This window comes from Promicromonospora sp. MEB111, assembly GCF_030209445.1.
In the GTDB taxonomy this organism is placed as follows: domain Bacteria; phylum Actinomycetota; class Actinomycetes; order Actinomycetales; family Cellulomonadaceae; genus Promicromonospora.
In genome coordinates, this window is the sequence record NZ_JARVSD010000002.1 from 1 (window position 1) to 115,343 (window position 115,343).

General features: G+C 70.3%; 94 protein-coding genes, 2 tRNA genes and 2 pseudogenes (1 of these 98 running past the window's edge). 52 read left to right on the plus strand and 46 right to left on the minus strand.

Going from position 1 to position 115,343, the window contains the following annotated elements; genetic code table 11:
* Positions 1 to 947, plus strand: a pseudogene (locus tag QRN56_RS01270) (hypothetical protein); the annotation flags it as partial.
* A 20-nt stretch (positions 948 to 967) separates the two neighbouring features.
* On the opposite strand, the gene QRN56_RS01275 reads toward QRN56_RS01270, so the two are convergent.
* Positions 968 to 2,182 (minus strand): ROK family transcriptional regulator, encoded by a 1,215-nt coding sequence (locus QRN56_RS01275; RefSeq protein WP_285100654.1) that lies wholly within the window; start codon positions 2,180 to 2,182, stop codon positions 968 to 970.
* Positions 2,183 to 2,287: 105 nt separating this feature from the next.
* On the opposite strand from QRN56_RS01275, the gene QRN56_RS01280 reads away from it, so the two are divergent.
* Complete coding sequence (locus QRN56_RS01280; protein ID WP_285100655.1) at positions 2,288 to 3,946, plus strand: glycoside hydrolase family 13 protein; 1,659 nt, start codon at positions 2,288 to 2,290, stop codon at positions 3,944 to 3,946.
* 103 nt (positions 3,947 to 4,049) lie between these two features.
* Here the strand turns inward: QRN56_RS01280 and QRN56_RS01285 are convergent, their stop codons facing one another.
* The 6 genes from QRN56_RS01285 to QRN56_RS01310 all read right to left on the minus strand — a co-directional run bounded on the left by QRN56_RS01285 (position 4,050) and on the right by QRN56_RS01310 (position 12,204).
* The gene (locus tag QRN56_RS01285; RefSeq protein ID WP_285100656.1) at positions 4,050 to 5,036 is read right to left on the minus strand and encodes a glycoside hydrolase family 130 protein; all 987 of its coding nucleotides are present in this window, start codon (positions 5,034 to 5,036) and stop codon (positions 4,050 to 4,052) included.
* 9 nt (positions 5,037 to 5,045) lie between these two features.
* On the minus strand, positions 5,046 to 5,879 hold the full coding sequence (locus tag QRN56_RS01290; protein WP_285100657.1) for a carbohydrate ABC transporter permease: 834 nt from the start codon (positions 5,877 to 5,879) through the stop codon (positions 5,046 to 5,048).
* Position 5,880: 1 nt separating this feature from the next.
* Complete coding sequence (locus tag QRN56_RS01295; protein ID WP_285100658.1) at positions 5,881 to 6,789, minus strand: carbohydrate ABC transporter permease; 909 nt, start codon at positions 6,787 to 6,789, stop codon at positions 5,881 to 5,883.
* Positions 6,790 to 6,794: 5 nt separating this feature from the next.
* Positions 6,795 to 8,078, minus strand: coding sequence for an extracellular solute-binding protein (locus QRN56_RS01300; protein WP_285100659.1), 1,284 nt, complete (start codon positions 8,076 to 8,078; stop codon positions 6,795 to 6,797).
* Complete coding sequence (locus QRN56_RS01305) at positions 8,075 to 9,112, minus strand: LacI family DNA-binding transcriptional regulator (RefSeq protein WP_285100660.1); 1,038 nt, start codon at positions 9,110 to 9,112, stop codon at positions 8,075 to 8,077. Before QRN56_RS01305 ends, QRN56_RS01300 begins: the two co-directional genes overlap by 4 nt.
* Before the next feature lie 239 nt (positions 9,113 to 9,351).
* Positions 9,352 to 12,204: an ATP-binding protein gene (locus tag QRN56_RS01310; RefSeq protein WP_285100661.1), complete on the minus strand. Its 2,853-nt coding sequence runs from the start codon at positions 12,202 to 12,204 to the stop codon at positions 9,352 to 9,354.
* A gap of 206 nt (positions 12,205 to 12,410) precedes the next feature.
* Here QRN56_RS01310 and QRN56_RS01315 point away from each other — a divergent pair, with 206 nt between their 5' ends.
* Positions 12,411 to 16,271, plus strand: a complete 3,861-nt coding sequence (locus QRN56_RS01315; RefSeq protein WP_285100662.1) for a S8 family serine peptidase — start codon at positions 12,411 to 12,413, stop codon at positions 16,269 to 16,271.
* Positions 16,272 to 16,355: 84 nt separating this feature from the next.
* On the opposite strand, the gene QRN56_RS01320 is transcribed toward QRN56_RS01315, so the two are convergent.
* The 3 genes from QRN56_RS01320 to QRN56_RS01330 form a co-directional block, all read right to left on the minus strand.
* Positions 16,356 to 19,775, minus strand: coding sequence for a S8 family peptidase (locus QRN56_RS01320; RefSeq protein ID WP_285100663.1), 3,420 nt, complete (start codon positions 19,773 to 19,775; stop codon positions 16,356 to 16,358).
* A 275-nt stretch (positions 19,776 to 20,050) separates the two neighbouring features.
* Positions 20,051 to 22,285 carry a YhgE/Pip family protein gene (locus QRN56_RS01325; RefSeq protein ID WP_285100664.1) on the minus strand — a complete coding sequence of 745 codons (2,235 nt, stop codon included), beginning with the start codon at positions 22,283 to 22,285 and terminating at the stop codon, positions 20,051 to 20,053.
* Positions 22,285 to 25,020 carry an MMPL family transporter gene (locus tag QRN56_RS01330; RefSeq protein WP_285100665.1) on the minus strand — a complete coding sequence of 912 codons (2,736 nt, stop codon included), beginning with the start codon at positions 25,018 to 25,020 and terminating at the stop codon, positions 22,285 to 22,287. The genes QRN56_RS01325 and QRN56_RS01330 overlap by 1 nt, the downstream gene beginning before the upstream one ends.
* Positions 25,021 to 25,125: 105 nt before the next feature.
* Between QRN56_RS01330 and QRN56_RS01335 the strand changes: the two genes are divergently transcribed.
* Positions 25,126 to 25,728 (plus strand): response regulator transcription factor, encoded by a 603-nt coding sequence (locus QRN56_RS01335; RefSeq protein ID WP_285100666.1) that lies wholly within the window; start codon positions 25,126 to 25,128, stop codon positions 25,726 to 25,728.
* 28 nt (positions 25,729 to 25,756) lie between these two features.
* Here the strand turns inward: QRN56_RS01335 and QRN56_RS01340 are convergent, their stop codons facing one another.
* Positions 25,757 to 26,629 (minus strand): hypothetical protein, encoded by an 873-nt coding sequence (locus QRN56_RS01340; RefSeq protein WP_285100667.1) that lies wholly within the window; start codon positions 26,627 to 26,629, stop codon positions 25,757 to 25,759.
* A 190-nt stretch (positions 26,630 to 26,819) separates the two neighbouring features.
* Between QRN56_RS01340 and QRN56_RS01345 the strand changes: the two genes are divergently transcribed.
* The 3 genes from QRN56_RS01345 (at position 26,820) to QRN56_RS01355 (ending at position 28,969) form a co-directional block, all read left to right on the plus strand.
* On the plus strand, positions 26,820 to 27,329 hold the full coding sequence (locus QRN56_RS01345) for a MarR family winged helix-turn-helix transcriptional regulator (RefSeq protein WP_285100668.1): 510 nt from the start codon (positions 26,820 to 26,822) through the stop codon (positions 27,327 to 27,329).
* A gap of 36 nt (positions 27,330 to 27,365) precedes the next feature.
* Entirely contained in the window at positions 27,366 to 28,388 is a 1,023-nt protein-coding gene (locus QRN56_RS01350) for an NAD(P)H-dependent flavin oxidoreductase (RefSeq protein WP_285100669.1), read from the plus strand.
* Positions 28,389 to 28,810: 422 nt separating this feature from the next.
* Positions 28,811 to 28,969, plus strand: a complete 159-nt coding sequence (locus tag QRN56_RS01355; RefSeq protein ID WP_285100670.1) for a hypothetical protein — start codon at positions 28,811 to 28,813, stop codon at positions 28,967 to 28,969.
* Between the two features lie 318 nt (positions 28,970 to 29,287).
* Here the strand turns inward: QRN56_RS01355 and QRN56_RS01360 are convergent, their stop codons facing one another.
* Both QRN56_RS01360 and QRN56_RS01365 read right to left on the minus strand, forming a co-directional pair.
* The gene (locus tag QRN56_RS01360) at positions 29,288 to 29,575 is read right to left on the minus strand and encodes a hypothetical protein (protein WP_285100671.1); all 288 of its coding nucleotides are present in this window, start codon (positions 29,573 to 29,575) and stop codon (positions 29,288 to 29,290) included.
* A gap of 120 nt (positions 29,576 to 29,695) precedes the next feature.
* Positions 29,696 to 29,772: transfer RNA gene (locus QRN56_RS01365), tRNA-Pro, on the minus strand.
* A 192-nt stretch (positions 29,773 to 29,964) separates the two neighbouring features.
* On the opposite strand from QRN56_RS01365, the gene QRN56_RS01370 reads away from it, so the two are divergent.
* On the plus strand, positions 29,965 to 30,444 hold the full coding sequence (locus QRN56_RS01370) for a hypothetical protein (protein WP_285100672.1): 480 nt from the start codon (positions 29,965 to 29,967) through the stop codon (positions 30,442 to 30,444).
* Between the two features lie 24 nt (positions 30,445 to 30,468).
* Here QRN56_RS01370 and QRN56_RS01375 read toward each other — a convergent pair whose 3' ends face one another.
* Positions 30,469 to 30,675: a hypothetical protein gene (locus QRN56_RS01375; protein WP_285100673.1), complete on the minus strand. Its 207-nt coding sequence runs from the start codon at positions 30,673 to 30,675 to the stop codon at positions 30,469 to 30,471.
* Between the two features lie 185 nt (positions 30,676 to 30,860).
* Complete coding sequence (locus QRN56_RS01380) at positions 30,861 to 31,877, minus strand: LacI family DNA-binding transcriptional regulator (RefSeq protein ID WP_285100674.1); 1,017 nt, start codon at positions 31,875 to 31,877, stop codon at positions 30,861 to 30,863.
* A 205-nt stretch (positions 31,878 to 32,082) separates the two neighbouring features.
* On the opposite strand from QRN56_RS01380, the gene QRN56_RS01385 reads away from it, so the two are divergent.
* The 4 genes from QRN56_RS01385 to QRN56_RS01400 all read left to right on the plus strand — a co-directional run bounded on the left by QRN56_RS01385 (position 32,083) and on the right by QRN56_RS01400 (position 37,240).
* Positions 32,083 to 34,014 (plus strand): glycoside hydrolase family 127 protein, encoded by a 1,932-nt coding sequence (locus QRN56_RS01385; RefSeq protein WP_285100675.1) that lies wholly within the window; start codon positions 32,083 to 32,085, stop codon positions 34,012 to 34,014.
* A gap of 97 nt (positions 34,015 to 34,111) precedes the next feature.
* The gene (locus QRN56_RS01390; RefSeq protein ID WP_285100676.1) at positions 34,112 to 35,425 is read left to right on the plus strand and encodes an ABC transporter substrate-binding protein; all 1,314 of its coding nucleotides are present in this window, start codon (positions 34,112 to 34,114) and stop codon (positions 35,423 to 35,425) included.
* Entirely contained in the window at positions 35,422 to 36,309 is an 888-nt protein-coding gene (locus tag QRN56_RS01395; RefSeq protein WP_285100677.1) for a carbohydrate ABC transporter permease, read from the plus strand. The genes QRN56_RS01390 and QRN56_RS01395 overlap by 4 nt, the downstream gene beginning before the upstream one ends.
* Position 36,310: 1 nt before the next feature.
* On the plus strand, positions 36,311 to 37,240 hold the full coding sequence (locus QRN56_RS01400; RefSeq protein WP_285100678.1) for a carbohydrate ABC transporter permease: 930 nt from the start codon (positions 36,311 to 36,313) through the stop codon (positions 37,238 to 37,240).
* On the opposite strand, the gene QRN56_RS01405 is transcribed toward QRN56_RS01400, so the two are convergent.
* A complete protein-coding gene (locus QRN56_RS01405) occupies positions 37,173 to 38,138 on the minus strand; it encodes an EamA family transporter (protein ID WP_285100679.1) in 966 nt (321 codons plus the stop codon). The genes QRN56_RS01400 and QRN56_RS01405 overlap by 68 nt on opposite strands.
* Before the next feature lie 70 nt (positions 38,139 to 38,208).
* On the opposite strand from QRN56_RS01405, the gene QRN56_RS01410 reads away from it, so the two are divergent.
* From QRN56_RS01410 to QRN56_RS01430, 6 genes are all read left to right on the plus strand, one after another.
* Positions 38,209 to 39,126 (plus strand): LysR family transcriptional regulator, encoded by a 918-nt coding sequence (locus QRN56_RS01410; protein ID WP_285100680.1) that lies wholly within the window; start codon positions 38,209 to 38,211, stop codon positions 39,124 to 39,126.
* Between the two features lie 20 nt (positions 39,127 to 39,146).
* On the plus strand, positions 39,147 to 39,515 hold the full coding sequence (locus QRN56_RS01415; protein ID WP_285100681.1) for a nuclear transport factor 2 family protein: 369 nt from the start codon (positions 39,147 to 39,149) through the stop codon (positions 39,513 to 39,515).
* A 120-nt stretch (positions 39,516 to 39,635) separates the two neighbouring features.
* Positions 39,636 to 39,706, plus strand: a tRNA-Gly gene (locus tag QRN56_RS01420).
* Between the two features lie 191 nt (positions 39,707 to 39,897).
* Positions 39,898 to 41,283, plus strand: coding sequence for a site-specific integrase (locus QRN56_RS01425; RefSeq protein ID WP_285100682.1), 1,386 nt, complete (start codon positions 39,898 to 39,900; stop codon positions 41,281 to 41,283).
* A gap of 104 nt (positions 41,284 to 41,387) precedes the next feature.
* Positions 41,388 to 41,762, plus strand: coding sequence for a helix-turn-helix domain-containing protein (locus QRN56_RS27610; RefSeq protein WP_350224548.1), 375 nt, complete (start codon positions 41,388 to 41,390; stop codon positions 41,760 to 41,762).
* A 2,281-nt stretch (positions 41,763 to 44,043) separates the two neighbouring features.
* Positions 44,044 to 45,315 carry a hypothetical protein gene (locus QRN56_RS01430; protein ID WP_285100683.1) on the plus strand — a complete coding sequence of 424 codons (1,272 nt, stop codon included), beginning with the start codon at positions 44,044 to 44,046 and terminating at the stop codon, positions 45,313 to 45,315.
* 467 nt (positions 45,316 to 45,782) lie between these two features.
* Here QRN56_RS01430 and QRN56_RS01435 read toward each other — a convergent pair whose 3' ends face one another.
* Together QRN56_RS01435 and QRN56_RS01440 are read right to left on the minus strand one after the other, a co-directional pair.
* Complete coding sequence (locus tag QRN56_RS01435) at positions 45,783 to 46,451, minus strand: hypothetical protein (protein ID WP_285100684.1); 669 nt, start codon at positions 46,449 to 46,451, stop codon at positions 45,783 to 45,785.
* Between the two features lie 334 nt (positions 46,452 to 46,785).
* The gene (locus QRN56_RS01440) at positions 46,786 to 47,889 is read right to left on the minus strand and encodes a hypothetical protein (RefSeq protein WP_285100685.1); all 1,104 of its coding nucleotides are present in this window, start codon (positions 47,887 to 47,889) and stop codon (positions 46,786 to 46,788) included.
* 538 nt (positions 47,890 to 48,427) lie between these two features.
* On the opposite strand from QRN56_RS01440, the gene QRN56_RS01445 reads away from it, so the two are divergent.
* A complete protein-coding gene (locus tag QRN56_RS01445) occupies positions 48,428 to 48,919 on the plus strand; it encodes a hypothetical protein (RefSeq protein WP_285100686.1) in 492 nt (163 codons plus the stop codon).
* A 6-nt stretch (positions 48,920 to 48,925) separates the two neighbouring features.
* Here QRN56_RS01445 and QRN56_RS01450 read toward each other — a convergent pair whose 3' ends face one another.
* Both QRN56_RS01450 and QRN56_RS01455 read right to left on the minus strand, forming a co-directional pair.
* Positions 48,926 to 49,423, minus strand: a complete 498-nt coding sequence (locus QRN56_RS01450; protein WP_285100687.1) for an SAM-dependent methyltransferase — start codon at positions 49,421 to 49,423, stop codon at positions 48,926 to 48,928.
* A 14-nt stretch (positions 49,424 to 49,437) separates the two neighbouring features.
* Complete coding sequence (locus QRN56_RS01455) at positions 49,438 to 50,841, minus strand: NsdA family TPR-like regulatory protein (protein WP_285100688.1); 1,404 nt, start codon at positions 50,839 to 50,841, stop codon at positions 49,438 to 49,440.
* Between the two features lie 239 nt (positions 50,842 to 51,080).
* On the opposite strand from QRN56_RS01455, the gene QRN56_RS01460 reads away from it, so the two are divergent.
* The 8 genes from QRN56_RS01460 to QRN56_RS01495 all read left to right on the plus strand — a co-directional run bounded on the left by QRN56_RS01460 (position 51,081) and on the right by QRN56_RS01495 (position 58,472).
* Complete coding sequence (locus QRN56_RS01460; protein ID WP_285100689.1) at positions 51,081 to 51,347, plus strand: hypothetical protein; 267 nt, start codon at positions 51,081 to 51,083, stop codon at positions 51,345 to 51,347.
* The gene (locus QRN56_RS01465; protein ID WP_285100690.1) at positions 51,344 to 52,462 is read left to right on the plus strand and encodes an HAD family hydrolase; all 1,119 of its coding nucleotides are present in this window, start codon (positions 51,344 to 51,346) and stop codon (positions 52,460 to 52,462) included. Before QRN56_RS01460 ends, QRN56_RS01465 begins: the two co-directional genes overlap by 4 nt.
* Positions 52,463 to 52,660: 198 nt before the next feature.
* Positions 52,661 to 54,001 carry a carboxyvinyltransferase gene (locus QRN56_RS01470; protein ID WP_285100691.1) on the plus strand — a complete coding sequence of 447 codons (1,341 nt, stop codon included), beginning with the start codon at positions 52,661 to 52,663 and terminating at the stop codon, positions 53,999 to 54,001.
* Complete coding sequence (locus QRN56_RS01475) at positions 53,998 to 55,203, plus strand: metallophosphoesterase family protein (RefSeq protein WP_285100692.1); 1,206 nt, start codon at positions 53,998 to 54,000, stop codon at positions 55,201 to 55,203. The genes QRN56_RS01470 and QRN56_RS01475 overlap by 4 nt, the downstream gene beginning before the upstream one ends.
* Entirely contained in the window at positions 55,200 to 55,736 is a 537-nt protein-coding gene (gene dcd, locus QRN56_RS01480) for a dCTP deaminase (RefSeq protein ID WP_285100693.1), read from the plus strand. The genes QRN56_RS01475 and dcd overlap by 4 nt, the downstream gene beginning before the upstream one ends.
* Entirely contained in the window at positions 55,733 to 56,269 is a 537-nt protein-coding gene (locus tag QRN56_RS01485; RefSeq protein ID WP_285100694.1) for a dCTP deaminase, read from the plus strand. Before dcd ends, QRN56_RS01485 begins: the two co-directional genes overlap by 4 nt.
* Positions 56,266 to 57,351, plus strand: a complete 1,086-nt coding sequence (locus QRN56_RS01490; protein ID WP_285100695.1) for a glycosyltransferase family 4 protein — start codon at positions 56,266 to 56,268, stop codon at positions 57,349 to 57,351. The genes QRN56_RS01485 and QRN56_RS01490 overlap by 4 nt, the downstream gene beginning before the upstream one ends.
* A gap of 77 nt (positions 57,352 to 57,428) precedes the next feature.
* Positions 57,429 to 58,472: a serine hydrolase domain-containing protein gene (locus QRN56_RS01495; protein ID WP_285100696.1), complete on the plus strand. Its 1,044-nt coding sequence runs from the start codon at positions 57,429 to 57,431 to the stop codon at positions 58,470 to 58,472.
* 534 nt (positions 58,473 to 59,006) lie between these two features.
* On the opposite strand, the gene QRN56_RS01500 is transcribed toward QRN56_RS01495, so the two are convergent.
* Positions 59,007 to 62,702, minus strand: coding sequence for a YobI family P-loop NTPase (locus QRN56_RS01500; protein ID WP_285100697.1), 3,696 nt, complete (start codon positions 62,700 to 62,702; stop codon positions 59,007 to 59,009).
* A gap of 559 nt (positions 62,703 to 63,261) precedes the next feature.
* Between QRN56_RS01500 and QRN56_RS01505 the strand changes: the two genes are divergently transcribed.
* Together QRN56_RS01505 and QRN56_RS01510 are read left to right on the plus strand one after the other, a co-directional pair.
* Positions 63,262 to 64,131: a hypothetical protein gene (locus tag QRN56_RS01505; protein WP_285100698.1), complete on the plus strand. Its 870-nt coding sequence runs from the start codon at positions 63,262 to 63,264 to the stop codon at positions 64,129 to 64,131.
* 242 nt (positions 64,132 to 64,373) lie between these two features.
* Positions 64,374 to 65,873: a toll/interleukin-1 receptor domain-containing protein gene (locus QRN56_RS01510; RefSeq protein ID WP_285100699.1), complete on the plus strand. Its 1,500-nt coding sequence runs from the start codon at positions 64,374 to 64,376 to the stop codon at positions 65,871 to 65,873.
* 45 nt (positions 65,874 to 65,918) lie between these two features.
* Here the strand turns inward: QRN56_RS01510 and QRN56_RS01515 are convergent, their stop codons facing one another.
* Together QRN56_RS01515 and QRN56_RS01520 are read right to left on the minus strand one after the other, a co-directional pair.
* Positions 65,919 to 66,923 carry a DUF6615 family protein gene (locus QRN56_RS01515; RefSeq protein ID WP_285100700.1) on the minus strand — a complete coding sequence of 335 codons (1,005 nt, stop codon included), beginning with the start codon at positions 66,921 to 66,923 and terminating at the stop codon, positions 65,919 to 65,921.
* Positions 66,924 to 67,192: 269 nt separating this feature from the next.
* Positions 67,193 to 68,602, minus strand: a complete 1,410-nt coding sequence (locus QRN56_RS01520; RefSeq protein ID WP_285100701.1) for an AlbA family DNA-binding domain-containing protein — start codon at positions 68,600 to 68,602, stop codon at positions 67,193 to 67,195.
* Positions 68,603 to 68,863: 261 nt separating this feature from the next.
* Here QRN56_RS01520 and QRN56_RS01525 point away from each other — a divergent pair, with 261 nt between their 5' ends.
* Entirely contained in the window at positions 68,864 to 69,679 is an 816-nt protein-coding gene (locus QRN56_RS01525) for a bZIP transcription factor (protein WP_285100702.1), read from the plus strand.
* A gap of 165 nt (positions 69,680 to 69,844) precedes the next feature.
* Here the strand turns inward: QRN56_RS01525 and mobF are convergent, their stop codons facing one another.
* Positions 69,845 to 75,175: a MobF family relaxase gene (gene mobF, locus QRN56_RS01530; RefSeq protein ID WP_285100703.1), complete on the minus strand. Its 5,331-nt coding sequence runs from the start codon at positions 75,173 to 75,175 to the stop codon at positions 69,845 to 69,847.
* Positions 75,176 to 75,550: 375 nt separating this feature from the next.
* On the opposite strand from mobF, the gene QRN56_RS01535 reads away from it, so the two are divergent.
* A complete protein-coding gene (locus tag QRN56_RS01535) occupies positions 75,551 to 76,198 on the plus strand; it encodes a hypothetical protein (RefSeq protein WP_285100704.1) in 648 nt (215 codons plus the stop codon).
* Between the two features lie 90 nt (positions 76,199 to 76,288).
* A complete protein-coding gene (locus QRN56_RS01540; protein WP_285100705.1) occupies positions 76,289 to 76,969 on the plus strand; it encodes a hypothetical protein in 681 nt (226 codons plus the stop codon).
* A gap of 339 nt (positions 76,970 to 77,308) precedes the next feature.
* On the opposite strand, the gene QRN56_RS01545 is transcribed toward QRN56_RS01540, so the two are convergent.
* From QRN56_RS01545 to QRN56_RS01555, 3 genes are all read right to left on the minus strand, one after another.
* Positions 77,309 to 77,692, minus strand: a complete 384-nt coding sequence (locus tag QRN56_RS01545; RefSeq protein ID WP_285100706.1) for a hypothetical protein — start codon at positions 77,690 to 77,692, stop codon at positions 77,309 to 77,311.
* A 123-nt stretch (positions 77,693 to 77,815) separates the two neighbouring features.
* The gene (locus QRN56_RS01550; protein ID WP_285100707.1) at positions 77,816 to 78,067 is read right to left on the minus strand and encodes a hypothetical protein; all 252 of its coding nucleotides are present in this window, start codon (positions 78,065 to 78,067) and stop codon (positions 77,816 to 77,818) included.
* Positions 78,068 to 78,104: 37 nt separating this feature from the next.
* The gene (locus QRN56_RS01555; protein WP_285100708.1) at positions 78,105 to 78,608 is read right to left on the minus strand and encodes a hypothetical protein; all 504 of its coding nucleotides are present in this window, start codon (positions 78,606 to 78,608) and stop codon (positions 78,105 to 78,107) included.
* A gap of 87 nt (positions 78,609 to 78,695) precedes the next feature.
* Between QRN56_RS01555 and QRN56_RS01560 the strand changes: the two genes are divergently transcribed.
* The 3 genes from QRN56_RS01560 to bglS all read left to right on the plus strand — a co-directional run bounded on the left by QRN56_RS01560 (position 78,696) and on the right by bglS (position 81,427).
* Positions 78,696 to 79,067 carry a hypothetical protein gene (locus tag QRN56_RS01560; protein ID WP_285100709.1) on the plus strand — a complete coding sequence of 124 codons (372 nt, stop codon included), beginning with the start codon at positions 78,696 to 78,698 and terminating at the stop codon, positions 79,065 to 79,067.
* A gap of 193 nt (positions 79,068 to 79,260) precedes the next feature.
* The gene (locus tag QRN56_RS01565; protein ID WP_285100710.1) at positions 79,261 to 80,559 is read left to right on the plus strand and encodes a glycoside hydrolase family 6 protein; all 1,299 of its coding nucleotides are present in this window, start codon (positions 79,261 to 79,263) and stop codon (positions 80,557 to 80,559) included.
* Positions 80,560 to 80,629: 70 nt separating this feature from the next.
* Entirely contained in the window at positions 80,630 to 81,427 is a 798-nt protein-coding gene (gene bglS, locus QRN56_RS01570) for a beta-glucanase (RefSeq protein WP_285100711.1), read from the plus strand.
* 1 nt (position 81,428) lies between these two features.
* Here the strand turns inward: bglS and QRN56_RS01575 are convergent, their stop codons facing one another.
* Positions 81,429 to 82,445 (minus strand): LacI family DNA-binding transcriptional regulator, encoded by a 1,017-nt coding sequence (locus QRN56_RS01575; RefSeq protein ID WP_285100712.1) that lies wholly within the window; start codon positions 82,443 to 82,445, stop codon positions 81,429 to 81,431.
* A gap of 149 nt (positions 82,446 to 82,594) precedes the next feature.
* On the opposite strand from QRN56_RS01575, the gene QRN56_RS01580 reads away from it, so the two are divergent.
* Positions 82,595 to 82,846, plus strand: coding sequence for a hypothetical protein (locus tag QRN56_RS01580; protein WP_285100713.1), 252 nt, complete (start codon positions 82,595 to 82,597; stop codon positions 82,844 to 82,846).
* A 70-nt stretch (positions 82,847 to 82,916) separates the two neighbouring features.
* On the opposite strand, the gene QRN56_RS01585 is transcribed toward QRN56_RS01580, so the two are convergent.
* The 3 genes from QRN56_RS01585 to QRN56_RS01595 form a co-directional block, all read right to left on the minus strand.
* On the minus strand, positions 82,917 to 83,459 hold the full coding sequence (locus QRN56_RS01585) for a hypothetical protein (protein ID WP_285100714.1): 543 nt from the start codon (positions 83,457 to 83,459) through the stop codon (positions 82,917 to 82,919).
* Positions 83,456 to 84,574 (minus strand): hypothetical protein, encoded by a 1,119-nt coding sequence (locus QRN56_RS01590; RefSeq protein WP_285100715.1) that lies wholly within the window; start codon positions 84,572 to 84,574, stop codon positions 83,456 to 83,458. Before QRN56_RS01590 ends, QRN56_RS01585 begins: the two co-directional genes overlap by 4 nt.
* A gap of 97 nt (positions 84,575 to 84,671) precedes the next feature.
* Complete coding sequence (locus tag QRN56_RS01595) at positions 84,672 to 85,985, minus strand: ATP-binding protein (RefSeq protein ID WP_285100716.1); 1,314 nt, start codon at positions 85,983 to 85,985, stop codon at positions 84,672 to 84,674.
* Positions 85,986 to 86,095: 110 nt separating this feature from the next.
* Here QRN56_RS01595 and QRN56_RS01600 point away from each other — a divergent pair, with 110 nt between their 5' ends.
* A complete protein-coding gene (locus QRN56_RS01600; protein WP_285100717.1) occupies positions 86,096 to 87,322 on the plus strand; it encodes a tetratricopeptide repeat protein in 1,227 nt (408 codons plus the stop codon).
* A gap of 135 nt (positions 87,323 to 87,457) precedes the next feature.
* Here QRN56_RS01600 and QRN56_RS01605 read toward each other — a convergent pair whose 3' ends face one another.
* From QRN56_RS01605 to QRN56_RS01615, 3 genes are all read right to left on the minus strand, one after another.
* The gene (locus QRN56_RS01605) at positions 87,458 to 87,973 is read right to left on the minus strand and encodes a hypothetical protein (RefSeq protein ID WP_285100718.1); all 516 of its coding nucleotides are present in this window, start codon (positions 87,971 to 87,973) and stop codon (positions 87,458 to 87,460) included.
* Between the two features lie 228 nt (positions 87,974 to 88,201).
* On the minus strand, positions 88,202 to 90,319 hold the full coding sequence (locus QRN56_RS01610) for a SigE family RNA polymerase sigma factor (protein WP_285100719.1): 2,118 nt from the start codon (positions 90,317 to 90,319) through the stop codon (positions 88,202 to 88,204).
* A 67-nt stretch (positions 90,320 to 90,386) separates the two neighbouring features.
* Positions 90,387 to 91,331 (minus strand): phosphotransferase family protein, encoded by a 945-nt coding sequence (locus QRN56_RS01615; RefSeq protein ID WP_285100720.1) that lies wholly within the window; start codon positions 91,329 to 91,331, stop codon positions 90,387 to 90,389.
* Between the two features lie 179 nt (positions 91,332 to 91,510).
* On the opposite strand from QRN56_RS01615, the gene QRN56_RS01620 reads away from it, so the two are divergent.
* Positions 91,511 to 92,248 (plus strand): phosphatase PAP2 family protein, encoded by a 738-nt coding sequence (locus tag QRN56_RS01620; RefSeq protein ID WP_285100721.1) that lies wholly within the window; start codon positions 91,511 to 91,513, stop codon positions 92,246 to 92,248.
* Positions 92,248 to 92,955, plus strand: a complete 708-nt coding sequence (locus QRN56_RS01625) for a phosphatase PAP2 family protein (RefSeq protein WP_285100722.1) — start codon at positions 92,248 to 92,250, stop codon at positions 92,953 to 92,955. Before QRN56_RS01620 ends, QRN56_RS01625 begins: the two co-directional genes overlap by 1 nt.
* A 7-nt stretch (positions 92,956 to 92,962) precedes the next feature.
* Here QRN56_RS01625 and QRN56_RS01630 read toward each other — a convergent pair whose 3' ends face one another.
* The 3 genes from QRN56_RS01630 to QRN56_RS01640 all read right to left on the minus strand — a co-directional run bounded on the left by QRN56_RS01630 (position 92,963) and on the right by QRN56_RS01640 (position 96,665).
* Positions 92,963 to 93,601, minus strand: a complete 639-nt coding sequence (locus tag QRN56_RS01630; RefSeq protein WP_285100723.1) for an Atu4866 domain-containing protein — start codon at positions 93,599 to 93,601, stop codon at positions 92,963 to 92,965.
* A 67-nt stretch (positions 93,602 to 93,668) separates the two neighbouring features.
* Positions 93,669 to 95,210 (minus strand): Na+/H+ antiporter, encoded by a 1,542-nt coding sequence (locus QRN56_RS01635; RefSeq protein ID WP_285100724.1) that lies wholly within the window; start codon positions 95,208 to 95,210, stop codon positions 93,669 to 93,671.
* Between the two features lie 21 nt (positions 95,211 to 95,231).
* The gene (locus tag QRN56_RS01640) at positions 95,232 to 96,665 is read right to left on the minus strand and encodes an amidohydrolase family protein (RefSeq protein ID WP_285100725.1); all 1,434 of its coding nucleotides are present in this window, start codon (positions 96,663 to 96,665) and stop codon (positions 95,232 to 95,234) included.
* 273 nt (positions 96,666 to 96,938) lie between these two features.
* Here QRN56_RS01640 and QRN56_RS01645 point away from each other — a divergent pair, with 273 nt between their 5' ends.
* The 6 genes and pseudogenes from QRN56_RS01645 to QRN56_RS01670 all read left to right on the plus strand — a co-directional run bounded on the left by QRN56_RS01645 (position 96,939) and on the right by QRN56_RS01670 (position 100,884).
* Positions 96,939 to 97,775, plus strand: a complete 837-nt coding sequence (locus QRN56_RS01645; protein WP_285100726.1) for a helix-turn-helix domain-containing protein — start codon at positions 96,939 to 96,941, stop codon at positions 97,773 to 97,775.
* A gap of 100 nt (positions 97,776 to 97,875) precedes the next feature.
* On the plus strand, positions 97,876 to 98,370 hold the full coding sequence (locus QRN56_RS01650) for an MmyB family transcriptional regulator (protein ID WP_285100727.1): 495 nt from the start codon (positions 97,876 to 97,878) through the stop codon (positions 98,368 to 98,370).
* 154 nt (positions 98,371 to 98,524) lie between these two features.
* Complete coding sequence (locus QRN56_RS01655) at positions 98,525 to 99,301, plus strand: SDR family oxidoreductase (RefSeq protein WP_285100728.1); 777 nt, start codon at positions 98,525 to 98,527, stop codon at positions 99,299 to 99,301.
* A 9-nt stretch (positions 99,302 to 99,310) separates the two neighbouring features.
* A complete protein-coding gene (locus tag QRN56_RS01660) occupies positions 99,311 to 99,874 on the plus strand; it encodes a flavin reductase family protein (protein ID WP_285100729.1) in 564 nt (187 codons plus the stop codon).
* An 82-nt stretch (positions 99,875 to 99,956) separates the two neighbouring features.
* Positions 99,957 to 100,046 (plus strand): annotated as a pseudogene (locus QRN56_RS01665) (short-chain dehydrogenase); the annotation flags it as partial.
* Between the two features lie 310 nt (positions 100,047 to 100,356).
* Positions 100,357 to 100,884, plus strand: a complete 528-nt coding sequence (locus tag QRN56_RS01670) for a hypothetical protein (protein ID WP_285100730.1) — start codon at positions 100,357 to 100,359, stop codon at positions 100,882 to 100,884.
* Positions 100,885 to 100,990: 106 nt separating this feature from the next.
* On the opposite strand, the gene QRN56_RS01675 is transcribed toward QRN56_RS01670, so the two are convergent.
* From QRN56_RS01675 to QRN56_RS01685, 3 genes are all read right to left on the minus strand, one after another.
* Positions 100,991 to 101,527, minus strand: a complete 537-nt coding sequence (locus QRN56_RS01675) for a flavoprotein (RefSeq protein ID WP_285100731.1) — start codon at positions 101,525 to 101,527, stop codon at positions 100,991 to 100,993.
* Positions 101,528 to 101,580: 53 nt separating this feature from the next.
* Entirely contained in the window at positions 101,581 to 101,985 is a 405-nt protein-coding gene (locus QRN56_RS01680; protein ID WP_285100732.1) for a hypothetical protein, read from the minus strand.
* A gap of 91 nt (positions 101,986 to 102,076) precedes the next feature.
* Entirely contained in the window at positions 102,077 to 102,802 is a 726-nt protein-coding gene (locus QRN56_RS01685) for a DUF2625 family protein (RefSeq protein WP_285100733.1), read from the minus strand.
* 102 nt (positions 102,803 to 102,904) lie between these two features.
* On the opposite strand from QRN56_RS01685, the gene QRN56_RS01690 reads away from it, so the two are divergent.
* The 4 genes from QRN56_RS01690 to QRN56_RS01705 all read left to right on the plus strand — a co-directional run bounded on the left by QRN56_RS01690 (position 102,905) and on the right by QRN56_RS01705 (position 106,291).
* Entirely contained in the window at positions 102,905 to 104,095 is a 1,191-nt protein-coding gene (locus QRN56_RS01690) for an MFS transporter (RefSeq protein WP_285100734.1), read from the plus strand.
* A 27-nt stretch (positions 104,096 to 104,122) separates the two neighbouring features.
* Positions 104,123 to 105,163: a DNA polymerase III subunit beta family protein gene (locus QRN56_RS01695; RefSeq protein ID WP_285100735.1), complete on the plus strand. Its 1,041-nt coding sequence runs from the start codon at positions 104,123 to 104,125 to the stop codon at positions 105,161 to 105,163.
* A gap of 47 nt (positions 105,164 to 105,210) precedes the next feature.
* Positions 105,211 to 105,756: a GNAT family N-acetyltransferase gene (locus tag QRN56_RS01700; protein WP_285100736.1), complete on the plus strand. Its 546-nt coding sequence runs from the start codon at positions 105,211 to 105,213 to the stop codon at positions 105,754 to 105,756.
* A gap of 88 nt (positions 105,757 to 105,844) precedes the next feature.
* Positions 105,845 to 106,291 carry a DUF7144 family membrane protein gene (locus QRN56_RS01705; RefSeq protein WP_285100737.1) on the plus strand — a complete coding sequence of 149 codons (447 nt, stop codon included), beginning with the start codon at positions 105,845 to 105,847 and terminating at the stop codon, positions 106,289 to 106,291.
* Here QRN56_RS01705 and QRN56_RS01710 read toward each other — a convergent pair.
* The 3 genes from QRN56_RS01710 to QRN56_RS01720 all read right to left on the minus strand — a co-directional run bounded on the left by QRN56_RS01710 (position 106,251) and on the right by QRN56_RS01720 (position 109,136).
* A complete protein-coding gene (locus QRN56_RS01710) occupies positions 106,251 to 107,531 on the minus strand; it encodes an MFS transporter (protein WP_285100738.1) in 1,281 nt (426 codons plus the stop codon). The two genes, QRN56_RS01705 and QRN56_RS01710, sit on opposite strands and share 41 nt — an antisense overlap.
* Positions 107,528 to 108,190: an ArsR/SmtB family transcription factor gene (locus tag QRN56_RS01715; protein WP_285100739.1), complete on the minus strand. Its 663-nt coding sequence runs from the start codon at positions 108,188 to 108,190 to the stop codon at positions 107,528 to 107,530. The genes QRN56_RS01710 and QRN56_RS01715 overlap by 4 nt, the downstream gene beginning before the upstream one ends.
* Before the next feature lie 70 nt (positions 108,191 to 108,260).
* Positions 108,261 to 109,136, minus strand: coding sequence for an alpha/beta fold hydrolase (locus tag QRN56_RS01720; protein ID WP_285100740.1), 876 nt, complete (start codon positions 109,134 to 109,136; stop codon positions 108,261 to 108,263).
* Positions 109,137 to 109,239: 103 nt separating this feature from the next.
* Between QRN56_RS01720 and QRN56_RS01725 the strand changes: the two genes are divergently transcribed.
* The gene (locus QRN56_RS01725) at positions 109,240 to 109,872 is read left to right on the plus strand and encodes a dihydrofolate reductase family protein (RefSeq protein WP_285100741.1); all 633 of its coding nucleotides are present in this window, start codon (positions 109,240 to 109,242) and stop codon (positions 109,870 to 109,872) included.
* Positions 109,873 to 110,027: 155 nt separating this feature from the next.
* Positions 110,028 to 113,273 (plus strand): discoidin domain-containing protein, encoded by a 3,246-nt coding sequence (locus QRN56_RS01730; protein ID WP_285100742.1) that lies wholly within the window; start codon positions 110,028 to 110,030, stop codon positions 113,271 to 113,273.
* Between the two features lie 95 nt (positions 113,274 to 113,368).
* Here QRN56_RS01730 and QRN56_RS01735 read toward each other — a convergent pair whose 3' ends face one another.
* The 3 genes from QRN56_RS01735 to QRN56_RS01745 form a co-directional block, all read right to left on the minus strand.
* Positions 113,369 to 113,560: a hypothetical protein gene (locus tag QRN56_RS01735; RefSeq protein ID WP_285100743.1), complete on the minus strand. Its 192-nt coding sequence runs from the start codon at positions 113,558 to 113,560 to the stop codon at positions 113,369 to 113,371.
* 42 nt (positions 113,561 to 113,602) lie between these two features.
* Complete coding sequence (locus QRN56_RS01740) at positions 113,603 to 113,893, minus strand: UBP-type zinc finger domain-containing protein (RefSeq protein WP_285100744.1); 291 nt, start codon at positions 113,891 to 113,893, stop codon at positions 113,603 to 113,605.
* Positions 113,894 to 113,965: 72 nt separating this feature from the next.
* Complete coding sequence (locus QRN56_RS01745; RefSeq protein ID WP_285100745.1) at positions 113,966 to 114,991, minus strand: LacI family DNA-binding transcriptional regulator; 1,026 nt, start codon at positions 114,989 to 114,991, stop codon at positions 113,966 to 113,968.
* Between the two features lie 203 nt (positions 114,992 to 115,194).
* Here QRN56_RS01745 and QRN56_RS01750 point away from each other — a divergent pair, with 203 nt between their 5' ends.
* On the plus strand, positions 115,195 to 115,343 hold the 5' end (the start) of the coding sequence (locus tag QRN56_RS01750) for a GNAT family N-acetyltransferase (protein WP_285100746.1). Its footprint extends 358 nt past the window's final position; 149 of the gene's 507 nt are visible here — the first part of the coding sequence; the start codon lies at positions 115,195 to 115,197; its stop codon lies beyond the right edge, outside the window.

Here is a 115,343-nt window from a genome sequence, read left to right on the forward strand (position 1 = left end):
GCGACCTCGGCCAGCACCTCATCGCCGGCGGACTCCTCACCACCACCGCCGCCGCAGGCGCGGCGGGAGCCGCCGGATCCACGCGCGCGACCCGGCTCCACTCGTTCGGCACCAAGCACGCCGCGGTGGCCGCGGGTGTGGCCGCGGCGCTCGCCATCGGAGCCGGCGCCATGGCCCTGATCGCCGTCCAGCCCGACAGCCCCTCGATCCAGGCCGACGGCGAGCCGTTCGACGGCGGAGGTCCCGAGGCGCTCCTCGAACCGGACCCGCCGCGGGACCCGTCGCCGCCCGCCGACCCGCCGCGGCGTCCGGCCGCGCCCGCCGAGGAGGACTCCGCCGCCGAGCCGATCGCGGCACCGGAACAGGTCGCGGCCGCCGTGCCAGCCTCCGCGGTGACCGCTGAGACCCCTCCCGAGCCCGCGGCGACCCCCGCACCGCCCCGGAAGGCCCCCGCGCCGGCGAAGGACAAGCCCGCGCCCGCGCCGAAGGACCCCGCCCCGGCCAAGCCGGAGACGCCGCCCACCGCGCCGGCCCCCGAGCCGAAGCCGGAGCCGGAGACTCCCCCGGCGCCCGGCCCGCCCGACAAGAGCCCCGCCGGCCCACCCGGCAACCCCTCCAACGACCACGGCAAGGGCCCGGCGAAGGACAACGACCAGGGCCCGGGCAAGGGCAACGGTCACGACAGGGGCAACGGCCACGACAAGGGTCGCGGAAACGACCACGGCCCGGGCAACGGCCAGGGCAGCGGAAACGGCCGGGGCCCCGGTCCCGGCCCCGGCAACGACAAGAGCCACGACCACGGCAAGGGTCACGGCAAGGACAAGGGCGGCGACCAGGGCAAGGGCTCCGGCAACGACCGGGGCCACGGGCACGGGCACGGCCACGGCCACGGCCACGGGCACGGGCACGGGCACGGGCACGGCCACCACAACGGCCGAGGCCGCTAGCGCCACCCGAACCCAAGCCCCTAGTCCACGACCCCCAGCGCCAGGTCGAGCGCGTCCGTCCGCACGCGCTCCAGCGCGAGCGTGGACGCGCCGACGATCACGGCGTCCGCCCCGAAGGACGAGGCGACGAGCTCCGGGGCGGGCGGGTGCACCATCCCGTCCAGGATGGTCGCGGTGCGCCGCAGCAGGTCGCCGACCACGGGCGCCACGCCACCCGCCACGACGATCCGGTCCACGTCGAGCATGCCGTCGATGACGGCGCACACCCGGGCGAGGCGGTCGGCCAGGCGGTCGACGAGGGCGATGGCGCCGACGTCGCCGGCCGCGGCCGCCGCGAACACCGCCGGGGCGTCGATCGCGCTCGTGGGCAGGGCCCCCAGGGCGCTGTCGGCGGGCAGGGCGCCCGACTCGTGCGCCTCCCGGCCCCAGATACGGGCCAGGGAGCCGAGGCCGTGCGGGCTGCCCACGCCGACCACGTAGTCGAGGAGGCGCATCTCGCCGGCGCCGCCGTAGCTGCCGCGCACAAGGGCGCCGTCCACCACGATGCCGGCGCCGAACCGCTCGCCGGACAGCAGCGCGGCGAACGACCCGACGTCACGCCCCGCCCCGAGGGCGCGCTCCGCGTGCGCGGCGAGGTTCGCGTCGTTCTCGACGGTCACGTGCCAGCCGCGGTCGCGGAAGTGCTCGGCGAAGCCCGGGTTCATGCGCGCCCAGAAGGTGTTCGGGCCCGGCGGGGTCGCGCCCTGCGCGTCCGTCAGGGCCGGCACGCCGACGGCGATCCCCAGCACCCGCGCGGGGTCGACGCCGGCCGCGGCGAGCGCCTCGTCGATCGTGGTGTCGGTGACGGCCAGCCGGTCGGACGCGTTGTCGTGCGCCCGGTCGACGGGGTGCTCCTGCCGCCCCACCTCGGCGCCCCGGAGGTCGCTGACGGTGGCGAGCACGCGGTGCTGCCCGGCGTCGACGCCCACCACGTACCCGGCGTCGGCCCGGAGCTGGTAGAGCCGGGCGGGCCGGCCCTTCCCCGCGGGCTCGGGCGCGCGCTCGACCTCGCGCATCCAGCCGAGCTCGATCAGCTCGGCGCACCGGCTGATCACGGTCGAGCGGGTCAGCCCGGTCGCGTCCATGGCCTCGGTCGCGGTGAAGACGTCGTTGGCCCAGGCGAAGTCGAGCACGCTCACGGCGTTGATGCGTCTCAGCAGTCCGGACGACGACGCGTTCTGGGGTGCTCGGCTCACGCTTGACCTTTCGTCCCCGACGCTGGAGGCTCTCTCCAGGGCATTAAATCTAACGCTTGCATAAAATTGCGACCGCTCGACCACGACAGCAAAGGATCCCGCACCGTGACCAGCACCCTCAGCGAGCAGCAGCTCCTCGTCGACGACCCCACCTGGTGGCGGCAGGCCACCGTCTACCAGATCTACCCGCGCAGCTTCGCCGACGCGAACGGCGACGGTATCGGCGACCTGCGGGGCATCATCTCGCGCGTGCCGTACCTGAAGCGCCTCGGGATCGACGCCGTCTGGCTGAGCCCCTTCTACCCGTCGGCCCTGGCCGACGGCGGGTACGACGTGGCCGACTACCGCGACGTGGACCCGCGGATCGGCACGCTGGACGAGTTCGACCAGATGGTGCAGGCCCTGCACGGCGCGGGCATCCGCGTGATCGTCGACATCGTGCCGAACCACTCCTCGGACGACCACGTCTGGTTCCAGGAGGCCCTGGCCTCGGCGCCGGGCAGCCCGGAGCGGGCCCGCTACATCTTCCGCGACGGCCTGGGCGAGGACGGCTCGCAGCCGCCCGCCGACTGGACCAGCATCTTCGGCGGCCCGTCGTGGACCCGAGTGCCCGACGGCCAGTGGTACCTGCACCTGTTCGCCAAGGAGCAGCCCGACTTCAACTGGGACAACCCCGAGGTCCGCGAGGACTTCCACCGGACCCTGCGGTTCTGGTCGGACCGCGGCGTCGACGGCTTCCGCATCGACGTGGCGCACGGCCTGACCAAGGAGCTCGCCGAGACCCTGCCGAGCCAGGCGGAGCTCGACGCCATCACCGAGCCCGGCGCGCACCCCCTGTGGGACCGCGACGAGGTGCACGAGATCTACGCGGGCTGGCGCCAGGTGTTCGACGAGTACACCCCGCCGCGCATCGCGGTGGCCGAGGCCTGGGTCGACACGCCCCGGCGGCCCCGGTACGCGAGCGCCGACGGCCTGGGCCAGGCGTTCAACTTCGACCTGCTGGAGGCCGACTTCGACGCGGCCCAGTTCCGAAAGATCATCACCGACAACCTGGCGCTCTCCGCGGCGTCGGGCTCGTCGACCACGTGGGTGTTCTCCAACCACGACGTCGTCCGCCACGCCACGCGCTACGCCCTGCCGCCGCGCGACGGCCGGCCGGGCAAGCAGGGCCAGGCCTGGCTGCTGTCGGGCGGCACCGAGCCCGTGGCCGACGTCGAGCTGGGTCTGCGCCGCGCCCGCGCGGCGACGCTGCTCATGCTGGGCCTGCCGGGCAGCGCCTACCTGTACCAGGGCGAGGAGCTCGGCCTGCCCGAGGTCGCCGACATCCCGGCCGACCAGCACCAGGACCCGGCGTTCTTCCGCAACCCCGGCGTCGACCCGGGCCGGGACGGCTGCCGCGTGCCGCTGCCGTGGACGCGCGAGGGTACGTCGTTCGGCTTCGGCACGGCGGGCGCGCACCTGCCGCAGCCCGCGGGCTACGGCGAGCTGTCGGTCGAGGCGCAGGACGGCGTCGCGGGCTCGACGCTGGAACTCTACCGGGCGGCGCTCGCGCTGCGCGACGAGCTGCAGACCGACGAGACGCTGGAGTGGCTGGACGCGTCGGACGACGTCGTGCACTTCACGCGGCCTGGCGGCTGGCACGTGGTGACGAACTTCGGCACGGAGCCGACGGCGCTGCCGGACGGCGAGGTGCTGCTCACCAGCGAGCCGCTGGCCGACGGCCTGCTGCCCGGCGCGACGACGGCGTGGGTCCGCACGGCGTGACGCCGCGCGGCGTCCGGTGACCATGCGGTTGCTGCCAGAACGAGGCTCGTCCTGGCAGCAACCGCATGGTCACCCGGGGCCGGCCGGGGCCCGGCCGACCGGCTCAGGCGCCCAGCGTCGCGCCCCAGGTCTGCTTCGGGTCGTGCACGGCCACGGCCAGCGTGGTGTCGGACTGGCCGTAGTACGCGAGCCACCGGCCCTGGAAGTGCACCAGGCCCTCGACGAACGTCACGTTGGACACCAGCCCGTTGCGGTCCTCGAACGTCTGCGGCCGCAGCCACGGCTCCTGCAGCCGGGCCAGCACCCGCGTCGGGTTGTCGGGGTCGATCGCGACCTGCCCGCACCGGTAGTCGACGTCGACGCTCCCGTCGGGGTTGATGGTGCGCGTGGCCCCGTTGGTCAGCATGACGAGCAGGCCGTTCTCCGTCAGCACGGGCGACGTGCCGATCTCCACGAGGTCGGCGTCGAAGGACCCCGGCGTCGGCGAGTACATGGGCTCGGTGTCCGGGGTGCCGGGCGTCCAGTGGATCAGGTCGTCGCTGGTGGCCCAGTAGATCGCGCCCTCGCCGAAGTACATCCACCACTTGCCCTGCATCCGCACCGGGACGATCACGCCGGCCTTGGACCAGTTGAAGCCGCGCGGGTCCACGGTGGCGAACGTGTCGAACGACTCGAACATCGGCCCGTGCCGGGTCCAGTCGTGCAGGTCGGTGGACGTGGCGAGGCAGAGCTGGGCGCTGTGCCGGTCCCAGCCCGTGTAGGTCAGGTAGAAGGTGCCGTCGATGTACGCGATGCGGGGGTCCTCGCACCCGTAGCGCTCGTAGTCCTCCACCGGCGAGAGGATCGGCTCGGGCTCCCGCTCGAAGTGGAAGCCGTCGCTGCTCCGGGCCAGCCCGATGTGGGACACGATGTCCTCAGCGTGGGCCCGGTACAGGAGCACCACCTCGTCGTCGACCACCAGGGCCGCCGGGTTGTAGAGGTTCGCCGACTCCCAGCTGCCCCCGCGGGGGCGCAGGATCGGGTTGTTCTCGTACGGGACGAACGGCCCGAGCGGGAACGTGGCGTGGGTGAACATGCTGGTGACGTCCATGGGTGTGGGTCAGCCCTTCACGGCGGAGCCGATGTTGGATGCGGTGAAGTACCGCTGGAACAGGCAGAACAGGATGACGACGGGGAACGCGAGCGTGGTGGCGCCCGCGAGGATCGCCCCGTTCGGGTTGGCGGTGGACTGGGCCACGTTGGAGATGTAGTTCGCCAGGGAGACCGCGAGCGGCTGCAGCGTGGCGTCCTTGGTGATGAGGAACGGCCAGAGGAACTCGTTCCACGGCCCGATGAAGGTGACCAGCACGACCGTGGTCAGGGCCGGCTTGACCAGCGGCACGGCGATCGAGCGCAGGATGCGCAGCTCGCTCGCGCCGTCGATCCGCGCCGCCTCGAACATCTCCTGCGGGAGCGCCCGGAAGAACTGCGTGAAGATGAAGACGGCGGTCGTGTTGATCGCGAACGGCAGGATCATCCCGAGGTACGTGTCGCCGAGGCCGAAGCCCCGGGTGATCTGCACGTACAGCGGGATCATCAGCAGCTGGAACGGCACCATCTGGACCAGCAGCATCAGCACCCAGGTGGCGCCCCGGCCGCGGAAGTCCAGCCGGGCCATCGCGTAGCCGGCCAGCAGCCCGAACGTCGCCGTGCCCAGCAGCACGCCCGCGGTGAAGATCAGCGAGTTGCCCAGCGAGCCGATCAAGTTGATGCGCGAGTCGATCGCCGCGAAGTTGTCGAGCGTCCAGCCCGAGGTCGGCAGGAGCTGGTCGGGGGTGTTGGTAGGGCTCTCCTGGAACGCCCCGACCACCATGTAGTAGAAGGGAAAGGCGAACACGGCCGCCGCGAGGGTGAGCAGCAGGTAGCGCACCCAGGTCCCGCGTTGTCGTCGCATGTCAGCGCTCCCGGTTGATGCGGTTGGCGGCGAGCGAGAGAACGCCGACGACGATGACCAGCAGCATGCCGATCGCCGCCGCGGTGTCCGGGTTCTGCTGCTGGATGCCGCGCTGGTAGATCAGCAGCACCGGGGTCACGGACGCGCCGTCGGGGCCGCCGCCGTTCGTCAGCAGGTAGGGCTCGGTGAACAGGTTGGCGCCGGTGATGATCGCGAGCACGAGCACCAGCACGGTGGTGGCCCGGACGCCGGGCACCGTCACGTTGCGGAACCGCTGCCAGGCGTTCGCGCCGTCCGTCTCGGCCGACTCGTGCAGCTCGCGCGGCACGCTCTGCAGCGCCGCGAGGTACAGCAGGATGTAGAAGCCGAGCTGCTTCCAGGTGACGAAGAGCGCGATCGTCGGCATGGCCAGGGTGGAGCTGACCAGCCAGGACGGGTCCGGAGCCAACGGCCCGAGGACGGCGTTGACCAGCCCGCCCGACGAGAACAGCAGCATCCACACCCCGACCAGCGACACGCTCGCCGTCAGGTAGGGCACGTAGAACGCGATGCGGTACGCCGCCGCCCACCGGATCCCCGCGTTCAGGGCCGTCGCCAGCACCAACGACAGCACCACCGTGAGCGGCACGTTGATCACCAGGAAGACCCCGATGTTCCGGAACGCCTCCAGCACCTGCGGGTCCGTGAGCACGGCGGCGAAGTTGTCGAAGCCCACGAACGGCTTGGGCACGTCGACACCGGGCGCGGTGAAGTAGTAGTCGTGGAAGGCGATGTAGACGGCGAACCCGAGCGGGTAGGCGAAGATCGCGAGGACGAAGACGAGGTAGGGCAGCGCGAAGAGCGTCCCGATCGGCTGCCGTCCCCACCATCTCTGCCGCGTGGTGCGCAGCTCACCTGATGCCGTGCTCACCCGGATCAGCCCTGGACGAGCCCGTTGATGGTCTCCGCGGCGCCGCTCAGGAACTCCTCGACGGTGCTGCTGCCGAAGATGACGGCCGACGAGTAGTCGTCGCGGAAGGCCTGCCACACCTCGACCGAGTTCGGGATGCTCGGCACGTCGCCCGTACGCTCGGCCTGGGCGGCGAACACCTCGTAGGCGGGGTTCGCCTCGAAGTAGTCCGCGTAGGTGGTGGCCAGGTCGGTGCGCAGCGGCATCTGGCCGGTCGCCTCCAGGAGCTGGCCGTCGCTCTCCTCGCTGGTGGAGAACTTGAGGAACTCCCAGGCCGTGGCCTGGTTCTCGCACGAGGTGAACATCGAGACGTTCTTGGAGTCGGCGAACGTGATCGGCTCCGCCTCGCCGGTCGAAGTCGGCACCGGCATGAAGCCGACGTCGACGCTCTCCGCGTAGGAGGCGATGGCCCACGGGCCCGCGAGCTGCATGGCGGTGGTGCCGGCCGACATGGCGTCGTCCGTCGACGCCTCCTTGGGCGCGAGGCCCTCGGAGTAGATCGTCGCCCAGAAGTCGGCGACGGCCTTGCCGTTCTCGTCGTCGAACGTCGCCTGCTGGTCCTCGACCAGGGACGTGCCGCCCGACTCGGCCAGGTACAGCGGGTAGAAGTCGAACCACGGCTGGAAGAACTCGTTGGTCGGCGAGGGCCAGATGGCGCTGTCCGCGGCGCCCGACTCCACGATCTTCCGGCTGCCCGCGAGGAAGTCGTCGTACGTGGCCATGTCCGGGTTCTCCGGGTCGATGCCGGCCTCCTCGAAGACCGTCTTGTTGTACATGACCATGACCGGGTTCGACTTCCAGGGGAGCTGGTAGTAGCCGTCGTCGGTGAGGTACGTCTGCGCGCCCTCGCCCACGCGGTCCTCGATGTAGCTCGCGCCGTCCTCGAACTGGGACAGGTTCACGAGCCCGCCCTGGCGGACCCAACCCGGCACCGCGGCGCTGGAGATGTTGTAGACCAGGCAGGGCGCGGTCCCGGCGGTGATCGCGGCGGTGATCGCCTCCTCGGACGACGACCCGGCCGGGATCTCCTGGGCGGTGACCTGCTCGTCGGGGTGCTCGGCGTTCCAGGCGTCGACGACGTCCTGCCCCCAGCCGACCTCCTGCTCGTTGTTGGACAGCCAGACGGTGATCGGGCCGGTGCCGGACGGGCTCTCGCCGCCGTCACCTCCGCCGCCGCCGGACGAGCAGGCGGCGGTCAGGGCCACCGCGGTGAGCAGGGCGGCCGTTCCGGCCATACGGGGGTGCTTCATGAGAACTCCTCCTCGAGTTCGGTGTGGGGTGCCTCGGGTGCGGGGCCGTCGGTGCTGGCCCGCAGGCGAAGCGCGTTGCAGTCGACCGTCACGGACTCGGGCGGCTCGCCGGCGAGGTCGGCCAGCAGCCGCTCGGCGGCCACCCGCCCCCGCCGGAACGGGTCGGTCGAGACACTGGTCAGGGCAGGGCTCAGGTGAGCCGAGAGGTGGTCGTCGTCGAAGCCGGCGACGGCGAGGTCGTCGGGGACCAGCAGGCCCCGGCTCCGTGCGTAGGAATAGCCGGCGATGGCCATCGTGTCGTTGGCGTAGAGGATCGCCGTCGGCCGGTCGGGCAGGTCGAGCAGCTCGGCGGTGAGGGCCCGGCCGCTCCCGGCGGTGAAGTCCCCCTCACGCAGCAGCTCCCGGCTGCCGAGGCTCTGGACGTACGCCCCCGCGCGGGCGTGCGAGTGCACGTAGTCGAGCGGACCCGACACGTGGGCGATCCGGGTGTGGCCCAGCTCGCGCAGGTGGGCGACCAGGTCGCGGACCGGCGTGGCGTCGTCAGTGCGGACGCTGGAGAACGGGCTCGCGGCGTCGTACGCCCCGAGCAGCACCGCCGGCAGGCGGATCTGCTGGAGGTACGCCACCCGCCAGTCGACGCGGTGGAGGTCCAGCACGATCACGCCGTCCGCCCGGCCGCTCGCCATGGCCCGGTAGGCGCGCTCCTCCGCCGTGCGGCTGCTCGCGACCTGCAGCACGAGAGCGATCTCGTGCTCCGCGAGCACCGCCTCGACGCCCGAGATGAACGCGGGGAAGAAGGCGTCGGACGCCAGGATCGAAGGGTCGCGCGACAGCACGACCCCCACTGCGTCGGTACGCCGCGCAGCCAGCGCGCGGGCCCGTGAGCTGGGGACCCAGTCCAGCCGCTTGGCAGCGGCGAACACCCGGGCCTTCGTGGTCGCGGAGATCGGCCGTTTGCCGCTGTAGGCGTGGGACACGGTGGCCTTGGTGACACCCGCGGCGCGGGCCACGTCGTCGATCGTCGGCCTGTCCATAACGCTCCTCCGTCATCGGGGCCGTCAACGTAAAACCGGTTTGACGATCCGGTCAACCGGTTTGACGATCATGCCGCGAACGACCGAATCGACCTGGCCGGTTGACTCGCCGGCCTCGTGACGCCGAGTCAGCGAGATGGTCGGACCACCTTGCTGACTCGGCGTCCTGGGATCGCCGAGTCAGCCGGTTGGGCCGGTGGGCGGGTGGGGCGGTGAGCGGGTGGAGCGGGGCGGGTGGCTCAGCCCGCGACGGCCGCGCGGTCCTCGCCGGCGTCGTCGAGCAGGTGGACGGCGAGGTCTGCGCGGGAGCTGCAGCCCAGCTTGCGCAGGGCGTTGCGGACGTGGCTCTCCACGGTGCGCGGCGAGAGGAACAGGTCGGCCGCGATCTGCCGGTTGGTGCGGCCCTGCGCGGCGAGCAGTGCGACCTCGCGCTCGCGGCCGGACAGCCCGAGCCCGTTGGAGCGCCGGCCGCCGCGCCACGGGTAGGGCACGGGCAGGCCCAGGCGGCGCAGGGTCCGCGTGACCCGGGCGACGTCGTTGCTCGCGGCGCGGCCGCCGTAGCCCCGCAGCGCCTCCTCCAGGAGCGCGGCGCCCTCGGCGTCGCCGTCCTCGGCCAGCCAGACCCCCAGCCGCTCGACCACGCGCGACTCCTCGTGGCGCAGCCCGGCGTCGGCCACGATCGTGCGCGCCTCGCGCAGGAGCCCGACGGCGGCCGCGTGGTTGCCGTCGGCGTGCGCCACCACCGCCCGGCACGAGTGCAGGGCCGCCAGCGCCAGCGGGGCGTCGACCACGCCGAGCCCGGCGGCCAGCTCCTCGACGTGGGCACGCGCCTGCGCCGTCCGGCCCTGGGCGACGAGCGCGTCCACCAGGCACAGCATGGGCTCCGCCGCCCACACCCAGTTGCCCTTCTGCCGTGCCGTGGACACGGCGAGACCGGCCTGGTGGGCGCTGCCCTCGACGTCGTCGAGCGTGAGCAGCAGGCGGGCGAGCGCGCTGCGGCCGGCGAGCAGCGGCCAGACGGCGCCCACGCGGGCGGCGTCCTCCACGAGCGCGGTGAAGTGGGCGACCGCCTCCTGGGTGCCGCCGGAGGCGGCCAGCATGATGCCGTGCAGCAGGTGGTCGTCCAGGGTGGCGGCGTCGTAGCCCGGACGGCGGACCACCAGCTCGTGCGCGCGGCCGGCCAGGTCGGCCCAGCGTCCGGCGGAGCAGTCGACGGCGGCCGCGACCAGCTCGATCACGTCGGTGACCCGCAGGTATTCGGCGGCCGCCACGACGCGCCGCCCCTCGGCCAGCAGCCGCTCGGCGCGCCGCACGTGCCCCACGTGCAGCGCCGCCTGCGCCCAGTTCACGCAGGCGCGGGCGTGCTCGCGCGGGAAGTCCGCCAGGGCCTCGTCGGCCAGCAGCTCCTCCACGACCGACCAGCCCTCGGGCCGGCCCTGCTCGATCAGCAGGGACGCGTCGGCGATGCGCACCGCGAGCTCCACGTCGGCGGCGCCGCTGCGCCGGGCGGCGTCGCGGGCCTGCTCGCCGCGCGCGGCGTGCACGGTCATGGGGCGGTCGGCCACCGTCTCGGGCGCGGCGAGCACCGCGAGCGCCCGCGCGAGCAGCGCGGGGTTCGCACCGAGGTCCGGCAGGGCCTGCTCGATCTCGCGGTAGCCGGCGTCGGCCAGGCCCTGCTGCCGGAGCAGCCGGCCCAGGGCGAACCGGAGCTCGCCGCGCACGTCGCTCGGCAGCAGCTCGGTGGCCAGGAGCTGCTGGAGGAGCGGTACGGCCTCGATGTGTGCCAGCCCGTCGACCGCCGCCCGGCCGAGCTTGACCGCCAGCCGCAGCCGGTGGTCCGTGGGCAGGTCGGTCTCCATGGCCTGCACCAGGAGCCGCGCGGCGTGGGCGTCGTCGCCGTGCGAGACGGCCAGGTCCGCGGCGTCCTCCGCGTAGCGGACGAACCGGATGGTGTCCCCCGCGCGCTGGTAGTGGTGCGCCAGGCGCGCCACGGGCCGCGGGCCCTCCCGGTCCTCGATGGCGCGGGCGACCGTGCGGTGCAGCAGCCGGCGGGTGGGCGTGGGCAGCGCGTCGTAGACGATCTGCTCGGCCAGCACGTGCCGGAACCGCACCTGCCCGTCCTGCTCGTGCAGCAGGCCCGCCGTGATCGCGTCGACCAGGGCGGCGACGACGTCGGCGGGCGGGAGGCCGGTGACCTCCGCGATCAGGTCGACGTCGACGGGGTGGTCGAGCACGGAGGCGACGCCGAGCACCTCGCGGGTGCCCTCGGCGACGCCGTCCAGCCGCCCCAGCACCACGTCGCGCAGCGCCGTGGGCACCGCGAGGTCGGTGAGCACGTCGTCCTGGTGCGCGCCGTCGTCGGGCAGCGGGGTCTCGTGCAGGGTGCCCAGCACCTCCTCGGCCACGAACGGGATGCCGCCGGTGCGCTCGTGGAGCGAGGCGGCGAACGCGTCGGAGACCTGGGTGCCGAGGATCCGCCCGGCCAGCTCGCCGACGCCGGCGGGGTCGAGCGGGCGCAGGGTGAGGGCCAGGGGCGGGCCGGACGCCGCCCGGGCGAACGACTCGCGCACCGGGAGCGGCGCCCCGCCGCTGCGCAGGGTCAGCACGATGCACAGGCCCGCGGGCTGGTGCGCGGCGAGGAAGGTCAGGAAGTCGAACGTGCTGCTCTCGGCCCAGTGCACGTCCTCCAGGACCAGCACGGCGGGTCCTATCCGGTCCAGCAGCTCGGCGGCGGCCCGGAACACCCGGTGCCGGGAGGCGCCCTGGTCGGCCAGCTCGGGGGGCGGCGGCGGGAGCCGGTCGCCGAGCTCCGGCACCAGCGGGGCGAGCGCACCGACGATCGGGTTGTGGTCGCCGGCCGGCACCAGGTCCGCGTGGTGCGAGAGCACGTCGAGCACCGGTGCGAGCGGCAGGGGCTCCTGGAGGTGCTCGCAGTGCCCGATCAGCACGGGCCGGCCCGCGAGCGCCGGGTCGGTGGCGAGCTCCCGGACCAGCCGGCTCTTCCCGACGCCCGCCTCGCCGTCGATCACGACCAGCGAGGGGGTCTGCAGGACCTTGCGGACCAGGGACTCGAGCTCGGCGGTGCGGCCCACCAGGACGGGTGAAACTCGCGGTCGGGCCGGTGCGGCAGTCGTCTGGTCAAGACTCAACGGCCGCTCCCTCCGTGTCGTACCCGGGGGCCGGGGTGTGCCCGTCGTGAGGCAAAAGTCAGTGTATGGCACTGATGTTTCCGACAATCGACGCTATTACCTTCACTGATCAGCCGCGGATGCACCGCGGCTGATCCAGAGGAGGGCACATGGACCGACGGTCCGACGAACGCCGGCTGTCACGCGGGCATGTGCGCCGCGCGGCGGCGGTGACGATCGCGCTCGCGCTCACGGCGACGGCGACGACTCCCGCGGCCGGGGCACAGCCCGACGCCACGGCGAAGAAGAACTACATAGTCCAGATGGCGCTGGAGCCCGTCGCGACCTACACGGGCGGCGTGGCCGGCCTGGCCGCCACGAAGCCGGCGGAGGGCGAGAAGATCGACCCGGCCGCCCCCGAGGTGGTCGAGTACGCCAAGCACCTCAAGGGCCGGCACCGCGCCGCCCTGTCGAGCGTGGGCGCCAAGGACACGCTCTACCAGTACGTGTACTCGTTCGACGGGTTCGCGACGTCGCTGACGTCCGCCCAGGCGGCCGAGCTGCGCACCGAGCCGGGCGTCGTGTCGGTCACCGAGGACGTGCTGGTGCACACGACGACGGCGGCCACGGCCGACGACAAGAGCGTGGCACCCGCCGACGACAAGGGCGACGACGACGGCGACGAGGGCATCACCGTCTGGAGCGACCAGAAGGACGGCTCCGACGCCCCGGCGCAGCTCAAGAGCCCGCAGGGCCTGACCAAGCACTCCGCCGCGGGCGAGGACGTCGTCATCGGCGTCATCGACTCCGGCATCTGGCCGGACAGCGCCAGCTTCTCCGACAAGGACAAGCGCGGCCGTCCCGCCTACCAGCGCCTGCGCGGGTTCGACGGCGAGTGCGACGACGCGGAGACCGTCGGCGACGACTCGTGGGACGACGACGCGTGCAACAACAAGCTGGTCTCGGCCCGGCACTTCAACGACGGGTGGGGCGGCGACGCCGGTATCGCCGAGCAGATGCCGTGGGAGTTCCAGTCGGCGCGTGACTACAACGGGCACGGCACCCACACGGCGTCGACCGCGGGCGGCAACAAGGACGTCGCCGTCACCGGTCCGCTCAACAAGTTCAGCACCACGGTGAGCGGCATCGCGCCGCGCGCCCGGATCGCCGCCTACAAGGCGCTGTGGTCCGCCGAGGACGGTTCGACGGCGAGCGGGTACCCCTCCGACATCGTCGCCGCCGTGGACCAGGCCGTCGCGGACGGCGTGGACGTCATCAACTTCTCCGTCTCGGGCACGCTGACCGACTTCCTGGACCCGACGGAGCTCGCGTTCCTCGCGGCGGCGCAGGCCGGCGTGTTCGTCTCCGCGTCGGCGGGCAACAGCGGCCCGGCGTCCGGCACGGTGGCGCACCCGAGCCCGTGGATCACCACGGTGGCCGCGGCCACGCACTCCACCTCGGCGCGGTCCACCGCGACGCTCGGCAACGGCACCACGGTCTCCGGCACGTCGCTGGCCGCGAAGGTCGTGGACCCGGCGCCGTTCGTCTACGGGCGCGACGTCGTCGCGGCGGGAGCCACGGTCTCGAACGCGGGCCTGTGCTTCACCACCGCGGACAACAACGGCAAGCCCGCGCTCGACCCGGCGAAGGTGGCCGGCAAGATCGTGCTCTGCGACCGCGGCGAGAACGCCCGCGTCAACAAGGGCGCGGCGGTGGCCGAGGCCGGCGGCGTCGGCATGATCCTCGTGAACACCGTCGAGGGCGACACGCTCAACACCGACGTCCAGGCCGTGCCGTCCGTGCACGTGGCCGACACCGAGCGGGACGCGCTGATCGCCTACGCCAAGACCTCCGGCGCCACGGCCACGATCGCCGCGGCCTCGGTCGACACCTCGACGCCCGCCCCGTACACGGCGGCGTTCTCCTCGCGCGGCCCGTCGCTGGCGGGCAACGGCGACATCCTCAAGCCCGACGTCACCGCACCCGGCCAGGACATCCTCGCCTCCGTGGCACCCCCGGGACAGCAGGGCCTGGACTTCAACCTGATGAGCGGCACCAGCATGTCCGCGCCGTACGTGGCGGGCCTGGCGGCGGCGCTGGTCGAGGAGCACCCGAAGTGGTCGCCGATGGCGGTCAAGTCGGCCCTGATGACCACCGGCACGGACGTGCTGGACGCCGACCCCGAGACCCCGGCCACCCTGTTCCAGCAGGGCGGCGGGCACGTGGCGGCGGACGACTCCACCGACCCGGGCCTGGTCTACGACAGCACGGTGGAGGACTGGTTCGCCTTCCTCTGCGGCGCCACCGACGGGGTGCAGCAGGACACCTGCGACGCCCTGGAGAAGGACGGGCACTCCCTCGCGCCGTCCGACCTGAACACCCCCTCGATCGCGATCGGGCGGGCCGCCGACGGCCAGACCGTCACCCGCACGGTGACCAACGTGGGCAAGAAGCGCGCCACGTACACGGCCGACGTGACGGGCCTGGAGGGCCTCGGGGTGCAGGTCAGCCCCCGCAAGCTGACGCTGTCGCCGGGCAGGTCGGCGTCGTTCACCGTCACGTTCACGCGCGGCGAGGCCGCCCTGAACGTGCGGCTCGCCGGCCACCTCACCTGGTCCGACGGGCGCGGCGGCCACAGCGTCCGCTCCCCCATCGTGCTGCGCATGGGCGCCGAGGCCTGGACCGCCCGCTACAACGGCGGCGAGAACGCCCTGGGTGCCAACGACGACAACGGCAACGAGACGCTCACCTCGCCGGACGGCACGGTCGTCTACACCGCCGGTCAGACCTCGCCCGCGAGCTGGGGCGGTTTCCAGAACTCCCCGGTGACCGCCGCCTACGACGCGGCGACGGGCCGGCCCTTGTGGTCGGACGTGTACGAGGGCCCCACCGGCGTGGGCGGTGACCAGACCGGGTTCGGCATCAGCCCGGACGGCAGCACGCTGTTCGTGCTGGCCGCGGGCGGGGGCTACGGGAACGAGGCCGACTACGTCACCATCGCGTACGACGCCGCCACCGGCGAGCGCCTGTGGGTCTCGGTGTACGACGCCGCCGGCCTGTCCGACTACGGCGAGGCCCTGGCCGTGAGCCCCGACGGCTCGGCCGTCTACGTGACCGGCATGTCGCTCCTGGACGACCAGGGTGCCGCGGACTACGGCACCGTCGCGTACGACGCCGCCACGGGCGAGGAGCTGTGGCGCGCCCTGTACGACGGCCCGGTGGGCGAGACGGACGCCGCCCGCGCGATCGCCGCGTCGCCGGACGGTTCGGCCGTGGTGGTCACCGGGCAGAGCCGCGGCGAGGGCAAGAGCCTCGTCGACTGGGGCACGGTGGCGTTCGACGCCGCCACCGGCGAGCAGCTCTGGGACGCCACCTACGACGGCCCGGACGACAAGGGCGGCTCGGGCGGCGCGGTGGCGATCACGCCGGACGGCACCGTCGTGGTGACCGGCGACAACAACAGCGCCCAGAACTCGACCGACTGGGTCACCATCGGCTACTCCCTGGAGACCGGCGAGGCGCTGTGGACCGAGCGGCTCGACGGGGGCACCGGCGACACCGACGTGCCTCGCACGGTCGTCGTGAGCCCCGAGGGCGACTCCGTCGTCATCACCGGCAACTCGTGGGGCGAGGGCACCGGCAGCGACTACCTGACGGCCGTCTACGACACCGCGACGGGCGAGAAGCGCTGGTCGGCGCGGTACGACGGGTCGGCGCACGGCCTCGACGTCGCGTACACCGCGGCGTTCACGCCCAGCGGTGACCACGTGGTGGTCACGGGCCAGAGCGCGGAGGCGGAGACCGAGGAGGACTTCGCGACCGTCGCCTACTCGGTCGCCACGGGCGAGCAGGTCTGGTCGGCGCTGTACGACGCCGGTGGTTCCGGCGACGTGGCCAACGCCGTGGCCGTGGCCGCGGGTCCGGGGTCGCAGACACGTGTGGTGGTCACGGGCCAGAGCAACTACCAGCTCGACGAGATGACCAGTGACGCCGACATGGCCACGGTGTCCTACCTGGTCCCGTGGAGCTGACGGTTCGCCACGGGTAGGTGAGCGCGGGCCTGGTGGCACTCCGACCGGAGTGCCACCAGGCCCGCCTTCGTCGTTCGGGCTGCGTCAGTCGACGGCGTAGGCCCGGATCACCGTCTTCTTCACCGAGGCGTCCGCCGCGTCCCGCGCCTCGACCTTCAGCGAGACGTGCTCGGTGCCGGCCGGCGCCCTGACCGCCGCGTCGTACACGCCCTCACCGGCCCGGACCGCCTTGGCCTGGTGCCAGGTGGCGCCGTCGTCCGCCGACCACCACAGGCGCACGTCCTCGACCGCCGACGTGTCGTACGCGCCGTCCTGGTGGGCGGCGGTCACCCGCACCCGCGTGGTCCCGGGCGCCGAGCCGGACGGGTCGAGCCCGCGCACGTCCCACGCCGTGTCCAGCAGCGGCGGGTGGGCGTTGGCCTCGACGTCGGACCGCGCGTGGAACGTCCACTCGCCGCTCACGCTGGTGGCGAGCCGGTAGGCCGGGTCGTCCGGGGTGCTCTCCAGCAGCATCCGGTAGTCCGCCCCGCCCTCCGGGACGGTGGGGAACGAGTAGGGGTCCGGGACGTCGTCGACCAGCTCGCCGTCCTGCCACACGCGCAGGCGCAGCGCGACGTCGGAGCCCCACAGCACGCCGCCGTCGTCGTCGGCACGGTCGGTGGGCGCCAGCGAGAGGCGGTCGTCCCAGTGCTCCACAGGCGTGATCCGCGAGACCGCGGGCGCGAGCGCACCCGCCGCGAGTCCCTGCCGGACGCGGCCCGGCTCGCTCCAGACGTGCGTCTCGGCCTCGGCGAGCACCACGCCCACGCCGTCCTCCTGGATCTCCGACCGGAGGTACCACCTGCCCGGCAGCGCCGTCAGGTACTCCGTGCGCCGCGTGCCCACGGGGACCGGCTCCACGAGGCCGCCGGCGATGATGGTGCCCGGCTCCCAGTACATGCGCTCGGCCAGGTGCGTGTCGCCGACCGAGGCGCCGTAGGTGGTGTCCACGGCGACCGTCGTGCGGCGGTCGCCCCGCAGCGCCGGCACCTCGACGCCCTCGCTGTGGTGCGCGAGGTCGTAGCGGTAGGGCGCCGCCCCGTCCCCCGTGGTCGGCGGCAGCAGCGTGGCCTGGACGATGGTGTCGTAGTCGCCGTGGGTCGCAGCCGGCACGGGGGTGAGCGCGAGGTCCGTCTCCGGCCCGTACTTCACGTTGATGCTGGCGGAGACCCACTCCAGCGAGTCCTCGGTCTCCAGCGACAGGCCCAGGCTCGCCAGGTCGGCCGGGCGCTGCGTCGAGGTGGTGACCTCCCGCGCCGTGGTCCCGTCCAGCAGCACCTCGGCGTCGGCGGTGGCGTCGACCTCGCCGCTGCCCAGGAAGAGCGCGTCGGTGACCGCGCCGTCGTCGTCGAGGGTCTCGATGAACGCCACCGGGCTGTAGATGCCCGGGATGACGCGGGCCTTGGCGACGCCGTCCCTGAAGAAGAGGTTGGTGGCGTACGGCTCGCCGTTGTCCGCGTCCAGGCGGATCGCGGCACCCCAGGTGTCGGCGCTGACGGGCTCGCCGTCGCGGTCGACGGCGCGCACGGTCAGGTCCACGTACTCGCGCTCCTTGGCCCAGCCGACGGGTGTGCGCACCTCCGTGCCGTCCGGCCCGGTGGCCACGACGTTGCCGCCGATCGCGCCGATCACGCCGGGGCCGTCGGTCGTGGTCACGTCGACCTCGGCGGTCCCGCCGGCGGGCACGACGACCGAGTCGGCCGACAGCGTGACCGCGTCCGGCACCGCGCCGCCGGACGCGTCGGTGACGTCGGACGTCAGGGTGAGCGTGACGTCGTCGGGGCCCGCGTTCGCGTAGGTCAGTGTGCCGGCGGCCGATTCGCCGTCGTGCGGCCAGGTGAAGGTGCCCAGAGAGAGCGACGCCGGGGAGGCGGTCACCTCCTGCGCGATGGCGCCCGGGACGGTGATCCGCCCCGCGCCCTCGGACCAGACGTCCGCGCCGGTGGGCTCGGCCGAGCCCGTCAGCGCCGACTTGAGGGCCTGGCCGTCCAGCTCGGGCCGGGCCTGCTTGAGCACCGCGGCCGCGCCGGCGACGTGCGGGGTGGCCATGGAGGTGCCGCTCAGCGCGACGTGCAGGTCGTCGACCACGTCGCCCGCGGTCGTGCCCGTGGCCCGCGCGGCGACGATCCCGTCACCCGGCGCCACCACTTCGGGCTTGAGCAGCCCCGGGTCGACGCCGCCGCGGCTGGAGTACCAGGTGACGGCGTCGTCGTCGTCCACGGCGCCCACCGTGAGGGCCGACGCCGCGATCCCCGGCGAGCCGACGGTCCCGTAGCCGAAGTCGCCGTCGTTGCCCGCGGCCACGACGAACAGCGTGCCGAACCGTGCGGACAGCTCGTCCACCGCCACGGCGTCCGGCGACGGGACGTCGAAGAACAGGCTGCCGAGCGACAGGTTGACCACGTCGGCGCCCTCCGCGGCCGCCCACTCCATGCCCGCGATGACGCCGGAGAGCTCGCCGTTGCCGTCGTCGTCCAGCACCTTGCCGACCAGCAGGTCGGCGTCCGGTGCCACGCCCTGGTTCACGCCGCCGGACCCCTCGCCCGACCCGGCCAGGATCGAGGCGACGTGCGTGCCGTGGCCGTCGCCGTCGGTCACGTCGCCCTTGCCGGTGAAGTCCCGCGAGCCGACCACCACCTCGTCGAGGTCGGGGTGCGTCGCGTCGATGCCCGAGTCGAGCACGGCGACGGTGACCCCCTCGCCCGTGAACCCGGCGTCCCACGCCTCGGGCGCGCCGATCTGCGGCATCGAGTCGGCGTCCGACGCGCGGACCGGCTGGTCCAGCCAGACGTACCCGACGGCGTCGGGGTCGGCGGCCTGCCTGGTCCGCCTCTCGGCACCCGGTTCCGCCACCGGCGCGAGGGCGTCGAGCAGCTTCGCCGCGCGAGCCCTGGGCAGCTCGTCGGCCACCGCGCCCACCGACTCCAGGTCCCGGTCGGGCGTGATGCCCGACGTCGCCCAGTCCTGCTCGGCCGGTGCCGCGGCCCGCGCGGCGGCGTCCGAGCCGGGGGCGTCGGCGGCCGCTGCGGCGTCGGTCGCCGCGGCGGTCTGGACGATCACGGGCAGCGAGTCGCGCGAGGCGTCGTCGTACCCGGCCTCGACCAGGCCGGTCACGTCGAACAGCGCCCGGTCCAGGCGGCCGGGCACCAGCCGCGCCACGTCGCGCGGGATCACGTAGAGGTGGTCCCCCTCGCGCTGCTGGAAGAACGCCATGTGCTCCCGGCCGGGGCCGGGCCGCACCGTCACGGTCTCCACGTCCGGCGAGCCGTCGGCCGTGGTCTCCACGGAGACGACGTCGCCCGTCAGCAGCGTCACCGTCGCGGTGCGCCCCGGCTCCGCGGCCGTGGGCCGCTCCTGGGTGTCGTGCGGTGCCGGTGTGTCCCGCGGTACGGCCGCGGTCGCCCACGTCCCCCCGCCCAGCGCGATCGCCAGAGCGACCGCCGCTGCACTTGCTCTCTTGCGCATCGGGTTCTCCCGTCCGAGTCGAGCACGCCGCCTGTGCGGCGCCACGTATCCCAGACGCACGTGAACCGTGCGGAGGTTGTGTGACCAGCGAAAATACCCAGAACGGACTTCTCCGACGGGCGAGTCCGCGGCTGGTCCCGCGGTTCGCGGGCGGGCCGTTACGGGCCGCACCGAGTCTCCTTCGAGGCCCGGGTTTCTTCGCTTTGAGGCGCCTCAAAGCGAAGAAACCCGGGCCTCGAAGGAGATGGCGAGACGGGCGACGGCGCCCACGCCCGTTACCCGGCCGCCGTCGCCGGCCGCGCCTCCGGGGCGTCCAGCCGCAGCCGGCGCGGCGACACGTACCGGCGACGGTCGGTCACCACGATCGTGGCCAGCAGCCCCACGACCAACCACGCGACCAGCTCCGCGACACCGCCGGCGAGGCCCGCGCTGTCGGTCGTCACGGCTCGCAGCGCGATGATCGCGCCGTGCGTCGGCAGCACGTCCGCGAGCGCGTACAACGGGCCGGGCAGCGTGGTCACCACGCCCGTCGCCACGGTCAGGACGGCGACCGCGAGCGACGCCAGCCGCCCCGCCGGCCCGAAGATCGCGGCCAGCGCCTGGTTGAGCACCACGAACGTGGCCGCCGAGAGCAGCGCGACCAGCACGAAGCCCACCGCCGCCGACAGGTGCAGCCGCAGCACCGGGATCGCGACGGCCGAGATGACCAGCGCGGCGCTCGCCGCCGCGATCGACCCCGGCACCGCGGCCCGCAGCGTGAGCCTCCACGTCGGCTCCCGCGACGTCAGGATCCCGGCCGGCAGCGGGCGCGTCGCCAGGTACGTCACCAGCGCGAGAGCCCACAGCGCCAGCGCGGAGAACAGCGCGATCGACAGCACGCCGAACGGCGCGGAGGTGGTGGTCGACGTCGTCGGGTCGGACGCCACGGCCGACAGGTGGTCCTGCTCGTCATCCGTGTACGTGGGCACCTGCCCGACGGCGTCCGACAGCCCCGAGGCGAGCTGGCGCGCGCCGTCGTCCGCGTCGTGGGCACCGCTCGCGACCTGGTCCGCGCCCGGCACCAGGTCGTCCGCGCCCGTGGCCAGCCCGCTCGCGCCGACGGCGACCTGCTGCGCCGCCGCGTTCGTCTGCGCCACACCGGCGTCGAGGTCCGCCGCCCCCACGGCGAGCTGCCCCGCGGCGGAGTCGACCTGCCCGGCGCCCGACGCGACGCCCTGCGCCCCCGCGTTCAGGTCGTCCGCGGCGCTCGCCGCCGAGGCGATCCCAGCCGCCAGCTCGGCGGACCGCGTGGCCAGCTCCGCGTTGCCCCGGGCCACCTGCCGCGAGCCGGTGCGCAGCGCCTGCACCGCGTCGCGCGCGGACACGACGTCGGCGCGCACCCGGGCCCTGCCGTCCTCGATCCGCTGTGCGGCGGAGTCGGCCCGGCCGGCCGCGCGCTCCAGGGCCTGGCAGAAGTCGCGGTCGGCCACCACGCTCGTGCCGCACCGCTCCGCGAGCCGGTCCAGCTCGGCGACGACGTCCCGCGTGTCGGGGAGCCGGTCCAGGCCGTCGATCGCCCGGTCGGCCACCGGGACCACCCGGTCCGCGAGCCGCTTGTTGCCGTCGGCGACCCGGTCGGCGCCGTCGGCCAGCTCCTGGGCGGCCGCGGGGAGCCGTGCCGCACGCTGCGCGGCGTCGTCCAGGCCGGAGGACAGCGCGGCCGTGCCGTCGGCGACCTGCCCGGCCCCCGCGGCGAGGTCGCCGGTGGCGCCGGCCAGCACGGACGCACCCGAGGCGAGCCCCGCCGCCCCGGCCGCGAGCGGGCCGGTACCGGCGGCGAGCGCCCCGGCGCCCCCGGACAGCTCGTCGGCGCCGTCGGCGACCTGGTCCACGCCGCCGGACAGGTCGTCGGCGCCGTCGCTGAGCTGGGCGGTGCCGTCGGCGAGCTGCCCGGCACTGTCCGAGGCGTCGCCGAGCTGCTGGTGCAGCGTCGTGAAGCTGCCGTAGATGGTGCCGAGGTACGACTCCACGATCGTCTGGTTCAGGGCGTCCTGGGTGTCGTCGGCCACGCCGCCGGCCAGGTACGGGTCCGCCACCCCGGCGGCCGTGGTGGTCTGCACGTCCAGGCCGGCCTGGACGGCGTCCATCGGGTCGTCCGCGGTCGCGGCCGACATGCCCTGGGCGGAGAAGTCCTTCGGGATGGTGACGACGGCGGCGTAGGTGCCGCTGTCGAGCCCGTCGCGCGCGTCGGAGGCGTCGGTGAGCACCCAGGCGTACGCGGAGTCGTCGTCGTGGGTCAGGTTCCCGGCGAGCGTGCGGCCGAGCGGGATCTGCTGCCCGTTCACCTCGACGGGCTCGTCGTTGTTCACGACGGCGGCCCGGGCGGTCTGGTGGTCGGTGCCCGGGGACCAGAAGGCCCAGGTGAGCAGGCCCATGACGAGCAGCGGCACGGCCACGAGGGCGGTCCAGGTGCGCCAGGTCAGGGGCCGGGTCGTCAGGGAGCGGGCGGAGGCGGCGAACGACATGGTCATCACAGGACCTCTGCGGGTCGGCGGGTCATCGCGTAGAGCTGGGTGGCCTCCAGCGGGAGCAGGTCGACCACCCGGTCGGGGTCCTGGCAGGCCAGGACGAACGTGGCGGGCGATCCGCCGGAGGTCACGCGGAAGCCGAGCTGGTCACGCAGGCGGGCGCGGGCCTCGGAGCGGAGCACCAGGTCGGCGTCGTCGACCAGGATCAGCTCGATGTCGCGCGCCAGCGCCTCCGTGACCCGGCCCGCGGGGTCCCGGTCGCCGCGGCCGTCGACGACGGCGACCTTCGGCCGCAGGGCGTGCACGTGCTGCGGCAGCACCTGTCCCAGCACCTTCAGGTCGCCGCGATGCCTGGTCACCCGCCCCGCGAGCGAGAGCAGCAGCGCCGACTTGCCCACCGCGCCGGACCCGTGCAGCACCAGCACCTCGCCCCGGGGCACGTGCAGCTCGACGTCGCGGTAGACCGGGCGGCCGCGGTCGTCGTCCAGGCTGAGGGCCCGCGCGCTGATCACCTCGTCGCTGTCCGGCGCGGGCCAGTCCGCCAGCCGCAGCTCGTGCAGCAGCCCGTCACCCTCGGCGTCGAACACCGGCAGCCGGCGGTCGAGCGCGGGCGGCAGGCCCCAGGCCCGGTCGCCGAGCAGCGCGAGCACGGCGGGCACGAACGTCATCCGGACCACGAACGCGTCGATGAAGACGCCCACGGCCAGGGCGAACGCGATCGGCTTGATGGTCGCGCTGCCGTCCGGCACGAACGCCGCGAAGACGCCGAACATGATGAGCGCCGCCGCGACGACCACCCGGGAGGCCGAGACGAAGCCCTCCTCGATCGCCTCCTGCGCGCCGCCGTGGTGGGCGTAGTGCTCACGGATCCGCGAGACCAGGAAGACCTCGTAGTCCATCGCAAGGCCGAACAGCACGCCCATCAGGATGATCGGCAGAAAGCTGATGACGCTCCCGACGTGCGCGACGTCGAGCAGGGCGGCGCCGTGCCCCTCCTGGAACACGAGCGACGTGAGGCCGAACGCCGCCCCGATCGAGAGCAGGTAGCCCACGGTCGCCTTGACCGGCACCCAGACCGAGCGGAACACCATGGCCAGCAGCACGAGCGAGAGCCCGGCCACGAGCAGGCCGAACGGGACCAGCGCGGCGCCCAGCCGGGCGGACACGTCGATGCCGACGGCGGTCAGGCCCGTGACGGCCGTCTGGGTGTCGTGCTCGGCGAGCCAGTGCGGCTCCTGGTCCCGGATCCGCTCCACCAGCGCGTCGGTGCGGGCGTCGTCCGGCGCCGTGGTGGGGACCACCGAGATAATGCCCGTGTCGCCCTTCTCGTTGGGCGTGGCCAGGGGCACCGCAGCGACGCCGGGGAGGTCGCGGATCTCGTCCGCGAGGTCGTCGACCAGTCCCGACGGGTCGGTGGACTGGATGACGTCCGCCGTCACCAGGAGCGGCCCGTTGTAGCCGGCGCCGAAGTGCTCCGCCACCACGTCATAGGTCTCGCGCGCCGGCGACCCGGGCTCCTGGCTGCCGTTGTCCGGCAGCGCGAGGCGCAGGTTCGCCGCGGGCACGGCCAGGGCGCCGAGCCCGAGCACCACGACGGCGATGGTGACGATCGGCCTGCGCGTGACGAAGCGGACCCACGGCCGGGCGACCCGAGGCTTGCGGAGCCGGGGGCGGCGACGGCGTCCGGAGCGCTCTCCTCCTGCCTGGGCCCGGGCCTTGGGCACCAGCCGGCGTCCGGCGAACGCCAGCAGCGCCGGCACGAGCGTCACCGCCACGCAGACCGCGACGGCCACGCCCAGCGCCGCCGCGACGCCCATGGTCGTCAGGAACGGGATGCGCGCCACGGACAGGCCGAGCAGCGCGATCAGCACCGTCAGCCCGGCGAAGAGCACCGCGGAGCCCGCCGTCGCGGTGGCCCGGGCGATCGACTCCTCGACCGACAGGCCCTCGGCGAGCTGGTCGCGGTGCCGGGACAGCAGGAAGAGCGCGTAGTCGATGCCCACCGCCAGGCCGATCATCACCGCGAGCATGGGCGCGGTCGAGGAGACCGGAACGAAGAGGGTTCCCAGGTAGACCAGGGCCACGGACACACCCACGCCCACCACCGCCGTCACGAGCGGCATCACCGCCGCGACGATCGTCCGGAACATCAGCAGCAGCACCACGAGCGCGATGAGCAGCCCCACGGCCTCCGTGGAGCTCAGCCCCGGCACCCGGTCCGCGAACGCGTCCCCGCCCGTGTAGACCCGGGCGCCGCTCCCGACCTCACCCGCGAGATCATCCGCGATCCCGCTCAGGTCCGTCAGCGTGCTGTCGTGGACATCGGTCGAGACCACGCTGAGCTGCACCCCGATGTTCGCCGCCAGGCCGTCGTCGGACACCGCGTCGTTGACGTCCGGGTCGAACGGGTCGGAGGCCAGCTCCACCTGCGCCACGTCCCCGATCCGGTCCACGGCGTCCGACACCGCCTGCCGCGTCGCGGCGGTATCGACCTGCTGCCCCTCCGGAACCAGCAGCACGAGCTGCGCAGAGGTGCCGCTGACCTGCGGAAAGACATTGTCGAGGTGGTCCATCGCGTCCTGCGACTCCGACCCCGGGATCGCGAAGGTGTCGTCCGTACCCTTGTTCAGGAGGGCGCTCGCGGTGCCGCACACGATGAGCACCAGGAGCCACGCGAGGACGACCAGGCCGCGGTACCGGGCCACCGCACGCCCGAGCCGATAGAGGAATGACGACACGACGCACCTCCCGTGCGCCGAGACGGCGCCCTTCCATACTGGCTGCGCCGGGCACGGTCGACATGTCGAACGCCCGGGCGACGACCTGCCCCGTACCCTGACCCGATGATCCGAGTGCTGCTCGCCGACGACGAGGGGATGATCCGGTCCGCCCTGGCCGCGCTGCTCCGGCTGGAAGCGGACATCGAGGTCGTGGCCGAGTGCGCCGACGGCGCGGAGGCGGTCGCCGAGGCGGAGCGGCTGCGGCCCGACGTCTGCCTGCTGGACCTCGAGATGCCGCACCTGGACGGCGTGGAGGTGGCCCAGCGGCTGAACCGCACGCTGCCCACGCGCTGCGTGATCGTCACCCGGCACGCCCGGCCCGGCGTCCTGCGGCGCGCGCTGGCCTCGGGCGCCGTCGGCTTCCTGCCCAAGTCGCGCCCCGCCGACGAGGTCGCGGCCGTCATCCGCCGCGTCGCGGCGGGCGGCCGGTACGTGGACCCGGAGGTCGCGGCCGACGCGCTGCGCGACGAGCGGTCGCCGCTGACCGACCGTGAGCTGGACGTGCTGCGCGCCGGCCGGCACGGCGAGACGACGCGGCAGATCGCGCGCACCCTGTCGCTCGCCCCGGGCACGGTCCGCAACCACGTCTCCGCCGTGCTGGGCAAGCTCGCCGTCGACACCCGTCAGCAGGCGGTGCTGGTGGCGGAGGAGCGCGGCTGGATCTGACCGGCCTTCGCGCCCCGGCGAGGCGGGCTCACTCGTACGGCTCGCCGAGCGGCACGGTGCCCGCAGCCTCCGCGACCTCGGCCGGCACCGTCCCGACCTCGACGAGCTCCTCGCGGCCGCCCCCTCCCGAGACCCCGAGCACGAGGACCGGCCCGACGCCGGGGGCGTAGAGCTTGTACTCGAGCACGTCGGGCTCGATGGTGATCGTGTCCTTGGTCAGCAGCGCGCGGTCGTAGTGCCCCGCCGGGACCTCGGCCTGCTCGTCCAGGCTGAGCACCTCGCCGTTGTCCTCGGCCTCGCCCCGGTAGAACTCCTGCCGGTACGCCATCCCGACGGCGGGATCGGCCGGCACGATCACGCCGGGAAGGGCGCCGTCGAGCCCCGCCTCGAACGAGCCCTCCGTGGTGGCGACCCGGCCGTCCTCGAACTCGGCCGTGTCCTCGCCGAGGTACCAGATCGTGCCGTCGGGGTCCTGCGCGTACCAGTCGAAGGTGTCCTCGACCACCTCGCCGCGCCGCGTCACGGTGTCCCGCACGACGCGCGCCGTGGCGCCGTCGGCGATCTCCTTGGTCTCGCTGGTGACCGTCACCACCACGCGCAGCTCCTGGCCCTCCTCGTCGGTCTCGCGGTAGACCCACTGCGTGCCGGGCTCCATGGGCCAGTACTCGTTGTCGATCTCGGTGGTGAGGTCGGCCGGGTCCAGGTCGGCCGGCTCGTCCGACTGCGGCAGCCCTGCGCCCGCCGGGGCGGACCGGGATCCCATCCCGCCGTGCGGCGGGCCGCCGTCGTGCCCGCGGTCGAACATGCCGCAGCCCGCCACCAGGACGACGACGCCGGTCGCCACCGACACCGTCAGGAGCCGGCGCGCGACGCCCGCCCCTCGGTCTTCTTCCCTACGCACCCGTACCCGCATGGCACTCCCGCCCCCTCGCGACGTACCTGCCCGCTTCCCCCTCGACCATAGGCACACCGAGGCGCCAGCCGTGGTACTTTTTCGCTAGCCAGGCTACCTTCAAGAGTGGCGAGTGATAGCAGGAAGGGGATCCTCCGTGGTTCCTGAACCCGAGCCGACCCAGCCACCCGCTCCGTCCATGCTGGATCCCCGGGTGCTCGACCCGCAGGAGGAGATCGTGCAGCGTGCGGGCCTCGACGACCGCGACGTCGACCAGGTGGTCCGCGTGCTGGAGGGACTGCGTGACTGGCGGGAGACGGAGCGCCGGATGAGCGAGGCGTCGCGCCGCTACATGAAGCTCGGCGAGACCGACATGCGCACCCTGCGGTTCGTCATCGCGGCCCAGCACCGCGGCGAGACCGCGACCCCGGGTGCGATCGCCGCGCACCTGGGCATCACGTCGGCGTCGACCACCAAGATGCTCGACCGGCTGGCCGACGCCGGCCACGTGCGCCGGCTCCCCCACCCGACGGACCGCCGCAGCCTCGCGGTCGAGGTCACCGAGGAGACCCGGCGGATCGCCCTGCGCAGCGTCGGCCGCAGCCACGCCCACCGGTTCGAGGCGGTCGCCCGCCTCAAGCCGGAGGAGCGGGAGGTGGTCCTGCGGTTCCTCGACGACCTCGCGGGCACCGGGGAGCCCGCCGAGTAGGGTGCCTCTCGCGGAACCGCCGAACGGAGCACGACTGTGACGACCCCGAACCTGCTGGGCAGCGACCTGCCGATCGTGGCGGCCCCGATGGCCGGCGGCGCGACGACGACCGCGCTGGCCGCGGCGGCCACGCGGGCCGGTGCGTTCGCCTTCCTGCCGGGCGGGTACCTCACGCCCGAACGGCTCGCGGCCGACATCGCTGCCGCACGCGCGTGGGACAGCCCGTTCGGGGTCAACCTCTTCGTCCCCGGGACGGGGAGCCTGGACCGGGCGGCGTTCGCGGCCTACGCCCGGCGGCTGGCCCCGGAGGCGGACGCCCTGGGCGTCGAGCTCTCCGCCGATCCCGTGGACGACGACGACCGGTGGCCGGACAAGCTCGCCCTGCTGCTCGACGACCCGGTGCCGGTCGTGTCGTTCACGTTCGGCCTGCCCGGCCCGGCGGACATCCATGCCCTGCGCCGGGCGGGCACCGTGGTGCTCGCCTCGGTGACCACCGCCGACGAGGCCGCGGCTGCGAGCGATGGCGGCGTGGACGGGCTCGTGGCCCAGGGCCCGGCCGCAGGCGGGCACAGCGCCACGTGGGACCCGGCCCGGCGGGTGGCCGACGCGCCGACGGCGTCGGTGGTCCGCGCCGTCGCGGCCGCCGTCGACCTGCCGCTGGTGGCGGCGGGCGGCGTGGGCGGGCCCGAGGCCGTGCGGGAGCTGCTGACGGCCGGGGCGCAGGCCGTCGCCGTCGGCACGCTGCTGCTGCGCACCGACGAGTCCGGCGCGTCGGCGACCTACCGGGACGCGCTGGCGGCGTCCGACCGCGGAACCGTGGTGACCAGGTCGTTCACCGGCCGGCCGGCGCGCGCGGTGCGCAACCGGTTCGTCGACCGGCACGACGCCGTCGCGCCGGTGGGCTACCCCGCGATCCACCACCTCACGCGCGACCTGCGCCGCCGGGCGGCGGCCGCCGGGGACGCCGAACGGCTCCACCTGTGGGCGGGCACGGGCTACCGGCACGCGACGACGGGCGCGGCCGCCGAGGTCGTCCGGGGGCTGGCCGCGGCGCTGTGATCGCCGGGTCCTCCAGATAGCAGCCGAGCCAGGCGCGGGATGACAGACTTCGGCCATGCCAATCTTCCGGCGACGCACGCCGCGCGGTCCCGTGAGCGCAGCCACAGCCCGGCCTTCAGAACCGGTGTTCCGGCTGGGCTCCCTCCGGCTCTACCAGGCTGACGACGAGCTGCAGATGCGGCTCCCGGACGGTGTCGGCGAGGTTGCCGCCTATGCCCAGACCTTGGCCTGGACGTGCAACGAGTTCCTGGGCCGGCTCGGACAGGACCCCGGTTCCATGGGGATCCTCATCGCCGTCGGCATCAAGCCTTCGCGCCAGGTCCGGCTCTGGTGCGAGCAGGTCGGTGGCGTGTTGGCCCCCGGACGCCTGGCCGGTTCTCACCGAACTGCTCGACGGCGCTGGGGCGGCAGTACGTCCGCAAGTGACCGCGCCCGTCGCGTTCGCGCTGGAGGGCCTGGTCGGCGCCGGCCCGTCCACCGGGTTCCCCGAGCTCCCACCTGCCTGGGTCGACGCCGTGTCGCTGGCCGACGAGCACGTCACCATTCCCGACGGGCTCTTCGACCTGGTCTTCGCTGACTGAGCTGATCCGTCAGGGTTCCGCAAGACGCCCAACCGCTTGCGCCAACTCGTCGACGACCTCGACGGGGATGGTGACAGCGACGTCCCAGACTTCATCGTCCTCGCCCACGAGGAGGGAAACTTGACCGTCGGCGAACGACCAGGACACGGGAACCCCCGCGACCAGCCCGGCTCACGGTGTTTCAGCACGTCGTGGGCGAGACGGCGACCATGCCGAGTCTGGGCAAGCGCCAGATAGGCACCCCGAGGTGTCGGAAATGACGATGCCCACCAGCACCAATGTTCATCAGTAGCAGTGGCGCTGCGGCCATCGAAACCGTCAGCCCGCCCGGTCCGTGGGCTCCTGACCGGAATGGCGCGCGGCCTTGAGGTCTCTCACGCCTAGTGCAATGCCGAGACCACCACCTGCTAACACCATCACCGTCCAGACGACGAGCATTCCCTCGTTCAGAACTCGCTCGAAAGCAAGGGCCATCATGGTTCCGTTGAAGACGATCCCGAGCCACCTGCCCGCAGGCTTGCCCCAACCCCAGAAGTGCCCGTTGAAGGCGCTCCCGATGAGGCCAAAGGAGCCGAAGAACGCGATCATGCAGAGCACGATCTGCACTGCCACTCCGTGCCACCGCCTCACCAGTAGTAATTGACGCAGGCTGACCAAGAGCGGGCGCGAATCGGACCTGGTGGGGAACACGGTGGGGAGCGAACTACTCCCCCACCGTGTTCTCGCTGGTCGGGGTGACAGGATTTGAACCTGCGACCCTCTGCTCCCAAAGCAGATGCGCTACCAAGCTGCGCTACACCCCGTGGGTCCGCGACGGCCCGAAGTCTCCCGGGCCGGACCGGGAGACTCCCGGTAGGACGTGCCCGAGTGTATCCGATCGGCGCCTCCGACGGCCGGGTGTTTCGGGGCCGCAAGCAGCGAAGTAATCCTTTGAAGTTCCCCCGGCGCGCCTGCCATCGTCGATACGACACCACACGTATCGGGAGGGACCGAGCATGCTCCGGCAGCGGACGACGTCGCTCACCCTCCCACGGGTGCTCGGGCTCGCGCTCCTGGTCGCCGCCGCACTCCCGGTCGGCCTCGCGGCCTGCGCCGGGAACGGCGCCGTCCCGCCGCCGGAGGTCACGCCGCGCTCGCTCGTCGTCGAGAGTTTTCCCGCCGAAGCGGCCGAGGAGTCGCCACCAGGGCCGCCGATCGAGGGCATGACCAACGCGATCGTCGACGCGGCGGTCCGGCCCGCGCGCCTCACGGTGACGATGTGGGGCACCCCCGGCTGCATGCCGTATCCGGTGTCGGTCACCTGGTACGACCCCTGGACGGTGCACGTCACGACCGCGCCCAGCGACGAGACCAGGTGCGCACCGGACCACCTGGCGGTGAGCCAGGTCGTGGTGCTGCCGGTCGACCACCCCGCCGACGAGGTGCGGACCGTCCGGGTCGACGACGCGTCGGTCGCCTTCGCCTTCCGACAGTAGCCGCTCCCACCGACTGCGCGAGACCTACCCCTCACGCAGCGCGGGGCGCCCCTCCGTCCAGACGATCTCGGCGCCCGCCAGCAGGTTGGTGCGGCCGTCGTCGTCGGCCAGTACCCCGGGGTGCCCGCTCTCGGATGCGTTCCAGGTGCCCGGCGCGCCGTTCGGAAGGAACGGCTCGGTGACGCCACGCGTCCACGTGACGCCGTCCTCGCCGGTGGCCCAGCCGGGCACCTCCTCTTTGAGACCCGACTTTCTCCGCTTTGCGGGCCTCGAAAAGTGAGAAACCCCGGGCCTCGAAGAAGAGGAGACGGCCGCAGCGACGCCGGCGGGCCCACAAACTGGGGTGCGTCAGGCCTCGCGACGCCGGCAGCGACGCCGGCAGCGGCGGCGACAGCGACGACCGTCGAGACGCCGCCCTACCCGTCACCCAGCGTCGACGCCCGCGCCACCAGCCGCGGCGTCAGCCGCTCCACGCCGCGTGCCGGCTCGCCCTCGATCGCCGCGATCAGCAGCTCCGCCGCGCGCTGGCCCAGGCGTTCGAGCTGCATGTCCACGGTGGTCAGTGGCGGGCGGCTGGCCAGCGACATGACCTCCCAGTCGTCGTACCCGGTCACCGCGACGTCGACGGGCACCCGCACGCCGAGCTCCCGCAGCCGGTCGCACCCACCCCGGGCGAGCTGGTCGGAGGCGAACACGATCCCGTCCACGGGCAGCCCGGAACCCACGGCACCACCCAGGACCAGGTCGACGGCGCGCCGTCCCCACTGCTCCGACCAGTCGCCGTACAGCGGCGTGCCCACCAGCTCCAGGCCGCGCGCCGCCAGCTCCGTCGCGAGCGTCTCGTACCGCACCAGGGACGCCGCCTGCTCGGCGCGCCCGCCCACGTAGGCGATCCGACGGCGCCCGAGCCCGGCCAGGTGCTCGACGAGGAGCCGCATCCCGGCGGCGTCGTCGGGCACCACCGAGGCGTCGTCGGGGTCGGACGACGGCGCGAACGCGTAGACCACCGGCATCGGCACCCGGATGGGCTCGCGGGGCTCGGTGGTGCGGCCGGTCACGATGATCCCGTCGACCCGCCGGGCCACGAGCGCGCGCACGTGGTGCTGCTCGCGTACCGGGTCGTGGCGGGCCGTCGCCAGCAGGGCCGACAGCTCCCCGCCCACCAGCGCGTTCTCCGCGCCGAGCACCACCGGCAGCGAGAACCGGCCCGCGGAGTCGGTGCTCAGCAGTCCCACGGTGAAGCTGCGCCGGGCGGAGAGCGAGCGCGCGGTCGCGTCGGGCACGAAGCCGAGCCGCTCGGCCGCCTCCCGCACGCGCGCGCGGGTGCTCTCCCGCAGCGAGCCGGTGTCGTTCAGCGCCTTCGACACCGTGCTCGGCGAGACGCCCGCGAGCGCGGCCACGTCCGTGATCCGTACGACCGCTCCCCGGTCCATCCGCACCGCCCCTTCTCCGACAGGTTTCCTTCCGGGTTTTCCGCCACATCGGCGGGGCAAACGCGGAACGCAGCGCCATCGTACCTCCCACCCCAGTTCAGAGCCGAGTTTGCAGCAAGTTTCGCCCAGACCTTTGACGCTGGTGGTGCGGGTCCCTACGATCAGGAAATCGGATTCCTAGTTTCCGTCCCGGAGGAGAGCATCGATGACGACACCGACGCCCAGCGGTACGACGAGCGGCCCGGCCGCCCCCACGAGCGACGCCCGGGTGCTGCTCCGCCCCCTCGCACCCGGACACGTCACCGTGGACGGCGGGCTGTGGCGCCGCACCGCCGACGTCAACCGTGCCGCCGCCATCCCGGGCGGGCTCGAACAGCTCGCCAAGGCTGGCAACCTGCGCAACCTGGAGATCGCCGCTGGCGTGGCGGACGGTGAGGCGATCGGCCCGATCTTCGCCGACTCCGACGTGCACAAGTGGCTCGAGGCCGCCGCCTGGGAGTACGCCCGCGAACCCGACGAGCAGCTCCTGGCCGACCAGCTCCACGTCACGAGCCTGCTCGCGGCGGCCCAGGCCGACGACGGCTACCTCGACTCCGTGCCGGCCCTGCGGAACGTGCCGCGCTACAGCGACCTGCCGTGGAGCCACGAGCTGTACTGCGCGGGGCACCTGTTCCAGGCCGCCGTCGCCCAGGTGCGCGGCACCGGCCACCGGGAGCTGCTCGACGTCGCCATCAGGCTCGCCGACCACCTCGTGGCCACGTTCGGCGACGGCCCGGGCCAGCTCCGGGAGGTCGACGGCCACCCCGTGATCGAGATGGCCCTGGTCGAGCTCTACCGCGAGACCGGCACGCGCGCCTACCTGGACCTGGCGAGCTGGTTCGTCGAGGCCCGCGGCACCGGCATCATCGAGGCGCACGGCAAGCGGCCCACCTACTTCTCCGACCGGGTGAAGGTCCGCGAGGCCACCACGGTGGAGGGCCACGCCGTACGGGCCGTCTACCTGGGGGCCGGCGCGGCCGACGTCGCGATCGAGACCGGCGACGCCGAGCTGCTCGCCGCCCTCGACACCCAGTACCGCGCCATGGAGCGCGGCAAGCAGTACCTGACTGGCGGCCTCGGGGCGCGCTGGGAGGGCGAGTCGTTCGGCGACCCGTACGAGCTGCCGACCGACCGCGGGTACGCCGAGACGTGCGCGGCGATCGGCGGCGTGCAGTGGGCGTGGCGCATGCTGCTCGCCACCGGCGAGGCCCGCTACGCCGACCAGATCGAGCGCATGCTGCTCAACGGGTTCCTCGCCGGGGTCTCCCTGAGCGGCACCGAGTACTTCTACGTGAACCCGTTGCAGCTGCGCAGCGACGCGCACGCCGAGGACGACCGAGGCCCCGCGCACGGCCGCCGCGGCTGGTTCGACTGCGCGTGCTGCCCGCCCAACATCATGCGCACCGTCTCCAGCCTCACCGGCTACCTCGCGACGGCGGACGGGCCGGGCCTCCAGCTCCACCAGTACGCGCCGGGCACCGTCACCGCCCCGCTCGACGGCGGCACGCTGCGCCTGCGCGTCGAGACCCGCTACCCGGACGAGGGCAGCATCGCGCTGCACGTCGAGGAGGCGCCCGACGGCGAGGTGTCCCTCGCCCTGCGCGTCCCCGCCTGGGCCGACGGCGCCACCCTCGACGGCGCACCCGTGACCGCGGGCACCTACGCCCGCGTGACCCGCCGGTTCGCCCCCGGCGACACGGTGCTGCTCGATCTGCCGATGGCGCCCCAGCTCACCACGGCCGACCCGCGGGTCGACGCCGTGCGCGGCAGCGTCGCCATCGAGCGCGGACCTCTGGTCTACGCCCTGGAGCAGCCCGACCAGGAGATCGGCGCCGTGGTCGACGACCTGCGCATCGACGTCTCCGGCGCGCTGTCCGACGAGTTCCGCCCGGAGCTCCTGGGCGGCGTCACCGTGGTCCGCGCGCGCGGCGCCGTCGTCCCCGGGCCCGACGCCGACGCGTCGTCGCCGTACGGACCGGCCACCGCGCCGTCGGCGGCGTCGGAACCCGTGCGCGACGTGACCCTGACCGCCATCCCCTACTACGCGTGGGCCAACCGCGGCCCGCAGCCCATGCGGGTCTGGGTCCCGACCCGCTGACCTCACGTCCCAGGGGGCCGGGCCGGTCCCGGCTCCCTGGGCAAGCACGATCCCAGCACGTCTCACCCTGCGTAACGACGCGTAAGGAAGGAGAGCGATGGAGCTCACCAGACGCCAGCTGCTCACCCTCGCGGGCTCGGCCACGGTCGCCGCCGCGCTGGCCGGCTGCGGCGGCACCCTGCGGCCGCCGAACGTCGAGGCCGCCGGCTTCGGCGAGAACGCGACAGGCACGCTCAACCTGTGGTGCCGGTCCGACACGGTCAACGGCACCCAGGCCGTCGTCGACGCGTTCCACCAGGCCCAGGACCGGATCCGCGTGCAGGTCACGCCCATCCAGAACGGGCAGTACGTGACCAAGCTCGCCACGGCGATCCGTGGCGGGCGGGTGCCCGACGTCATCGACATCGACGACATCTACTCGACCCTGTTCGCCTACCGCGGCGCGTTCACCGACCTCACCCCGCTCATCGAGGACCTGGGCATCGGCGACGCGCTGAGCCCGGGTCACCTCGCTCTGAGCACCAAGGACGGCAGGCACTACGGCCTGCCGTTCATCGGGGACTTCTCAGTGCTGTTCTGCAACACCGAGCTGTTCGAGCGCGCGGGCCTGTCCGTCGAGGAGCACACGCGGGACTTCGCGGGCGTCCTGGAGGCGGCCCGCGCCATCACCGCCCTGGACGACGACGTCTACGGCTGGTCGTTCCCCGGCAACGCGTCCGGCGCGCTCGGCTTCACCGTGCAGCCGCACGTCTGGGCGACCGACCGCGACCTCATCGCCGGCGACGTCGGCGACCAGCGCGGCGACGTCGTCGGCAACGACGCGCTGCGCCGCACGCTGGAGCTCGAACGCACGCTGTGGGCGGAGCAGCTCGTGCCGCCGGGCAGCTTCTCCGACGACGCCTCGCGCTGGTCGGCCGACTACGTCGCCGGCCGCCTGGGGATGTTCCCCGCGGGGTTCGGCGTGGTGGTGCCCAACGCCGACCAGGCGCTCCTGGACCGCACCGAGGTGGTGCTGCTGCCCGGACCCGACGGCGGCCGCGCCTTCTTCGACGGCGGGGACAACCTCTGCATGCTCAACGGCGCGCGGAACCCCTCCGCCGCCTGGGAGTTCATGAGGTTCGCCGTGGCCGTGGAGCAGCAGACCCGGATGCCGGAGGGCTTCTACTCCCCCGTGCGGTCCGACGTCGTCACGCCTCAGTTCGCGCGGGAGAACCCGTTCGTGCTGCCGCCGCTGGAGTCGCTCGACCGGGGCTACGCGCCCACCACGCTCGCCTACAACCTGATCTACAACCAGCAGGACGGACCGTGGTTGCGCATGTTCCGCTCTGCCGTCTTCGACGGGGAGGTCGATGCCGCCATGCAGGAGGCCCAGACCACGTACGACCGCATCCTGCGGCAGGCGCAGGCATGAGCGCCCGCAGGTACGGGACCCTCACGCACCCGCACCGCACGGGGCTCGCGCTCGTCACGCCGGCGGTCGCGCTGGTGGTGGTGTTCGTGTTCGTGCCGCTGGTCGTGGCGGTCTACATCTCGCTGACCAACTTCCCGCTCATCGGGCCCTACCGGTTCATCGGGCTCGACAACTACGCCTCGGTGCTCACGGATCCGACGTTCTGGAGCGCACTGGGCTACACGCTGCTCTACACGGCGATCGTCACGCTGCCGATCCTGCTGCTCGGGTACGGGCTGGCCGTGCTGGTGCGGTCCAACCGGCGGGGCGCCACGCTCCTGCGCACCATCTTCTTCGTGCCGTTCGTCATCGGCCTCACCACGCTCAGCTTCCTCATGCTGCTGGAGGCGCAGCCCAACAGCGGCCTGGTCAACATGGTGCTCAAGGGGCTCGGGATCACCGACGGGACCACGGCGTGGCTCGTCGACGGGCCGCTGGCCACCGGGCTGCTGTGCGTCATGGTCGTCTGGGGCGTGTCCGGGCTGACCATGGTGCTGCTCATGTCCGGGATGCAGGGCATCCCGCGCGAGGTCTACGAGTCGGCGGAGATCGACGGCGCCTCGTGGTGGCAGCGGGAGCTGCGGATCACGGTGCCGATGCTGCGCCGGACCATCGCGATGACCGTGATCCTGTCGGTCATCGGCTCGTTCCTGGCGTTCACGCAGTTCTACATCCTGACCCAGGGCGGGCCGGGATCCGAGACCACGACCATCGTCATGGCCATCTACCGGCGCGCGTTCGTCCAGCTCCAGCTCGGCGCGGCCACCGCCATGTCGCTCGTGCTCGTGGTCATCACCGGTCTGGTCACCGCGGCCCAGTTCTGGCTGCTGCGGGAGAGGAGCTGACATGGCTACCGTCACCGAGTCCCCGGCGCCGCGGCGCGCTGCCGCCGCCGTCCGCCGTCCTTCTGGTTCCGTGCCTGCCGCGCGCCCGTCCGGGCCCGAGCGGGACACCCGGGTCAAGCGGACGCTCTACGTCGTGGGCGGCACGCTGGCCGCACTGGTCTTCCTGGTGCCGCTCGTGGTCGCGTTCGTGCGGGCCGGTCAGCCGGGCGACGTGATCGTCGCCGCCCCCGACGACCGGTTCTTCGACCTGTCCTGGGTCAACTTCCAGGCCGTGATCGACCAGCCGGAGGTCTGGCGCGGCATCCTCAACTCGGCGATCGTGTCCGTCTCGACGGCGGTGCTCACGGCGGTGCTCGCCACCCTCGCCGGGTACGGGTTCGCGCGGTTCCCCTTCCGGGGCCGCACGGTGCTGTTCGGGTTGGTGCTGGTCACGCTGATGATCCCGTTCCAGGCGATCCTCACCCCGCTCTACCTGCAGATGAACGTCATGGGGCTCACGGACAGCCTGCTCGGGCTCGTGCTGTTCTACACGACGGTGAACCTGCCGTTCGGCATCTTCGTCATGCGCAACACGTTCGCCGCCGTCCCGGCGGAGCTCGAGGACTCCGCCCACGTGGACGGCGCGGGGACCCTCCGGATCCTCGTGTCGGTGCTGCGGCCGCTGGTCGTGCCCGGGACGGCGACGGCGGCGCTGTACGCGTTCCTCGCGTCGTGGACGGAGTTCCTCGGGGCGCTGACGTTCCTGACCGACTCCAGCCTCCACACGCTGCCCGTCTCGCTGGTGAACCTGCAGCAGGGGGCGTACGGGCAGGTCAACTTCGGTCTGCTGGCGGCCGGGTCGGTCATCGCGATGATCCCGTGCGTCATCTTGTACGTGGCGCTCCAGCGGTACTACGTGGCCGGGCTGGCGTCGGGGTCGGTGAAGGGCTGACCAGCTCTGGGGTGCGGGGCTCTGGGATGCGCGGCGGCGCGGTCCGGCGTCGCGCACCCCACAGCACGCCGGCGATCACGAGCGCCGCGCCCACCGCCGTCCACATCCCGATCGCCTCGCCGAGCAGCGCCGCCGACGCGCTCAGGCCCACCACGGGCACCAGCATCGAGAACGGCGCGACCACGCCGGCGGGATGCCGGGCCATGAGCCAGGTCCAGATGCCGGAGCCGGCCAGCGTGCCGATCAGCACGGTGTACGCGAGCCCCAGCAGCGCGGGCACCAGGTGGGGACTCGGGACGAACGCCTCACCGATGGCATCGGGGCCCTCGATGACCAGGGACAGCGCCAGCATCGGGATCGGCGGCACCACGGACATCCACAGGGTCAGGTGCAGGGGGTTGGGCGCCTTGGCGCGGGCGCTGGACACGTTGCCGATCGCCCATCCGAAGCCGCCGGCCAGCACCAGCAGGAACGGCCCGAACGCCGCGGCCTGCGCCTGGGACCAGCCCACGACGGCGAGCCCGAGGGTCGCGACGGAGAGGCCCACGACCTGCCGCGCGGACACCCGGTCCCGGAACGCCACCGCGCCCAGCAGCACCGTGAACGGCGCCGACGACTGCAGCACCAGCGACGCGAGGCCCGTCGGCATGCCCACGGCCATGCCCCAGTAGAGGAACAGGAACTGGAGGGTGCCGAACCCGATCCCGTAGCCCAGCAGCCACCGCACCGGCACCTTCGGGCGCGGCACCAGCAGGATCGTGGGGACGGCGATGACCGCGAACCGCAGCGCCGCGAGCAGGAACGGCGGGAACTGTTCCAGCGACGCGTGGATCGCGATGAAGTTGAGTCCCCACATCACCGCGACGGACACGGCGAGCAGGCGGTGGGAGATCGGCATGCCCTGAGCCTCGCGCTCGTGGTCCTGAAGGACAAGCGAAATGTTCTACGCATCCTTGTAGGCTGGCTACATGAATGACCTGTCGCGCGTGGATCCGCGTCACCTCGATCTGCTGCGCGAGCTCGCCGACCGCGGAACGGTCACGGCCGTGGCCCAGGCGACCCACCGGACGCCGTCGGCCGTGTCGCAGCAGCTCCGCACCGCACAACGCGAGCTGGGCGGGGTCCCCCTGGTGGAACCGCACGGCCGGGGTCTCCGCCTCACGGAGGCGGGCCGCCTCCTGGCCGACGGCGGTCGTGAGCTCTCCCGGACCGTCGCCCAGGTGCAGGCGCGGTGGGACGAGTTCATGGGATCGGCGTCGGGCACGGTGCGCGTGGCGACGCTGCCCAGCGCGGCGACGGTGCTGCTGCCGGGTGTGCTGGAGCGGCTCGCCTCGACGGGGGTGAAGCTGGAGTGCACCGACCTGGACATCGCCGAGTCGGAGTACTCCGGGATGGTCGCGGACCACGACATCGTCATCGGGCATAGCTTCACCGGGCCGGTGCCCGCCGGAGCCGAGCACCTGGTGACGGCGGCGCTGCTGCGCGAGCCGCTGGACATCGCGCTGCGGGCGGGCCATCCGCTTGCCGCGAAGCCGCAGGTCACCGCGCGGGATCTGGTCGCGTACGAGTGGTACGGCGTTCCGCTCGGTTACCCCTTCGACGGGCTGCGCATCGCCGTCGAGACGGCGGCGGGCCGGCCCGTTCGGGTGGCGCAGCGGCTGCGGGACAACCGGCTCATCGAGGCGCTCGTGGCGGCGAGCGACCGGGTGGCGGTGCTGCCTCGGTACTCGACGGCGCCTGGTGCTGGGCTGATGCTGCGACCGGTGCACGGGATGGACGCGGCCCGGTGGATCGTGGCGATCCTGCGGCCCGATCATGCGGAGCGGCTGGCGGTGCGGACGGCACTGGAGGCGTTCCAGGCGGTGGGGCGGGAGGTGGTGGGGTGACGGTGTGGGATGCTGCGTCGATGTCAGCGCGAGAGGCCATGGAGCGACTCGCGGAGGTCATCGACGGGCACCGGTGGGACGACCTGCCGAGCCTGCTGGATCCGGCCTTCACCTGCACTTATGTGCACACCGGCGAGAGGTACGGGGCTGAGGCTTGGGTGCGGCTGAACGCTGAGTACCCGGGGTTTCAGAACCTCCGGCTCGAGGACTGCGTGGCGGAGGGCGAGCGTGCGGTCGGCCGTGCGCACGTGACGGGTGTGGCCGACGGCGTGGTGCAGCACTTCGAGGTGGCGACGTTCATCACCGTGCGGGACGGCCTCATCGTGGAGATGACGGAGGTATGGACCGACGTCGGCCAGGAGGCGCCGGAGGGGACGCGGCCTTCCTGAGGCGGCTCGCGAGCCGGCCGCGACGTGCGCCACACCGGGGTGCCGCCACGTGGGCGGAGCCGCTGGCAGGGCGCGAGGTTTGCTAAGGTAACGCCCGCACCGTGCTTCGAGCGCGGGCTTGCGGGCGTAGCTCAATGGTAGAGCCTTAGTCTTCCAAACTAATTACGCGGGTTCGATTCCCGTCGCCCGCTCAGAGTGCGGAAGCCCAGGTCAGAGAGTGTTTCTGACCTGGGCTTCCTGCGTTCCGAGAGGTGGAAGCAGCGCTGCGTGGGCCCTTATGGGCCCTAAGTCGCTCGCGACTGGGCCCGGAACCGGAGCCGCAATGTCCGCTTCACCCGACCCGCAGCTGCCCGCCCATGGTGATCCGCCCACACCTCGAAGCATGTCCGCCCGCAAGAGCCGCAACAACCGTCGTACGTACGGGAACGTCCGCAAGCGCGCCTCGAACCGCTGGCAGGCCCGGTACACCGGGCCTGACGGGGAGCGGCGCCCGATCGGCACGTTCGAGACCGAGAAGGCGGCGAACGTCGCCCTGGCTCGCGTGCTCAGCGACGTCTACCAGGGCACTTACCGCGAGCCCGAGACGGGCGACGTGCCGCTGCGTGAGTATGCGCGCCGCTGGCTCGCCACCCGCGATCTGAAGCCCAGCACACGCTCCGGCTATGAGCGGCTGCTGGAGCACTGGATCCTGGCGCCGCTGGACAGCCCCGGTGCCCCGCGCAAGCTCGACCTCGGCTCGCTCCCGCTTCGTACCCTGTCGCACACCATGGTGAGCGAGTGGTATGCGGCCCTGCGGGAAGCGACAGCAGCCTCGGCCGCCGCGTGGCTGGCCCGTGGTACCGCACCGAGCGACGCGGCCCACGTTCGCGCCTGGGCCCGGCAGGCCGGCCGGTCCGTGAAGAAGTCCGGCCGCATGCCGGCGGCGCTGTGGGAGGCTTGGCGATCCGCCGGAGCACCAGCCGCAGCGACCGAAGAGACACGCCATCACGAGGCGGTGACCGGACGGACCCAGGCGGCGCGCGCCTACTCGCTGCTGCGGACCATCTGCGGTGACGCCGTGCGTGACCAACTGATCGATGCCAACCCGTGCCGCATCCGGGGCGCGGGTCAGACCCGACCCGCTGAGCGTGTCGTCCCGGGCGACACGGTGGTGGACGCGATCACAGCATCGTTCGCTGGACGCTCGGAGCGGTACCGCGCGGCGGTGATCGTCGCGGCGCACTCCGGCCTTCGAGCCGGCGAGTTGTTCGCACTCGAGCGCCAGCACGTCGAACGGACCGCGGCGGGAGGTGTGCGGCTGAACGTACGGCAGTCGCTCGTGGAGGTGACCGGCGAGCCGGTCACGTTCGGGCCACCGAAGTCGGACGCCGGCCGCCGCAAGGTGCACCTGCCGCCGGACGCGGCACGGGAGCTCCTGGCGCACATGGACCGTTTCACCGCACCCGGCCCGCGATCCCTGGTATTCGCCACGAAGACTGGGCTGCCTGTGCGGGGCGGGCAGCGCACCAGCATGTTCACACGGGCGAAGAAGCGCGCGGGAGCACCCAGCGAGATCCGTTGGCACGATCTGCGGCACCTGGCAGCGACCCGTGCCGCAGAGGCTGGGGCGACGCTCGCAGAACTGCAACGGCGTATCGGACACTCGACGGTCGCTGCCGCCATGCACTACCAGCACGCCACCGACGACGGCGACGCACGCCTCGCCGCACGCATGGCTGAGATCCAGGCAGCACGACGCGCACCGAACGTCGTGCAGTTCCCCGCGTAAGCTTGTGATGCCTTCTGCCGCTCGGCCAGTTCCGGGCGGCAGAAGGCGCTTGGTGTCGCGTGCACACCTGTCAGACCACGGATCGCGGTCGACAGGAGCGGCAGATGTGCACCGATGGGAACCTTGCCAGCGCAGTGGACGACCCATTGCTCACGTCGGCCGAGGCCGCCGAGGCGCTAGGGGTGTCCCGCTGGTGGTTCGGCGAACTTGTACGCCGAGGCAGAGTCGGACCGTGTGCACGGATCAGCGGTCGGCTGCGGGTGCGGCAATCGGTGCTGGACCGGTACCAGACCGAGCGGGCCGGCGATCCAGAGGATCCCTACCTGACGTACGAAGACATCGCAGCGCGTCTCCGTGTCTCGTCGTGGACGGCCGGGCAGCTGGTGCGGCGTGGGCTGCTCACGGGCGTGCGGCTCGGGCGCAGGGTCGTGGTGCGGCGGTCAGTGGTGGAGGCCTACATCGAGGCCCAGACGCAGTAAATTCCGCTCTGGGCGCCGGACGTTCGCCCAGGTCGCACGGTCCCGCCAAATCGGCGGGACCGTACTTCTCCGGTTTGTCTCGGAACTCGGCTCGGGCGGCGGTCGTCCGTGTGCGGTGGCCGGTGATCGGCGCCTACACGACACCTGGACTCCGGCGCTGGGACCCAGAGCGTCTGCCCAGGTCATATGGTTCTGCCAATTCGGCAGAACCATTGTTGTCCGGTTTGTTCTCCGTGCAGGAACGGACCAGTGGTGCGTCGGTGGTTCGGTAGAACTCCAGGTCATGCGGTGGTGCCAATTTGGCACCACCGTAGGTGTCCGGATTAGCCCTGAGACCAGCGAGGGCGCAGTCCTGACCGCGCGGCATGACACGGCGAACCCGCAGGTCGCACGGTCGTGGCAAATTGCCACCACCGTGCATGTCCGAGTTAGCCCGCATGCACCTGCACCTGCCTTCCCCATGCTCACGATTGTGCACGCCACCTGTCCCCGTCGAGGTACCAGTTGACGTCCCCCACGCAGCTTTTCCAGGCACGTTCCCGGTGGGGGACATGGCGTGAACAGGGTGGACGCATGTCCCCCAACTCGTAGGCATTGCTCACAGACTGAACGTGGAATCGGCGCACGCTCGCGCATGGGCATGGCTCCGCGGTTGGCTCAGCCCCTCCAGCCCTCGCCGGGCGACCTGCGCACACGTACACGTCCATGCGTCGAGGATGACCGGCGAGCGCACGCTCTGCGCACACCAAGTTGCCCGCACACCAGGGTGTGCAGACATATCCGTGCAGGTCAGGTGCGCGCACCACTTCGACGCTCCGCCAACGAGGTCGAGGCTCACGCGGAGACGAGGACGGTTGTCACCGCATGAGCGTCCTCACCGCAGCCCCCAGTGGCGGCCGGTGCGCTCTGGTGCGGCGACGCTCCTACCGCAGGCCACACACCGGTACTTCTCGCCGAGATCGCTGGCCCGTAGGCCGCATCGACGCGCAGATCTGCTCGTCAGATGGGCGACGCCGAGGCCGTCCCTCACTGCATGCTTCTTGCAGAGCAGGGCGCACGCCTCGTCACTTCCGGCGACTGAAACGGCATTGTCTGGGCCGCCGGCCGTCAGCGACTCCTCGATGCGATCACCACGCTTCGGCGCACGAACCAGAGCAACTGAACCTGCTGGAAGGTCACTACCGCCCACGCCGTAGAGAGTTGGATGCGGCCGGTCGCTGCAACGAGATCGAGGCCTGTTCTGAAATTCGACTCGACATTGCTGCACTCTGACCGCCGGGGACACGAAGACCCTCCAGCGTCGTTACCGGAGGGTCTTCGTAAGTGGTGCCAGCACGGCGCCCGCTACCTCAACGCCGACTGCTCCGGTCGCCCAGAGCATGTAGTGCACGATCTCTCGTGCGGCGCGGAAAATGCGTTGCTTACGGCTGTACGCAGGGTTATCCCCCATGTCGTTCTCCTTCTTGCCAGTCGTGGGCGAGGTCATGTTGGTTGACTTCTGGACGATGGCGATGAAGGCGAGCCCGCTAAGCACCACTGGAACGAGGGAGATGAACCCCCGCGTGCTGACCAGCTCAGAAGTATTCAGTTGTCGCGCGGACAGCCGGGTGGCGCAGGCTTCCGTTGATGCGACTCGTTCAACGCCTACGCGTCGTCAGATAATCCCGTGCCCTGCTGGTTCGGTCTTGAAGTGTTCTGAGAGATGGCTTTCCCGAGGACCTGTTCGCTGGTCTTGGTCTCCCGACGCGGTCGGCACCGACATGCGGCGGCGGTCGGAGCCTCCCGGTCACCTTCGCCGGTTCACGCAGGGCGGGGCACGCCTTCACAGGCGCCTGGGTGCGAACAGTGCGCGAAGAAACTGGACATGTCGAATCGTGGCACACATCAGGTTCGCCTCCCACCCCACGGACCAGACCAGCCTGCGCACGACACGCCGGCGGCCATGGGTGACCCGTGCGGCGACCGGCTACGGCGCCCTCGTGAGGCGTTCGACCGGCCCGCGTCCGAACACGGCCCCACCGCCAAGCGACTCGTGAAGCAGCGACCTGCCCGCCCGTACATGCGCAACCTCGACCGCAAATGCGCGTCCGAGCCGGTGAGCCCAGGGGACTGCTTTGCGGATTGAGGTAATGCGAGGCACGAGGGCCCAGCCGTTCGGGTGATGTTTACGCGCGCCGCAGCAGAGTGCAAGCGCGCACACGGCAGACTGGTGGCGACCGCCACGCCGAACTGGCGGACAAGGTCGAGATCAGGCGCGGACCGAGTGGACGGTTGGGAGTGCATGGCTGCGAAGGATGAACTTTCCCCCGCTGCACGCGACCTGCTGAAGAAGGTCAAGCAGCGCTACATGAAGTCAGGGGACTTCAACGGGCTGCACGTCAGGACCGAGTGGAACCCGAGCCGCGAGATCGAGGCAGCGGCCGAGCTGGCCGAGGCCGGCCTTGTCGAGGTCGTAGGCCCGGGCGACTACATGAACATCCACATACGACCGTGGCCGTCGCGCCGGACCGTTGCCGAGCAGGTCGAGGAGTTGCGCGAGCTTTCCGACGATGACTACGGAGTTTGCCTCTACCCCACGACGAAAGCGCTGAAGAGGACGAAACTTCCGAGAGAGTTCGAGGACGCCCCGTTCTCGCGGGCCATGGCGCGTGGTCGCTCGACACTCGAGCTCGCGTTCTTCAGCGCGGACGTCCTGGAGGGCTACCGTAACGACGCCCGTTACCGGTTCAGCATGAGCGATTTTGGGATCAACTTCTGGATGTCTGACGCCGCGCACGACGATGCGGACCAGCCCGACAAGGACAAGGTCGGGCTCATACACCTCGGCTTCGCATACGACATGCGTCAGTACGATCCGAGTGTCGACGACTCCGTGATCATGCGGCGGGTTGTCGCCTTCTACGGTGACCTGAAGGAGTTGACGCCTGAGCACCAGCAGCGCTGGGCGAGCTTCCAGGTCAAGGAGGACGGAGTAGAACCGCACCCCGTCTGGTACGGCACCCAGATGGGCCGCTGGCCAGACGGTATCGGTCCGTTCGAGAGACTGACCCAGGAGCTCAAGAACATCAGCGACCTGTTCGAGCGCGTCTGGAGTGAGCGGCTGTTCAAGTCCCACGAGCTGCCCGACGATTTCGGATGGATCCTGCGGGCCGACCAACGGGAATGGGACCACTTCGTCCACTCGCTCGACAAGCTCCTGTCAGACAACATCGACGGTTCAGCACTCGACGCGGCCGAAGTTCCACGGAAGAACGAGAAAGAGCAGGTCCTTGGCACCCTTGGCCGGCTGGAACTGTTCATGACGATGAACCGCGTGCAGCCCGACCGTGCAAAGTGGGCATTGAAGCCTCTGCGCGCGGTGCGCGCCGCCCGACAGCGACCAGCACACGCCTTGCGCAGCAACGTGTCCGATCGGACCTTCGTCCACAAGCAGATGCGTCTGATGCACGATGTCGACGAGGTCTTGATCAACATCCGCCAGTGGCTAGCGAGCCATCCGCGCAACCTCGGCTGGAAGGAACCATGGCCAGAGGCCAAGGACTATCCGATCTAGGCCGATCACCAGGAGCAGCCGCACGGGCCGCGCGTCCGGTCGCTCGCGCCTGACGATCGGACGAGCGCACATGCACTACCGTGCCGAGCCCGCGAGCCGTTCGACGCTGCGCACCAGGAATGCACTCACCACGCGAGCCAAGAGCGGCCCGTGCTCACCCAAACCTCAGGTGTGACTGCAATCTCTCGCAACTCAGCACCCAATGGAAAGCGCACCCTGTTGCGGGTTGTCACCGATCGTACCGTCACCTCTGCAAGCGCGCTGGTCCCAGCATCGATGCGCTCCGTAAGGACTGCACCGCCACAGCGGCAGCCACAACTCTGACCATCCTTCCGCCAGCGCAACACGGCACCACAAGTTTGTTGCCACAGGGTCTGCCCCAAGTTTGGTTGACACCTGAACTCTGAGGATTTGTCCTCGCTGGAAGTATGTCCCCGTGGCAAAGCCCTACCCCAACGAGTTTCATCCTATCCGTGCAGTTCCTTCCGCATCGCGGCGAGGAGTGCGGTACTGAGCCGCTGGACCCTCTCGAACTCCCTGTGGAGGTCGTCGAATGATGGACGCAAGTGCAGCGCTTCTTCGCTAAATGTTATGTCTTCATTGACGGCCATGCTGATGAACCGTAGCTTCGCGGCAGAACTATACAGCTCCTCAGCGATGTCACCAACCTCGTTACTTCCAATAAGCTTGATGCTATCCAGCGGGCCCGAAAATCTCGTGAGTGCATCATCGAAGGCCTTACGCTCCGAACCTGCGAATTTCACCCAAGCATCGAACTTGGGGTATGTGTTGGAGAGGCGTTCGGCTGTGCGCGTGAGCTCACGTCGCGCGCCTTCGAGATTTACGTAGGCTTCGCGGACTACGTCGATTAAATGCTCACGAAGTGCCCGGTTGAGGTCGTTCTCATGCCGCAGGGCTTCTGCGTCAGCAGCTGCATGCCGGCGCTTCTCCTCGGCCTTGTTCATGTTCCGGGCTGAGTACCAGTTGCTGAACACCACACCCAGGAGAGCAACGATCGAGACAATCAGCGGCACAAGCGTCGTGGGGTCCAGCCAGTCCGTTGAGTTTCCTTGGACAACGACCGTGATCGGCTCGGGCGGGACGACGGAACCTGGTTGGGGCAGCAGCACCGGCATGGCGAGAGCCTACAAACCCACGGCGGCGAACTGCCTGTAACAGAGCGCAGACCTGCGAGCCTTCTGCGTCCCTCGGCGCGACTTGCCGAGGTCGCCCGCCGCGCGAACGACGCCGCCCAGGATTGTTCAACGGCGTCGACGACACGCGGCTTCACACATCCGGCCACCTGTCCCTGCAGCAATCCCTTACCGCCGTCAGTGGCGCCGCCCGCGGATGTACCCGTCTTATGACGGCACCGTCGGACGTTCGGCTGTGTGACCAATCTGCTCACCTGGGACCGCGACGAGGGTCCGCTGCGGCCAGTTCGGGCCGTCCGCTGGCCTCAGTTGTGGATCACTCCGCCTGGTCGCTGACCGGGTCCGAGGCGGCGGAGCGTTCGTAAGGGGCGAAGGCGTCGTTGCTGAGCCAGATCGTGGGGTTCCGTGCCCGAGGAGCCAGGCCCAGACCGGCGACACTCGCCGCAGCCCTTTCCGTGACTCGCCGTTCTACGTCGTGCGGCATGCGGTCGCGGAGCGCGGCGGTCGGGTCGTCGGGCAACTGCCTGTCCATGAAGGTCAGGACCTCGGTACCAGTCGTTCCAAGCCGGATGAGGATGCTGCGGTACCGCAGGTAGTGGTGCCCGTTGTGGACCACCGGGACTCCAACACCTTGTACTCGGCTGACATGATCGAGAACCAGGTCATTGAGGTGGTCGGTGTCGCGGATCTGTCCGCGGAACTGCTCGTCGATCATCTTGCCGGTGACGAAGATGCGGTCGACGATCAGGAGCAACTGGAGCGGCATGACGCGGTAGACCTCGTGCTCGTGCGGCGCGATCGGATCCTTAGCCGCCTCAGTTACGGCGATGACGAGGTGGACTTCGCGAAACGGGCTCTCGCGAAGCAGGTCGCGAGTGTCCTGGTCGAAGAACCTGCTGGTGAAGTAGTCGGCCGGGTCGAACTTCGCTCCGTACCAGTCGAGGACTACTAGGTCTATGTGCGAAAGACCCGTCTGGTCGTACTCTTTGGCCGCCTTCGCCGCCAGGGTGCGGTTCAGGCCGGCGACGAAACCATCGTCGGTGTTCTCGATGATGACGGCGGGGATGTCGGTCGCCTTGATGTTGCCCTCTGAGTCCTCAACTTGGACCGTCACCGAGCGCAGGACGTCCTTATCGTCGCGGTGAAGATGTGGTAGCCCGGACCACAGGCGGTGGTGGTAACCGTGGACCAGGTTCAGGCGCGCCAGAGACTCATTCGGGAAAAGCTGAGTAACCTCGACGCCGAACGGCAGGCTGGCGGGCGTTCGACGCAGCGTGAAGTCGGGGCGTTCACCAGCTTCGACCTCGTCAAAGTCGTCTGGGTTGAACACCATCTCGACGATGGCTATCTCTTGTGCGCGCTTGCGTTCCCCGGGGGTCATCCCCGCGAACGGATCCGGTGGTGGTTCTTGAAGGTCCATAAGCCCAGTCTTCAATGGCGAAAGTTCACGATGGCGCAGACAGCGCCTCGGAGTGATCTCTGATTGCGCGCGCCACAGCACGTCACTCTGGGCGGTTCGACGGTCGTGCCCACGCCTACTGAACATTTGGCACTGTGGGGAGCGGTTGTCATCTTGCCAGCCTCAGCACCCATTGGAAAGCACGCCCTGCAAGATCGTCACTGGTCGTACCGTCGCACACATGGATCCGCAGGCCAGAGCGTGCAGCGAGCGACGCCGGACAAGAGTGCGCCACCCCATCGACGACACAAGGATTTACGCGTTCGGCGTCGCCTGTCCGTGCAGCAGTCCCCATCGTGGCCGCAACCATAGAGCGACTGGTTCTACGACACATACCTGGTCAGGCACCTTCAGAGGCATCACCCGCTCAGCCTGTCAGACTTGGCCCATGGGCCTGAGCGAACGGCCCCATGGTCGGCAGCGTAGGCTGGCAAGATCACCCACTAGCCAGGGGACTTTGAGCCGCAGAGCACCACTGTTGGGACTTAGCGTGAGCGGCATGCTTTATCGGATCCGCACAGATCACACGACCGAATGGGTCAACTCGTTCGGCAAGAAGGACTTCGCGCTGTTGGTGGAGCATGGCCGAACGGCGGATGACCTGCCATGGGAACCGGCCGAACGGATCGCCGACGGCGACACGATTCGTCTTGCGCTGCGCTACGGCGTCCCGTCACGTGTGGGGCTTGTGGTCGACGTTGGCGACCTGGTGCCCCTTGACCACCGGGACCAAGTGCTGAAGGCGCATGCCGACTGGCTTGCGGCCCGTCCCGCATATCGAAAGCAGGTGGAGAGGCTTGAGCCGATCATGCCTGGCGGTCTGGCTCATCATGACCACCTTGACGAGGCGGTAGATGCGTCAGTCCGCGAAACGATCAACCGCGCACACGCTGAATTCCTCGAGGCGATCGAGAGTCCGGCGAACACAACTCTTGTGCGGCACTGGCGGTCGCTCGGTGGCAGGGTCCCCGAACCAATCGGTACGGACTGACCTGAGTCAGGGCTGCGGCTGTTCCTTCATAGCCGGGGCGAAGTACTCGCCAAGCATCTCCGAGACCCACGGCGGCTGGCGCGTCTCTCCCCGTGGCCCCATCTCCGCAAACCACGGCTTGATGTCGAGGACCGGCGTCCCGTCGACCGCATCAAGGTCTTCGACGTGCAGGTCCAGGCCTTCGATTGAAAGCAGCCGGCACCGCGAGACGCCAAGCCAGTTCTGACGGCGCATGTTCCGGTGCCCGAAGATCCCGACCTCGGGCCAGTCCGGGTTGTTGCGCGGACGACGTGCACCGGGGTGGAGGTCGGACTGGTCGGTCAAATGGAAGAAGAAGGCGATCTCCAGGTGGGAGAACTCGTCAAGGCCGGCCACCGACTCCTCGCTGTAGGCGTCCGGGTCGATCCGGATGATCGAGCGGGTGCCGCCCCAGTAGTCGTCGGTCGGTTCGGTGCGGCCGCCGACGACGTGCGCGACGGGGGTCATGACGATGGGGTCGGTCAACGTTCCTCCGCAGGTCAGTTCGTGGCAGCGAGATAGGCACTGGCTCGCTCGTCGAGAATAGCGGCGTCCGAGCTGGTGGCCTTGTAGATGGCGAGTGCAGAGCGCATCTCCACGATGGTTTGGCGTGCCCGTGCGGACTGCACGCCGTCCATTGCGTCGAGAGCCGTGTTCCACGTCTCTACTGCTTGCTCAAGTTCGCCGCGCCTGGCCTGCACGTCCCCGAGATACCCCAGCGTGACCGCATGTGTCCGCTTGAAGGTGGAAGCCTTCCGAGTCACGACCGAATGCTCCAGTTGCTGTTCGGCCCCGGCGAGGTCTCCGATATCCCGCAAGGTGTTGCCGGTCTCGTGCGCGAGGGATGCTTCCCCGAAGAAGAACACCCGCGCAGGCTCGTCGCCGCCTGGTGTCGCCGCCGAGAGGTCACGCTCGGCCCGGATCAAGGCCGATGTTGCCGCACTCCCCTGGCCGGTCGCGGCAAGCGCACGGGCATGCACCACGCCAAGCAGAGCACGCTCGCGTGGAGCGGCAGCCTTGTATCGGTCGCCGTCGACTGACGCCGCTGCAAGTTCCTGAGCCTGCGTTGGATGGCCGAGGTCGATCGCCTGGTGTGCCATCGCACGAAGTGTGTGCGCTGCCATCGCAGGATCGGCGGCCTCGGCCGCGAGCTTGACCGACGAGGTGAACAATCCCTGGGCGATGCCGTGCTCACCGTTATCGAACGCCATCCAGCCAGCGACATAGGCCAGTTCGGAAGCGGCAGAGAACATCTCGCCTCTGAGGGCGTCGTTCGCGAACGTTCCGTTCAGAAGACGGTGGACGTCGTCAGTCAAGTACTGCATGGCGGCAGCCCGCGCGTGCCCGCCGCCGTGCCGCTGGTCCATCCGAGAGAAGAACGCGACCGACTCACGGACGGCTTCGAGATCGCCACGTCCGACCGAGCGGACGCCTCGTGCGGCACGCTCGGCTGATCGGCGGACCATCTCGGCCCACCACGACTCACTGGGTAGTGCGGTGGCCACGGTCGAGTAGGCCGCCAGACCGAGCAGGCCCCGTCGGGTGAGATCCACGTACTTACTCCCCAGGTCGGCCAGCCCGGCAAGCGTATCCAGATCCCACGTGGACGAATGACCAACTTCTCGCGCCGCGCTCCCGCGCTTGGTCGGGTAGAACCCGATCTCGATGTCCGTTGACGCTCCGAGGACGGCGCGAAGACCGTCGCGGTACTGCTGCCCGGGCCAGCGCGACTGACCGCGCTCGTACCGAGCGATCGCGTGAGCATCGAGAGCGATGCGCTGCCCAGTCGAGGCCCAGACGTGCGCATTCACAGCTTCTGCCAGCTCCGCGCGGGACATAGGTTCGCCGGGGCGCAGGCGCGATGGAAGGGCTTCGCGCCGCTCGCGAAGCAACTCGTTGGCCATCCCCTCGCCCCTCCCCACCAGCAGGCCGCCCAGACGGGCGTTCTCCAGATTGTCCCGTTGATTGCCCTGCCCTGGCGAGTGAATCCCAACAAGAGTAGCGAGCAGACGCATCCCAACGACCGCCCCAGACGGCCCGGCATACTTCGGAGAGTCCCGTGAACCACAGAGCAGCAGCGACGCGGCGCCTTGAAGCGCCCACTCCACCGCGGAGCACGACACGCCGTCAGACGCGACGGCTCATGGGCATCAACGACGGTCTGGCGGCGGCGTCGCGATTCCTCGATCTCGTCGGAGCCGACCGCATCGAACTGGTGACTGTGACCGCCAACCGGGTCAGCCTCCTGCCGGCCGACCTGAAGGAGGGTGAGCAGATCGCCCACACGCTCGGGCTGACCGTGCCGTTGGATCATCGAATATTCGTGCCCGGAAACACGGTATGGACCGGAGAGCGCGATGACCTGGAGGTGCAGGTCCGGTCGGTTCTGCGCCAGGTGGTGACCCGATGAACGCCATAACGGTCACGGATACTCGCACGCTCGTAGCACTCGACGTCGACGGGACCTTGGTGGACGACGGGCGGGTCCCGCCTGGAACGGTCGACGCCTTGGACCTGGCCCGTGCCGCCGGTCACCACATCGTGCTCGCCACAGGGCGGTCCCTGGTCGGCCTCTTGCCGGTCGCTACCCGTCTGGGACTGGTCGACGGCTGGGGCGTCTGTTCGAACGGCGCGGTGACCGTGAGGTTGGACCGGTCGGCGCCTTCGGGGTACGACGTCGTTGAGGGCCGGACCTTCGACCCGGCAGAGGTCATCCAGCGTGCTCTGGACCTTGCCCCCGGAGTACGGATCGCGGCCGAGGAGGTCGGGTGGGGCTGGAAGACGAGCCGGCCGTTCGAGCCGGGAGAGCTCAACGGGCAGCAGAAACTCGTCACACTGGATGACCTGACCGCACGACCTGCCACCCGGATCGTTCTCGCCGCGCTGGGGATCCGGCGGTACACCGACGCTCTGCACGCGACCGGGGTCACGGTGACCCCCATGGGACCGGACTGGGCCGATATCGCGGGTCGCGGCGTGAACAAGGCGGTTGCGCTGGATGGCATCCGCCAGCACCTGCGCATCCCTCCTGAGCGGACGGTCGCTGTTGGCGACGGCGTGAACGATCTGCCGATGCTGGCCTGGGCCGGACGTTCCGTGGCGATGGGTCACGCGCCGGCGATCGTACGCAGCGCCGCCGACGAGACCACCGGCACGATCACGGATGGCGGAGTCCTGCCGGTGCTGGCATCCCTCGTCCCTGCCGTGGACAGTTCCCTGTCTCCGTTGGCTGCGCAGATCGCCACAGCTGAGGCCAGCGCCCCAGGGTCGGTTGCGCTGCGGGTGTGGCACGGCGCCGGAACGGACCTGTCTCGGTGCGAGGCCTGGGCTCTTAAGGACGGGCGGTGGACCCGGCATGCGCCGATCCCGTCCGGCGTCGGCGCCACCATGCGCGCGATCGAGACCGCCGCACTGGAGGCCGGGCTGCCCTACCCCCGTGGGGACGAGGGCCGCCGCCGAGCGCAGTGGCGAAGCGTGACCGGAGATGGACCAGCCGGGTTCGAACTTCCCCTGAGTGACGTGTAGCGAGCCCGCGCTTTTCGAACTTGCGACCGTCCTTGTCCCGGACTGGTCGTGAGCCGCCCCCAGACGGCGGATTCCAGGCTGAGGCTCCCGGCCCCGGGAGCCTCAGCCGCCCTCAAGCGAGCACTCCGCACAGCAGAAGTGGCGGCGCACGTGAGCCGTCGTGGCGGCGCTGCGAAGTTCCGACCAAAGGAGAGACGCATGAGCCAGACCGCGGACATGACTGCACACACCCCGTGGCCCAACAGCCGAGACGGCGCGGCGACACCCACGGTCGTCGTTCGCCCAGGCGCTCGCCTGTCGGGCGCGGTCCGGGTAGACGGCTCGAAGAACGCGGCACTGCCTCTGCTCGCCTGCGCTGCGGTCACGGTACGACCGGTGGAGGTGTCAAACATCCCATCCAGCGCGGATGTCGGCGTGATGCTCACGCTTCTGGAACTTGCTGGCTTCGGAGTCGACCGCGCGCCGGACGATCGGCAGTCCGTGACTGTGCGTCCGCCTTCCGGACGCCGCACTGGCGATCTGGAGCCTGCTGGAGCTATCCGGGCGTCGTACTACCTGGTTCCCGCGCTCCTGGCGGCACACGGCAGCGCTGATCTGCCCTGGCCTGGTGGCTGCCGGATCGGAGATCGCGGGATGGATCTGCATTTCGACGTCTACGCCGCATTCGGCGATGCGATCGCCCTCGACAGCACCGGGTACCACGTGACAGCACAGGAGACTCCGGCCCAGGTGACGATAAGCCTCCCGTTCCGTTCCCGGGGCGCAAGCGTCGTGGCTGTGCTCCGAGCCGTCGTCGGGCGGGTGCGAATGGACCTGGGTAATCCGAACCTGTCTCCGGAGTTCACCGGCATTCTCGACGCTCTGCGCTCCGTCGGCTGGCGCATCGATCTGCACCCGTCCCGTCTCCGGATGGAGCCGCCGCACGACGCCGACGATGGGCCGGTGTCGTGGCGGGTCCCCGGGGACAAGATCGAGGCCGGGACCCTGGCCTGCGCGATCGCAGCCACGGGCGGCACCGGACGCATCGAGGGAGTCGCCGGCCGTGACGTCGCGTACGTCGCCCGGCTGCTCGACGCCGTCGGAGTTCGCGTCCTCGTTCAGGACGATGCACTCGTCGTCCTGGACGACGGCATCCCGACCGGACAAGGCCTACGTGCCATCTCGTCTCTGGACCCGGGGGGCCTCGACGCCGACTTCGAACCGGCGCTGATGGCCTTGGCACTGCGATTGCCTGGCACGCACGAGTTCGCCGACACGATCAACCCCGGACGCCACGGCAACCTGCTGGCGCAACTCGCGCGCCTTGGCGCGGACATCGAGGCACTGACCGCGACCACGGCCCGCTTGACCGGACCACAGCATCTTGCCGGAGGGACAGCAGAAGCCACGGACATCCGGACCGGTTCGGCCCTGTTGATCGCGGCGTTGACTGCCCACGACGAGACGACCGTCATTGGGCTCACGCAGCTTCGACGTGGCTACGCCGATCTGCCTGGCAAGCTTCGTGCGCTCGGCGCGGACCTCCGGGAGCGACCGTGACCGAACGCGTACTGGAGCGGATCGTGGCGACGACCGACGTGCACTCCCAGCTCGGGCAGATCGGTCCGTTGCTCGCTGGGCTGCACGAGGCGCGGCGAGACGGCCTGGTCGTGGACTGCGGCGACTTCTTCGAGGGAACCGGCTACTACCGCCTCGGCCGGGCCCGGATCGAGACGGAGATACTGGCGTCGATCTATGACGTCGTCGCACCCGGGAATCATGGGTGGCGCCATCATCTGGAGCCCGGTCTGCGCGAGCTGACCGTGTGCGCCAACGTGGTCGACCTGTCGACCGGTGAGGCGCCGTTCCGCCGCTTACACCAGACGACCGTTGGTGGACGGCGCGTGGCTGTCACTGCCGTGATCGGTGAGCAGGCGTTCGCAGCGATCCCGGTGGGCGAGCGTTCTGGGCACCGTGTCATCGCTCCTGCTTCCGCGCTCACTGGCCTGTGGGCCGAGCATTGTCACGACGTTGACGCGTGGGTGCTGCTGTCGCACTCCGGCTTCGAGCACGACCTTCGGCTTGCTGAGGCGTGCCCGTTCCTCGACGTCGTCTTCGCGGGCCACTGCCACAGCCAGCGTCATGGGCCCGGACGGATCGGTTCAACCGTGGTCGTCAAGGGTGCGGAACTCGCGGCCGGCTTCTCGACAGCCGCACCAACGAGGGAGGGCTGGCATGCGAGCACCGCCAGATTCGGGCCCGTCGACACGCTTCCGGCGCTGCTGGAGCCGTTTGGCGATCGGATCGCGCTCCTTCGCGACCAGTTGGCGACACCGATCGGCCTGCTCGAACCCTCCTGGAGAGACCGCGCCCTCGACCGCCGGGCCGTGCTCGAACAGGTCGCCAAGTGTCTTCAAGCGCGCGCCACGTCGTCCGTGGTGATCCTCAATGAGTCCTCTCTGCGGGAGCCCTATCTCGGGAAGATGCTGACCGCCGACAACTTGCTTGCCATCGAGCCGTTCGGCAACAGCATCGTGCAGGCCCAAGCGTCGCCCGAGATGGATCTCTCCGACTTGCTCGCGGAGTTCGAGGAGCGGGCCGGTCCTTTGGTCCTAAACGGCCGCCAGGTTTCCGCGCCTGTGAACAGCGTCGTGACCACCAGCTACCTCGCCGAAACGCTCTCCGTTGCCGAGCCACCCGCGACACTGCTCGACCTCAGTCAGGCCGTCCGTCACGTCCTCTGCTCGGAGGTACTGCCATGATCCTCACCGGTCCCGAAATCACCGCATCCGTCCGTGACGGACGCCTACGGATCAGACCGTTCGAGCCCGCGCAGGTCAATCCGAACAGCTACAACGTGCGCCTCGGCCCGACTCTCATGACGTACGTGGACCCGGTCATAGACGCGCACCGCCCCAACCCGACGTCCACCATCGAGATCGGACCCAAGGGGTACGTCCTGCAACCGCACCAGCTCTACCTCGGGCACACGCTGGAGGAGGTCGGGTCGGATGTGTTCGTGCCGCTACTCTTCGGCCGGTCCTCGGTCGGGCGGCTCGGACTGTTCGTTGAGATCACCGCTCCGATCGGCGACATCGGGTTCCACGGCCAGTGGACGCTCATGCTCGCCCCCACGCGACCGCTGCGCGTCTACGCCGGGATGAAGATCGGGCAGATCATGTTCTTCGTCGCCTCCGGGCCGCTCGAACTGTATGCAGGCAAGTACCAGGCAGCGCGGGGACCGCAGGCCTCGCGCTACTGGCACGACATTCCCCGACCCGCGGCGGCCTCATGATCCTGACCGGCCCCGCCATCGCCGCGGCCATCGCGGCCGGGGACATCGTCATCGACCCCTTCGACCCGGAACGGCTGTCGGAGAACGCGTACGACTGGCGTCTTGGTCCGACGCTTCGGGTCTGCGCGACGGATCTGGATGCCGCCGTGCCAACGCCCTTCACCGAGGTCACCATCCCCGAGACGGGCTACGTCCTGGAGCCGGGGATCCTGTACCTCGGCGTCACCCTGGAGCACACGGCCTCCGACCGGTACGCACAGATGCTCAACGGCGACCGCATCACCGGCAACCTCGGCATCTGGGTCCACGTCTCAGCACCACTGGGCCACGTCGGGCACGCCATCCGCTGGACGCTGGAGATCCGCGTCGTCCGACCCGTGCGCATCTATCCCGGCATGACGTTCGGCAAACTCATCTTCCTACGCACCTACGGACCGGCCGTCAGCTACCAGCAGCTCGGCCGCAAGTACACCTCGACCGACGGCATCGACATCTCCCGGCTCCACGAAGAGTTCCAGGAGGACACCCCATGACCGCTCGTGTGGCGACCTTCCTCGACCTACCAGTCGGAAGCCCCGGCGGCAGCGTGGAGCTGTTCCGCGACCTGTATTCCGGTACCGAACCACTCATCCCCGCACGAGCATTCATGCTCGACCCAGGCCACAACGGGCTCGCGGCCCTGCCGGGTATGGACCTGCTCGCCGTCGAGGGCAAGTGCCTCGACGGGCCCGGCTTCACGCGGTACGTCACCGCGCTGCACCACGCCCTGGCTGACGTACTCAACCCCGAGGACGTCGATGTCGTCCACCTGCAACACCTCGCCTTCGGCGCTACTCCGGCTCTCCTACGAACTCTCCCAGACCACCCTGCGATTGCGCTGGTACACGGGACTGACCTGCTGTTCGCCGAAGCTCATGCGGACCAACTGCGAGTCCTGCACGACACCGTCCACCGCGCGAACGTGATCGTCGTACCCACCTCGGCCATGGCGGATCGACTTCGCACGCTCGCCCCAGATGTAGACCGGCCCGTGAAGATCCCCTGGGGCATCCCGGACCACCTCCTCGCCGAACCGCCTCTATGGTGGCCATCCCCGAAGAACAAGCTCAGACTGCTGTACGCGGGCAGGCTCACCTCCGAGAAGGGCAGCGACCGCCTCGCCCAAGCGCTTGGCGCGGCCAACGGCTTCACGGTCAGCATCGCCGCGCCACCCCACGAGTTCCGCGATCTCCAGCCAGCCCTGCGGCACGCCGGGCTCGATGTCAACTACCTCGGGTGGCTTCCCAGGCGTGAACTGTGGAAGGCATTCGCGGAGCACGACGCCCTGCTCATGCCCTCCACCACCCTGGAAGCCATGGGTCTGGTCGCCCTCGAAGCACAAGCCTGTGGACTGCCGGTGCTCTACCAACCCGTACCGGGGCTCGACGAGGCCCTCGGCGTGTCGGCGCTGCCCACGGACTTCACCGACCCGGATCGCGTCGCGAGGAATCTACGTCACCTCGTCACACCTAGCGTGGCCGACGAACTCCGCGAATCCGCCCGCGCCAACGCCGCTCGATTCCCCTTGTCCGTCACCGTTTCCGCGCTGACCGCTCTTGGCGACAGCCTCGCCTGACCAGACACATCCATCCCTTACCGCCCCGGTCACCCCTACGCTGGCCAGGACGGCTCATCCAAGAAGCAGAGGAACCGATGCCCTCCACCACCGAACAGCTTCGTGACCTGGTGACCACTGGAGTACACGACCGTGTCTACCCGGGCGCGGTATGGGCCGTAGGCGACGCAACCGGCATCACCGACCGCGGCGCAACGGGCCTCCTGGACCCGGCTCGACCCGATGAGCCCATGGAACCGGACACGATCTTCGACGTCGCAAGCCTCACCAAGATCCTCGCCGTCTGGACCACCATCGGAACTCTCTGGCAGGACGACCACCTGGACCTCGACGAGCCTCTGGGGCAGTTCTGGCCCGACGTCGCCGGACACCCGCTCGGACGCGTTACCAGCCACCAGCTCCTGACCCACACCGCCGGACTGCCCTTACGCGCCCAGCTCAAGAACCTCTACGGCACCGACCATGACGCCATCCGAACCGGCGTCCTGCACGAAGCCCTGCACCGCGAGCCCGGCCAAGCCGTGGAGTACACCGACCGCGCCGCCCTCATCCTCGGCTACCTCGCCGAGTACCTCAGCGGCGAACGGCTCGACCATCTCGCCACCGACCGGGTCTGGGGCCCGCTCGGCATGCAAGAGACCCGCTACGGACCTCTCACGGCTGAACTGGTCGCACGGTGCGCCCCGACCGAGCTCGACGACGAGACTGACACCCACCTCAAGGGCACCGTCCACGACTTCTCCGCCCGCCTGCTCGGCGGTGTGAGCGGCATCGCCGGGGCGTTCTCCACGCTCGACGACCTCGCCCTGCTACTTCGCTACATGCTGGACCCTGCCGCCGCCGCGACCCCTGCCGGCTTCGGTCCAGAATGGACACGCGAGTCACTGAACGTCCACACGGGCGGCCTCGAACCTGCGCGGGGCCTGTTCTGGCACCCGGCGCCCGGCACCGATCCCGCCGACCAATCCTGGACGCACTACGGCTTCACCGGCACAGCCCTGTGGCTCAATCCGAAGCAGAGCCGCTGGGCGGTACTGCTCAGCAACAAGCTCTACTACACCCGCAGTCGCGAGCCTCTCGCGCAGGTCCGCGACCGGTTTCGCGAGATCGTCTTCGGCTGACTGGATAGGGCTCTGGACCGCATCCGGCACACTCTGAGACTCCCCCGGTCTGTCTGGGCGCGCCGGGCATGTTCGCCGGCTTCACGGTGTAAACCGCGGAAGTTGCCCTGACCTACACCGACGCCTCATGGAGATGCGCTCGTGGGCGTCCCACGGGCATTCGAGGTGCGTGTGCTGAATCATGGGCACAGAGTCCCATGCAGGCCCCGCGCCTGCCAGAGCTCCGGGATACCCGAAGTCACGGCGCCGCTCCGCACCTGACACGTCACAGTTGCCCCGTGTGCGCCAACGGGAACGGCCGGAACTGCTACATCGATACGCGCCGCGCCACTCGGCACCACAAGCAAGGTGACACCTATCGGTGCAGCACTCTCCCATGCAGGCAATCTTCGGTGACGTTCCCTGGTGGTAGGACACTCAGGCCCAGATGATCATGGCCGGTCGGCGCGATCCAGACTTCAGTCACTCGACCAAGCCTCAAGCCTTGAACTGAGTGATGTCGCCCCGGCACAGCGCCGGGCACTCCGGCTCGGGTTAGCCTGGCGATGCGTGATGGCGATGGACGCGGAAGTGTTTGCCGTCCGATGTCTCGGGGAAGCTAGTAACAATTCCAGCTTCTTGGAGGCGTGTGAGGATCGTTTTGTGGTCGTTGTCTGCGGGCACCAGAGGCTTCGAGGTGCCGTAGTCGCTGATCTCCGCGTACACGTCGCCAATCTGATGGACCAAGAGACGCACAGCCGCGGGTTCCAGACTAGATCGAGCGACGAGCGCGACTAGTGTCTGGGGTCCGGCAGCCCCATTGATCAGCACCGCGAGCTGCTCCTCTGTGAGCTCCAGGTTCTGGTCCTCGCAGTATTCTGCGATGGCCCGAAGTCCTTGCGGGTCGGCGCCCGTCGTGTACTGGCCGAGGCGGTCGACGATCGTTTGCTTGACTGGCCGGGGCACACGACGGCTGTCCATCACGGCGGCGACCGCCGCTGGTGGGAGCAACGTCGGTGACATGTAGTGCACGAATTCTGTCGAGCGCGCGATCGCTGCTTCGAGCGTTTCGGGATCCGCGATCACGTCCGGAGTGAAGCTTGTCTTATCGTCAGGGATGATCCCGGCGCCGATGAGGAGCCCGGTCAGCTCTCCCGGTTCTGGGGCAATGTCGGAACGTGCCAGTGGAGTGTCCAGATCGATCTCGCTGGCAACCCTGACTCGATCGGCTGGGTCGGAGATCGCCTCGGAGGCTTCGAGGAGCTTGATAGCGACCGTCCTCGCTTGGCGTTGCGTCCCGGGCACGGTGATCGGGCGAATGATGACCAAGGTCCCAAGGGCGGCATCAACACCCCGCTTTTGTATGTACGCGTGAAGATTCTCGATCGACGGCACGAGCTTGAGATGCTGAGCGAGCGCGTTCCACGCGCTCTCGTCGACATCAGCGATCTGTTTCGTCTGGCAAAAGAGGTCCGCACGAGCGACGAACATGTCGATCAGATCGGGATGAGCGCCCATCACGTCGTTGACGATCTCGTCGAACGCCTCTGGCTCGATTACCGTGGGTCCCGTCCGGTCGAGCGCCATATAGTCATCGAGCCTCTCGAGCGTGTACGCGTAGATCGGCTCGCTGGCCTTCTTGAGGAGGTCCATCGCCGGCTCCTGAACGCCGGTGAGGTAAGTCAGGTTCTCAGCGGTGACCATGTAGGCGTTGGCAGCGCGAACGATGGCGAGGGAGCCCTCGCTCAGCGGCCGAACGTCCCGCAACTTGGCCCCAGTGGTAACGACGAGCTGTGCGGCGTGGGTACCGGATCTCCCTGCCGCCGTCAGGGTCGGAAAAGACGCGTAGTACTCCTCGACGTAGACGCGCACCGACTCGTCGAGCTGATAGTCCACGCGCGAGTCCCAGGATGCCAGAGCCGCATCTACCAACGCATGCCGCGACCCATCGGTCACGGGAGCGTGTTCGACAAGGAACGGGAAGATCGCGTCCCACTTGGGCGTCAGGATCTTCACGAGTCCGGGGGCGTACTTTCCTTGGCGAAGGTAGTCGTTGATGAATGGGATCGATGCTGCGACAAACCTGACGAGTTCTTCAGCAATCACGCTGGCCGCGAGTCGTTCACCCTTGAGGAGGTGATCAACGATAGAGATGTTGTGCATGCTCGGGTCTCGTATCGCTTCAGGGCGTTCGCGGAGGATAGCGTCAACCTCATCGCCAGACAGTTCATATGTAAGGTCGGGCATTCCCTTGTCCACCTGGCGCAGTACGTAGTTCATCGCGTTCACGTTGATGTGATCACCGTAGAACGGTGAGATATACAGGCTGAAATACTCGTCCAGATAGTCTCGTTCGATGAGCTCCCGTGCAAGCGGTGACTTGACCAGTACCTTTGCTCGTTCGGCGAAAGTGACGGGCGCATCGAGCTTTGTTGCAGGCGTGACCTCCGGTGATCGATAGAGTTCCGCCCAGCCCGCATGCCTGATCGTTGCGATGTCCGTCGTAAGTTTGAGAAGTTCGAGCTCCAACTGTGGCCGCTCCTCCTCGTCCCAGCGCGCCGTATCGAAGGGCTCACGGATTAGATGTCCAAGCTGAGCAGCATTGAGCTCGATATGACCACTCGCGGTATCGATGAGAAGATTGGTGCCATTCTTGACGAGATCTCTCCAGAATGTGACATCAATAGATGTCGGATCCGTCAGCCACCGGCCATCTATGTAGACCCGGGCCTGCCCATTCGAAGACAGCCCTCTCGCGAGCTCAAAGAGTTTCTCCGCCATGCGCTCAGTCCTGTACTCAAGCGAGTCAAGGCCATCGAGGGCTCGGCGATACGTGGCCGCCTTAGCAACTCGAATTTCCGCTATTGCGGCAATGTGTTGCCGACCGAACTCGTACAGGGTGTCGAGTTCGCTGGTACCGAGACGGATTTTCTCGAAGTCTGCGAGGTGCACGTTCTTGTAGACCACGATGGCGAATAGGTGGTTGTCATCCAGTTCCGGTACCGGGTGTCTTCCCTTGATGAGCTGGCGGTGGAACACCCTAAACTCGTTCCAGATGTTTGTGACCAGGCGCATGTCGGCGATGTGTCGAGCAACAAGGCTGATGAGCTCGGGGCTGATTTTGTACTGTGATTCGTTGAGAGTCTTGCTCATCAGGTCTCTGGCGTTCTGGCGGCTGATGAACGGGACGACGGGGATGACCAGGTCGAAGAACTTGGTCCGGTTCGCGCGCTCCACGCTTTCACGGGCGAGGTCGAACGATGTCGCTGTTTTGGTGTCGCTTTCGCGTTGGTCGACAGCCTTCGGCTCGGTTTCTTTGGTTGCTCCGGCCGTGGCCTGGTCTGCGGCGGCGAGGTCTTCTCCGAGCTGCTCGAAGACGGAGTCGCGCATGGCGTAGATGAAGCGGATGGGGAGTTTATCGAGTTGCTGCGCTCGGTTGAGCAGGGTGTTCAGCGAACGCAGCGTCTCGAATATCTCGGTGTTCTCAAACCTGTCGATGTCCTCGAAAACGACCAGGGTGCGACCGGTTTCGTCGAAGAAATAGACGATTTCGTCGAGGTACTCATCGAAGTAGCTCGCCGAGCGGGGGGATAGCGAGATGTTTGCACTCGAGGGGCCGGCCGAAATTCCGTCGATCACGAGTTTGCCGCGCGTCAGACGCAGGAGGAAATAGGTGCCCGTTCCGACCACAACGAATGTGAAAACGAAGACGGCGAGTGCTGCCAGAGCACTGCTGTCGACTACACGACTGATCTGCCCGCCCAGTACCAGCAGAGCGGCGACGAGTAGCCCGATGATGGTCGCCGGCAGCACGCCATCGACCTTGCGTCCGCGCGTGGTCCGCCGGAATCGAGATTTCGGCATTTCTTGAGGTCGTGCCTGGTAGAGAATCTGCTTGACGATCTCCTTCTGGATTTGGTTCGTCGGCGTGGTGGCGGCCGGGTTTGCGTACTCGGCGGTTGAGGTCTTGTCCGGTGCGCCCAGGCTCGACAGAGAGATGCTTACGACGTTGTCGCCATTCTTCTCAAGGTCTCGGACGAGCTGTTGCAGGATGCTGCTCTTTCCGGTGCCGTATGCCCCGGTGAGCGCGATGTTGTGCGCTTCATCGCGCGTGATCGCGTCCTTGAGCAGGTCCAGATACAGACCGTGGTCGCCTACTTCGTATCGTGGGGTGAGCGAGGTCAGCACCACCTCTGGACCGGACGCATCGCTCGAGGGCACCGCGGTCTCGGCACTCGTGCTGTCACCCATACGCCGAGGCTAGACGTGTCACCGGTCAGTTGCCCCAAGGATGAGGGGCTATTTCCACCTTTCACCCAGTGGTGTGCGCACACCACGCCTTAGCTGTATGCGGCGTGGAGGAGCGACCGACCACGCCAGCGAGAGGCCACTGGGTCTCCTCCGGTCACCGTCGACGGGTGGGCTCTCTCGTAGGGTCGGTCGCATTACTGCTGATGTGGACTTCTGCCAGGTCGTGCCATCTACCCGGACCATGCCCAGGCCAACGCCGTGGCTGAGTTGCTAGTTGCTCGGCGGCTGGCGACGAGCGTGCACTTCGCAGGGCCCGGTCACGACCAGGTTCTGGTGGGACGGTGCGGTGTCCGACGCGCAGCCCCCAAATCGGAAGGCCCATCACCACCCTGCTCCAGGCCGACCAGGTGCCGATCACCGCTCCGCAGACGACATCGACCGCGGCACGGCGCTACGAGCGTGGGAGACGGTGCCGACCACATGCCAGCTCAGAGGGCTGGCTGCCGAACTCTGTAGAAATGCCGGGCGTGGTGGTGCCTTGGGGACGAGGATAGTCATCATGGACGAAACCGCAGTCGACGGCTGGTCGCCAGCAGACCACCCCTACGGAATCGCCGTATCGGAGGCACAGTGGGCACTGGGTGACGTCGAGTTGTGCGTCAGGCGCATCCATGCTGGCGGTGAAGTGGTCAGCGGGTTCGACTCTCGGCAGATCGACGCGAGGCATCTGTGTCTCGCGCTGGCACAGTTGCTGACGGCGGAGACGTTGGAGCAGGAAGCCCTGGCCGATCTAGGCATGGACCCGGAAGTCAGACAGGCACTGGGACAGGCACGCAAGCGATTCGAACTGGCGCTGCCGAATATCGCGCTAATCCGAAACGGGCTGGTCCACTTCGAGAGCTGGTCGCGTGGCCGGGGCCACGGGCCGCAGAGACAGCGGGTCAATGCTGGTGACGAACCGCGCGATGTGGCTCGCGCCTTCTGGGGTTTCGGCTACGACGCCACGACCGACACTGTCTCCATGGGGCCCTACCAAGTCAACGTCACCACCGCCGGGCAGGCTGCTGCCGAATTGGCCAGTTCGATCTATATGGCCGCGCGCGCTGTCGACGCGAAGAGGACCGCCGACGATCGTGAGGCCGCCTCGCAAGTCCTCACCAACGCCGAAGTCTGGGGTCCGATCCAAGTCTCCGTAGGGTTCGACGGACGAGTGTGGCTCTCACTCGACTGCGCGACCGTCGCGGAGGAGTCCGAACGCCACATGGTGGCTAGGAGAGCAATCTCCGCACTCGCTGGCGCAGGGTTCGGTATCACGCCGCTCGGGCACTTTCAGGCTGACGATCCAGCTCTCCAACTCGCTGCTGGACAGGCGCTCCGCATCGAACCACGCGCCGCACGGCAAGCGCTCGCGACCGAGCCGCAGGACTGAAGGGCAACAGCGCCACTGTGGAGAACCTGCTTGATCCGATCTCCGACCCCTAGGATGCGAATCCGTCGTCGATCGATTTCGTTGCGTATTCAACCGGCGGCTCGTCGAGCAGGCATGCCGCACCTCATCACGACGGCACCTGGCTCACATCCATGCAGCGGTCCCGGGTGAACTTAAGCGGGTTGCCTCGAACGAGCGCTTCGACGCTGCCCGCGCCCAGGACCAGTGGTTATCTTGAGCCCATGATCGACGCGGTTGGCAAGCACGTCTTCGTCTCCTACGTGCACGAGGACGGTGACGAGGTCGACCAGTTGTGTGCAGTCTTGGAGGCAGCGCAGATTCCGTACTGGCGCGATCGCAAGTCTCTCGGCCCCGGCGATGCGTGGAAGGCAGAGATTCGCCGGGCAATCCGCAGCGGATCGCTCGTGTTCCTTGGATGCTTCTCGGACAACCAACGCCGGAAAGATGCCTCGCATATGAACGAGGAACTGACCCTCGCCATCGAGGAGTACCGCAAGAGACCTCCCGGTCGGACCTGGCTCATACCAGTCCGGTTCGATTCAGGCGAAGTCCCCGAGTGGGACCTCGGTGCGGGACGAACCCTGAGCGACCTGAACTACGTGGACCTGTTCGGGACCGGCTACCCGGCCCAAGCCGCTGCGTTGGTGACGACGATTCACGGCGTCATGGGTGACAAGCAGCTCAGCCCAGCAGCAGCCCTGGAAGCGGTCGAGCAGGCAACAGATGTGGATCGGGCCGACCTATTGAAGAGGCTCACCAAGGAGATGCTTCTCGATTCCAGGAGACGGATCGAGCTGGATGACCTGGTGTCTCAGGAGGTCCAGCGCGTTCTCAAGGCGATCAACGATCCGGACCGGGTGGCCGGGCCACTTGCCGGTGACGGGAAAGACCAGATTGTGAGCGTAGCCACCGCGGCCAGAGAGCTATGGGGCTTGACCAAGCCCTTCTGTTCGTCACTCCAGGTCGCTGCACGGTGGGGAGAACCCGAAGCGCTGGCGCCGTGGGCCAGTGGTCTCCGGTCGTTCGTTCAGTCCTCCATCAAGACACAGGCCGGCCTACAGGCGCTGCTCGACCTTCGGCACCTGCCCGGCGTGGCTTCTCTGATGACCGCTGGCATGGGATGCGTGTCGAGTCAGAAGTGGGGGAACCTCAAGACGCTCATGGTCGACCCAATGGTCAGGGGCGGCTACGAAAACAAGCCGGAGGCTCTGCTGGAGGCGACTGATCCATACGCCCCGTTCGGCCAGCCAGAGCTGGCTGTGCATGCACTCGCCCGGGCCAGCATCGAAGGGAAGCCGCTCGCGGACGCGCTGACGGACTTTACTGAAAGGCGCGTGGGCAAATACCACACGCCCGTCGCGGAGTGGCTTCACAAGGAACTGCGGCCCGTGTTCTCGGACCAGTTGCCGGACGACGAAGAGTTCACGGCGATGTTCGACCGTACTGAGGCTGTTCTCGGGGTACTGGCCCAGGACGCCGTCAACGTCCGCATCACTGCCCGAGGCGGTGGCTGGGGTCAGTCACGCTGGTTCGGGCGGTCGACCTGGCGCGCGTGGCGCACTGGCAACGCGGTCGAGGACCTACAACAGGAACTCGCGGCCGAGGGCACGATGTGGGGTCCGTTGCGCGGCGGGCTCTTCGGAGGCGATGCCGACCGTGCCAAGGCAGCACTGGACAAGTACGCCGAAGTCTTCGGGACGATCGCCAAACAACGGTTTTAGCGCCAGCACGATGGATCGCCGCATGCCAGCCGGCTCATGGGCCCGCTACCGGTCGCGAACGCTGCGCCCGCCTAGTCGCTGCGACACAACGGCGGCGGGCTCAAAACCCAACTGGTAGGCGTCCGCCCGCAGTCGCCACTCGCGCAGGGCATCCTCAGGGTCGCTCACCCAAGCCGGCTCCCGGATAGAGTACCCGGCAAGGACTTCCTCGTTGATCCTCTCGACGGGAGACCGAACAACGCTCCGGCCGGGATTGGAAACCAGCCACGCATAGATCGCCTGCTCGGCAAACAACCGCACGAGGTTTCCCGGTGCGTCCGTCAAGGGAGACGACCAGAGCGCTTCCATCTCTCTCGGGACCCTCCACCGGTCGGTGGGCGACTGCCCTTGAGGCGCGATCCAGCGGAGGCGATCGTTCCCATCGGGACATCCGGCCAGGCACGCCCACGGATGCGCGACCCACCACATCCTGTCGAGCTCCACCAACCTGTTAGTTCCGTTCTCAAGAAGCTCGCGCGCCGCATAAGCGGATACCGCAGTAAACCCGTCCGCGCCCTGCGTAAGCGCGTCAACACACCCGGCGCCACTGTAGCTGGACCCAGGATAGAGCGGGTTGTAGAGGACGTAGACGGGGACGACGCCGGCCGCGTTGGCGGCCATGATCAGCTTGTCGACCTGCCGGTGCTGGCCCGCGCCGGTGTAGCCGATGTCGTAGCCCGCGTAGGAGGCGCGTGGCTTGAGCTTTTTTGCTTGCACGTAGAACGAGAACCACCCATGGGTGCCGCCGACGCACCAGATCCAGTCAGCCCCACGGACGCCCTCGTCGGCCTGGGTCAGCATCTTGATGTCCAGGCGGCTCCTAAGTCTCTGATGCAGGTCGAGCAGTACCGTCTCGGTGATTGTCGTTTCTTGTTGGCGGATCCCCGCGTCCTCGCCTTGCGCTATCCGTGCACCGAGAGTGGATGCCTCGTCGGTCAGGGCTCGCCGAAGCGCCTCTCGCTCGTGCGGGCCTGGAACCGCAGGGACCGCGCTCGGGGACGAGGAGGGCATGGCGGACATTCTTCACGACCAAGAGGCATCGCGCAGCGCGGGCGGCGCAGACAGCGGTTCGTCCACAGATCCGATCGGCGAACTTGGCGATTGCATCGCCGCCCCCTGGGACCTCGCTACCTGCGCTCGTAGCTCGCCGCGGCTTCAGGTTGTGGTCAAGCGTCGCCTGGGCAATCCCGCGTTGAAGCGCCTGCGGCGGGCCATCGCCTCGTCACATGGAGTTGTCGCTCGCACGTATGCGAAGCACTACCTCGTACGAGGCCCCGGTCCTAGCGATGGCCGCTACGCCGCTCAAGCAAGGGGATGCCGCACTCGTTTGCCCAAGCCTCCACCTCGCGCAGCCAAGCCTGCCGCAATTGAAGTGAATCAATCTGCCCAGCGGCGGTCAGCAATGTCGAGTCACTCATGCCGTCCTCAGCGAGCATGTCGACTGTGAGGCGACGAACGGTCATCACCAGTTCCTGGGCGCTCTCAGCGATCGCATCGAGCGGCGCGGTTACCTGGACAGACTCCCCGTCAACACGACGAGCGTGTGCAAGCTCACTCTCATCGGGTGTCCTGGACACGTCGATCAGAAGTGGAATTCCAGCCCGGATCGCTTGGCCCGTCCGCGTACTGTCCGGCGTGGAGACTGAGACATCCAACGAGTCATCCTCCCAGGCAGGGAGGAGTTGGGCGACGAAGATACCGTCCCCGGCAGCGCCGGCACGTACTGCGTGTTTGACCAGTAGGTCCACGAGCCGCAGGATGGCGAACTCCAGCTCGGGCTGTTCGACGTTCGTCCACTGGAGCGTGCGAGCGCGCTTCAGGGATCCGACAGCGGCCGCGGCGAATCCACTGCCGTCAAGCCAGAGTTCGTGGTGCTGATAATGCGAGACCGGGGACGATGGGTCCGACGTGACTACGATCCGCTTGCGGCGGACCCTTGCATCTAAGCTCCGGTGCTGGGCTGGTTCTAGTGGCATCTCGCCCTGCCAGCGGTACACAAGGTCAAGGGCGGCGTCTGGTTCGGCGGCTGAGAGGGGCAGTTCACCCGGCAGACTCGGGATGAACGCGACAGCAACCCATGCGTTGCCCGCCCTGGCCAGAGCTGGTCGTGCCAACTCGATGATTTCCTGAGCGCGGTCCTGGTCCGAGCGAGCCATTTCGAGTCTATTCCTGTATCGGTCGGCTACCTCAGACTCCGATAGGTAGACCGTCATCGTGGAACGCCGGACCGGGTAACTGAGCTGGGGCTGGTTCACGACCGCATGCGGTGAGTTCGGGCTCCGCGGAATCGCGACAATGCCGATACCTGTCCCGGGCGAGTCAGGGTTCGGCACCCACCGCACGTGAACCTGTGGAAGCTTCGGCGCTATGCGGCTAGCAGTGATCGATTGGACTCGCTCCTCGAAGTCGTCAAGCTGGTTGACTGGCGACAAGCCGGCCGCGACGTCACGGCCATCGTCGTTGACTCCGTAGATGAGGACCCCGCCAGTTGCATTGGCGAACGCGGCACAGTCCTTCGCGAACTCCTTGGTGTTGTCCCACCATTGGCTCTTAAATTCCAGGTCGGCCGCCTCAGGAGTCTGCAGGCTGATGGCCCGTTGGACTGCCTGCCAGACTTCGTCGCCGGTTGCGTCAAACAACCCAGTGGTCAAAGCGAGGGCCTGTTCGACGCGGAGGAACCGGGCTGCCATAGCAGCAAGGTAGTCCTGTACTGAACGCGTGTCGACGAGATAGTGGCACCCGGCCTGGACCACGCCGGATCGCTCGAAGCACAGTAGGAGGGGCTCAACTCGACATCACTGCATCGAGCGGAACCTCACCCTCCGCACAACCAGGCTCCGGCACTGCATCGGGTGAGCGGCGGATGAAGTCCGCGCTACGGGAGTGGGCGTTCAGGAAACTTCCAGTTCAATGTTGACCACCGGGCGCCCGACTTTTCCGATCGGAGCCTGATGTCCGGAACGACCCCAGCCGAACCAAAAGATCCGCCCAAGGACCCATCCAAGCCCGCTCGTCAACCGCGCTCCACACGCCGTCGCAGACCGGGCAACCCCACCGTCAAAGCCGCCGTCATCACGGGCCTCGCGTCGATCGTCGTCGGGGCGATCGGAGGATGGTCCGCCATCGCAGCAAGCAAGGTGCCCGTACCTACGCCCGACGGCCTAGTCACGATCAACGTGATTCAGGAGCAGTCTCAAGGGCTCGAGACGAAGGTCGACGAGCTCACCGAAACCAATAGTGAGCTTGTTGAGGAGATCGAGAGCCTTCGCGAGCCGACGCCCAGTCCCACTCCCACCACGAGCACTGGGCCTACCGAAACTACGGAGGTTCCGTCTGAGCTCATCTATCAGGATCGCGAGTTCACGATCGTCGGCTCTGAGCAGTCGGGACGTACCGCCGTCGTCGACTTCGACATGAAGGGAAACTTCGCCCTCCAGGACGACGAGTGGGACGACATCCAGGACGCAGACGGACCGGCCTCGGATTCCGCAGATATGGCGATCGAGGACTACGACTACCTGGTCTTCGCAAGGACGATCGGGCACAGCAGCCACGACGTGGCTCCGGCACCCGACGACCCGGCCGCCTGCCTCGCCGATGCCAGGTCGGGCGAGGACGACGAACTCTACGTTTCCGACGAGCTCCAGGTCAACGACGTGATCTGCACGCAGACCACTGCGGGCGCTGTGGCCAGACTCGTGGTGACCGACGTAAACAGCGAGGACTATCCCTACAGCGTTCAGCTGTCCGTCACCCTCTGGGCATGACAAGCCTGACGACTCGGCGCGGTCACCTCTTGTGGGCGCGCCGAGCTCGTCGAGCGGGCATATAGCGGCCCGGCCAGAGCCGGGCTGACGGGAAACTGGATCCCTATGAGCACGTTTCAGTTGGTCGTCGAGGGCGGTGAGATCTCGGCCGCCGACCGGTCTCGTCTACCAGTGGCCCCGGTCGGTCACCCGGTCGTGTTCCCCCTCGGCGCGGTCGCGGCGAACGCGTTCGTCGGCCTCTCGGCGCATCCGCTCGGCGCTGGCCCGCGCGTCGGCTAGCACGACCGGTACCCGTTCCATCGGCTTCGGGCCAGACCAGGCCACAGGCCGGGCCGCGGACCGGGTTCCGGTGTCGCTGGTGGTGATGGTGTCCAGGGCCCGGTCAGCGATAGCGCGCGCGTCGCCGCGTTCACCCACTCCGCCTTCCGGCCCGAGCGGGTGGACGGGGTCGGTGATCTGGTACCGGTCGCGGTATGCCAGCACCTGCCGCATCGCGGCCATCCACGCCTCGCGTGGGGGGCCGGGTGGGGGCGGTGGGGTGATGCTCTGCATCCACAACTGCGGGTCGGTCAGTGCGTCCTGGACCAGGGTGTCCAGGCGGGCGGCGATCAGGTGGGCGTGCCGCACCAGCCAGGTCCGCACCAACGGGTCGGTCACCACTGGTGCCCACCTGGCGTCGCCCTGGTTGCCGTCGCCTGTAGTCAGGTCGGTCTCGGGGCCGACGTCCTGCTGAACGCCGTCCAGGATCCTCTGAGCGAGGTGGTCGCACAGGATCTCCCGTACCGAGCCGGCGTCGAGCTGGGCGAGGGTCGCGGCACCTGGGGCGTCGCCGACGGTACGGGCAATGTGGTCGACCAGGTCCAGCCACTGCTGTGGTTCGACTCGGTCGTAGAGGTGGTCGACCAGGGCGCGCAGGAGGGAGAGCTGCTGGTCGGGGTGGTCGATGGAGCGGATGTGCTGGAGGTTGGGTTCCATCGCGAACCACACGAGCGGCACCGGCCCGGCCAACGCCGCGGTCAGGGCTTCGGGGTCCTCGAGTGCGACCTGGGCAGGGTCGGCCGGCAGGTCCAGGGCCTGGGCGTGAGCGGCCTCGTGCGGGGTGAGGGCTTCCCAGACGCGAGCGGCGGCGGTGCGCCCGGCGGTGTCGGGGTCCAGGGCGACGATAAGGTCGCTCAGGTCCCGCCCGGTCGCCTTCCGCACGGCTCGGAGGTGCTGCTGGGTGATGCCGGTGCCACCAGCCGCAACCGGCACGACGTCGAAACCGGTCTGCTGGGCAAGGAGGGTTGCGGCGAGGTGGAGCGCAACGTGGTCGGTGGGTCCTTCGACCAGGACCGGCCTCGCGCCTGCTGCCAGGCGGGTGACTGCAGCAGGGTCGAGGCCGTACAGGAGCTCGCCCTTGCGGTAGGCGGCGGTCTCGGGAGTGTTGAGGTACTTCGGCGCCCGGGCATCTCCCGCGCTGGTGTCGGCGGGATTGATCCGGCCGGTCACGCCGACGACGGCCCCGGTCTGGTCGCGGTAGGGGAACACGATCCGGTCGCGGAACTTGTCGATCACCCGCCCGTTCCTGGTCCGCGTCGCGACCCCGGCAGCCACGAGCTGGTCCGAGGTGTAGCCGAGGGTCTGGAGGTGGTCGGTCAGCCCGGTCCACGACGCCGGCGCGACACCGCGCTCGGCGCCCGCCAGGCCGCGGCTGGTCATGTACCGTGTCGCCCACGACTGGGTGGTGTTCTGCCTGGTCCACCAGGCCCAGGCGTGGGCGGTGATCTCCACCACCAGCGCCCGCTCGCGCGCATCCACCAGCCGCTCCCCTAAGCATTCAGAGACGTCGGTGCGTGCGACGGCCTGCCCCTGCTGCCCGGTCGTCGCCATCGGGGCTCCCCCGCGCTCCTCGTCCGACTGGGTCACGGTGGTAGGCGTGGTCGTCTGCGGGGTCGTGGTCCGCTCCCACAGGAGGTTCTGGGTGGTGTCCGGGGCGGTCGTGATCCAGACCGGCAGACCCCGCCCGTCCCCGGCCTTGTCCATGCCGTGGGGTCGAGGCAGGTCGATGCGGTGGTGCAGGACTTTCGCGATTGACTTCGCCCCCGCGAAACCCTCCCCGGACGCGTATCGTAGGACGGTCTCGGGGTCGGTGCCGGCGGCGTCGTGCTGGGACAAGCGCTTGACCAGGGCCGGCCACGCCTCGTCCGCCAACACCACGTTCGCCATCCGCTCCGGGAGCGTGGCGCGTACCGCCTGGGTGAGGCGTGCGATGCGGTCGGGTTCGAGGAAGGCCAGGTAGGCGTCTTCGTACTCAGGGACCATGCGGGCCAGGGAGTGGGCATAGTCCCAGTCGTCCTCGATGACTCGGTGGGCGGACTTCTCCTCGCCGTCACGGTCCAAGGTCGCCTTGAGCGCGTTCAGGACCGCGCGCTCCAGCGCGGGTTGCCGGTGGGGGTCGAGGTCGAGGACGTCGTCGGTCTCCACGTAGACCCGGTTGGAGTCGGCGCCGCGGGTGATGGCGGTGTAGAGCTCGTTGCGGGTCATGCCGACACCGACCATCGCGTGGCAGGTGTCCACGGTCATGCCCTGCACCCGGTGAATCGTCGCCGCGTACCCGAGCTCAACATGCTGAGCGACGTAGTCCACCGGGAGCACGACCGTCGCGCCGGTGTCCAGGTGCCGGGCCTGCAACGCACCGCCACGACCACGGGCGATGACGCGCCACAGGTCACCGTTCCTGACCCAGTCGCGGCCCCGGTCGATGTGCCCGTCGTCGCGCACTGCCCGCAGGTGGCGGTTGTTCAGCCGGGTCACGATCACGTCCCCGACCCCGGCCCTGGTGTCGTCGTGCAGGGTCACGCCGTCGCCCTCGACCTCACCGCGCGCGACACGATGCAGCCGGGCGCGTGCGGACAGGGTGGTGACCAGGGTGTTGGTCGCGGCGATCATGATCGTGGACAGGCCCCGGTCGGAGTCGGTCATCCAGTTCGCGAACATCTCCTCCGCCATCTGCGCCGCCGACCCGCCCAGGGTGCGGTGCCGGGTGACGTAGAAGTCCAGCCCCCGGTGATCCCCATCGCGCAGCTGAAGGGACGCGTCAGCCTCACCCGGGGTGTGGAACCGGTGCACCTGCGTGAGCTCGACCGCCCCGGTCTGCTCGGCGATCAACCGCAGCGCACCGCCGGCAGCGACGGCACCGAGCTGGGCGGGGTCCCCGAGCAGCCGGATGCTGCCGCCGGCTTGTTGGGTGATGGTCAGGACGTGGGCCAGGGAAAGGGTGCCGGCCAGGCTCGCCTCGTCCACCAACACCACCGTCCCCTCCTCGACCGTGAGCCGTTCACGCAGCCGCTCCCCACCCGCGCCCTGGTTCGCGAGGAGGAACATGTCCAGGGTCTCCGCGATGATGTCGTCGCCGAGGTCGGCGCCGAGGACTTCCGCGGCCGCGGCCGACGGCGCGAGCGCGATGACCTTGCCGCCCGACTCCTGGACCGCGACCGCGAGGGCACGCATGGCCGTGGTCTTCCCGGTCCCGGCCGGGCCGATCCCCGCCACCAGGCTCATGCTCGAGGCGAAGGACGCAACCAGGTCCCGCTGCCCCGGGTTCAGGACCCGCCCCGTGTCGACCCGCACGCGCTCGATCGCCCGGTCCACGGCAGCGGGGTCGATGATCAGGCCACCACGTGTGCGGGTGGCGGTCAGGAGCTGGTCCTCGGCCTCCAGGACCGCGAGGGAGGTGTACCTCGTGGAGCCGTGCACGAAGTACACGCTCTCGCCGTCCTTGCGGCGCATCACGTCCGGCGGCTCGTTCACCTCCGGTGCCGACACCTGCAAACTGCCCGCGACCGCGTGCCCGGTGATCGTCGCCGCCACCGCGAGCAGGTCGCTCCCGGTGGGGGCGTGTTCGCGCGCGAGGCGGGTAGCTTCCGCCTGCAGGGTGTACGTCGTCCACGTCGAATGCCGGTCCGCCACGTTCCGCAAACACGCGTCGACCAGGTCACCCTCCGCCAGCACCCCGCGTGCCAGGTCAACGAGCCTTGCCTGACGGGCGGTCGGTGGGCGCCACCGCAGCTGCCGGAACACCCGTGCGCGGGGCCACCGGTGCGCGAGCCGCTCCAGGGCGTCGGTGACATCCTGAGCCGCCCACCGGACGACCCGTCGCCCAGCGAGGTCCTGGGCGACCGCCGGCCACAGGTCCTCCGGCCCGTCGACCACGATCCGATCCATCCCGGGCCGGGGGTGTAGTGCGCTAGTGAGCATCCGCGCGACCCCGTCCGCGCTGCCCAGGACCCGGGCAACGATACCGGCCCACTGCGGGAGACGGTCACGCAGCCCGACCGGGGTGTCCTTGGCCTGGCGGGTGTCGAGGTTGGCCTGCTGCGTCAGCCCGAACGCCGTCTTCGTTCCCGGCTCATGCCCGTGCTTCGCCCGATACTGCGCGCGGAGGGTCTCGTAGGACTCCTCGATCGCCGCCCGACGCCGCGAGAACACATCCCGCAACGCCTTCGGGATCCCGGCGATCTCCCGCACACCCTGCTTGCCCCGACCCCTCGTCTCGGTGTGGAACACGACCCCGAGACGGTCGACCAGAAGCTGTTCGACCCGGGTGTTGTACCGCTCGCTGGCCGCCACCGCCAGGTGGTGCAGGACCCGACCGTCCAACGCCCGCCACCCGCCGTCGACACCACGGACCTTGTTCGAGACCGCGACATGGGTATGCAGGTCCGGGTCCCCCGCCCGGGAGTCCAAGTGGTCGAACGCGACCGCGACCAGGCCATGGGTATCGATCTGCCGCACACCGCCCGCACCCTCCCGCGTCAACGCCCCCTCGGCCTCGATCCACGCCAGCGTGTCCTGCCAGGCGTCGTTGTGCGCCTTCGTGATCGCCTCCCGGGTCGCCGGATCCCCCAGGCCCCACACGACCGAGATGCTCTTGGACGGAGTGAACACCAGGTCATACCCCGCTACCGCCCGACGCGGCTGCTGCCCACGCTTGGCCAGCCACGTGGCGACGTCCGCGTCCGTGACCGTGCCACCGCGCTTGTCGCTCTTCTCCCGTTGCGCCAAGGAGGTCGCGACGTTCCACCGGATCAGGTCCCGCTCTACCCCCGGCTCCGGCGGGCGGTCGTTCTCCCGAGCGAACCGCTCGAACGCGACCTCCAGCCCGGCACGCAAGCCGTCATCGGGCCGGGCTTCGAACGTCGGGAACGCCCGCCCGATCCATCCCGCCCGATCCGCGTCGTGCTCCGACGCGCCACGCGCCAGAGCCTCGAGCTCCAGCCGGGCCGCGTCCGGGTGCCGGCCCAGCCCGAACAACGACTTCATCTGCCTCTCCAATACTTGCCCGGACACCCCGACCTGGTCCAGGCCCGTGCCGACCCACCGGCCCGGCGGGTTGCCGTGCTGCATGTAGTACGCCGTCAACGACATCCCCCGCTCCCGCGGGACATCACCACTGGCGACCTGCTGGGTCAGGTACGTGTACCCGCTACCCGCGCTGAGCACGTGGACCGTCATCATGTGTCCCCCACCTCCTCCCAGGCGCTTGTCGAGCTGTTCCGGGTCGCTTCGGCGACCCCCGCTCACGGCTTGTGCAAGAGGTGTGTGGCCCTCGTCGTAGCGGTCCGCGGGACCCGCAGTCCCGTCGCCCGGCCGCCCACGTCACGCAGCCACGTACGCCGCGCCGCGTCGCCGCTCGCACGTGCGTCGTCACGCGACTGTGCGTCGCCGTCGCTGTTCATCGCGTGCCCTGCTGCCTGGTGCCAGCAGAAACGCAGCGTCGGGCCCCTCTACGAGGCGTAAGCGTCATGCGACGCGGCACTGCACCGAACTGAGGTGAGCGCAACGCCGTTCCACGGTTGACCAGTGGAACCGGTCTGGAACTACGCTCGACGCGTGGGACTACGCGACGTAAACACCCGCCAGGTCGAGGTCCTGCAGTGGATCGCCGACGGATGCCCTCCCGGTGTGATGGACGGGCACACCTACAAGACAGTCGCTCTTGCACTGCAGGGACGTCGGCTCGCGAATGTCTCCCGTAAGGGCGGCACATGGTCCGCCTCGCCGACCGATGCAGGGCGCTACTACCTGAAGCACGGTCGTTTCCCGGACGGGCACTGGCCGGCACGTGGCACGGCCCAGAAGCCCGACGCACACAGCCCTCGACGGCATGTCCCCCCGGCGTCGGAGCGCAGCGTCGAGCACGCGTCTCCAGCCCCTGCGAATGCTCAAGACAGCACTCCCCCACAGGCGAGAGCTGTCGATCCTGCCGCACAGCTCGTGGCAGATGTGGTCGCAGCGGGAGGGTCGCTCATCGTCGACGACGAAGACGGCGCGTACCAGAGGCTTGCGGCTCTCGCGCGGGCGTCGAATCTGGTGCCGACCGGCAAACAGCTCGTGATCGGCTACGGCGGGAACTGGTCGAAGAAGGAGATCTCCCTCGTAGACCGGCCAGCCTGGATGGACGAAGCGCTGCCCAGTGTTCCCGTCGGCCAGATGCTCAGGAGCCCCCACCCGATCGTCGCCGAACTCCGCGCCGACTAGAATAAGCTTCAGTTCTCGAAGGACGCACGGCAGCGCGCACTTCTGATCCTGGACGCCGTCGCCAAAGAGGCTCTACGGCGCGGCTGGACGGTGGCCCGCGCGCAACGTACCGGCACTATCCATGTCGCGGTGCGTGGGCACGGCGTCGACATCATCGTCAAGGAGCGCTCCACCCGTTCAGACCATGTCCTGACTGCGAAGGAGCAGCGCGACAAGGAGCGGTACTCGTGGTCGTACGCCCCAAGGTACGACTTCACACCGACCGGACGTCTGCATCTGGAACTGTCAGGCGGCGGCGCCATCCGACAGGGCACCTTTCAAGACACCAAGACGCAGCAGGTGGAGACCAAGCTGGCGGTCCTGCTCCAGGAGATCGGGCTGCGCGCTGACGCCGCCGACGAGCATGAACGACGGCTCGAACGCGAGAGACAGGCACGAGAGGCGCACTGGGAACGCGTCCGGGCTCGGGCCGCCGTACGGCTCCAGGAGCACCACCAGGCCGAGACCCTCGCGACACAGGTCGACCGGTGGCACCACCATCGCCTGGAAGGCGACTACATCGCCGCCCTGGAGCAGCGCACGAAAGAGCTGGCGGGCGATGAACGCGCCGCGGCCGAGGAGTGGGTCTCGTGGGCCAGACGGCACCACGATTCGTCCGACCCGTTGCAGGGTGCCATCGCCATGCCCGAAGTGGTGCAGCCGACGCCTGACGCACTGGCCCCGTTCATGGAAGGCCTCTCCCCGTATGGTCCGCGGCACCAGTCGTGGTAGCGGGCAGGCCCCCAGGCTGGGCCCTTATGGGCCCTAACTCACCCCTACCTGGCCCCACTTGAGGCCAATCTGGACCACGGATAACCCCACGCGCACCCATTACAGCATTACAATAGGACCAGGTCAGCGGTCATTTTCGACCGGTTGGTCCACATCAACCGAACTCCATGCAGCATGGCTTCCAAACTGATTGCGCGGGTTCGAATTTCTCGCTCGATCAGATTGGGGACTAGGTCAGAAGCCGCCTCCGTCCTTGGACGTCCATGTGACCGCGCAGGCACCGCTCCCTTGGCGATAGGCCGAAGCTTGACGCGGTCACCTTCCGCACGGACCAGGCCACTAGCTGAGGAACTCCTTTGAGTGCTCCTCGTCGAGCACGGACAAGATCGCCTGAGCAGCCTGCCATGCGTTGAACGAGTCTCGCTGGGTAGCGGTCCACAGCAGAGACCAGTAGCCCTTCATCGCCTCGGCGTGACACCGCTCGCGCAGGTCTCCGTTACCGACTGCGACTTCCGACCGTGCGGAGTGGCCCACGACGATCCTGCCGAGAACGTCCAGCGATGGCACTAGGTTGGCTGCCGGGATGGAATTCTCAGCAATGGCCGCGACAATCACCGAGACCACGGCCGGAGCGCACTCAAAGAGGTCACCCTGCGCCTCGATCGCATTCTCCAGGCGCTCGTACGCTCCGTCGCCCGCTAGCTCTTCTTCGAAGAGGAGCATCCGAAGGTCTTCACCTACGCGACCAGCATCACCGCTACCCGCGCGCAAGCTGCGCCACGGGATCAATCGCAGTTGTCTATCCGCGAGCAGCGGGATCACCTGCCCAAGCCATTGCCGACGCGCTCACGCGTTGTGCTCGTTCATCCATTCGCGGACGGCACGGTCGTTGAGCAGCCGGCTGAAGAGTTCGTCACAGGCTGCCGACTCTGCGAGCACCTTCTCGGCGTTCCGGTTGCCTCGTTCACTGTAGTAGACGTGCCAGCCGTCAGGCTCCTGGATGAGACAGTAGGTCTCGTTCTCGTCGCGCCCGATGCTGTACGCGAGTTCTGGAACCTGCCTGCGCTGCAATTCCGCCCGCAGCTCGTCGATCGTCACCAGCCGTTCCCTTCGTCATCCATCGTGGGCGAACCGACTAGGCCTCGACGGCCTCGAGACGAGCGCGCATGTCGTCGCGGCCTGTGGGCAGGTCGTGCGCACGGAGCCAGGCAGCAAGCCGTTCGGGTTCAGCGAGCTTGGCCCGACCCGGCCATCGGTGACACTCGATCGACTCCGGCAGGTCGATCCGAATTACCTCGATCAGCGCGCCCTCGGTGTCGAAGAACTCGATGACAAGGTCACCAGTACACATGCACAACAGGTCAGTGACCCCGCCGACCGCCAGTGAGCTGACCAGCGCCGCCAGGTCGGCCAGGCCCGGGGTGCGGACGACCGGCCCGCGGCGGTGAACAGCCACACGTTTGAGGGTCTCGTCGGCCAGCACGTCCTGATCGGGGTCGACAGCGAAGACGAGGCTGCCGCCCATTCCGACCTCGGCGCGAACAGCTCGCGCCAGACCATGGTCGAGAGCATCGAGGTCGAACGTCGCTGCACCGGAAAAGTGCAGTTCGGAGCCCGGCCTTCGTGCCTTTCTTCCCATGGGACCGAACCTACCGGCACACCAGCCCCGACGAGTCCGGCGCACTTTCGAGGCTCGCAACCGTGGCCAATTCCTACCATGGCGGTCATGGGGACCGACGTCTGGTACTACCTGACCTTCTCGCCCCTTGCCGCGATCATGGTCTGGGCGCCGGTAACCAGCTCTCCGCTGCGGTTCACGGTCGTGGTGGCTCTGTGCACAGTGGGGCTAGCGACGCTCGAAACCCATCACGAGCGAACCGTTGGCGTCAGGATGCGCCGGGCCGGCCGCCGAGGCATCGCAGTTCTGATCGGAGTGGGCGTGGTCTTCCTCGGGCTCATGATCACCTCATTCGCACTCGTCGTCGCGGGCCAGGCGGAGTTGACTCTCCTCTGCGCCGCCATAACTTTCGCGGCGATGTTCTTGGGCGCGCGCCTCTACGACGCGAGCGTGCGCCCCGAAATGACGCCCAGCCACTGACACGCGGGTCCTGCCCAGGTCTCGCTCCGACCGAGCAACCGAACCAAACCGCAACCCTTGACACGCTCCCCCACCTCCCAACACCATGGTCAGACTGGGAGCGCTTCCACAATATTCCAGTTCTGTGCACGTCCCATGCAGCACCGCGACGAACACGCAACGACGCGTTCGCAGAGACCCTGGGAGATCCCTCATGAAACGACCCCGCCGGCTCTTCGCCGCGCTCACCGCGTGCGCGCTCGGCGCAACCCTGCTCAGCAGCGGCGGCGCCACCCCAGCCTGGGCAGCCAACGACGTCCTCGGCCCCGGAACCAAGCTCTACAACAACCCCCAGAGCTCCACGAAGGAAGCGGCGCACGCCCTTCGCGGCCAGGCCAAGCGGGACGCGCTGCTGCTCAGCACGATCCCCAGCTCCACCTGGTTCACGGACGGCAGCCCCGCCGAGGTAAGGAAGGACGTCCATAAGCTGGTGAAGCACACCGGCACCAAAGTCCCCGTGCTGGTCGCGTACAACATCCCGTTCCGCGACTGCGCGCTCTACTCGGCCGGCGGCGCCCGCGACGTCGAGGAGTACAAGGCGTGGATCGACGGCTTCGCTGCGGGCATCGGCCGCGAGGAGGTCGCCGTCGTCCTGGAGCCGGACGGGCTCGGCGTCATCCCCTGGTACACGACGCTGGACGGGCAGCTCGAGAACTGCCGGCCGCCGGAGTACGACCCCGAGACCACCGGCAGGGACGCCGCGGCGGAGCGGTTCGAGATGCTCAACTACGCCGTCGACCGGCTGCAGGAGCTGCCGAACGCCGTCGTGTACCTGGACGGCACGGGCGCGTCCTGGCTGAACGTGGGCGAGTCCGCCGACCGGCTCGTCAAGGCCGGCGTCGAGCGCGCGGACGGGTTCTTCCTGAACGTGTCCAACTACGAGTTCACCGAGAACAGCGTCGCCTACGGCACCTGGATCTCCCAGTGCATCGCTTACGTCACGCAGGTCTCGCCCGGCGACTACGCCGGCTGCGGCAACCAGTACTGGAGCGGCGGCCCGGCGAACGACTGGACCGGCGTGACGCTGTCCAACCAGGGCGTCTGGAGCCCGACGGCGGCAGACCCGGCGCTGAACACCGCGGGCATCGACTCGCGCTACGAGCTGGTGCTGGGCGACGTCGAGCCCACCACCCACTTCGTCGTCGACACCAGCCGCAACGGCCGGGGCGCCTGGGCCGCGCCCGCGGGGGTCTATCCCGACGCCGAGACGTGGTGCAACCCGCCCGACCGCGGACTGGGCCCGCGGCCCACGACCGACACCGGCAACGAGCTCGTCGACGCCCTGCTGTGGATCAAGATTCCCGGCGAGTCCGACGGCGAGTGCTTCCGCGGCCTCGGCGGACCGGAGGACCCCGAGCGCGGCATGGTCGACCCGCCCGCCGGCCAGTGGTTCCCCGAGCAGGCACGAGAGCTCATCGAGCTCGCCCAGCCGCCGCTCGGCGCCCACCACTGACGGCGTCCACCACCAGCCAGGCACAGCAAAAACCAGGCACCACCCACCACGAGTACCAACGGAGGCACGCATGCGATCAACGACGACACAGCACCGCTCCCCCTCCCGACGCCGGCTCCTGGGCCTGGCCCCGGCACTGGCCCTCGGCCTGCTGCTCGGCCTCTCGGCGACACCGGGTCTGACACCCCCTGCCGCCGCGGTCGGCGGCAGCTTCACCGACAACCTCGACACCTACAACACCGGGCGCTGGCACAAGGCCGACGGGTGGACCAACGGCGGGATGTTCAACGCGGGCTGGCGGGCCGACCACGTCTGGCACAACGGCGGCGTCCTGGGCCTGAACCTGGACAACGCCTCCTGCCCGGGCGGCTGCTCGGGCAGGCCGTACGCCTCCGGGGAGTACCGCAGCAACGAGCTGTACTCCTACGGGCGCTTCGAGGTACGGATGAAGGCGGCGTCCGGGTCGGGCATCGTCACGTCGTTCTTCACCTACACCGGGCCGGGCGACGGCCAGCCGTGGGACGAGATCGACGTGGAGATCCTCGGCAAGAACACCCGGCAGATGCAGACCAACTACTTCACCAACGGCGTCGGCGGCCACGAGGCGGTCATCGACCTCGGCTTCGACGCCGCGGCCGGTTACCACGACTACGCCATCGAGTGGTGGAACGGCGGCACGATCAACTGGTTCGTCGACGGGCGCCTCGTCCACCACGAGAACGGCTCGCGCGGCCCGCTCCCGACGCGTCCGCAGCGCATCATGATGAACCTGTGGCCGGGTACCGGCGTCGACGGCTGGCTCGGGCCGTTCAACTACACCGGCCAGCGGACGGCGACCTACGAGTGGGTCAAGTACACGCAGTACTGACCTAGCCCGGCGCGGACGCCCGCACGACCAGGCGGGTCGGCAGGATGACCGGGGTCGGCGACTCCCCACCGATCAGACGCACCAGCATCGTGGCCATCTCCTGACCGAGGCCACGGATCGGCTGGCTGACGGTGGTGAGCGCCGGCTCCGTGTGGCGCGCGATCTCCAGGTCGTCGAAGCCGACCACCGCGACGTCGTCGGGCACGCGGCGGCCCTGCGCCTTCAGGGTGCGCACGGCGCCGGCCGCCATGTTGTCGGAGGCGGCGAAGACGCCGTCGATGTCGGGGTTTACGGCGAGCAGCCGCGTCATCGCCTGGGCGCCGCCCTCGAAGCTGAAGTCGGCGTGCTCGACCATGTCCGAGCCACGTCCAGCCACCGCCATGGCGTCGACGAACCCGTCGTACCGGGCGACGGAGGCCTGCAGGTCCATCGGGCCCGTGATGGTGGCGATGCGGGTGCGCCCGGATCCGAGCAGGTGCTCGGTGGCGAGTCGGGCGCCGCCCCGGTTGTCGACGTCGACGTACCACCGCGCCTCACCGCGCAGCGGCCGGCCACCGAGCACGACCGGCAGCTCGCTCGCCGCCACGAGCCGGTTCAGCGGGTCGTCCCCGCGCAGGGCCATGAGCATCAACCCGTCGGAGCGCCGCGACCGCAGCAGCCGGTCGAGCCGGGCCTGACCGCGCTCCGACGACGCGAGCATCAGCGTCAGGTCCAGCTCCGACCGGTCCAGGGCCCCCGCCACGCCGACGAGCACCTGCGAGAAGAAGGGGTCGCCGAACAGCGCCGGGTCGTCGTCGGAGACGGCGAAGACCACCGACCCGCCCGTGCTCGTCGCCAGGGCGCGGGCCGTCGCGTTCGGGACGTAGCCGAGCTCGGTCGCCGCCCGGGCGACCGCCTCCCGCTTGGCCGGGCTCACGTTGCGGGCGTTGTTCATCGCCCGGGACGCCACCGAACGCGACACTCCGGCCCGCTGCGCGACCTCGTCGAGGGTGGGCACCTTGAGCACGCGGTCGGGCATGCGGCTCAGCCTAGTGCGGGACGTCGCGGCGTCGGCCCGGACGCAACGGGACTTTGGTCCCTGGCGGGGCGGCCGTCACCCGGCGACGCTGGACCAGTGCTCACCGCGACCACGGTGGGGAAGAGACCACCGACCGACGGGACCGAGGCATGAACCGTGCGTGGAAGGCCGCGATGGAGCTGCTCGACGCCGGCGGCATCCGGCGCGACGACCCGGCCACCGCTTTCGACGTCGCGCGCTCCACGCCGACGGGTCCATGGCCGGAGGGCCCCGGGTACCTCGTGCCCGGCGGGGACTACGCGGTCCGTCGGATCATCGAGGAGCTGGCGCGCGCGAGGTCGTTGGCCGATCAGCTGGCCAGCCGGCTGGCGCGAGCTGCCACGCCGTCGTCGCCCGCCTAGCTCTGGGAAGCCGCCAGGATGGCAGCGAGCCGGCCACTCGTGTTGGCAGCTGCGGGCTGGCGATCCGCTGTCAGACTGGTCCGGGAGTTGCCCTTCCAGGCACCACCGTGGTCGTCCCTTCATCAACATCGATGATCGGCAGCTCACGATGAGCCAACGGCACACCACCAACGTTCAGCGTGGCTGATCCACTGACCGGACCGTGCCGGACCCCGAGCACGTGCCCGGACTCCACGACGACGGTTGCGCCGACGATCTGCAACAGCACTTCAACCTCAAGGTTCAGGACAGGCTGCCGCTTGCCGTCCACCGTGGCTTCGACGACCGGCTCCTGCACGGAACGGATCGTGTGTTCGAGCAGGCGCACGGTCTCGCGTTGCCCAGGCACAGCTGACGTGCGCTTCTTGGCATCGAGGACGTCCTGGTGCGCACGCCACGCCTTGAAGGCCAGATTGCCGACAGGCTGGTCGAGCAGGTCGGTGAGCATTCCGGTCGCCTCGGCCGTCCAAGGGACGAAGCCGCCTCCGGACCGCACGGTCTCTGCCAGATCTGAGGTAAGTCGCTGCTGTTCAGCCTGGTCGTTCAGGCCGAGGAGCGACCTCAGCGTGGTCACGGTTCCTCCTTGCGAACGATACCTGTCACGTCGTGCTCCGGACGCATCCGCGCATGGAGCGTGATGGCAGGCCCGCGGTCGTTGCCGACGGTCTGCGCCCACTTGGACTGGATGACCTCCCAGTGGACATTCGGTGATCGCGACCGGGCTCGCTGTCGCGTGAGCAGCAGCGCTGCAACAGCGAGCAGCGCGGCTACGACGACCGCGATCTGCAGCGGGAGCAGCGAGGGAGCCGACGCCGTCTCGGTGGCACCAGCCTCGTCCCCACCCGGCCCCGGTTCGTCGCCTCCTTGTCCCGGAGTCTGTGCCGATGGTGACGTCGATGTCTGTGTGCGGGCCGAGAGATTGTCGAGGATGATGACGGCGTCGGGCAGAAGGGGAGGGCGCAGGTGCACCTCGACGGTCACGATCCGTCCTTCTTCATCTTGCACCGCGACGGGGCGCACGGCGGGCGTCGATGCATCGGTGCGCAGGTCCCCCGTGCCGGCGCTGCCCAGCACGTTCCCCGCGTCGTCACGAGCAACGAGGTTCACCCTCGCGGCGACCTGCTGCACGGAGCCAGGCCTCTCTAGTCCCTCCGCCGTCTCGGGTGTCCCCGATGTTTCCAGGGAGTCAACCTCTCCCTCGACCTCAACATCGGGCGAGAGCTCAGGCCCGGGCGTGGGTGTGTGAGGGGGAGAGGGAGGGGGCTCGGGCGTGGGCGGGAGCTCGGGCTCGGACGGGAGCTCGGACTCGGAAGGGAGCTCGGGCAAGACCAAGAGCCCGACCATCACCTGGACGGATTGCTGCGGGATCGAGAATCGCATCTCAAGGCCCCTGAAACATTCCCCCCTCGCGAAGCATCCTGAGGCAAGGACCCGATGGGGCGACGCCGCCAGCTCGGTCTCAGCAAGGACGACCGCCTTGCCAAGATCGACCCCGGCGTATGCCGCCCCGACAGGGGTCTCCGGCTTCAGGTCGTCGTCGAAGTTCAGAATTATCGTCGCCGGCCCGTCGCCATCGGCGCGGGCACCACCGCCCGTGAACGTCATGCCGAACGCCAGCAGGCTGGCGGAGCACACGAGCGCGACGCCGACACGCACCGCGGCCAGATGGCTGCAAATGGCAAACCGCACCGGCCCACACCTCCTGGATCGAGGTTGCCCCCGTACCCGGAAGGAGCCGAGGCAGACGAACCTGATACCCGGTGCGGATCAACTTCCCCCGACGGATCTACCGCCGCCGCTTCTTGAGGTAGGCGGCCAGCTCGTCGTACGCGCCGGCCTCGTTGCCGTACATCGCGTAGTTCTTCGCGGTTTCCATCCACTCCCCGATGCTGGGTCGCACGGACTTCGCCGCCTCCTGCAGGTGGCGCTGGGTGATCGGCACCACCCGGCCGGACGCCATCGACTCCTCCATCGCCGACTCCGTCGCCTGCTCGCACACCAGCGCCAGGTCGGCCCCGGACATGCCATCCGTCGCCCGGGCGACCTTGACGAGGTCGAGCCGCTCGGTCGGGCGTCCGCGCAGGTGGAGCCGCAGGATCGACTCGCGGCTCTCGACGTCGGGCGGCAGCACCAGCACGGTCCGATCGAACCGCCCCGGCCGGAGGAGCGCCGAGTCGATGTCCCACGGGTGGTTGCTCGCACCAAGCACGAAGAGCCCGTCATTCTCCGTGCTCGCGCCGTCCAGCTCGGACAGCATCTGGTTCACGACGCCCCGCATGGCCGACCCGCCTGCACGGAGGTTCGACCGCTTCTGGCCCAGCGCATCCATCTCGTCGAAGAACAGGACGCACGGCCGGTTCCGGCGTGCTGTCTCGAAGATGCTGCGCAGGTTGCGTTCACTGCTGCCGATCCACATGTCGAGGACGTCGCTCAGGCCGATCTCGTAGAAGCTCGCGCCGAGCTCCCCCGCGAGCGCCCGGGCGATGAACGTCTTGCCGCACCCGGGCGGGCCCCACAGCAGGAGACCGCCGCGCAGCGACTTGCCGAACTCCCTGCTCAGCTCCGGGTTGCGCAGGGGCGTGAGAAACGACTGGTCGAGCCGCTTCTTCACGCTCGCGAGACCGCCGACGTCCGCCAGTGTGACCCCCGCCTGCCCGAGCGTGCCGAGGGCAGGCTCCGCGACGGGCTCGCTGTCGGACCACTGCTCGAGGATCTCGTCGGCGGTGTCGGGGATGGCGGCCGCGGCCCCGTGCGGCGCGTCCGCAGGGGCCGGGACCGGCGTCGGGGCCGTACCTGCGGACGCCGTCGCCGCGGTCGTCCCGGCCGGGGCGACCGGCGGGTCCATGGGATCGAGGGCGTCAGCGAGACGGGCGTAGGACGCCGCCTTGGGGTCGTCCCCGAGCGTGCGTGCGGCGTCGGCTGCGATGCGCAGCGCCTCGACGTGATCCGGTACGGCCGCGAGCACGGCGGTGGCGTGCGTGAGCGCCTCCTCCGGGCGGCCGGCCTCCGTCAGCAGTCTCGCGACGTGTGCGCGCACCGCGTGGTTGGCGGGATCAGCGGTCAGCGCGACGAGCAGTGCGTCGATCACCGGGTGCGTCATGCGCCGAACGGTACCGGATTGGGGCACTTTGACCGGTCGTGCCCGGGCCTCTACGGTGTGCTCGATTCATGCTCGAACCCGAGCCATGACCGTCCTGTGCTGGGGTGGGGATGAACGAGACTGCGGCTGCCGCTGAGCAGCGTGGCCAGGCACTGCTCGAGCTCGGTCGTGGCCGGGAGGCGGAGGAGCAGTTCCGCATCGCGCTGGCCGCGACCCCGGGCGACCCGGACCTCCTGACCCGGCTGGCACAGGCGCTGCTGGAGCAGGACCGCTACCAGGAGGCGCACGACGCCAGCCGTGCGGCCGTGAGCGCGGCGCCCGAGCACATGATCGCCTTTTCGGTCCTCTCGGCGTCGCTCGCCGGCCTCGAGCGCCTGCCCGAGGCGCGCGAGGCGGTCCGGCGGGCACTCGCACTCGCCCCGCACTTCGCCGGACTGCACGTCCAGGAGGCCCGCGTGCTGCTGGCCCAGGACCTGTCCGACGAGGCACTGGCGAGCGTCGCGCGGGCACGCGCGCTCGACCCGGAGGACGCCGACGGCGCTGCGGTGCAGGCCCTGGCCCTGTACGAGACGCAGCGGTTCGGTGAGGCCGACGCTGCGGTGCAGGAGGCCCTGCGTCTGGACCCGCAGAACGTGGCCGCGCACCGTATCCAGGGCCTGCTGGCACTACGTCGTGGCGGCGGTGCGCCTGCGGTCGAGGCACACCGGACCGCCCTGCGCCTGTCGCCCACGGACTCAGGCGCTCGCGAGGGTCTCGCCGTCTCGCTCAAGTCGCGCAACCCGATCTACGGCCTGCTACTGCGGTACAGCATGTGGCTCCAGGCGCAGCCGAAGGCGCTGCGGATCGGGATGGTCGTCCTGCCGGTGATCCTGACCAGGTTGCTGCGCCCCTTCGACGACCAGCCGTGGGCAACGGCGCTGATCGTCGTGGTGCTCGCATACGTCGTGCTCAGCTGGAGCCTCGAACCGCTGATGAACACCGTCCTGCTGCTCAGCAACGACCGGCACGTCCTCGGTCGGCCGGAACGGTTGGCGACCTACGCCTTCCTCGGCTTCGCCGGCACGGCTGTCGTGGTGCTGGTGGTCGGCCTGGCCGGAAACATTCCGCTCTTCCTGACCCTGGCGCTCGGGCTAGGCCTGTGGACGATGTCCATCGGCTCCGCACACACGGTCCAGGCCGGACGCGTCAAGGTGCTAACCATCGGAGCCGGTGTTGCCGCGCTCCTGGCCGTCGTGGCGTTCGCAGGCACCCTGGCAGGGCTGGATGGCCTGGGCATCGCGGTGATGACCGTGCTGTTGGGCGGCGTCGCCGCGCTCTGGTTCACCGCCTTCGCCTGAGGGCACAAGTCGTCGACGCGAAGAGACCGGCCGCCGGGACGGGCGCCGTCGCGGACAACAGTGGCCTCACGCGACTCCGTGTCGACCGCAACGATCCAGGCACCCGACTCGAACAGCAGTGTGTCCTCGGATTGGTCACCCCATCTCATTCATGACCAGGTGGTCCTGCGGCCGCTCCCCCAGCGTGATCAGTGCATGAGCAAAATCAGAGTGCCTACTCATCGGGAACCACGGCAGCTTGCGCAGATCGCAGGGCCGGATCGACACACGCTGCTCACCATCGGAGACCTCGAGGTCGTAAATTCCTGATCCCGTGATTCCCCCAGAACGGATGAGGTTGACGCCTCTTGGAGTACGCCGCACAGTCCATCGGGGACTGGAATCGCCATAGCCCCACACCTCAACGGCATCGAGCAAGACCACCAGGATGACCGCGGCAGACTTCGCCGTTGCGTAGCCGCTGAGCGGGATCTGCCCCAGAACCAGCGGCCAACCTGGCCGCAGCCTCTCGACCTGTCGGACCATCCGCGCGCACTGTCTGCGCCCGATGACCGACCACGGCAGGAGCACCACCACGAAGACGAACATGCCAACCCCGAACACCGCGAGAACACCGAGCGCGACACCTGGGCCGTCCCCCATCCAGGTCACCCAGCGACTGGCAGCACAGCTACGAGCACCAGGACCGACACGAGCCCGAACCAAAGCTTTGGGATCCAACGGCGTTCTGCGACCAGGTCGATCGGTGAGTACGGCCGGTTGCCTGTCATAGAGGCCATTCATATCAGTACAGATGCGCCAATCTGCCCAGATCACCGTCCGCAGGCAAGCCGCTACTCGACCGCGGCGCGGGCGACCCACGATCGTCCGCAGTCGCTCTCACCACGACGTCCGCACGTACACCACGGTCTGGTGCAGGTCCATGTAGCTCCACGAGTCCTGGTCCTGGAAGCTCTTCATCTCCGCGCTGTCGTGCTCGGTCCACACGACCCGCTGCCCACCGCCGGCGACGTCCAGCCACGCGTCCCCGTCACCGTCCGGTCCAGGACCGAGCATGGTCAGGGCCGGCACGGCGACGCCCTCCCTGGGCTGGACCCGCAGGAAGTAGATGTTCTCGCCGTCGGCCCAGAGGACGCCGTCGTCGAACGCGCTGACCGTCCACGCGGCGTCCTCCCGGACAACGGTGGCCTCGCGCGAGTCCGTGTCGACCGCCACGATCCAGGCGCCTGACTCGAACAGCAGCGTGTCTCCGGACAGGTACGCGTAGTGGTTCCACGCCGTGTTCTGGTCGAGCCGCACGAGGTCACGTAGTCCCGATCCGGCCGAGAGCAGCCCGATCGTGCTGGGCCCGTCAGCCGGGTTGCGTGACACGACCACACCGTCGTCGCTGTCGGAGACTGCGCACACGTCCGTGACTGCGTCCCGAACGATGTCGGCCTGGGGTGCCTCTAGGTCGACCAGATCGACGCGCCCGTCGCACCGGTCCGGGTCGGCGGGAGTTTCGTTGGTGATGTACAGGATCGCCAGCGTTCGCCCGCCTGTTGCGATCCTCCAGAGGTGCCGGTCAGGGTCCGGCTCGTAGGTCGCGATCGTGCGGACCTCACCATCAGGCCCCTGCGCCTTCACCACGGCGGTCCTGTCCTCGAGGAACCCCTCGGCCCACGCAACGTGCGTGTTGGTAAGGACGGGGCTGCCGACCCCGGAGTAGCTGCGCTGCTCCCTGTCGGAGCCGGGCGCGCCGGTGGTGAGCTGCCAGTGCTCCAGCACGGACTCGCCGTCCTCCCCGACGACCGGCCGCGCCAGCGCGGTGATCGGCTCGGAGCCGGGTCCGACGTCGGGCTGGGCCAGGGACGCGATCAGCGTCCCGTCGCGACGAACCGCGAACGGGACGTTGGGGTCGATCCCGATGCTGGAGCCGACCATGACCTCCGGAGGGCTTCCGAGCTCCACCCGGTGGTCGGTGATGTAGTCGACGCACTCGATCGCCGGGCGGGCGTCCTCGGCGTCGAGCGCCTGGACGATCGTGTAGTCGCCGGTCGGGGCGTCCGCGGGAACGGGGATGGTCCGGGTTGCGTCCGGCGTCGCGAGATCCTGCCCGGTGCAGTCGACGGCGGGGGCAGCCATCTCCGGGATGTCGATGTCGCCCAGCCCGACGGCGGCGTCCTGCCCGACCACCGCGTCATCACCCCGGACCGCGTCGTCGTCCTCGACGGGGGTGTCGTCACGACGGGTGTCGGAGGTGTCAGGGCGCAGGTCGAACGTCTCCACCAGCCAGCGGTGAGCCGGGTCCGCGACGGCGTCCAGGACCGGTAGCCCCACCGGGCCGTGCGCGACCAGCGCGATGAACGCGCACACCACCACCGCCGCGCCGGTGAGCGCACCGTTGCGGCGGGCCCGACGTGCCGCCGCGGCCTTGCTGCGGGTCAGCGTCTCGCGGCCGTCGAAGACCGGCTCGTCCGCGGTCTCCGGAGCAGCGGTGGTCAGGAGCGAGCGAAGCCGTTCGAGTCCGCGGGAGCTCGCGGCCTTGACGGTGCCGACCGAGCGCCCGATCTCGCGGGCTACCTGCTCCTCCGGCAGGTCGAGGACGTGTCGCAGCACCACGACCCGTCGCTGCTGCGGCGAGAGCGCCCCCAGCGCCCGGGCGAGCTCGTCCCGGAGCGCAACGTGCGCGGCGTGGTCGTCCGCGTGAGCCGCCGGAAGGTTGTCGTCACCCGGGACGTCGGTCAGCCGCGTCCGTCGCCACGCATCGGTCCGGAGGTTGACCAGCACCTTCCGCGCGTACGCGCGCGGGACGCCGTCCCGGGCCTTGTCCCAGTGCCGGTAGACACGTTCGAAGGTGCCCTGGACCAGATCCTCGGCCAGGGCCCGCTCGCCGACCAGGAAGAACGCCGTCCTGAACAGGTACGGGCCGTCCGACTCCACGAACGCGACGAACTCCTCGTCCCGCGTGCGGCCGGCCACACGGACCTCGACCGGCTCTCCCGAAAGTGTCTCCATGCCCTCATCCACGCGCCGGACCCCTCGCAGGTTGAGACGGTACCTGGACCCGGATCGGCGTTTCGATCTAGCGCGCGTTCAGCTCGTCGAGGGCGCGATGGCCCCGCCTGACCACCCCTGGAACGGCATCGTGGCGCCCGTGACGGATGGGGATCTCGAGCATGTGCAGGATGTGTGCCGCGGCGAGCATCGCCGCCCCCTCCCGGCCGACCAGGTCGAGGATCCTCGTCCACAGCCGCCCTCGGACGCCGTCCAGCAGCGGGTCCTGGAAGGTGTACCACCCGAGGGCGGTGAGATCGATCGCCCGCGTGCCGCTACCTGCGTTCCCGATGTCCACGACCGCCACCACCGCTCCGTCACGGACCAGGATGTTGCTGGGGGTCGCGAGATCGGCATGGACCATGTCAGGTGCCTCTCGTGGTGGCGGGACGTCGGCACACACGAGTCGCAGCCGCTCGATCAAGGCCGACACCTCGGAGGAATACCCCGAGAGCCTGGCAATGGACTCGCGAAGAGGCGACTGCTCCGGCGGCTCGTCGAGATCCGGCCTGGCTACATCCGATTCCTGGCCGGTGGCGACCCGCCAGGCGTACGACCAGTGGTCGTACGGTTCGGAGGCCTGGCCGGCCTGGAGCTCGATGATCTCCATCAGCTGCTCCACGAGGGACGGGGTCAGCTCTGGCGCGGGAGCGGCGTCGACGAAGTCCGTCAGGTGCCAGACATGCGTGGCGGTGGCCCCCACCCCGAGCCATGCCGGGGTGGGATAACCGCGCCCACGCATGTGCTCGACCACTCTCTGGGCTCGCAACGTCTCGTCCAGGTGGCCGGGGTGTGCGCGGGGCACCGCTTTGAGCACCGCATCTGCCCTTCCGGCCAGCTGGACGCGTACCGCACCCCCGTTGACGCCTCCAGGTAGGCGCCCGAGAAGGTTGACCTCTGTCCCGAGCATATTGGCGACGTCGTCCAGGACCTCGCGCTCGTCGGTCAGGGCCCGGTGACGCGAAGGACTCATCCGGCCAGTATGCCGCGAGCCCACCAGGCTGAGGGGTGACCCTGGCAAAGGCATGTTCGCCTCTGTTGCGCTCAGGTCCGTCGACCGCGGCACCCCTCAACTTGTTCCTCGCACACCAGACGCCTCCGCCACACGCGTCACGACGCGCCAGTGGAGACGCCCTGTGGCAGCGTGTCGACATGAGGCCCGCACCGCACCGCAGCCCCGGGCGCGGTCCGCAGACCGCCGGGGCAGCGCGATCGACCGCAGGTCGCGCACGCCGCCTCGTACGCGCCGTGCTGACCGGTGTCGCGACCGGCGTCGTCGTCGTCGTCATCGCCCTTCTCGTGCGCGAACAGTGGCCGCCGCTCGTCCAGCTCGACCAGCGGGCCGTGACCGCCGGAACAGCGTTCTCCGCAGCGCACCCCGAGCTGCTGCGCGCGCTCGTCGTCTGGCAGTGGGTCTTCCTCGCGGCGCACCTGCTCATACCCGTCGTCGCGATCTGCCTCGTCTACTGGTGGCGCACCGGCAACGCCACGCGCACATGGTGGGCGGTCTCGACGATCCTTGCGGCCTGGGGGCTGTCCAACCTGCTGAAGGAGCTCGTGCGACGCACGCGACCGGTGCTGGACCAGCCGGTGGAGAGCGCGGGCGGCTTCTCGTTCCCGTCGGGGCACGCCGCGAACACGGCGGCGATGACCACGGCGCTGGTGGTGCTCGTGTGGCCGTCGCTCAGATCGCGGGTCGTGCGGGTCGCTGCGGTGGCGGGGGCGGCGGTGCTCACTGCCGCCACAGCGGTCGACCGGGTCATGCTCGGCGTCCACTACCCCTCCGACGTGCTGGCCGGCGTTCTCTTCGGTGTCGGTTTCGTGCTGGCGTCGTACCTCGCCTACCGGCACTGGTCGACGCCGCGCCGCGAGCGCGGTACGGCGTCCTGATGCTCGACCTCGATCGGTGGGCGGACGACCCGTCGGCACCTGGAGGGCGCGAGGTGGGGCGCGACCTCGGCCTTCGTGTCGGGGTCCCGGCAGCGGTGTGGTGGGCGGTCGTCGTCGGGCTCGGGTTCCTGCTCACCGGCCCGCTGGCAGGGCTCAGAGAGCGGGAGACCGCGGTCAGCGAGTGGTTCGTCCAGCAGCGCACGGCGGCCCTCGACACCCTCACCGAAGTGTGGAGCGTGTTGGGGACCACCGAGACGATCATCGGGATCTGCCTCGTCGTGTCCGGCGTCGTCTGGTGGCGTACCCGGCAGTGGTGGTACGCGGTGGTCCCGGCGATCGCGGTCGCCGTCCAGGCGGCGGTCTTCATGCTGGCGGCGCTCGTCGTGAGTGCCGAACGCCCCGAGGTGGAGCAGCTCGACCCGGCACCGCCTACCTCGAGCTTCCCGAGCGGCCACTCCGGCGCCTCGATAGCGCTCTACGTCTCGCTGGCGCTGATGGCCCAGCGGATCGGGAACGCGTGGTTGCGTGTGAGCGTGACCGTCGTGCTGTTCGTGCTGCCCCTGCTCGTCGTCTGCTCCCGGCTGTACCGGGGGATGCACTACCCGAGCGACGTCGTCGTCGGGGTGCTCAACGGCCTCGTGTGCGTCGTGCTCGGGTGGTACTGGCTGCGGCGGACGCCCGGTCGTGTCGAGCAGGGCGGCGGCTGAGCACCCGTCACCGCCGGGTCATCACGAACCCCGCGTGGTGCAGCGTGCCGTCCAGCAGCTCGCCGAAGGCCCAGAACCCCGAATCGTCGAGGTACGTGATCCGGTCGTCGCGAACCCAGTAGCGACCCGTGTAGGCGTCTGGCCGCCCGTTCCGGGTCTCCGAGTAGCGTCCGTCGGCTGTCAGGTGCTGCGCCAGCCCCCGGCCCGGGTCCACCCACGTGCCGACCCACGTCTCCCCGACGGCCGGGTCTGCCAGGTCCACGCCCGCGGGGCGCGTGGGTCGTCCGTCGTGCGCCTCCAGGTGGCCGGACACGTACACCGCGGCCAGGTCCGCGGGATGGACCACGAGCATGCGACGGATCTGCGACTCGCCGACGGCACGGCGTACCAGGGCGAATGTGGCGCGGTTGCCCGGCACCAGGTCGTAGCTGCCCCGTTGTGATGCGGGGCGTTGTGCCACGGCGCTGTCCACCATGAGCGGGACCGCGTACGCGCCCCTCGCGTCGACCACCTCGGTGTCGTCGTCCGGCGGCTCTGCGGCGAGGACACCCGCCGAGACGTACAGGGCGTCACGAGCGGGTGTGCTCGGCGTCCTCATGACGGTCGCACCGGTCAGCACGAACGGTCCGTCGATCTGCTCGGTCACCTGTCGCTCCATTCCTTGAGATGTCGTCGGATGCGGGTGGGCCGCACCCGTCTGGTGCGTGGGGCGGTCACGGGGCCTGCGTCACGTGCGACACGTGCACGGCCTCGGCGTCCAGGACGCTCTCCTCTGCGCGCAGGACGTCGTCGTCCAGGGTTCCCTCGGCCCGGATCCGACCGAGCTCGTCCCGTTTGACGTCGAGCACGGCGGTGCGCAGCGCGCGCGCAGCAGAGGGATCGTCGGTCTCCTGCTCCGGGAGATACGACTCCTCGGCGATTCCGCTGGCGGCGCGCGGGGCAGGGAACTGCTCCAGCAGCGCCGGGAGCTCGCGCTGGACCCGGGCTGCGATCCGCTGCCGCACGAGCTCCGCCTCGCGGGCCCCCTCGTGGTCGGCGGGCAGTCGGACGGCCCGGGTGACGAGAGGGAGGGTCGGGCCGAGCAGCACGAGGGTCAGCGTGACGGTGACGGCGGTGATGAAGACGATCGCGTCGCGCTGCTCGATCGGCGCGCCCGAGGCGGTCGCGACCGGGACGGTGAGCGCGGCGGCCAGCGAGATCGCGCCGCGCATACCTGCCCAGGCGATGGGTAGCCGCTCGCGGGGGCTGATGCGCAGCGAGCGCTGAGCGGCACGGCGGTCGAGGGCCCGCACGACGTACGGCACCGTGTAGAACCAGGCGAGACGCACGACGATGACGGTCAGTGCCACCAGGACCGCGATCACCGTCGCGTCCCGTAGACCGGTGGAGGACAGACCGCCCACGACGCCGGGAATCTGGGTGCCGATGAGGACGAACAGGGCGCCGTTGAGGAGGAACGCCGTCACCTCCCAGAACGCGTACGACTGGCGGCGGGCCTGGGCCTCGATGTGGCGTGGTGCGATACGGCTCGTGAGCAGACCGCACGTGACGACCGCCAGCACCCCGGAGACATGGATGAGCTCGGCCGGCAGGAATGCCAGCATCGGGGTGGCGACGCTCAGACCGCTGTGCAGGATCGGCTCGCCCAGCCGGCGCCGTAGCGGGACGAGCAGGTAGGCGACGGCGGCGCCGATCGCGATGCCGCCCCCAAAGGACTCCGCCAGGCGCAGCGCGGTGCCGCCGACGGACAGCGGCTGCCCCTCGACGAGGAACTCCAGGGTGACCGCCAGCAGGACGAGGGCCGTGCCGTCGTTCAGGAGGCTCTCGGTGCGCAGCACGGTGAGCGTGCGACGCGGCAGCGAGCCGGAGACTGCGGAGACCGCTACCGCGTCGGTCGGGGCGAGGACCGCACCGAGCACGAGCCCGATGGGCCAGGGCAGTCCCAGCAGGTGGGCGACGGCCGCGACCGCCGCGGCCGTGGCGATGACCAGGAGGGTCGCCTGGAGCGTGATGGCCCGCAGGTTGCTGCGGATCAGGTGGACCGAGGAGTTCAGGGCCTCCCAGTACAGCAGTGCCGGGAGGAACAGGAACAGCACGACGTGGGGTGACAGCTCGGCGTCGCCCAGCGGGGTGAGGCCGATCAGCACGCCGACGGCGAGCAGGACGACGGGTTCGCTCAGGCGAAACCGGCGGGAGAGCCAGGCGCCGGCGAGCACGGCCACCACCACGGCGGCCACGAGTTCAAGGGTGTGCATCGAAGTCGCTCTACCGTTCGCTCACGGCCGGCCGGGCACGGAGAGTGCCGCCGCGGCCTCACCGGCCCGTGCGAGGATCCCCGCGCGGGACGCGTGCACGCTGCGCCGCAGCTCGCCGAGGTCCACGTCGACGAGCTCGCCGTCCCACTTGCGCGCGCGTCCGCCGACGAACACGGCCCGGACGTTGCGCGGGTCGCTGCCGAGCACGAGGGTGCCGACGGCGTCGTTGAGGGGCATGTTGTTGACCGCCTCGGCGTCGACCAGGATCAGGTCGGCCTGCTTGCCGGGCGTGACGGAGCCGGTCACGTGGTCGAGCCCGTTGGTCCGGGCGCCCTGGAGCGTCGCGAGGTCGAGCACGTCGCGCGCAGTGATGCGCCGCACCTCGTCGGTGGTGCCGTAGGCGGCGTTGACCGCCCGCATCCGCTGGATCGCGAGCAGCGCGCGCATCTGGGTGAACATGTCGCTCGCGAGGGCGACCTCGACATCGATGCTCAGCCCCGGGCGGATCCCGACCGCCAGTGCCTCGTCGACGGCGGGGATCGCGGTCTCCAGGCCGATCTGCGCCTCGGATGTCGGAGCGAGCGCGACGGTCGCCCCGGCGTCGCCCATGGCCTGCCACGCCTCCGTCGTCAGACCCGTGGCGTGGATCAGCGTGGTGCTCGGGCCGAGGATGCCCTGGCGCGCCCACTCCAGCACCGCGCGGGAGGAGGGCTCGCCGAAGACGGCGTCGACGCTCACGCCGATGCCGAGCTCGCGCGCGACCCGCGCGAGCCGGGGACCGTACGCGATCTCGGGCCCGGCGATCTCGTCCGTCGCGAGCGCCGCGACGCGCAGGGTGAGCAGCTGGTCGTCGCTCGCGAAATAGGTGGAGCGCAGCCGGGTCAGGTCGGCCGGCCACTGGTGGTCCCAGTCGCCGAAGTGCGGGCCCATCGACGCGTGCACCCCGCGGATCCCCGAGTCGGCCAGCGCCGCGATGGCACGGTCGGAGTGCTCCGCGGAGCGGGAGTTGTGCGCGAAGTCGAGCATGCAGGTGATCCCGCTGTCCAGCGCGGTGAGGGCGGCCAGGCGGGTGCCCGTGTACACGTCCTCGGGGTCGAGCACCGGGGCGACGCCGCTGAGCGTCGACACGACGTACTCACCGAGGTCGTTCACGTCGGGGATGCTGCGCCGGAGCGTCGCCTCCCAGGCGTGCCGGTGCGTGTCCACCAGGCCGGGCGCCACGATCGACCCTTCCGCGTCGATGACCAGGGCGCCGTCCTCCGCGCCCTGGGCGGAGAGGTCCGGCCCCACCGACGCGATCCGGCTGCCCTCGATCAGCACGTCACCTCGGGGCAGGTCGGGCACCGCCGGATCCATCGTGACGACGTACGCGCCCTTCACGAGGATCCGGCGGCGGTCGTCGAAGGCGCTGCGCAGGACGTGGTTCGAGACGGCGTCGGCGGGCAGGGAGTTCATGGGGGCTTCCTTCCGGTCGGGTGGACTGCCCCCATGCTCGGCGGGTCTCCCGATGCCGAACCAGGCCGCCGCGCACCCAGGAAGCGCACGGCGACCCATCGCCCGGCGGTGCCGGGACTCCTCGATCCGTGCTGACCGCGACCGAACCAGGTGGTAACGGTTCGGCAACAGGAGCGCGTTAGGATCGTCTCGCAGTCAGGTACCACCGTGCGACACCCTCCATGCGGAGGTTCACAGAACGCCGCGACCGTCGCCCGTCCGATGGGAGCGAACGTGAGCGAGCTGGGCGATTTCCTCCGGGCCAAGCGGGCTGCGGCCTCCGTCGAGGCGCTGCCCTTCCCCTCCTCGGGACGACGACGCGTCCCGGGCCTCCGCCGGGACGAGGTCGCCCTGCTCGCCGGGGTGAGCGTGGACTACTACACGCGGCTCGAGCAGGGGCGGGAGACGAACCCGTCGGCACAGGTGCTGGACGCCCTCGCCCACTCCCTGGACCTCACCGTCCACGAGCGGCGCTACGCCTACGGGCTCGCGCAGATCGCGTGGGTCCCGGAGCTCGCCGAGGCCCCGGAGCCGGTCGACGCCACCCTCACGCGCCTGATGGAGCGCTGGCCCGGAGCAGCGTGCTTCGTGCTCGACCCGCTGCTCGACATCGTGGCGATGAACCGGCTCGCGACCGCCATGTTCGAGCCGTTCTCCACGACGCGGAACCTGGTCGAGATGGTCTTCCTCGACCCCGAGGGCCGGGCCTTCTACGCCGACTGGGAACGCGCGGCCACCGGATGCGTGGCCAACCTGCGGGCCACCTCCGGCCTCTACGCCGGCACAGCGCGCCGCAAGGAGCTCCTGGACCGGCTCACCACCGGCAGCGCGTACTTCTCCGAGCTGTGGGCCGCGCACGAGGTGGAGCCCAAGACCCACGACCAGAAGACGCTCCGGCACCCGGCCGTCGGTGAGTTCGTGATCGACTTCGACGCCTTCGAGGTCTCCGCCCTGCCCGGGCACCAGCTCGTCGTCTACCGTGCCGAGCCGGCGAGCGCCGGCGAGCGGGCGTTCCACGAGCTGTCCGCGCTGCCTGCGACCGCGACGCAGGACGGCCTGGTCACCGGCTGAGCACGCGCCGGGCGCACCCCGTGCCGCCGCCGTGCACCCGCGTGCGCCTGGCAGGAGCAGGGCCAGGCTCGTCCGGCGTGGCGCGGCTAGCGTGCCGACCGTGCATGCCCCGAACGCCCGACCGGTCCTGCCGCTCCCGGAGCACGAACCGGCCGTCGTCCTGGACGGCGGCCTGCTCGTCGTCGACGCGAACCGGCGGTGGCGGTCCCTCCATCTCCCCTTCGCCGACCGATCCGACGTCGGCCGCATGGTGTTCCGCGACCCGGCGGCCGCGACGTTCTTCGTGAACCGCCGGCACGAGGAGTACGACGTGGTGGCGGCGCTGCTCGACGGGATCGGCACGGAGCACACCCGGGAGGCAGCGCAGGCCGCCGTCCGGGACCTCAGGGAGGAGAGCCCGCACTTCGACGCCCTGTGGGGCGGTCTGCGCGTGCGCCAGCGGCTGGTGGACACCTACGTGGTGCGCCACCCCGACCTCGGCGAGCTGACCTTCGACCGCCGGACGGCACGGCACGACGGTCTCCTGCTGCGTGTCGCCACGCCTCGTCCGGCGACGTCGCGCCTGCTGCCGCTGCTCGATCACCTGCCCGGCTGAACGCCGTGCCCGGCGGCCATCAGGTACCGCTCGTCCGCGCACCCTGGCTGCGGCACTGCTAGGAAACTGGCGGCCTGGTTCGCCGTGGGCCCGGGCATGAATCTGGATGTGCCCCCGAACGAGGGGCGGTAGCACCAGACAAGGAGTCATCACCATGAGCGGAATCATCATCCCCGGGGCCCTCGACGGACGCGTGGCGGTCATCACGGGCGCATCCAGCGGCATCGGCGAGGCCACCGCGGAGACGTTCGCCGCACTCGGTGCGAAGGTTGCCCTGCTCGCCCGGCGAGGCGACCGGCTCGACGCCGTCGTGGCACGCATCAAGGAGAAGGGCGGCACGGCGATCGCGGTGCCGACCGACGTCACCGACCGCGCACAGGTCCTGGCCGCCGCCGAGCGGGTCCGGGACGAGCTCGGCGGGGCGGACCTCGGGTTCGCGAACGCCGGCGTCCAGCTCATCGCCTCGATCAGCGACCTGAAGGTCGAGGACTGGGACGCCCAGATCGACCTGAACATCAAGGGCGTCATGAACACGATCCAGGCGTTCCTGCCTGACCTGGAGACCGCTGCGGCGGCCGGCCGGACGGCGGACCTCGTGACCACCTCGTCCATCGCCGCGACGCGGATCCTGGAGAAGTTCCAGGTCTACTCGGGCACCAAGGCCTATGTCAGCCACATCACCCGCCTGCTGCGCACGGAGCTCGGCCGCAAGAACATCCGCGTGTCGACCGTCGAGCCCGGCATGGTCGACACCGAGCTGCCCGACCACGTGACCGACCCCGACGCGAGCAGCCTCATGGCCGACCTGATCGAGCAGATCGACGTGCTGCAGTCCCAGGACGTCGCCGAGACCGTCGCGTTCGTGGCGGGCCTGCCGAAGCACGTGAACCTCACCGAGATCACGATCCTGCCCACGCAGCAGATCATCTGAGGCCTCGTCATGGACGACCGATTCACGCCGTATCCGCTGGACAAGGTCCATCGCCTGTTCGAGCCCGGGCCCGTCGTGCTGGTCTCGACCTTCGACGGGCACCGCGCGAACCTGATGACCAACGGGTTCAACATGCCGGTACGGCACTCCGCGACGATCGCTCTCGTCGTCGGGCCCTGGGACCACTCGTACGAGGCGCTCCGGGACACCGGTGAGTGCGTCATCGGCATCCCCGGCCGCGACATCCTCGAGACGGTCGTCGACATCGGCAACGTGTCGGGCACCGACGTCGACAAGTGGGACCGCTTCGGCCTGACGCCGGCACCCGCGGCCACGGTCCGGGCTCCGCTCGTCACGGAATGCTTCGCCAACGTCGAGTGCACCGTGGCCGACGACCGCCTCGTGGACGACCACGACCTGTGGCTGCTGCGGGTCGAGCGGGCGTGGATCGATCCGGCCGTCCCCGTGGGCGCCGAGGTCCACCACCGCGGCGACGGCACGTTCTCGGCCAACGGCGAGCTGATCGACCTGCGGGCGCGCATGACCAAGTGGGAGGCGCTCACCCGCGACTGACAGGCCGCGCTGACCAGCGGCCCTGACCAGCCGCACAGACCGGGCCCGGGAACACAGGTTCCCGGGCCCGTCGTGCGACAGGGTGCTGAGCAACGCCGTCGACCCCGGATGGGTCCCCACCCGCATCGGCGGGGCCGGCGCCCCGGACGACCTCGAGCTGGGCCCAGGTACGTGCCGCGCTGAGAGGCGACGACGACAGCGACCTCGTCGCCATCCATCGGAGGTGTGACGCGGAGGGGCGGTTCCGCGCCGAAGCCGAGTTCCGCCAGGTCGCCGCGGAGTGGGCGCTCTGGCGTACGTTCGAGTCCGAGGTGGACGGCGCAGACGTGATCGCACAGACTCCTGCGGACCGGGACGGCTTGCGCGAGCGGTACGCCGAGTGGCTGTCCAGCGAGCCGACGGGGCTGTGAACATCCCGCACTCACGTCCTTGCTCGGCGACCTCAACTGCTCGGCCGCCCCTGACTGTTGACCAGCGCAGCCGTGTCACAGCCCACCGCTATGGTGTCGGCCATGCCAGTACCGGACGTCATCCCGATCGCCCACGAGCCGGGCTACCGCACCGACACGATCGGCCGGTTCGAGGGCGGCCAGTTCTTCGCGTCTGTCACGTACGCATACCGCGACGGCTATACCCAGGCGTGGGGGCCGCGGGAAGACCACAAGCACGTCTTCGCCGTCCTGCACACGTTCGATGCCGCGGGGAATCATCTCGGCTCGGACATCTGGCGCGCGGGAACCTCCGGCGAACAACGTCGGCTGCAGGACTCGTCGCCCGGCGACGACCCAGCGACCCGGGCCGAAGCTCGACTCGCCCAACTCCTTGAGGCACTCCCGGGGCGTGAGTACGCGGATATCGCAGTCCGTCCGTTCCAGGTCGAGTTCGACCAGGTCTCCTTCGGGCTGATGATCGAGCAGCACGGCGAGGACGAGACCGAGGACAACTGGGTTGAGCTCTACCCGGACCGGCTCGGGTTTTCCGAGCCGTGGAACGGCATCTACGACACGTGACACCGTGACCCGTCGCCGGCATGAGACACCGACGGCCCGAGCCCGCACAGCCGGGTCGGCGTGCCGCAGACACCAGACTCTGACCTGCGCGCTCACGCCGCGGTTCCTAGGATCCAGGCGGTCGAGCCACCGTCGTGAGGATCTCGTCCCACGGAAAGTCGTCCGCCGCCCCATCGCCCGGCTCGTGCGGCTCGCTCGGGCCGATCACCACGTTCACGCCCCACTCCTTGAGGGTGGTCAGACTCCCCTGATAGGTCGGGTGGGCGGCGAACCTGATGTTGGTATACGGCGCCACGGTGATCGGGACGCCCCGGCCGACCTGTTCGGCCAGGCGGGTCAGGACGTAGGTATCCGCGATACCCAGCGCCCACTTGGTGATCGTGTTGTAGGTCGCCGGCGCCACGACCACGGCGTCCGGATCGGGCAGCGAGTAGCCGACCGCCGTGTGGAAGTCCGTCCGCACCGGGCGTCCCGTGGCCTCCGCGATCTGCCGCATCGTCTCGGGAAAGGTGCTCAGCGCCTGCTCGGTGGCCAGGACGTGCACGTCCCAGCCCTGCTCGGCGGCCAGCGGCAGGAGCCGGGACGGCACCTGCCGGGTCGCTCCGGCAGCCGTCACCACGACGTACAGCACGCCCAGACTCATGGCGCGAGGCTACTGGGTCCGCGGCCGGGCCGGACCAGCCATACGCCGACCGCTCAACCGGCGCGTTCGAGCAGTCTGTCCCTGAAACCGCGTGCCCGGGCGACGACCAGCCAGCACACGATCGGACCCGCGGCCGACATGAGCCACGCGAACATCCAGGTCTTGTCGTCGGGGTAGTAGACGTTTTCGCCACCAGGTGCGACGACGACGGGGTACACCGTCACTCCTGTCGCCCGCGGCCGGTCGCCGCCGCCCAAGCTCCAGAGACTCGCGTCGGCGATCTCGTAGGTTCTGTCGTAGGACCGGAACTCACCGTCGTTCCAGGTGCAGCGCCTGAAGCACTCGGGACCGGACGTGGTGAACTCGCCCCTGATCCCACCGTGCGTCGCCCGCCAACTGTCGATCGTCATGGAGGCGCCGGCGGCGACGAGCGCGAACGCCAGGGCGACCCCGAGCACCCATGCCGGTCCCACGATCAGCCAGAGGGTCAGGTGTCGACGGAACCGAGACGGCGGCATGACCAGGGACCTTATCGGTACCCGACAACAGTCAGCCGAACGTCCCCAGCTCGCCCAGGTCGACGTCGTCGATCTGCGCAGCGGTAGACCGCGCCATCCCGACCAGCTCCGACATCGGCACCACCGCCCGGCTCGTGGCGCCAAGATCCTCGTGCGCCTCCTTCGACCACAGCGGCGGGTAGAAGTTCAACCCGCTGTCCCCGCTCAGGCCGCGGGTCTCGGCGTCCCAGCCGTCCCACCGCAGGCCCTCCGTGAAGTCGGCCAGCCCGCCGTCGAGCACCCACGTGAGCCACGCCGCGTAGCCCGCCTCCAGCGGCTCCCACTGGAGCGTGTCGGGAGCGAGATAGGTCATCTCGCCAGGACTTCCCGGCCTCCCGACCGATCCGGGGTGCGGCCCGTTGAGCACGTACGTCCCGCCGAGCACGTCGTGCGCGACGACGAGCCCGTGCGCCGCGTACCAGGACGCCTCAGGCACGAGGGGGAACTCGTTCACCGCGGCCAGCCCGGGCAGGGCGCCGACGTCGTCCGGGCTCCCGTACACCCGCAGCCACCCGTGGTCGATCAGCAGCCCGCCGGTATGCACGACGACAGCACCGAGAAACGACCCCGTCGTCACCTGGAGCTGTTCGAGCGTGCGCCGGCTGGTCGCGTCGTCAGGGGCCAGGACCTCGGCGGTCACCGCCGCCTCCTCGACGAGCCTCTGCAGCTCCGGCCAGGCAGGACGCTGCGTCGCGGTCAGGTTCTCGAACAGTCGCACACTCGATCCTAGTCCGGCACGGGCAGCACCCTGAGCGCAGGCACGCGCCCGGGAAGACCGCCCGTTGACCCTCGACCCGCTCGATCCCCCAGGCTCCCGGCCATGCCCGTCAAGCTCCCCCATTCCTGGCTCGCCTTCCTCGCCGCGAGCACCCTCAGCCAGCTCGGCAGCTCGGTCCTCTGGTTCGCCCTGGGCTGGGCCGCGGCGTCGCACGGCGGCCAGGTGGCCGCGCTCGTCCTGACGGCGTCCGGCCTGCCGCGGCTGCTCCTGGTGCTGGTGGGCGGCTCGGTCGCCGACCGGGTCGGCGCCCGACGCCTGCTCCTGTGCACCGAGTCCGTCATGGTCGCGGTCTGCCTCGCCCTCGCCGTCGCGCTCCGCTCCACCGGCCCGACGCCGTGGCTCCTCGCCGCCGCCGGCCTCGCCTCCGGCGTGGTCTCGGCGTTCTCCCTGCCCGCCCTCGGCTCGATGCCGCGCCGCCTCGTGGACGACGCCGCGCTCCCCCACGCGATGGCCCTGCGCCAGGGCCTGAGCCAAGCCGTGCTGCTCGCCGGCGCCCCGCTCGGCGGCGTCCTGGTCGCCACCGTGGGTCTGCCCGCGATCGCGGTCGCCGACGCCGCCGGCTTCGCCGTCGTCCTGCTCGTCCTCGCGGTGATCCGGCCCGCGCGCGGCGTCGGCCCCTCCACGGAGCCGTTCTGGCGCTCCCTGTCCGACGGCGCCCGCGGGGTCGCCCGGACGCGGGGCCTCGCGGCGGCGCTCGGGCTGACGGGCGCCGTGGCCGCCGTCGTGCTGCCGGTGTCGTCGCTGCTCGTGCCGCTGCTGGGGCAGGCCTCCGGGTGGGGCGCCGGAGCGACGGGGGTGGTGGTCGCCACGCAGGCGGCGGGGTCGATCGGCGCGGCGCTCGTCGTGGCCCGGACCGGGACGGCGCGGCGGACCGGGCCGGCCGTGGCGCTGGGGCTGGCCGCGACAGCGGGCGGCGTGGCGTTGCTCGCCTCCGGGAGCTCGCCGGCTCTAGTGGCCGGCGCGGCCGGCGTCGTCGGGGCGGGGACGGGCGTCGCCGTCGCGCACCTGGGGCCGTTCGTGCTGGGCAGCGCACCGCGCACCCACCTGGCGCGGGTCCAGGCGTGGACCGCGCTGGCGCAGCTCGCTCCGGTCGTCGTGTCGAACAACCTGCTCGGCGCGCTCGCCGAGCGAGTCTCCCCCGGCGTCGCACTGGGCTGCTGCGCAGCCGCCCTCGGGCTGTGCGCGCTGGCGGCCACCCGGCTGCTCGCACGTCGTGACCCGGCTGGACCCTGAAGTGGGTCGAGGGTCGATGCTGTACCCGTGTACCCCGCAACGATGCTGACCGTCGGCGCGTTCTCGCGCGCCTCGGGCCTCCCCGTCAGCGCCCTGCGCTACTACGACGCCGCAGGCCTGCTCCGTCCCGCGCACGTGGACTCCGCCACCGGCTACCGCTGGTACGCGCCGGACCAGGTGGAACGGGGCAGGCTGGTCGCCCGGATGCGCCAGACGGGCATGCCGGTCGCCGACATCTGCCGCGTCATCACGAGCGACCCCGTCACGGCCCGCCGGGTCGTCGACGCGCACCAGCGCCGCCTGGAGGCCGAGCTCGCCACGGCGTCCGCCCACCTCGCCGACGTGCGCGAGCTGCTGGCGGCGACCACCAGCCTCACGGTCGACGACGACGCGCTGCGCGCCGCGCTCCGCGCCGTCCGGCACGCCGTGAGCGAGGACGCCGGCTGGCCGGCGCTGCGCGGCGTCCTGTTCGACGTCGACGACGTCGGCCTCCGGCTCGTCGCCACGGACCGCCACCACATGGCCGTCGCCGGTGTGCCGGTGGCCGACGTGTCGGGCCGGGCGGCGCGCGTCATCGTGCCGGTCGCGGTCGTGGACGCCTTCCTGGACCGCGCAAAGACCGCACGGGTGGACATGTCCCTGGCCGCGCACCGGATCACGCTCGGCGGCCTGGACGGCGCGCCGATCGATGCGCTCTACCCCGACTACCAGGCCCTTCTCGCGGCGCACGGGTCCTGGCCGGGGGACGCGCGGCCGGTCGCGGTCGGTGTGACCGTGCCTGCGCCGGACCTCCTGGAGCGGGTCCTGCGGTCCGACGTCGGGAGCGGGCCGAACGGCCAACGGCGGGGCGACCTGGTGCTGATCAGCCTCGACCCCGCGGAGGTCCGCGTCGGTGAGGCGCCGGGCACCGTCGCCTTCGACCGGGAGTTTCTCGCCGACGCCGTCCGTTCGTTCGGCGACGCCGACCTGCTGCTGACGGTCGGCGAGCGCGACGCGATGCGCCTCGCGGCGGTACACGGTCCGGACGCCGTCGTCCTCCTCATGCCGGTACGACGCGACGCTGCCTGAAGCCCTGAACCGTGGGCCCGGGAACCCACCCTCGCTAGTCTGCGCAGATGGCAGACCTCGGACCCGTCACCTGGCCACCCGCCCCCATCAGGACCGAGCGGCTCCTGCTCCGGCAGCCCGTCGCCGCGGACCGCGCAGCGATCATCGAGCTGAGCGCCTCCCCCGAGGTGGGCACGTACATCGGCGGCGCCCGACCGCGTGACGAGCTCGAGCGCACGATCTCCGCGGTGCCGAAGGCGCACCCGGGCCAGTTCGTCGTCGACCTCGACGGAGCGATGATCGGGCTGGTCCAGCTCGACCGGCGCAACGGGGACTATCTGGTCGGCCCGGCCGTCGGGAAGGTCGAGCTGGGCTACCTGTTCCTCCCAGAGGTGTGGGGGCAGGGGTACGCCGCCGAGGCCTGCGCGGCGGCGCTCGACTGGTTCGCCGGCGCGGTCCCGGACGAGCCGGTCGTGCTGGTCACGCAGTCCGCCAACGAACGCTCGATGCGTCTCGCGGCGCGGCTGGGGTTCGTCGAGGAGGGCCGGTTCGAGGCGTGGGACGCCGAGCAGTGGTTCGGCGTGCGGCCGGCGTCGGCGTCCGGACGGGTCTGAGGTTCACCAGGAACGGGTGAGGGTACGGGGGCCACCACGGCGCTGAGATGAGGAGACTCACCGCAGGTGCCCTCGGCAAGGAGCCAACATGTCCGGCAAGTACGCCCCCGGATCCGACCCGTACCCCGGGCTGACCCCGGTCGCCGGCTACGGCCCGCCGACGTCGGTGGCGGTCACCTCGTCGGGCTTCGCAGGGACGATGCTCGTCCTGGCGGCCCTGTTCCAGATCCTCCAGGGGATCGCGGCCCTGGCGGCGGACACGTCGGCCATGGTCAGCGTCGAGTACATCTACGAGCTCGACGTGACGACCTGGGGCTGGATCCACATCAGCGTGGGCGCCGCCGCGTTCGCCGCGGGCCTCGGCGTTCTGCGCAAGCAGACCTGGGCGTACGTCGCAGGGCTTGCCCTCGCGATCCTGGCGAGCATCGTGAACTTCGCCTTCCTGCCCTACTACCCCCTCTGGAGCGCGGTCATCATCGCCCTCACCCTGGCGGTCATCTGGGCACTGATCTTCCTTCTCGGCCGGCGGAGCTGAGCAGCCGGAACGACGGCACCACGAACGGCGTCAGCGCCAGCACCGCGTACGCCACCCCCACGGCCCAGAGCGTGGGCACCAGCCCGACCCCGTCGACGAGCACGCCCGCCACCAGCGGCCCGAGCGGCAGCCCCAGCCACGCCAGCGACTTCACCGCGCCCAGCACCCTGGGCAGCATCTCCGTCGGGATGCGCTCGTACTGCACCGCGCCCAGCACGGGATTGATGCCACCCATCGCGAGCCCGCAGAGCACCACCACCGCCAGCACGGGCACCACCTCGTCACTCACCGCGAGCGCGAGGAACCACGGCGCGCCGCCGAGCAGGAACCCGAAGGAGTACAGCGCCCAGCGGTTCACCCGCGGCGCCACCCACGCTCCGACCAGGCTCCCCGCCAGGGCGCCCAGGGAGAACCCGCCGGCCACGGTGCCGACGGCGGCCACCGGCAGCTCGTGCTCCCGCACCCAGGACGGGAGATAGACGCTGGCCAGCCCGGCGTTCAGCAGGTTGCCGACGGCGACCATCACGACCACCCCCAGCAGCACCCGGTCGCGCGCGAGGAAGGCGAGGCCGGCGCCGAGTCGGCGCAGGTAGGGGTCCGCGACGTCGTCCCGCGCCGCCGGTGCGCCCACGGTGCGCGGGACGCACAGCGCGACGAGCATCGCGGCGACGAAGAACGCTCCCCCGCTCACGATCAGGACCGTCGGCGGGGAGATCACGGTCAGGAGGACGGCGGCGATCGGCGCGCCGACGAGCTGGCCGCCCTGGCTGGCCGAGGCGTGCAGCCCGGCCGCCCGTTCGAGCGGCACTGCGGCCAGGCGGGCGACGGCGGGGACGAGCGGCGCGCTGCCGCAGTCGGCCACGCCCCGGAACGCGCCGGCACAGGCGATGACCACGAGCAGCGCCCCGAACCCGAGGTGCCCGTTGACGTACAGCACGGGGACGACGAGCAGCGCCACGCCGGCGGCCAGGTTGGCCGTCCAGCTCGACCGTCGCGGCCCGAACCGCTCCACCGCAGGACCGGCGGTGGCCTGCATCAGCACGTACGGCGCCATCTCGGCCGTCACGACGAGCCCCGTCTGGGCCGCGCTCCCCGTGGTCGTGAGCACGAACCACGGGATCGCGATGGCCGACACGGCCGTGCAGGTCACGGAGACGACGTAGGCCGCCAGCACCGCGGCCAGCGGAAGCCGACGGCGCGCCGCCGCGATCTCGGCCGTCGTCTGCTCGGCGGCCGTCACGCGGGTGCCCCCGTGCCGCCCTCGTCGTCGTCCGGCAGGAGCTGGTACTGGAAGACCGCCCGGTGTCGCTCCGGCCCGTCCGCGTCCGGGCCTCCCGGGCCGCGGGCGCGGCCCGCCTGGTCCCGGCGGAACGCGGCGACGGCCTCGACCACGCGTGCCGAGAGCTCGCGGGCCTCGGCGTACGTGAGCGACAGGTCGATGTAGCCGAGCTGCCAGGGCAGCTCACGAACCTCTTCGCCCCGCTCGGGCAGACCGTTCACGTAGCCCAGTACCCGCTCGTGCCCCACCTGGGCGACCATGCGCAGGTACCGCGCCGCCGTCTCGAGCTGCTCGGCGTCGCCCTGCTGGTCGGGCACGCGCAACGTGAAGGTGACGTTCTCGTGCGCGGCCCGCCACCAGCGGTCGCGCCGGTTGCCGAGCTCCTCGTCCTCGACCACGAGCCCGGCGTCCGCGAGCGTGCGCAGGTGGTAGCTCGTCACGCCGCTGGAGTGGCCCACCCGCTGCGCCAGGCCCGACGCCGTGGCGGGTCCGTCCTCGCGCAGCAGCCGGAGCAGGGCGAACCGGATCGGGTGCGCCAGCGCCTGCACGTTGTGCGGGGTCAGCGTCGCGTAACGCTCCGGGTCGAACCAGGGCGGTGGCCAGCCCTCTTGCTCGGTCATGCGACCACGCTACGACCGCAAAGGCTTTTTGCAAAGCACATTTGCAATTGATTCGTTCGGCAGGTCCGGCTCAGTCCACCGGGTGTACCTGCTGCCCGACGGCGCTCCGCAGCGCCGCCCGGAACTCCCCCGGCCGCTCCAGCCAGGGGTGATGTCCGGCCCCGGGGATGATGGTCACCGCGCACCCCAGCTCCGCGCCCAACGAGCGCAGGAGCGCGGCGGGGCGCGGGTCGCCGGCGCCGCCGATGATCGCCGAACCAGCAGGCAGCACCGCGCGCAGCCGGTCGATCGCGTGCTCCAGCGGGTCGACGCGTTTGTCGGCGTTGAGCTGGGCGTTCATCACCCAGTTGATCGGCCGCATCGCGCGAACGGACGCCAGCGCCCACGTCCAGGCGTTGTCCTGGTCGGCGTGGTCGGTGAACCACGACAGCGCCAGGTACTCGACCTCCTCGTCGTCGCAGCGCGAGGCGAGCGAGTCAAGGTGGTCGAGCCGATCCTGCTGGGCGGGCGAGCGACGCGCCCGTTCCGCGACGCGGGTCGGCTCGCGCCACGGCCCCACGAAGGGCCCGCAGAGGTAGACCACTCCGGCGACGCGCTCCGGGTGCGCCAGCGCGAAGAAGCTCACCAGGTCGGTCCCGTAGGAGTGCCCCACCAGGATCATCCGGTCGTGGCCCCACGCGTCCATCAGGTTCTCGAGGTCCCGCACGTGGCGGGCCACGGTGTGCCGACCGCTCCACCCGGACCCTCCGGTGCCGCGCTGGTCGTAGCGGTACACCCGGGTCAGGTCGTCGATCAGGGCGGAGACGGGTTCGAGGTAGTCCGGGAGCCCCGGCCCGCCGTGGACCAGCACGACCGGGGGCCGGCCCGCGCCCGCTACCCCCGCGGGGCCGGACTGCCAGGTGCGCAGCCGGACGCCGTCGTCCACCTCGACCCAGGCCACCGTCATAGTGCCGCACCCTACGGCGACCGGCCGGCGGGTGGGCCGATGAGTCCGTCCGCTCCCCCAGGTCTACCCGATGAGGCAGAGACCACTCATCAGGGAGCACACCATGGGCATCATCCAGATCGAGCTGTTCGCCACCCTCGACCTCGTCGCGCAGGCGCCCGGCGGACCCGAGGAGGACCCGGAGGGGTTCCCGTTCGGCGGCTGGCAGGCCCCGCTGCTCGACGACGTCACCGGCACCCAGATCGACGCCGCCTACCGGGGCACCGACGCCCTGCTGCTCGGCCGGCGCACCTACGACATCTTCGCGGCCTACTGGCCGCAGCACGAGGGCGACCAGGACTTCGAGATCGCCGAGCTCTTCAACCGCGTGCCCAAGTACGTGGCCTCCCGCGGCACGCCCGACCTCGCGTGGGCCGGCTCCACGCAGCTCGGCCCGGACCTGCCCGCCGCGGTGCGCGAGATCCGGGACCGCCACGAGAACATCAAGGTGGTCGGCAGCCTGGACCTGGTGCAGACCCTGCTGCGCGAGAAGCTCTTCGACCGACTCGACCTGTGGGTGCACCCCATCCTGCTCGGCGTCGGCAAGAAGGTGTTCGACGGCGGCGCGGTGCCCTCCAACCTCACCCTCCTCGAACCGCCGGCGACCAGCCCGAACGGCACGGTGCACCTGCTCTACGGTCTCGCCGAGGGCACCCCGGGCACGGGCGACATGGGCGCCCCCGACCGCGGGGTGTGAGCCGGCCGCCCCGAGGAGGCGAAGCTGCGCGCGGCGGGCGTGCCCGTGCCGCACGGGCGCTGATGGGAGTTATCAGGGCATGGATCCCCGCACGTCCCGTGCGGTAACCTCCGGGGAGCAGGTACATGACAGCGCTGTCAGCACGGGAGGAACCCATGGCCACCCACCGCATCCGATCCGGCGCGGGGGCGCCGTTCCGCCGAGCGGTCGCGGGGCTCGCCGTCGTCGGCCTGGCCCTGCCGATCGCCACCCTCGCGATCACCCCGGCCCAGGCCGCCGGCCCCCGGACGGGACCGCCCGCGGCCGCACAGGCCGCGTACGGCGCCCCCGACGAGACCGCCGCGAACTACTACACGGCGCTTCTGCGGCACACGCGCTGGGTCGAGACGGTCTGGGACGAGTCGGCGGGCGTCTACCAGGCCAAGGACATGAACTTCGCCGTGGTGCTGGGCAACGCGGTGCTGCTCACGCACGGCGAGTACGACGCCGACCTGGCCGGCGTCCCCGAGGGCATCCTCCGCGAGCACACGCTCGCGACCATCGAGCACTACGCCGCGACCAATCGCCTCGTGGACCCGGCGGGCACCTGGGGTCGTCAGCTCTTCTGGGACTCGACGTTCCAGTCCTACTTCCTGGCCGCCGGCACCCTGCTCTGGGACGAGCTCGACGCCGCGACGCAGGCCAACCTGACCACCATCGCGACCGGCCAGTCCCGGTACACGGCGGACCTCGACTTCACGGACGACCCCCTGTCGGGCAGCTGGACCACCGAGTGGCCCGCGGGCAAGTACCGCGGCGACACCGCGCAGGAGGAGGTCGGCGTCTACACGCAGGCCCTCGCGCCCGGGCTGGCGTGGGCGCCCGAGGATCCCGACGCCGGCCGCTGGGCCGAGCAGCTCGCCGACTGGGGCCGCAACGCCGCAGGTCAGCCGACCGCCGACCGCAACAACCCGGCGGTCGTCGCGGGCAAGCCGGTCTCGTCCAACACGATGCACAACATCCACGACACGTACATCGTGGAGAACCACGAGTCGTTCGGGCCGCACTACCAGTCCGACTCGTGGCGCTCGGGGGCCCGCAACGCGATCCACTTCCTGCTGCGCGACGAGCCGCTGCCGGAGATCCTCACGCGGCAGCCGAACTCGGCTGAGCTGTGGGAGTCCATCAAGCTGGTCATGTCCGACCAGGGCGAGCCGTTCATGCCCATGGTCCGCGACCGCGAGTTCCTCTACGGGCGCGACGTGATCCCGATGGCGTTCCTCGCGCAGGTGCTGCGCGACCCCGACGCGGCGCGCGCCGAGGTGAACCTCGCCGCGGCGCTGGAGGACTACCAGGCGTACGCGCCGGTGGACCGCCTCACCAAGTTCTCGGGCGAGCCCAAGTACGAGCCGGAGGCCCGCGCCGAGATCGCGATCTCCTACCTGCTGCACGTCGAGGCCGCGGAGTCCGCCGAGGGTCCCGTGGAGCCGACGCCGCAGGACGTCTTCTTCGAGCGGCTGTCCGGCGTGCGCGACTTCGGCGCGGTGCCCGGCCTCACGGTGCAGCAGACGCCGCAGTCATGGGCGGGCGCCGTGAGCCGCAAGGGCTTCGTCAAGTTCCCCTGGGTGCCGGGGCACGACTCGTGGCTGTTCTACGCCTCGGGCTCGTCGACGTTCCTCTACCCGGACTCGAACGCGACCGTGGCCGAGCGCCACGTGACCACGTACACGCAGCCGCGCGACGGCTTCGAGGGCACGTCCTCGGTGTTCCGGATCCGCGACGGGTACGCGGGCCAGGCCACGCTCCCGACGGGCGCGGCGGTGTACGCGTCCTCGGGCGCGGGGCCGGACGACGCGAGCCTGTCGGTACGCAACCTCGCCATGGGCGGCTACGCCGGGCTGGACGGGTCGCGTACCTATACGACGGCGGAGGGCGCCACCACCGTCGCCGAACCGGAGCCGGACCCGGCGGACGCCAACGTCGCCCGCCTCGACACGCTGGACCTCGTGCCCGCGGGGGCGACCGAGCCCGCCCCGGTCACCGCGCGGTACGTGCGGATGCAGGGTGTGCAGGGCCACCCGCAGTACGGCTACTCGCTCTATCACCTGCGCGCGTTCTCCCCTGCCGGGGACGACGTCGCGGCCGGGCGCCCCGCGACGGCGTCGAGCGCCGACACGGGCCGGGCCGCGAGCGCCGTCACCGACGGCAGCGGGACGACCCGCTGGGCGGTGTCCCGTGCGGACCGGACGCGCCCCGACTCGTGGGTCCAGGTGGACCTGGGCGCGCCCACGGAGGTGGCGCGGGTGCAGCTCGGGTGGGAGTCCGCGGCGGGCGAGCGGTACCGGGTGCAGGCGTCGCTGGACGGTGTGACCTGGCACGACGCGGCGTCGTTCGACGCCTCCGAGCCGCTGCTGTCGAGCGCGGGCGCGTGGCTGAATGTCGAGGGTTCGGCCGGGTTCGTCGTCCGCGGCAGCGGGGCGCCGATCACGGTGTCGCGGGCGGACGCCACGCGGCACGTGGTCCGGCTGGCGGACGGTGCGGCCGGGCCGCGGCTGGTGGAGATGGTGCCGGGCGACGCCGCGGCGACGTCGGCCCAGGCGGCCCGGCCCGTCCCGGTGGCGGACGCCGACGGGGTGCGCGTGAGCCTGGTCGACGGCTATCTGGTCGCGTTCAACCTGACGGGCGCGGACGTGACGACGACGGTCACGGTGCCGCACGGGAGCAGCCCCCGCGGCACGGACGGTGCCGTGCCCGTGTTCGCGGGCGAGCAGACGATCAGCGCGGACTCGTCGGCCCTGAAGCTGACGATCCCCGCCGGCGATGCCGTGGTGCTCGCCCCGCGCGCGACCGTGGCCGGGCCCCGCGGGCGCACGGCGGAGGGCATCACCGTGGACGTCACGGACGCCCGTACCGTCACGCTGACCGGCCGGGGTCCGGTGACGGTGCGGCACGCGGAGACCGGGGCGACGCGCCCGGCGGCCGCGACGCCGCGGGGCACCACGGTGCGCTTCGTGGACGGCACGCCGTTCCCCGTGGCCGACCTGGCGCTGAGCACGTTCACTTACCCGGCGTCGGTGCTGCCCGAGGGTATGACGTCGCCGTCGAACGCCGTGGACGGCGACCGCGGCACGGCGTGGGTGCCGGGGCGGGACGGGCGCATGGTGACCGACCTGGGCGCACCGCGGGAGATCGGCGCGGTGGTGGCCGAGTGGGCGCGCCGCCGGACGCCGTCCGCGGTCGTCTCGGTGAGCGACGACGGGCTCACGTTCACCGACGTCGGCACGCTGCGGGCCGGCCGGGCTGAGGCCACCCTCGACGTCGGCCGCACGGCCCGCTACGTGGCGATCACGACGTCGTGGCGCCCGGGCGACCCCGGCCTGACGGCCGTGAAGGTGCTGCCCCCGGCAGCAGCAGAGAACTGACCGGCGTTCAGCAGGCTCCTGGGTACCGTATGGCGGCGCACACGGTACCCGGGAGCCTGCTGAACCCACCTCAGGAACCGAGGGCGGCGGGCCGCTCAGCCCGAGCGGCCCCTACGCACGGCACCGACGATCAGCACGATCCCGACCACGGCGAGGATCGGCTCGACGACCGCCCACAGCGTCACGCCCGTCATCGGGCTGCCGGCGAGGTAGCCGAGCCCCTGCACGGTGAACACGCAGCCGATGGCGACGAGCACCAGGCCGGCCACGATCAGGCCAGATCTCATCGTTGCCTCCGAGGACGGGGACCGGTCACCCCGACCGTACCGTCAGTACTTGTGGGTGCCCAGGGTGGACGACGAGATCATCGCGTCGTCGGCGTAGCAGTAGCCCCAGCCCTCGCCCGGCTCGACGGAGCGCATGAGCACGTGCCCCGACTCCTTGTAGTGGGCGGTCGCGTGCTTGGCCGGGGAGGAGTCGCAGCAGCCCACCTGCCCGCACACCAAACAGCTGCGCAGGTGCACCCAGGTGCCGCCGAGGGCGAGGCACTCGGGGCAGCCCTCCCTGTTCTCGGGTTCGAGGACCGCGACCTGGTCCAGATGCGTGCACTCGTCGGTCATCGTTCGATCCTCACGTCGCTCCGGCAGGTCTCCCGCCGCGGCCGGTACCACCCGCGGCGGATGGCACAGAGTCTAGGCCGGGAACGACGCCGCGGGCGGGCCGCCGGTGGTGCTCTCCCGCGCCGTGATCCGGTGGGGCACCACCACGTGCTCGGTCGGCGCGTCCGGCTCGGCGATGCGCCGCATCACCAGGCGCACCGCCTCGGCCGCGAGCCGGGGCAGGTCAGGCGTCACGGTGGTCAGCGACGGCACGGAGAACTGGCCGTCCTCGATGCCGTCGAAGCCGGCCACGGCCACGTCGTCGGGCACCCGCAGACCGCCGTCGTGCAGGGCGCGCAGCGCGCCCAGGGCCATCAGGTCGTTGAAGCAGAACACGGCGTCGAAGTCGACGCCGCGGGAGAGCAGCCGCGCCACGGCGTCGGCGCCGCTGGCCCGGTGGTAGTCGGTGCACTCGACCACGAGGTCCGGGTCCACGGCCACGCCCGCCTCGGCGAGCGCCGCCAGGTAGCCCTCGCCGCGCAGCCGCCCGGTCCCGTCGCCGCTCTGCAGACCGATCCCCGCGATCCGACGCCGGCCCAGGTCCAGGAGGTGCCGCGTGACGTCCCGGGCCGCAGCCACGTTGTCCACGCCCACGTGGTCCACGCCCGCCGGCTCGCCGTACTCCCCCAGCAGCACGAGCGGCGTGCCGTCCCGCCGCTCGACGACCTCCGCGGCCGGGGTGACGAGCGGGCTGAAGAAGACGCCGTCGACCAGGTGGCTGGGCAGGCCGTCGAGCACCGCGCGCTCCCCCGCCAGGTCGCCCGACGTCTCCTCGATGAGCACCGACTGGCCCACCGCCCGCGCCGCCGCCGCGAGCTCGGAGGCCAGGCCCGCGAAGTAGGGCGACGTGAGCTCCGGCAGCGCGATCGCCAGGAACCCGGCCCGCCCGTGGCGCAGGCTGCGGGCCGACGTGTTGGGGCGGTACCGCAGCTCCGCGATGGCGGTCTGGACCCGCTCCCGGGTCTCCGGCCGCACGTTCGGGTGCCCGTTGATCACGTTCGACACCGTCTTGAACGAGACCCCGGCGCGTTCCGCCACGTCGCGCAACGTCACCCTCACTGATAGCCCCTGACCTGGCCGCGAACTCGATCCGCCCGCGCCCTGCGGGCCCGGCGGAGCAGCGCTCCGTGCGGGTCGGGACACTGCTCCGACAAGGCTAGACCACTGTCAGGATCCGCCGGGCGGACGACCGGTCGGGGTTAGCCTCTCACCGGCGTGCCCGATCGGGCCGCGCCGGCGTGGCAGTCGCGAGAGGAAGAGCAGTGGAACGAACCCGGGTCCGTGAGACGACCGACCAGGACGAGGCGGTCGTGCTCCGGCTCATGACCGAGTACATGACGTGGGCACTCGCGACCTTCGAGGAGACCTACGGGTTCGCGATGGGTCTGGACGCGCGGCACACCAGCGCCGA

What these genes read in the sequence shown, in the direction of transcription:
- QRN56_RS01290 (WP_285100657.1), bottom strand. Translation starts at nt 5,879, where the DNA reads ATGCGACGACAACGCGGGACCTGGGTGCGCTACCTGCTGCTCACCCTC.
- QRN56_RS01380 (WP_285100674.1), bottom strand. Translation starts at nt 31,877, where the DNA reads ATGGACCGGGGAGCGGTCGTACGGATCACGGACGTGGCCGCGCTCGCG.
- QRN56_RS01445 (WP_285100686.1), top strand. Translation starts at nt 48,428, where the DNA reads ATGCTTTATCGGATCCGCACAGATCACACGACCGAATGGGTCAACTCG.
- QRN56_RS01705 (WP_285100737.1), top strand. Translation starts at nt 105,845, where the DNA reads ATGTCCGGCAAGTACGCCCCCGGATCCGACCCGTACCCCGGGCTGACC.
- QRN56_RS01620 (WP_285100721.1), top strand. Translation starts at nt 91,511, where the DNA reads ATGAGGCCCGCACCGCACCGCAGCCCCGGGCGCGGTCCGCAGACCGCC.
- QRN56_RS01565 (WP_285100710.1), top strand. Translation starts at nt 79,261, where the DNA reads ATGAAACGACCCCGCCGGCTCTTCGCCGCGCTCACCGCGTGCGCGCTC.
- QRN56_RS01730 (WP_285100742.1), top strand. Translation starts at nt 110,028, where the DNA reads ATGGCCACCCACCGCATCCGATCCGGCGCGGGGGCGCCGTTCCGCCGA.
- QRN56_RS01405 (WP_285100679.1), bottom strand. Translation starts at nt 38,138, where the DNA reads ATGCCGATCTCCCACCGCCTGCTCGCCGTGTCCGTCGCGGTGATGTGG.
- QRN56_RS01320 (WP_285100663.1), bottom strand. Translation starts at nt 19,775, where the DNA reads ATGCGCAAGAGAGCAAGTGCAGCGGCGGTCGCTCTGGCGATCGCGCTG.
- QRN56_RS01335 (WP_285100666.1), top strand. Translation starts at nt 25,126, where the DNA reads ATGATCCGAGTGCTGCTCGCCGACGACGAGGGGATGATCCGGTCCGCC.
- QRN56_RS01305 (WP_285100660.1), bottom strand. Translation starts at nt 9,112, where the DNA reads ATGGACAGGCCGACGATCGACGACGTGGCCCGCGCCGCGGGTGTCACC.
- dcd (WP_285100693.1), top strand. Translation starts at nt 55,200, where the DNA reads ATGATCCTCACCGGTCCCGAAATCACCGCATCCGTCCGTGACGGACGC.
- QRN56_RS01400 (WP_285100678.1), top strand. Translation starts at nt 36,311, where the DNA reads ATGGCTACCGTCACCGAGTCCCCGGCGCCGCGGCGCGCTGCCGCCGCC.
- bglS (WP_285100711.1), top strand. Translation starts at nt 80,630, where the DNA reads ATGCGATCAACGACGACACAGCACCGCTCCCCCTCCCGACGCCGGCTC.
- QRN56_RS01345 (WP_285100668.1), top strand. Translation starts at nt 26,820, where the DNA reads ATGCTGGATCCCCGGGTGCTCGACCCGCAGGAGGAGATCGTGCAGCGT.
- QRN56_RS01490 (WP_285100695.1), top strand. Translation starts at nt 56,266, where the DNA reads ATGACCGCTCGTGTGGCGACCTTCCTCGACCTACCAGTCGGAAGCCCC.
- QRN56_RS27610 (WP_350224548.1), top strand. Translation starts at nt 41,388, where the DNA reads ATGTGCACCGATGGGAACCTTGCCAGCGCAGTGGACGACCCATTGCTC.
- QRN56_RS01580 (WP_285100713.1), top strand. Translation starts at nt 82,595, where the DNA reads ATGAACCGTGCGTGGAAGGCCGCGATGGAGCTGCTCGACGCCGGCGGC.
- QRN56_RS01725 (WP_285100741.1), top strand. Translation starts at nt 109,240, where the DNA reads ATGGGCATCATCCAGATCGAGCTGTTCGCCACCCTCGACCTCGTCGCG.
- QRN56_RS01495 (WP_285100696.1), top strand. Translation starts at nt 57,429, where the DNA reads ATGCCCTCCACCACCGAACAGCTTCGTGACCTGGTGACCACTGGAGTA.
- QRN56_RS01615 (WP_285100720.1), bottom strand. Translation starts at nt 91,331, where the DNA reads ATGAGTCCTTCGCGTCACCGGGCCCTGACCGACGAGCGCGAGGTCCTG.
- QRN56_RS01425 (WP_285100682.1), top strand. Translation starts at nt 39,898, where the DNA reads ATGTCCGCCCGCAAGAGCCGCAACAACCGTCGTACGTACGGGAACGTC.
- QRN56_RS01455 (WP_285100688.1), bottom strand. Translation starts at nt 50,841, where the DNA reads ATGGCCAACGAGTTGCTTCGCGAGCGGCGCGAAGCCCTTCCATCGCGC.
- QRN56_RS01510 (WP_285100699.1), top strand. Translation starts at nt 64,374, where the DNA reads ATGATCGACGCGGTTGGCAAGCACGTCTTCGTCTCCTACGTGCACGAG.
- QRN56_RS01575 (WP_285100712.1), bottom strand. Translation starts at nt 82,445, where the DNA reads ATGCCCGACCGCGTGCTCAAGGTGCCCACCCTCGACGAGGTCGCGCAG.
- QRN56_RS01600 (WP_285100717.1), top strand. Translation starts at nt 86,096, where the DNA reads ATGAACGAGACTGCGGCTGCCGCTGAGCAGCGTGGCCAGGCACTGCTC.
- QRN56_RS01385 (WP_285100675.1), top strand. Translation starts at nt 32,083, where the DNA reads ATGACGACACCGACGCCCAGCGGTACGACGAGCGGCCCGGCCGCCCCC.
- QRN56_RS01690 (WP_285100734.1), top strand. Translation starts at nt 102,905, where the DNA reads ATGCCCGTCAAGCTCCCCCATTCCTGGCTCGCCTTCCTCGCCGCGAGC.
- QRN56_RS01300 (WP_285100659.1), bottom strand. Translation starts at nt 8,078, where the DNA reads ATGAAGCACCCCCGTATGGCCGGAACGGCCGCCCTGCTCACCGCGGTG.
- QRN56_RS01285 (WP_285100656.1), bottom strand. Translation starts at nt 5,036, where the DNA reads ATGGACGTCACCAGCATGTTCACCCACGCCACGTTCCCGCTCGGGCCG.
- QRN56_RS01395 (WP_285100677.1), top strand. Translation starts at nt 35,422, where the DNA reads ATGAGCGCCCGCAGGTACGGGACCCTCACGCACCCGCACCGCACGGGG.
- QRN56_RS01525 (WP_285100702.1), top strand. Translation starts at nt 68,864, where the DNA reads ATGTCCGGAACGACCCCAGCCGAACCAAAAGATCCGCCCAAGGACCCA.
- QRN56_RS01430 (WP_285100683.1), top strand. Translation starts at nt 44,044, where the DNA reads ATGGCTGCGAAGGATGAACTTTCCCCCGCTGCACGCGACCTGCTGAAG.
- QRN56_RS01515 (WP_285100700.1), bottom strand. Translation starts at nt 66,923, where the DNA reads ATGCCCTCCTCGTCCCCGAGCGCGGTCCCTGCGGTTCCAGGCCCGCAC.
- QRN56_RS01505 (WP_285100698.1), top strand. Translation starts at nt 63,262, where the DNA reads ATGGACGAAACCGCAGTCGACGGCTGGTCGCCAGCAGACCACCCCTAC.
- QRN56_RS01545 (WP_285100706.1), bottom strand. Translation starts at nt 77,692, where the DNA reads ATGCTCCTCTTCGAAGAAGAGCTAGCGGGCGACGGAGCGTACGAGCGC.
- QRN56_RS01410 (WP_285100680.1), top strand. Translation starts at nt 38,209, where the DNA reads ATGAATGACCTGTCGCGCGTGGATCCGCGTCACCTCGATCTGCTGCGC.
- QRN56_RS01315 (WP_285100662.1), top strand. Translation starts at nt 12,411, where the DNA reads ATGGACCGACGGTCCGACGAACGCCGGCTGTCACGCGGGCATGTGCGC.
- QRN56_RS01635 (WP_285100724.1), bottom strand. Translation starts at nt 95,210, where the DNA reads ATGCACACCCTTGAACTCGTGGCCGCCGTGGTGGTGGCCGTGCTCGCC.
- QRN56_RS01435 (WP_285100684.1), bottom strand. Translation starts at nt 46,451, where the DNA reads ATGCCGGTGCTGCTGCCCCAACCAGGTTCCGTCGTCCCGCCCGAGCCG.
- QRN56_RS01555 (WP_285100708.1), bottom strand. Translation starts at nt 78,608, where the DNA reads ATGGGAAGAAAGGCACGAAGGCCGGGCTCCGAACTGCACTTTTCCGGT.
- QRN56_RS01640 (WP_285100725.1), bottom strand. Translation starts at nt 96,665, where the DNA reads ATGAACTCCCTGCCCGCCGACGCCGTCTCGAACCACGTCCTGCGCAGC.
- QRN56_RS01735 (WP_285100743.1), bottom strand. Translation starts at nt 113,560, where the DNA reads ATGAGATCTGGCCTGATCGTGGCCGGCCTGGTGCTCGTCGCCATCGGC.
- QRN56_RS01390 (WP_285100676.1), top strand. Translation starts at nt 34,112, where the DNA reads ATGGAGCTCACCAGACGCCAGCTGCTCACCCTCGCGGGCTCGGCCACG.
- QRN56_RS01700 (WP_285100736.1), top strand. Translation starts at nt 105,211, where the DNA reads ATGGCAGACCTCGGACCCGTCACCTGGCCACCCGCCCCCATCAGGACC.
- QRN56_RS01465 (WP_285100690.1), top strand. Translation starts at nt 51,344, where the DNA reads ATGAACGCCATAACGGTCACGGATACTCGCACGCTCGTAGCACTCGAC.
- QRN56_RS01460 (WP_285100689.1), top strand. Translation starts at nt 51,081, where the DNA reads ATGGGCATCAACGACGGTCTGGCGGCGGCGTCGCGATTCCTCGATCTC.
- QRN56_RS01720 (WP_285100740.1), bottom strand. Translation starts at nt 109,136, where the DNA reads ATGACGGTGGCCTGGGTCGAGGTGGACGACGGCGTCCGGCTGCGCACC.
- QRN56_RS01325 (WP_285100664.1), bottom strand. Translation starts at nt 22,285, where the DNA reads ATGACCATGTCGTTCGCCGCCTCCGCCCGCTCCCTGACGACCCGGCCC.
- QRN56_RS01440 (WP_285100685.1), bottom strand. Translation starts at nt 47,889, where the DNA reads ATGGACCTTCAAGAACCACCACCGGATCCGTTCGCGGGGATGACCCCC.
- QRN56_RS01610 (WP_285100719.1), bottom strand. Translation starts at nt 90,319, where the DNA reads ATGGAGACACTTTCGGGAGAGCCGGTCGAGGTCCGTGTGGCCGGCCGC.
- mobF (WP_285100703.1), bottom strand. Translation starts at nt 75,175, where the DNA reads ATGATGACGGTCCACGTGCTCAGCGCGGGTAGCGGGTACACGTACCTG.
- QRN56_RS01485 (WP_285100694.1), top strand. Translation starts at nt 55,733, where the DNA reads ATGATCCTGACCGGCCCCGCCATCGCCGCGGCCATCGCGGCCGGGGAC.
- QRN56_RS01595 (WP_285100716.1), bottom strand. Translation starts at nt 85,985, where the DNA reads ATGACGCACCCGGTGATCGACGCACTGCTCGTCGCGCTGACCGCTGAT.
- QRN56_RS01655 (WP_285100728.1), top strand. Translation starts at nt 98,525, where the DNA reads ATGAGCGGAATCATCATCCCCGGGGCCCTCGACGGACGCGTGGCGGTC.
- QRN56_RS01740 (WP_285100744.1), bottom strand. Translation starts at nt 113,893, where the DNA reads ATGACCGACGAGTGCACGCATCTGGACCAGGTCGCGGTCCTCGAACCC.
- QRN56_RS01470 (WP_285100691.1), top strand. Translation starts at nt 52,661, where the DNA reads ATGAGCCAGACCGCGGACATGACTGCACACACCCCGTGGCCCAACAGC.
- QRN56_RS01560 (WP_285100709.1), top strand. Translation starts at nt 78,696, where the DNA reads ATGGGGACCGACGTCTGGTACTACCTGACCTTCTCGCCCCTTGCCGCG.
- QRN56_RS01660 (WP_285100729.1), top strand. Translation starts at nt 99,311, where the DNA reads ATGGACGACCGATTCACGCCGTATCCGCTGGACAAGGTCCATCGCCTG.
- QRN56_RS01370 (WP_285100672.1), top strand. Translation starts at nt 29,965, where the DNA reads ATGCTCCGGCAGCGGACGACGTCGCTCACCCTCCCACGGGTGCTCGGG.
- QRN56_RS01715 (WP_285100739.1), bottom strand. Translation starts at nt 108,190, where the DNA reads ATGACCGAGCAAGAGGGCTGGCCACCGCCCTGGTTCGACCCGGAGCGT.
- QRN56_RS01625 (WP_285100722.1), top strand. Translation starts at nt 92,248, where the DNA reads ATGCTCGACCTCGATCGGTGGGCGGACGACCCGTCGGCACCTGGAGGG.
- QRN56_RS01520 (WP_285100701.1), bottom strand. Translation starts at nt 68,602, where the DNA reads ATGGCAGCCCGGTTCCTCCGCGTCGAACAGGCCCTCGCTTTGACCACT.
- QRN56_RS01500 (WP_285100697.1), bottom strand. Translation starts at nt 62,702, where the DNA reads ATGGGTGACAGCACGAGTGCCGAGACCGCGGTGCCCTCGAGCGATGCG.
- QRN56_RS01675 (WP_285100731.1), bottom strand. Translation starts at nt 101,527, where the DNA reads ATGAGTCTGGGCGTGCTGTACGTCGTGGTGACGGCTGCCGGAGCGACC.
- QRN56_RS01415 (WP_285100681.1), top strand. Translation starts at nt 39,147, where the DNA reads ATGTCAGCGCGAGAGGCCATGGAGCGACTCGCGGAGGTCATCGACGGG.